Raw genomic sequence first — 115,343 nt, forward strand, 5'->3', positions numbered from 1 at the left:
TGCAGCCTCCACAGCGCCATTGATGTAGAGGCAGCGGATAGAAAACGACCACCAGAGCTGTAGCGCAGCGGCATGCCACTGGTACCGTTCGAGCGTTGGCACGCTGGCAAATGGGGCGGGGTAGCGGAGCTGATGCCGTGCCGTCGTGTCGCAGCCCGGTGGTTAGCTTCTTGTCTACTACCATAATGCCGCCCTGCGGCGGGGCCGTAATTTGGTGCCTGCGGTCAAGCGTTTACTTATGAACTACGACAAAGCATTGGAATTTCTGCAGAGCCCAGACGCAGAAAACCGTATCCTAGATGTGCGCCATCTGGCTGAACACAAGGTACAACCAGCGTTGTTTAAGCACCTTTTGCCCTGCATGACTGACTCAGATGAACGGGTGAGGTTCTGGGCTCTAACGGCATTGGTCTGGAAATATAATGTTGAGCTACAGGCTAATGCTGAACAGCTAATTCCTACGCTCATAGACCGTCTGCTTGATAATTGCCTCCCAGTAGTAGACCGGGCCATGTGGGCCTTGAATATTATTGGGGAAACCTCGTTGTCGCATCTGCTAGCAGCGCTTCAAGCAGAAAATAACCTGCTGCGAATCATGTCAGCGCATGCTTTGCGGCAGAACCACCGCGTGCGAACTGCAGCTGATCAGGTAGTCGGCGCCTTGTTGCGGCTGCTAGATGATACTGATGAGGAAGTGCGGTTCACTGCTATGGTTGTGCTGATGGACATGAGCCCACTGCGAAGTGGCAACGGGCTTAATCTTCAGAATATCGACTATGAGCCGGTTTATAATCAGCTTCGCCCCGTCGTTGACGCTTTTTGCTTACATGAGGCAGAGGATAAACGTGATTGGGGGCACCAGTACAAAGAGTTGCTGAACGCACATCAGCATGGTCAGTAAAGAGAAACCCCTGCCCATGGTGGAAGCCACAGGCAGGGGTTTCGATGAAAAGCGCTGGAGTTACGTTGTGCGCTACAGCTTATCCGTAGCCACGTGGTAGGTCGGGTCTTCGATAATGTTCACGTCGATGAGCTCCTGAGCGTTGCGCAGCAGCAACCGGCAATCGGGGCTGAGGTGCTTGAGGTGCAGCTTCTTGCCGGCGCGCTGGTAGCGCTCAGTCACTTTGTTTAGGGCCTCGATAGCTGACATATCAGCCACGCGGCTGTCCTTGAAATCGATGACAACCTCCTGTGGATCGGCCTGCACATCAAACTTCTCATTGAAGGCTGTGACGGAGCCGAAGAACAGCGGGCCGTACAGCTCGTAGTGCTTCACGCCAGCTTCGTCGGTGTACTTGCGGGCCCGGATGCGAAGCGAGTTTTCCCAGGCAAATACCAACGCCGAGATAATCACACCGATGAGCACGGCTAGGGCCAGATTGTGCAGCAGCACCGTCACCAGCGTTACCAGCACGATTACGATGACATCGGACACGGGCATTTTGCCAATGGTCTTAAACGAAGCCCATTCAAAGGTGCCCACCGATACCATGATCATCACGCCGGTAAGGGCGGCCATGGGCAGGCGCTCAATCACATCGGCACCGAACATGACAAACACCAGCAGCATCACCGATGCTACAATGCCCGAAAGGCGGGCCCGGGCTCCAGAACCGATGTTGATCAGACTCTGGCCGATCATGGCGCAGCCGCCCATGCCGAAGAAGAAGCCCGAGGTGACGTTGGCCACGCCCTGCGCCACGCATTCCTTGTTGCTTTGCCCGCGCGTCTGGGTTATTTCATCGATAAGGTTTAGGGTGAGTAGGCTCTCGATCAGCCCAACGGCGGCCATGATGGCGGCATAGGGGAAGATGATGCCCAAGGTTCCGAGCGTAAAGGGCACTGCCGGAATGTGAAATGGCGGGAAGCCGCCGCGTACCGAGGCAATATCACCGACGGTTCTCGTCGGAATGCCCAGGCCGATGGCCAGCGCCGATACCACCAGAATAGCCGTGAGCGAAGCCGGAACAGCCTTCGTAACGCGCGGCAGCAGCACAATGATAGCAATAGTGAGGCCCACGAGGCCCAGCATTGTGAGCAGGGGAGTGCCGGTAAGCCAGTGCGTAGCGCCCGTAGCATCTACCGTCTGAAACTGCCCGAGCTGCGCCATAAAAATGACAATGGCCAAGCCGTTGACGAAACCGAACATTACCGGGTGCGGAACCAGCCGGATAAACTTGCCGAGGCGCAGCAGACCGACAGTAATCTGAATCAGCCCGGCCAGCACCACGGCGGCGAAGATGTACTCCACGCCGTGGCTTTGGGACAGGGCCAGAAGCACCACTGCCACAGCACCGGTAGCGCCGGAAATCATGCCGGGACGGCCACCCAGAATGGAAGTGACAAAGCCCATGACAAAGGCGGCGTACAAGCCTACCAGCGGCGATACCCCCGCAATGATGGCAAAGGCAATGGCTTCGGGAATCAGGGCCAAGGCTACCGTTAGGCCCGAAAGGATTTCGTTTTTGTAGTTTACTTTATACTGCGTGAAGTAGTGCAGGACTTGTTGCATGAAAAGCGGGGCTGAGTGGGCAAAACAAAACCAGCCGACCTCGTAGCGAAGTCGGCACGCGAGGCGTGTCAATGCCTGAACTCAGGGTGGAGTAAGCGCTATGAATAGAACCAACTGGCGCATAAGCGGCCGCAAAGGTACCGTTTTATAGGGCCACCGTCAAGGTGAAGGCCAGCCCACGGGCTGCCGGGAGGCTATTCCACCGGCTTACCGGAGGTGTTGATATAGAAGCGGCGACCATTTTGCATCACCTCGGCCTTGCCATCGACAAAGTCGCTGGCTGCTTGGTAGCGGCCGAAAGGCTCGGTGCCTTCGCTAGGGTCCTGGAGGTAGTCTTTGCTGATAAAGGTGAAGCCATCGGCTAGGCGCACCCGGGCCAGCCCGTCGCGGAAAGAGTAGGCTTCGCGGAAGATAACGGGAGCCTGCTTGGGCGCCTCGGGGCCGCTTATGTAATGCCAACCGCGGTGGTCGAGCACGGCAGCATAGCCCTCCGAGAAGTCCAGAGCGTTGAAATAATAGCTGTCGAATTCCTGCCCGTCTTCGTCCAGGAAGGTATAGGCCTCGCCCACGCGGACGCGGGCATACCCTTCTGCGTAGGGGTTCAAGGCGTCGTAGGCCATTGGTACCACCTCCTTTCCTTTGGCGTCGATCATGCCGTACACGCCATCCTGTTCCACCACGGCGCGCTTTTGCTGAAAGTCGCCTACCGATGAGTAACGGGCCTCGATGACGGGTTTGCCGCTCTCATCGGCGTAGCCCCAGCGGCCGTTTTCCTGGTAAGGCACCAGCTCGGTGGCGCCCAAACGGCCGATGCCCCAGATGCTCAGGCTCAGTAGCGCTATGCCCACTGCCTTAAGAATGGTTTTGCGCGATACGGGCAGCTGGCCTCCTTTCAGCAGCTCCTGGTAGCGAGCTAGCCGCGAAAGCAGGTCGGGCACCGGGCGACTAGCAGAAGCTATTGGCCCGGCAATGGCAGGCGTGGGTACCGTACGCGCCGCTTGGCTGGCGGCTGGCGGAGTGGGCGTTGGGGCCGTCGTGGCCTGCGTCTGCAGCTTTTCCAGCAAGGAGCCTAGCTGGTTGATTTTGGCGTCGAGTTCCCGATTGCGGGCCTCTGACTCGGCCCGGGAAGCGCGCATGGCTGCTTCCAGCGCGTCTTTTTCCTGGTTTTCAGCGGCGAGTTGCTCCCGCAGGGTCTGGGCTTCGGTGGTGACAGGGGCGGCTTGGGCCAGCTGGGCGCGTAGCTCGGCTATGCTCCGCTCGCGTTCGGCCTCCCGGGCTTCCAGTGACTGCAGTTGCTGGCGTAGCTCGGTCTGGGCTTCCAGGCGCAGGGCTTCCAGTCGCTGTTTTTCGGCGCTGCTGGCGGCTACGGCTGCGTCCGGCGAGCCATAGGAGCCGTACGGGGTATCGTCGCCAATGTCATCGGCCCCGAGCCAGCTCCACACACGGCCCAGCAAGCTTTTGGAGGCAGTCGGTTCCACGGGGTAAGCGGCCGTGGGCGCGGGAGCCGGTGCCTCTTTCAGGTCATGCGCCCATTGGATAAGGTCCTCATCGGAGAGGTCGATTTCGGGGCGGGCTAGCTGCCGCAGGCGACGGGGTAGCTGGGTGATACTGTTCAGGAGCTGAAAACTGCTGCCGGGCTGCTGGCTGAGCTGCTCTTCTACCTCCGGGCCGAAAGAAACCGGAGCCCTAAACACTACCACGCCCGTGATGAACTGTAGATTGACCTGTTCGGGAGCCAACTGGGGGCGCAACCAAGCGGTCAGGCCTTCTTTTTGGGTTCGAAACTGCTCAAAGGGGTTGTCGGCGGAAGCGGCAGAACCACGTAGAGGTTGCCCGTCTAGTTTCCAGCTGCCATAGCCCAGGGCCGGGATGTTGAGGCGGCCGCCACCCGGCATGAAAATCAGCAGCGTGATGCTGTGGGGGCGCACCACCACAGCATCCAAAGGTTCGCCGCCTTCTTCCACCGCAAAATTGCCCAGCAGCAGCGTGGCCGGAGCATCAGTATCGGCCTGCAAAGCGGCTTGCACTTGCTCAAATTGCTGCTGACGGGCGGCATCAGGAAAAGCATCAAAAAGAAAGCTGTGCAACATCATTGAGAATCGGCTGCCTGGGCGGGCTTGCTATGCGGGTTGCTCTGGTGTGGTTGCTGAATTACTTAATTTAAACCAGAGTGGTTGGGCTGCACTTTGGTGAAGAAGCGTTCGGGCAACGCTAGCAGTTTGGTTTGCTGCTGGATGAAATGGAATAGTAGGCTGCTAGCCAATGGCTGCCCATTATTTGTTAACGAGGGTACTAGGCGCACAAGGCTGTGGTAACGACAAAGGCCGCGACCGGTACAAAGGTGGGGTACTTCGGATCAGTCGTCCCAGCGTTTGCCTTTCTTACGCTTCTCTTTCCACTTTTTGCGCTGCTCGCGGCCTTGTTTGTCGTCATCGTCATGGTCTTCGTAGCCGCGGCCGTTGCCAAACATTTCGTCCAGGACAGAGCGAGCCTTGGCCGATGCATCCCGGCGCGAGGCGTTGCGGGACGAACTGAGCGCCAAGCCGCTGCCGGCTGGAACTACCGCCACTACGCGGCCGCGAAAGTCACAGCCCTGACCTTCGCGCAATTCAGTGCGCTTGCCGTCGGCACCCACAATAAAGCCGTCCTTGGTGACCACGGCGCCGGTAGGCAGGCGGGCATCGCGTGTCATGGGGCGCAGTTGCCCGTTGCGGAGCACATGCATCTGGCCGTTGCGGCGGTGAAAGCCGTCGTTGGAGAGACCGGACTGGGCTGCAGCCGGTAGAGCCAAGCTGGTCAGGAGCAGCAGGAGGGTAAAAAATTGGGGCATAATCAAAGTGCAATATCGACAGGGGCGGCGTCAGCAAATACAAAGCCAGCTGGCAAAGCGTAGGAGCCTCTGGTGCGGATAGGAACATGGCCGCAGTTTATAAATCGTATACGTGGCGGCTGGCCTGCCAACGACATGCTGGATACAACATGCTATAGTTCAATTTAATAAAAGTAATAACGCTGCTCCTTCGGGGCAGCGTACCATGTTTCACGGGCTACCGCCCGCTGCCTCAGAAGGTCGTCGGTACATAAAAAGGCCGGAAGCCAATGACCCAACATCGGCTTCCGGCATAATTACTAAGTAGTTGCTTTTCACCGACGGGCGTCTAGCCCTGTCCGCCGCTGCCTTCCTTTTGGTCGTCGTTGCGGATGCTCTTCTTGGGCCGGGCCGGGGCGTTGTCGAGTTTGCCGAAGCGGTAATTAAAGCTCACGCGCAGCTGGCGGTTGTAGAAGTAAGAGTTGTTGACGTAGTCGAAACGCTCCGTCGCGAGGTTGTTGCGGAACACCAAGATGCGGTTGAAGGGGTTGATAATCGACACCGTCACGCTGGCTTTCTTCTGCATCAACTCCTTTTTCACGGCTAGGTTATACGTGCGGTAGCCGGAAGAGCGGCCCTGCAGTTCGATGCGGCGCGAGTTGAAAAAGCCGTTGAATTGCGCGCTCCAGCCTTTGTCAAAAGTCCACTGCGAGTTCAGGTTCATGTTGAACATGCCCCCGCCGTTGGTCAGGCCCAGCGCCGAGCTGCTTACTTGCCGGTAGTAGAAATTCACGTTGCCGCTCAGGTTCCACTTAGGCGTAATCTTCGTCGAGCCGAAAGCGCTCAGGCCGTAGGTGGCGTTGCGGGCCAGGTTCTGGAAGGTGGTGAAAAGCACGCGCGTGGTGTCGCTGGTGTTGAGCAGCAGCTCGTTGGTGGGCACCAGCCGCGAAATGCTTTCGATGGCGTTGTTGGTTTGGCGCCAGTACGCCGAAAACGTCACGGAGCTTTTCTTGACGAAAGTGTTGTAGCCCAGCTCGTAAGCGTCGGTCAGTTCCGGGTCGATCTGCGGATTGCCGGATGACACGTTGCGCCGGTCGCTGAAGTTGATGTAAGGATTCAGAAAGTAAATGCTCGGGCGCTGCACGCGGCGCGTGTAGCTGAGCTTCAGCTTGTGGTCTTTGCTGACTTCCCAGGCCGCTTGCAGGTTGGGAGCAAGGTTGGTGAAGTCGGTTTTGAGGCTGATGCCTTCGGTCATGAAGTCACCGTTGATGCGGGTATGCTCCACGCGACTGCCGGCCTTGAAGGTCAGCTTCTTGCCCATGCTGAAGCCGTAGGAGGCGTAGCCGGCGTACACAAATTGGTCGTAGCGAAACTTGTTGGAGCGCTGCGGGTCCAGGCGGAAGGCGCCGCCCGTCCCGCTGCTGTCCGCCTCAATGACGTAGTCGCTATCCACGCGGCGCAGGATGCTTTTCAGGCCTAGCTCCAGCGTACTGGTGCTGTCCATTGGCTGCACAAAGTCGGTCTGGAGCGTCAGCTCCTGGTTGCGGTTGTCGTTGAAGCTGTTTTCCAGGTAATCCTGTAGCTCGGCCCGGCGCTGGGTAAGGCTGTATTCTGTGTTGCCCTGATTGATGGTGTACAAGGCCAATACGCTCAGCTCCTGCCGTGGCTTGGGCAGCGTGCGGGTGTAACCAAAGTTCAAATCCAGATTTTTCTCGCGTTGCTCGGTGATGATGTCGCGCCCGAAAATATCCTGAAACAGCAGCGGCTGGTCTGGGTCCAGGGTCCGGAAAGACTGGTACGCGGTACCCTGAAACCGGTCGTTGGTGTAGCCGAAGATATTGCCGCGGGCACTCAGGTTGAGGGCGTCCTTGGGCGTGAGGTCGTAGTCGAGCCCGAGCTGCGCGAAGGCACCGCCGCCGAGGTTGGTGAAGTCGCCGCGCTGGCTGAGCAAGCTGCGGGTAGAATCGGACGGGAACTCCCGGCGCTCCGAGCGGCTTTCGGCCACGTTGTAAAACAGGTTGGTGCCCGCGTTGGTATTCAGGCCCAGCTTGCCGCGCTTGCTGTTCACGGTGCTGCTGAGGAAGGCGCCGCGATTACCAGCCGCGCCGTTTACCGAGCCGTTGATGCCTTCCAAAGAGTTCTTTTTCAGGTTGATGTTCACCACGCCCGCCGTGCCTTCCGCATCGTATTTGGCCGAGGGCGAGGTAATCACCTCCACCGACTTGATCTGGTCGGCCGGAATCTGCCGCAGGGCATCGGCCAGATTGTTGGCCAGCATGGCCGAGGGCTTATTATTGATGAGCACCCGGATGTTGCCGGAGCCGCGCAGCTGCAGGTTGCCGTTCAGGTCCACGCTCAGCAGTGGCACTTTTTGTAGCACGTCGGAGGCGGTGCCGCCCGCATTGGTAATGTCCTTGTCAGCGTTGTACACGATGCGGTCGACCTTGTTTTCCACTAGCTCCCGCTCGCCCACCACCTGCACCTCCTTAAGCTGCTGCGCGGCCGGCGCAAGGGCGATGTTGCCCAGGTTCACCACCGCGTCGTTGCTAGCGAAAGTTACGTTTTCCACCACCTTGGCCTGAAAGCCCACGAAGCTGACGTTGAGCTTGTAAGTGCCCGCACCGATGTTGCCGAGAATAAACTGCCCTTTCTCGTCGCAGGCCCCGCCGTTAAGCACTTTGCCACTCGTATCGAGCAGGCCCACGTTGGCAAACTCCACGGGCTGACCGGTGGTGGCATTGACGATGGTGCCGGTAAGGCGGCCTGTGCCCTTGGCGGTGGCCGCCGTTGTTGCGTTCTGGGCAACAGCCGAGGTGCCGGCTGCGCCCACCAGCAACCACGAAACCAAGGCAGTGCGGAGGGTAGCAGTGTGTAGCATACGCGAAGTGGGCTTTTGTAGCGGAGGGAAGTGATTTTGCCCAAGGGACCTACCGCCGATCCTAGCCGTTGCATAGAAATACGAAAAATTTCGTATTTATTTTTCAGGCCTGCCCGGCGGCTCGTGACAGCGCTTGATTCAGACGAAAAGATGTGGGGGCGAGGCGGGCCGCTCGGCCTTTTTGGGCGCGTGGCGCCAGCACAGTCGCGGGAAACCGCTGATAGTTGCAATGCTAGCGCCTCGTAATCAATTCATCAAGTATCTTTTTCGCAACGATTGATATCGATAACATATGGACATCACGCGCCCCGAACTGGAATTGCGGTTGCTATGGTACTTCGTCACGGTAGCGCAGCACCTGCATTTCGGCCGCGCGGCCGAGCAACTGGGCATCGAGCAGCCGCCGCTGAGCCAGCAAATTCGCCGTTTGGAAAGCCTGCTCGGCTGCCGGCTGTTTGAGCGCACCAGCCGGCGGGTGCAGCTTACCGCCGCCGGGGCGGCGCTGCTGCCCGAGGCGCAACGGCTGTTGGCCCAAAGCCGGGCACTGTCGGAAACGGTGCGCACGGTGGGGCAGGGGCGCACGGGCCTGCTGACCGTAGGCTTTGCGGCCTCTACGCTCTTCACCACGGTGCGGCGCGTCATCCATACCTACCGCACACGCTACCCCAATGTGGAACTGCGGCTGCGCGAGCTGTCCACAGCGGCGCAGGTGGAAGAGCTGCGCACGGGTAGCATCAATCTGGGCTTTCTGCGCGAGCCGCCACATCTGCAGTGGCTGGCCACGGAAGAAGTAGTGCGCGAAGCTTTCGTGGCGGTGCTACCGGGCACGCACCCGCTCACCCAACGCCCCAGCATTGCCTTGCACGAGCTCAGCCAAGAGGCTTTCGTGCTGTTTCCGCCGCACGTGGCGCCGGCGCTGTACGGGCAAGTGCAACAGCTGTTTGCCGCGGCCGGCATGGCGCCGCGGGTAGTGCAGGAGGCCCTAGAGTGGACGACCATTGTGGCCCTGGTAGAAGCTGGAATGGGCGTTTCGGTGGTGCCTGCTTCGTTTGATATTCTGCGCTTGGGGGAGGTGGTGTACATGCCGCTCTCGGAACCCGTCGGGCACACGCGCATTGCGGCCTGCTACCAAACGGCCTCACTGACGCCGTTGGTACAAGGCTTCCTGGAGGTAGTACGTGAGCTAACCGCGAACCGGTAATGAGGCGAGTCGGGTGACTAAAGGTGGGGGTAAGCGCGAGATATGGTAGATGGACGGAATAGAGCTTGAAAAAACCGCGCCGCGCAGGTATTTTTTTATTGTTTGTTATCCGGCTGAGCCACCGATAAGGGTTACTTGCTTCTGTGCTGATGCACGGGAAATACTGCGAAAAAGCGTGTGGCTTAAGCGTACACACAGAGCACGAAAACTAGCTTTATGCTTCATTGGCGCCGTTTTTAGGTTTGCTTTTGCCTGACAACGCCCCTAGTTTTGGTCGACTTGGAAGTCCGGCCAGCCGCTGTTCTTATGCGGCTCTTGGCAGTTTCCCCACGCCTCCGGCAGGCCCCAAGCCATTCCCGCTCTTGCTGCTCTGCGTCGGCATCGTCGGCTCCTGAAGAGGGCCGTGGTTCTGGCGGCCTACCGGCTGTTTGCACCGCACCGGTAGTGGTTGCCTCCCTCACGAAGGAGGACAGCCGGCTTTTGCCTGCTCATTCCCCAACCACCACCAAAACCCTCATGAAAACACCCTTACTTCCCTGCTTGACTGGGCAATGGCTCCGAACGGGAGCCAAGCTAATGGCCATGGGTACGGGCCTGACCCTGCTAAGTCCTAATACCGCGCAGGCCCAGTGCAATCAGCTGGTCTGGCAAGACGAATTCAACACCCCCGGCGACCTAAGCAAGTGGCGCGTGTACGAGGGCGACGGCTGCGCCGAAAACCTCTGCAACTTCGGCAACGCCGAGCTGCAGGCCTACCGCGCCGCCAACGCCACCGTGAGCGGCGGCTACCTCACCATCGCCACCCGCTACGAGCCAACGACGGTGGGCGGGCGCAATTACAACTACACCTCGGCCAAGCTGATGAGCCGGACGCCCACCGGCGTGCTCCAAACCTTCAAGTACGGCCGCATAGAGGCCAGCATCAAGCTGCCCTCGGCGCAGGGCGTGTGGCCCGCCTTCTGGATGCTGCCCGACCCTGGCAACTGGCCCTCCACCGGCGAAATCGATATCATGGAGGCCAAGCACAAAAATCCGCGCTCGGTAGCCGGCACCATCCACTACGACGACAACGGCTGGCGCTTTACTGGCCGCGAATACAGTAGCACGCTGGATCTTTCCACCGGCTTTCATACCTACGCCGTGGAGTGGAGCCCGAACCAGATCAAGTGGTACATCGACAACACGCTCTTTCACACGGCTTCGCCCCAGACCACCTCGGGCGGCTCCTGGCCTTTCAATGACGGTAATTTCTACCTAATGCTGAATTCGGCCGTGGGCGGGCCCAACACCGGCTTTACCGGCATCGGACAGAACCCGAACCCGGCCGATTACCCCACCACCATGCAGGTGGATTTTGTGCGGGTGTACGGCGGCAAGTATAACTATGCCGTGCTCGGCGACGAGCAGGTATATCAAAACGACACCGGCAAAACCTACCGCATCGACGCGGTGAGCGGGGCCAGCTACACTTGGTCGGTGCCGGCCGGCGCGACCATCAGCAGCGGGCAAGGCACCAATGCCATTCAGGTAAACTGGGGCTCCTCGGCGGGCGGCACTGTGGCGGTGAGCGTAGCCGTGAGCGGCTGCCCCACTAACGTGTACGCGCTAAATGTGAGTACGCAGCCGGCGCTGCAGGTGGAGCGGGTATTTGAGGATTTCGAAGCCAACCGTTTCCTGACCTATGCCTCGGCCACCGGCGCACTTACCCAGGCCATTACCAATCCTTCGGCCAGCGGCGTCAACACTTCGGCCCGGGTGGGGCGCTACGTGCGCAACGCTGCCGAGCAATACGACGTGATTTCGCTGCGCAACCTCACCGTGAGCAACGCCAATGACTTCGTGGCCGGGCGCCGAAAACTGTACCTCGACGTGTATTCCACGGCGCCGGTGGGCAGCAAGGTGACGGTGCAGTTTGAGAACAGCGCGGTGACTACCAGCACCAATTTTCCCGCGGGCCGGCACAGTGCTTACCGCGCCTACACCACGCGCCAGAACGCCTGGGAAACCCTGGAATTTGACCTGGAACGCACCCTGGACGCGGGCACCAGCATCTACAGCATCAACAACGTCACGCTGCTGTTTCAGCCCGCTACCAACTCCGGTGCCACGTTTTACTTCGACAATGTGCTGGTGAAAAAGCAGGCCGATCAGCCCGTGGTAGCCACCGACATGCTGCTGAACTACGACGGGACGGCCCGCATCAGCCAGAACGCCACCAAAACCAACGGCACTTACACGGCCAACGTCGCCAATCCCTCGGCCACCGGCGTCAACACCTCGGCCCGCGTGGCTCGCTACGTGCGCAACTCGGCTGAGCAGTACGACGTGCTGTTCTTTGATGCGCCGCCCGCGGGCACCATCATCGAGGATGCGGCACTGTTCAAGAACCAAACCTGCCAGATTCAGGCCGACGTGTATACCGCCGCGCCGGTGGGCACGGCCGTGCTGCTGAACCTGCAAAACAAAGCTGCCGCGGCCGGCAACTACCCCGCCGGGCGCAACAGCACCTACGAGGCTCGCACCACCGCACAGAATCAGTGGCAGACGCTGACTTTCAACTACGTAAGCTCGCCCGACGCGGGCACGGCCAATGTGGCCATCGATGAGCTGGCCTTCCTGTTCGGCAACAACTCCCTGACCGGCGACACTTACTTCGTCGACAACATTCGCATCGTGAAGCGGGCAGCCGCCCCCACGTATACGGCCGGCACCACCTTCGAAGACTACGACGCGGTACGCAACCTGACTTTCCTGAGTGGCACCGGCTCTTACGCCGCGGCCGTCACCAACCCTGCCGCCACGGGCCTCAACACCTCGGCGCGAGTGGGGCGGTACACCCGCAATGCCACGGAACAATACGATGTGCTGAGCTTCCGCAATACCCTCACCAAGGACGGCGCGGCCTACAAGCGCGGCGACAAAGTGTTTGCCATGGACGTGTACACCTCGGCGCCGGTCGGTACGGTCGTTTCCTGGCAGCTGGAAAGCAGTGCTGCCTCCAGTCCGCAAAACTACCCCACCGGCCGCCACAGCATCTACCAAGGTGTGGTGAAGCAAACCAACACCTGGCACACGGTGGTCTTCAGCTTCGCCAGCGCCCCCGACCCCGGCACGCCCGACGCGGAAGTAGACAACACCGTGCTGCTTTTCGCGCCGAATTCGCTCACGGGGCACGTGTTTCACGTGGATAATCTGCGCAGCCTCAGCACGAACTCTACCGCTCCAAACTCGCCCCCAACGGTCAGCCTGACTTCGCCGGCCGGTGGCGCTTCGTTCACGGCGCCGGCCAGCATCACGGTAAGCGCCGCCGCCGCCGATGCCAACGGCTCGTTGACGCAGGTGCAGTTTTTTCACGGCACTACGCTTATCGGCACTGATGCGAGCAGTCCTTACAGCGTGAGCTGGACGGGCGTGGCAGCGGGCACTTATTCCATTACGGCCATAGCCACCGATAACGCTGGCGCTACCACTACCTCGGCCCCGGTCACGGTCACCGTCGGCAGCGCGCTGACCAGCACCAATCTGGCCCTGAATAAGCCTGTAACGGTATCCTCCACCGAAAACAGCGGTACACCCGGTCCGGCCGCCGTGGACGGCAACGCCACCAGCACCCGGTGGAGCAGTGCCTTCGCCGATCCGCAGTGGCTGCAAGTGGACTTAGGGGCCAGCTACAACGTCAACCGGGTGAAGCTGACCTGGGAGGCCGCCTATGGCCGCGACTTTCAGGTCCAGATATCGGCAAACGGCACCAGTTGGACCTCGCTTCGCACCGTGACTGGCAATACGGCCCTCATCAATGATTACACCGGGCTGAGCGGTACCGGGCGCTACGTGCGCATTTACGGCACGGCCCGCGGCACGGCTTACGGCTACTCCCTGTACGAGCTGGAAGTGTACGGCTCGGCCGCTGGCGGTGGCACCGGCAGCACCGCGTGCGGAGGCACCGTGGCCAGCGGCGACTACCGCTACGAGGTATCCACCACCAACGGCACCGTGAACTGGACCTTCGTGCCGCTGGCGCCTATTGCGGGCAGCACCATGGCCATCATTTACGTGCGGGCCGGGTCGGCCACGGGCTACGCCGGCTACCCCATGACGGTGGCGGGTAGCAACTTCACTTTCGCGCAGGCCCAGCCAGCCGGCACGGCGCTGTCGTTCTACTTCACTTACCGCGTAGGCACTACCACCTCCGAGCGCAACTCCAGCGCCACGCCACACAGCTATACCGCCGGTGCCACCTGCACGGGCGCCCGCTCGGCGCTCAGTAACAAAGCCGGGGCCGCCGAAACCGCCACGCTGGCCTTCCCCAACCCGGTAGGCGAGCAGTTGACAGTGGCCCTGCCCGACACCGAGGCTGCTTCCATCACCCTCACCGATGCGCTCGGGCGCGTGGTGCTGACCCAGGAAACCGCCGCGCACCAAAGCTCCGCTACGCTCCAGGTGCAGGCGCTACGCAAAGGCGTGTACCTGCTGACGCTTCGTAGCAAAGCCGGCATTCAGACGCAGAAAATCATCAAAGAGTAACCCAATTGAAGTGAGTGAATGCGACGGCAACAGGGCGGGGATTCTCCGCCCTGTTTCTCGCTTTTTACCCGCTGTTGCCCGCTTTTCTTATGAAGTTGCCCGTATCGTTGCCCGCCCGCCGCATGTCGGCTCTTATCTGGCTGAGTGCCTTGTTGCTGATGGCTGCGCTGGCCATGTTGGGAATGCCAGCCAGGGCCCAGCAGTTAAGCATGCTGCGGGCTAAGGGCACGCAGATTGTCGATGCGCAGGGCCAGGCAGTGGTGCTGCGCGGGGTGAATGTGGGTGGGTGGCTTTTGCAGGAAAGCTACATCCTCAAAACCGACACACTAGGTAGTCAGCGCCGCATTCAGCAGGGTTTGTTGCGAGTGATGCCGGAACGGGAGGTGGAAGATTTTTACCGCCAATTTCGGGCGGACTTCGTCACCAAGGCCGATATCGATTTCCTGGCCCAGCAGGGCTTTAACTGCGTGCGCCTCCCGTTTCACTATGATTTGTTTCTGACTCCGGAGCAGCGGCGCGCCCGTACCAAGGTGATTCAAAACCCTAAAAGTGAGGCCGCCCTCGACGCGTACGTTCAGTCGCTAAGCCGTTGGTACGATGCAAATCAGCTCTTCACCGATACCAAAAAGCTCGACGGCTTCCGCTACATCGACCAAGTGCTGAACTGGTGCGCCGCCAACAAGATGTACGTGGTGCTCGATCTGCACGCGGCACCCGGCGGGCAGGGCACCGATGAAAACATCAACGACAACTTTCGGCCTTTGGACCTGTGGAAGCGCCGCGACGCCCGCGGCCGCCTGATCTATCAGGACCTGACGGTACGCCTGTGGGAGCAGCTAGCCAAACGCTACAAAAACGACCCTCGCGTGGCCATGTACGACTTCATCAACGAGCCGCACAACGCCAACGCCGCCAACGGCCTCTCGGCCGACAACGCCGAGCTAAACGTGCTCTTTAGCCGCCTCATTGACGCGGTGCGTGCCCAGGGCGATGAGCACTTACTAATGATCGAAGGCAACGGCTACGGCAACGAGTACACCAACCTGACGCCCGATAAACTCCAAATCAAGGACAAGCGCAACCTCGTGTACAACGCTCACCGCTACTGGTGCCCCAACGAAGCGCAGGCCGCCGACCCCAATCCCAACCAAATCAACCTCGTGCATAACCTGGCGGCTTTCCGTGACCGGTGGCAGGTGCCGGTGTGGGTGGGGGAGACGGGCGAAAACTCCAACGAGTGGTTTGCGGCCGCCGTGCAGCAGCTCAACGCCCAGAACATCGGCTGGTGCCACTGGAACCTGAAGCGCGTGGACGCCGGCAGCAGCCTGCTCCGGGTGCAGCCCTACGGCAGCATCCTGACGACCGAAGGCCGCACGGCGCTGTTGCGCAATAGTAAGTTTAACAACTGCCTGATCAACAGGGACGCCCTGTTTGCCCTGACTCAGCCCGCCGATACCCGTCAGGCTTTTGCCGCGCACACGTTGCCCGGCACCATTTTCGCCGTCGATTACGACCTGGGTCGGGACGGCGTGGCCTATCACGATACCTACGCTGCCCGCACCGACTACCGCGAACTAAAGCCCCACAACGCCGGTGGTGCCTACCGCAACGACGGCGTGGATGTGCAGCCCATTCATGATGCCGGCTCCAATGGCTTCGCAGTTAGCCATACCGAGGCGGGGGAGTGGTTAAGCTACACCGTAACCGTGCCCAAGGCCGGCCATTATGCTGTGCATCTGCGCGCTACCAACGGCAGCTCCGCGCCGGCCCGACTCGCGCTGCAACTGAACCATGCCACCGTAGGCACCTTCACCGTAGCCCCGGCTGCATCGGAAGCTGCTGGCTGGCAGACGGTAAGCGGCGGTACCGTGGTGCTGCCTGCGGGCAGACACACGCTGCAGCTCTACGTGGAGCAGCCAGGCGCTGTGCTCCATTGGTTGCGGTTCGAAGAAAGCAAATCGGCTACGCTGGGTGGGCAATAACTGACCGATCGTACCCTCGGCCCAGATAGCCGCGGCACCGTGGCCACCGCGTAGTGAACGTCCGGTTTGGCGGCATTGTGGGCAGTTTCTCTAACTTGGTGACTACCATGCGCCCCGCCTTACCCATTCCCGCTAATACGCTTAATCACGTTGTCAGCACCCGCTTACGGATCTGGTTGACAGTGCTACTCTTTACGTTGGGGCTGTGGCTGCCGGCCACCGCCAGCCCGCTGGGACCGGAGCAGCCGTTGCGCGTCAGGTCCAGCCAGGAGGAAGTGCTTATCGAGCCACGCAACTACAGCGTGCTGGAAGACGCTAGCGGCAAGCTTACCCTGCAAGACGTACAGCGACCCGAGCACGCGGCCCGCTTCGTGCCGGGGTCCAGTATTTCTACCAACATGCAGCACCCCGGCGCGGCTTACTGGCTGCGCCTCACCGTGCGTTCCGACGGTCCGCAGCCGCAGCACTGGTACCTGGAGCTCTACGATTCGCACCTGAGCGACGTGGTGTTCTTTCCCGACGCATCCACTACTGCGGGGGCCACGCGTACCGGTGCCGATCAGGCCTTCTCCTCCCGGCCTTACAGCTACAAAAACTTTCTGCTGCGCCTCCCGCAGCGCTCCGACGAAACGCGCACGTACTACCTGCGCCTGCAGGCCAATTCCAAAACCAGCTTTCTGGCCCGCCTGCGCACCGAGCAAGGCTTGGTGGAATGCTTTCAGCAGGAGTACGGGCTGTTGGGCGCCTTTTATGGGGTGCTGCTCATCATGGTGGTGTACAACCTCTTTCTGTACTTCTTCACCCACGAGCAAACCTACCTGCGCTACGTGCTGTACGTGCTCAGTTGCAGCCTCGTGTTTTTATCGGAAGACGGGCTCGGTTTTCAGTACCTCTGGCCTTTGCATCCGTGGTTTAATCAGCTGGTTATCGTCAGCTCGGCGCCGCTGCTGCTGCTGACGTTTAGTTACTACGCCCGCCAGTTCCTGGACGCGCCGCAGCGCTTGCCCCACTACGACCCTTGGGTGCGTACCGTGGTGCTGCTAAGCGCCGGCGCGCTGCTGCTCGATGCGCTCTGGTGGCAGTCGGATCTGAGCTTCTGGCTGTATTTGCTGCCCTACGGAATGCTGTTCGTGGCCGCACTCAAAGTGTGGCAGCAAGGCTTCCGGCCGGCGCGTTTTTTCCTGCTTTCGCACACGCTGGTGGTCGTTAGTGTCGGGTTTCTGATCCTGCGCAAGCTGGGCATCGACACTTTCACCAACACCTTCACCGTGTACAGCATGAACGCGGCTTTCGTACTGGAAGTGGTGGTGCTTTCGTATGCGCTGGGGGAGAAAATAAAAGGCATTCAGGATGCTACGCTAAAGGCCCAGCAGCGCTTGGTAAAACAGCTGCGCAAAAAGCACGAGGTGCAGGAGCAGCTGGTGGAGCAGCTGCGCCAAAACGAGGAGCTGAAAGATCAGCTCAACACCGAGCTGGAAAACCTGGTGGCCCAGCGCACCGAGGAGCTGCGCCAGCAGGGCGAAACCATTGCCGCGCAGAACCGTGAGCTGCTGCAGGCCAACGGGTTGCTGGCCTTGCAGTCGGCGGCTATTGAAAAGCTCAACGGCGACCTACAGCGCGACTTACACAAAGCGCAGGCAGCCCGGGTACTGTCGCAGGAAGTTGATTTCGGCGAGTTCAGCCAGATCTACCCCGACAAGGACGCCTGCCTGCGCTACCTCGCCGACCTGAAGTGGGCCCAGGGCTACCACTGCCGTAAGTGTGGCCACGATAATTACTGCGAGGGCCGCGAGCCGCACTCCCGGCGGTGCACCCGTTGCCGCTACGTGGAATCGGCCACCGCCTACACACTGCTGCAGAAGTGCAAGTTCTCCATCGTGAAAGCTTTCTACGCGGTGTTTTTGCTGCACACCCACCGGGGGAGCTATTCAGCTCAGGAGCTTTCGCGGGTGCTTGATTTGCGCCGCGCCACCTGCTGGAGCTTTAGCCAGAAAGTGCTCGAAGCTATGCGTCGGCAGGGCACCGAGGCAGCCGAAGAGGTAGCTTGGACGCAACTGCTGCTGGATGATAGCGGGGCCGAACCAGAGGAAGTCGGCGAGGAAGAACTGAGTGGCCAGCCACCGCAAATACGAAAAGTGGAGGGCTGGGCTGGCAAAGCAAAAATTACTGAAAAAAAAGTGGGCTAAAGGCCCATTTTTTTATGTGTTTTTTACCCGTCAGCCCGTCAGTCACTGAATCCTGCAAACGATTGCAACAGCCCGCAAACCCGGCCGAAAAGTGGGTGATGTAAGCGTACAGAATAACGTGCGACCTAAGCGAAAATCTTTGTTTTTGAGCCGTATGGCCATTTTTGGTCCTTGATTTTTCGAATGCAAGGCCGATATATTTGACCATTCCCCCCGCTCAAATGACCATGCATTCTCCCAAGCACGCTGCCCAGTGCCCGGCCTCCCGGCCCACAGGCCCCGCCGCTACCCCTGCGCTATACCCGCGCCGCCGGGGTGCGCCCTTCAAGGAATGGGCCTTTAGCCGCTAGGCCGCGTAGCATCCCGCCTTGTTGCTTACGCTTCTGACTTCCGGCGCCGATTGCCGGAAGAAAGGGTGCCTCTTGCCGTTGCCCGCGGGGCCGGCTTATGCAGAAAGTTTCTCTCAACCACTCACCACACATTCCCACGTACATGAGCTACTACCTCTACCCGCATTCCGTCTTGCGGCGGGCCGTTCCGTTAGCAGCCTGCGGGTTGCTGACGCTGGCCGGGCCGGCGCTGGCGGCTCCCGCGTTACTTGGCCCCGTCGGGCGCCATTTTGTAGTCGATGTGCCCGTATCGGGGCGCGTGACCCAAAGCGACGGTACGCCGATGCCCGGCGTAACAGTAATTGTAAAAGGCACAACCCTGGGCACCAGTACCAACGCCGAGGGAGCCTTCTCGCTAAGTGTGCCCGAGGGCAGCACATTAATCATCAGTTCGGTAGGTTTTATCAAGCAGGAGGTAACCGTTTCGGGGGCTACCACCAGCCTGAATGTGCGGCTGCAGGAAGACATGCAAGCCTTAAGCGAAATAGTGGTAGTGGGCTACGGCACCCAGGAACGCGGCAGCGTTACGGGCGCGGTATCGTCGGTAGGAGCAGAGGCCGTGAAAGCCCAACCGCTGGCCGATGCAACGCAGGCCCTGCAGGGCCGCGTAGCCGGCGTGACGGTGACTTCCAACGGCGGTGACCCGGGCGGAGCGGCGGGCACTTCGGTGCGCATCCGCGGGCTTACTTCGGCCGGCAACAACGCGCCGCTGTACGTGGTGGATGGTTTCCCGCTGCCCTCGGGCGATGAAAACCAGCTGAACGCCATTAGCCCCAACGACATCGAAAGTATTGATGTGCTGAAGGATGCCTCGGCCACGGCCATCTACGGTCTGCGCGCCGCCAACGGCGTGGTTATCATTACTACCAAGCGCGGCAAAGCCGGCAAGACCAGCATCAACGTCGACGCGTACCGGGGCGTGCAGCAGGTGTGGCGCAAGCTGGACATGCTCAACGCGCAGGAATACGCCGTCATCAACAACGAAAACCGGATTGCGGCCGGGGAGCCCATCGTGGTGGACCAGCTGCGCGACCCGGCGGCGCTGGGCGAAGGCACCAACTGGCAAGACCTTATTTTCCGCCGCGCCGCCATTCAGAACTATTCCCTCTCGGCTACGGGTGGCAGCGACAAGGCTCGCTACGCACTGTCCGGTACTTATTTTCAGCAGGACGGCACCATTGTCGGTTCGCACTTCGAGCGGTTCACGCTGCGCGCCAACGGCGACCTGCAGATTGGACGCATGCTGAAAGTGGGTAATAACCTCTCGTTTACCCACCTGAACGACCGCCGCGTGGACGCCGGCGGCAGTGAGTACGGCGTCATCAGCTTTGCTTCGCAGATTCCGGCCACCATCCCGGCCTACCGTCCCGATGGCACCTGGTATGAGCCGCTGGGCAACGTGGACAACTTCGTGGAGGAAAACCCGCTGGCGGTGGCCCTGATCGATAACAAGAAGTTTACGCGCAACCGCGTCATCAGCACCTTCTTTGCCGAGTTGGAGCCGCTAAAAGGACTGCGGCTGCGCACCAACGTGGGCGCTGATCTGGCTTTCGACAACTACCGGGCCTTCCGGCCGCGGCTGGCCAACTCCCAGCGCTACACGCTGGCCGGGGCCACGTCGAACATGACTTATACCCCGAGCTACCTCATCGAAAACACGCTGACCTACGACCACCTCTTCGGCGACCGGCACCAGGTCACGTTGCTGGCAGGGCAATCGGCGCAGCAGTTTGACCGGACTTTCGTGGAAGCCATTCGTTCCGGCTACCTGCGCAACGATCTGCAAAACGTGAACAGCGGGCCGATTAATGAATTCCGCTCGGCCAACGGCTACCAGAACCCACCGGCGCGCCTGGCCAGCTACTTCGGCCGCGTCAACTACGAGTTCGGTGGCAAATACCTGTTCCAGGCCATTGCCCGCTACGACGGCACCTCGGCCTTCCAGATGGGCGAGAAGTTCGGCTTCTTCCCGGGCGTTTCGGCCGGCTGGCGCATTTCGGAGGAAGGCTTCCTGAAAGACCAGCGCCTGGTAAGCAACCTGAAGCTGCGCGCCGGCTACGGCAAAGTGGGCAACGCCCTGAACGCCGGCTTGTTCCAGTACCTGTACACCATCAACTCGGGTATTCAGTACCCCTTCGGGCCTGATGGGGCGGTGAACATCGGCGCGGCGCCCACGCGTCTGGCTAACACCGAGCTGCGCTGGGAAACCAACAACCAGCTGAACGTGGGCCTGGATATGGGGCTGCTCGATAACCGCATCGAAGCCACCATCGACGTGTACAGCCGCAAGTCGCCAAACCTGATTGCGCCGGTGCCGGTGTCGCTCGTGTCGGGCACTTACGAGCAGATCAACACCAACGCGGCCTCGGCTTCCAACAAAGGCATCGACCTGGCCCTGACCACCCACAACCTGCGCGGCGAAGGCGACGGCCTGACGTGGTCGACCACCCTGAACTTCTCGGCTTACAAGTCCAATCTGGAGTCATTAGGGGCTGGCTTGCCCTACGACGGCTACAGCTCGCGCAGCGGCGTGATAGTGCGCTACAACGTGAACCAGCCCTTCGGCGCCTTCTTTGGCCACCAGGCCGACGGCCTCTTCCAGACGCCCGAAGACGTGCGCAACCACGCCACCCAAACCGGCGCCGCGCCGGGCGACATCCGCTTCCGGGACGTAAACGGCGACGGCCTGATCAACGCCGACGACCGCACCTACATCGGCTCGCCGGTGCCCGACTTCACCTACGGCATTACCAATACGCTGAGCTGGAAGGGCTTTGACCTGAACGTGTTCATTCAAGGCTCGCAGGGCAACGACATCTACAACCTGAACCGCTTCTACACCGAAGGCGCGCTGTACGGCAACGGCAGCGGCATCTCGCGGGTGCTGAACCGCTGGACCGGCCCCGGCACCAGCAACGACGTGCCCCGCGCCATCGGTGGCGACCCGAACCAGAACCTGCGCGTGTCGAGCTACTTCGTGGAGGACGGCTCCTACGCCCGCCTGAAGCTGCTCACCTTGGGCTATACCCTGCCCAAAGCACTGATGCAGCGCGTGTCGGCCTCGCAGATCCGCGTGTACGTCTCGGCCCAAAACCTGGTGACGCTCACCAACTACTCCGGCTACGACCCGGAAGTGGGTGCCTCGGGCATAGACCGCGGCGTGTACCCGCAGCCGCGCGTGTTCCTGGCCGGCCTGAACCTGGGCTTCTAATTGGTTGCCAGTCCCCAAACACTAGACATTCCCACACTGATGATAACGGTAAAAAACACCCTTGGCACGCTGGCATTGCTGGGGCTGCTCACGGGCTGCGGCGAGAAGTTTCTCGACGTGAAGCCCAACGACTCGGTCACCGAGGAAAACTTCTACCAGACCGAAACCGACGCCATTCAGGCCACCAACGCCGCGTACAGCGAGCTGGGCAAGGGCGGGCAGTACAACTACGCCCTGTGGGGCATCGGCGACATCATGTCGGACAACTCCACCACTGGCGGCGGGGGCGGCGGCGACGGCATCGAGCATCAGCAACTCGACAACTTCAACATTCCGGTCACGAACCCGCTGACCTCCCGCCTCTGGGGCGGCTGCTACGTGGGCATCGGCCGCGCCAACATCGTGGTGCAGAAGGTGCCGGGCATTGTGAACATGGGCGAGGCCCTGCGCAAGCGCTGCGTGGCCGAGGCCAAGTTCCTGCGTGCCAAGTACTACTTTGATCTGGTGCGCGCCTACGGCGATGTGCCGCTGATAACGGTGCCGCCCACCAACCTGAGCCAGGTAAACATTCCGCGTACACCGGCCGCGCAGGTGTACGAGCAAATTGTACAGGACTTGGAGCAGGCGTTCATCGACCTGCCCGCTTCCTACAGCGGGGCCGATGTGGGCCGCGCCACCAAGTGGGCGGCGGCTGGCCTGCTGGCCAAGGTGCAAATCACCCGCGGCAACAAGCCCGAAGCTGCTCGCTGGGCCCGAGACGTGATTCAGAACAGCGGTAAAAGCCTGTGGGCCAACTACGGCGACAACTTCAAGATTGAAAACGAAAACGGCCGCGAGTCGCTGTTTGAAGTGCAGTTCGTGTCGGGCCTGAACGGCTATACTTTCGACGGGCTGGGCTTCGTGGGCAACGAGTTCTTCGGGCCGCGTGGCCAGGGCCTCACCCCGCAGGGCGGCTACGGCTTCAACATTCCGGAGGCCGAATTTGTGAATGGCTACGAGGCTGGCGACCAGCGCCGCGACGCAACCATCTGGAAGCCCGGCGACGCTTACCCGGCCGGCAGTACGTTGTCAGCGCAGCCCGCTTCGCTGCCCGGGTCGCCCAATGGCTACGGCGTGAAGAAGTGGTTTGTGGGTAAGACGAACACCAACATCTGGGACTCGGGCCTGAACATTCCGGTGCTGCGCCTAGCCGAGGTGTACCTCATTCTGGCCGAAGCCGTAGGCCCGACGCCGGAGGGGCTTCAAGCCATCAACAGAGTGCGGCGCCGCGCCTTCGGGCTCGATATCAACCAGCCCTCGGCCCGCGACCTGGGTGCCGGCACCGCCAACTTCGACGATGCCGTGTTGCGGGAGCGCCGCTACGAGCTGGCTTTCGAGAACGACCGGTGGTTTGACCTGAAGCGCACCGGCAAGCTGCTGACCCTGCCCGCCCTGCAGGCAAAAGGAGTGAAGCCCTTCAACCTCGTGCTACCCATTCCGCAGGCGGAGCGCGACGCCAATCCCAACCTGACTCAAAACCCCGGCTACTAAGCGCCGCTCGGTCCGGCGTCGCCAAGGCGTCGGGCCGCTAGCCGCTCCTTTCCACCGATTGATCTGACACTGCGCAACCCGCTTTGGGAGGCGCACCGGCTCGGTGTTGCCCGGATGTTTCCCCCCGACTTCAATCCCTTCGACTCATGACTGCCTTGTTTACAAATACATACCTGCGCACGGCGGCTTGGCTGCTACTGCTGAGCAGTGCCGCGACGCTCAGCGCCTGCGAGCAGGAAGAAGGCCAGCTGGAAGGCCCAGCCCCGACGGCCGGCTTCACAGTGCAGCTGAATACCACGCAGTTCCCGGTGGTGGCTACGTTCACCAATACCAGCCAAGATGGCTTCCTCTACCAGTGGGACTTCGGCGACGGGTCTTCACTGGCCTCGGCCTCCAGCGTCACGCATACCTATGTTCGGCCCGGCGACTACCAGGTGAAGCTGGCCGTGGCCGGCCGCGGCGGTACCGCTTTCGCGCCCCGCACGGTAACCATCCCATCGGCCTGTCCCAACGCGGCTTTTTCGGTAATAGCCGCGTGCACCGGCTCGGGCTCCACGTCCTGGACTTTCAGCAACCAGCCCGGCGCTATCAAGCGCCTGTCGGCCACCGGGGCGGTGCTTTCGTCGTCCGCGGCGCCGCTGCCCGCCTGCCAGGCCGACGACCAGTTCTCGTTTACCAACACGTTCGCCTACGTGTATGATGCGGCGGGCGGAACGTATGCCGGCAGTAACTGCGGCGCGGCCCGCAATACCAGCACCACGTTTGTGTTTCGGCCCAATGGTAACCTCGGCCAGATTGTGCTGCAGGGTCGCGGTGCCTTTATCGGTCTGCCCGATTCGGTGCGCAACAAAACCTACGACATCGTAGAGGCCTCGGCCACGCGCCTGCGCCTGCAGGGCACCCACCCCGACGGCACCATCACGGAAGTGACCTTGATGCCGCAGCTCTCGGCCATCGACCAGGCCAAGCAACTGCTCACCGGCGGCTCGTCGCGCACCTGGGTGCTTGACAATGCGCAGCAGGCCGTAATCGTGGTGGGCCCCGGCGACAGCGACCCTACCGGCTACTTCCCCGGTGGGGCGCCCAATACGCTGCCCGCCTGCCAGGCCGATGATGAATTCACGTTCACCGTGGCTAACCAGTACACTTACAACGCCGGCGCCGAAACCTTTGTGGCCGGTAGCCCAGGCGCCTGCGCGGCGCCGCGCTCCGGCAGCACAGCTTTTACCTTCGGGGCCGCCACGGGCGCGGGCATCGCGCAGTTTGAGCTGACGCAGCCGGGCTCCTTCATCGGCATCACCGATGGTGCCAACCGTACCTACCGCATCATCTCCATCGACAACCAACGCATGGTGCTGCGCGTGGGACCGCCCAGCGGCTCGGTGGTGCACACCATGAAGCTGCGCGTAAAGTAGCAGCTTGCTTTTCATCTTCTTTTATTGCCTGATGCGTCATTATTCTGATTTCCTGCGCCGCACGCTGCGGGCCAGTGCCAGCTTTGGGCTGGTGCTGAGCCTGGCGGGCTGCACGGAGGAGCCGCCCAAACCCATTCCGCAGCCTACCGCATCCGCGCCCAACGCCGCGCCGCGCGAGTTCGGCGACTACACCCAACTGGTGCCCGCCGCCAGCGACGAATTCAACGGCGGAGGCCTCGACGCGCAGAAATGGACCTACGAGGTGCAGGACGACTGGTACAACAACGAGAAGCAGGCCACCACCAACTCGCCCAACAACCTCTTCCTTGCCAATGGCGAGCTGCACATCGTGGCCCGGCGCGAGCAGCTGCGCAACAAGCAGTTTACCTCGGCCCGCATCGTCACCAAGAATAAGATGAACTACGGCTACGGCCGTCTGGATGTGCGCGCCAAGCTGCCGAAAGGGCAGGGCATCTGGCCGGCTATCTGGATGTTGGGCACCAACGACGCTCAGGTGGGTTGGCCGGCCTGCGGCGAAATTGACATTATGGAGCTGCGCGGCTCCCAGCCCGCGGTGAACGTGAGTACCGTGCACTACGGCTCCTCGCCGGCCACGCGTCAGTACAAAGGCACTACGTACCGCCTGCCCGCGGGCGACTTCTCCGACGACTTCCACACTTTTTCGCTGATCCGCAGCGAAAATCAGCTGCGCTGGTACGTGGATGGCGTGCAAACCTACACCATCACGCCGGCCGATACTTCCCCGTACCCCTTCAACAACCCGTTTTACCTGATTCTGAACGTGGCCGTGGGCGGCGACTTCGACGGTGACCCTGCGGCTTCGGAGCCCTTCCCGAAGGAAATGGTGGTGCAGTACGTGCGCTTTTACCAGTACCCGCAGTAAGAAATTAGGATGATTGGGACAGTTGCGCCAAATGCTTAAGCGCCCTGAGCACACCCCCAAACAATAACAAACCCTTTTGGGGCGGCCCGCGGCAAACGGGAGTGGAGTGACCGGTGTGGGACTGGTCACTCTGGGAACAGGGGAGTTTGCCGGGGCCGTACCCACCGGGGCATTTCGCCGCCGCTTGGCTACCATTCAAATGAAGCAGGCCAGAATTTTCTTCTGATCATTATGCAGTACCACATCTGGCACCCACGCTTTGTTGCCGCCATCGGCCTGCTACTCGTGCTTGGCAGCACCGCCGCTGCGCTCCGACCCGAGCCGGCGGCAACGCCGAAGCCCGCGCCGCGCTACAGCTTCAAGGAGCTGATCTGGCGCGACGAGTTCAACTACGCCGGCCTGCCCGATTCCACCAAATGGGGCTACGACGAGGGCGGCCACGGCTGGGGCAACAAGGAGCTGCAGTACTACACTAAGGCGCGCCGCGAAAACGCCCGGGTGGAGCAAGGGCACCTTGTTATCGAAGCGCGTAAGGAAGCCTTCAATGACAAAAATCCTTACACCTCCACGCGCCTGGTTTCCAAGGCGAAAGGAGGGGGCAGCCTGACCTACGGCCGCATAGAAGTGCGGGCGCAGCTACCGGCCGCTCGCGGCACCTGGCCGGCCATTTGGATGCTGCCCGACGACTGGAAGTACGGCGATAAAAGCTGGCCCGACAACGGCGAAATCGACATCATGGAGTACGTGGGCTACCGGCCGGGCATTGTGCAGGCCACTACGCACTGCCGCAAGTACTACTTCCGCACCAACACCCAAAAAACCGATTCCATAGCTGTACCTACCGCCACCTCGGTCTACCACGTGTACGCCGTGGAGTGGACGCCCGAAACCATCACGGCCTTCGTCGACAACAAGCCCTACTTCACCAGCCGCAACGAGCACTCCGGCTGGCAAGCCTGGCCCTGGGACCACCCGTTTCACCTGCTGCTGAACGTGGCCGTGGGCGGGGAGTGGGGCGGCCGCAAAGGCATCGACGAAGCTGCTTTTCCGCAGCGCATGCTGGTAGACTACGTGCGCTTCTACCGCCTCAAGCAAGAATAAAGTCCGGCCTTTCTTCCGACCTGATTAGCTGCGCTGCCTGGCGCAGCCTGCTTCTTCTCGCCCAATTCTTACTGTCCGTTTTATGGCTGTTCCCGCAATTTCTACCGTTCCGCCGCCCGCGGTTACGGCTCCGGCTGGCGCCCAGCCGCGCTACACCTCGGCCTTGTCGTCGCTGACGGTGCTGTTTTTCATGATGGGCTTTATCACCTGCCTGAACGACATCCTGATACCGTACCTCAAAGCCATCTTCAGCCTCAGCTATACCCAGGCTAACCTCATTAACCTCTGCTTTTTCGGGGCCTACTTCTTCATGGGCATCCCGGCCGGGCTGCTCGTGCAGCGCATCGGCTACAAGGGTGGCATGCTGCTGGGCTTCTTGGTAGCGGCGCTGGGCTGCTTTCTGTTTTATCCTGCCGCCGATAGCCGCTCATACCCGTTTTTCCTAGCGGCGTTGTTCGTGCTGGCCACGGGCGTGGTGCTACTCCAGGTAGCCGGCAACCCCTACGTGGCTGTGCTCGGACCGGCCAAATCGGCCCCGGCCCGTCTGACGCTTACGCAGGCCTTTAACTCGCTCGGTACCACCGTCGCCCCGCTGCTGGGATCAGCGCTGATCCTGTCGCACCTGCCCGACCTGGAAACTGCCCCCGCCGCGGCCATTGATGTACGAGCCGTGCAGATGCCGTACCTCGCCATCGGGGCCGTGCTCATCGTTATCAGCGTGCTGCTGGGGCTGCTGAAGCTGCCGCGCATTCAGCACGCTGCCGATCCCGCCGACCACGCCGGTCGGCAAGCCTGGCACTACCGCCACCTCGTGCTTGGGGCGGTGGGCATTTTCGCCTACGTGGGCGGGGAAGTGGCCATCGGCTCGCACATCGTCTCGTACCTGCATCTGCCCGACGTAGCGGGGCTGGCGCCGAAAGTAGCCGGCGACAAAGTCTCCTTCTACTGGGGCGGCGCAATGGTGGGCCGCTTCGTGGGTGCCTACCTGCTCAGCCGCTTTAATCCCGGCCGTTTGCTGGCTTTCAATGCCGTGGGCGCCGTCCTGCTGGTGCTCGTCTCGGCCCTGACGCGCGGCGAGGTGGCCATGTGGAGCCTGCTGGCCGTGGGGCTGATGAACTCCATCATGTTCGCCACCATTTTCACCCTGGCCGTGGCCGGGCTGGGCCGCCACACCGAACAGGCTTCGGGCCTGCTGAACGTGGCCATCGTGGGCGGGGCGGTGGTGCCCATGCTCTTCGGCCTGGTAGCCGATGCCAGCTCCCTGCGCTGGGCCTTTGTGCTGCCCGTACTCTGCTACCTCTACATCATGTGGTACGGCCTGAAGGGCCACCGCCCGGCCGCTGCTGCGGCCTAACGTGCGAGCCGCTGCGTGCCCAGTCGCGCTGGCCCCGGCTCATTTCTGACTATTCATTCTCCTGATTTTCCGGCGATGCATATCCAACGAATTGCCCTGCTCACGCTGCTCTCCGGCGCCCTCACCTTTGGCGCGCAGGCCCAGAAGCAGAAAGTAAAAGTCAAAACCAAAAGCGGCAGCGCCGCGGCCATGCCCACGGCTGCCAGCGTCGATCAGCGGGTGGAAGCCCTGCTGGCCCAGATGACGCTGGAGGAGAAAGTGGGGCAGATGGCCCAGATTACGCTGGATGTCATCGGTAAGGGCAATAACCGCTTCTCCAGCGACGAACCCTTTGCGGTGGACCCCGCCAAGCTGCGCGACGCCGTGGTGAAATACAAGGTGGGCTCCATTCTGAATGCGGCCAACAACCGCGCCCGCACCCCGCAGGTGTGGGAAAGCATCATCCAGCAGATTCAGGATATGGCCACCAAGGAAACCCGCCTGAAAATCCCGGTTATCTACGGCATCGATGCGGTGCACGGCGAGACCTATACGGCCGGCGCCACCATGTTCCCGCAGCAGATAGCCCAGGCCGCCACCCGCAACCGCCAGCTGGTGCGTCGCGCCGCCGAAATCACGGCCTACGAAACCCGGGCCTCGGCCATTCCGTGGGCTTTTTCGCCGGTGCTTGATCTGGGCTCAGACCCTCGCTCGCCGCGGCAGTGGGAAACCTACGGCGAAGACCCGTACCTCGCCACTGAACTAGGCGTGCAGGTAGTGAAAGGCTACGAAGGCGACCGAAACGACATCGGCAACCCCACGCACGTGGCCAGCAGCATCAAGCACTTCTTAGGCTACCAGGTGCCCCAAACGGGTAAAGACCGCACCAACGCCTATATCCCGCTGGAGTCGCTTTACGAGTACCACCTGCCGGCCTTCAAGGCGGCCATTGATGCCGGAGCGCACACCATCATGATCAACTCCGGCCTGATCAACGGCATTCCCATGCACGCCAACCACGAGTTGCTGACTAAGCTGCTCAAAGAACGCCTCGGCTTTCAGGGCCTGGTGGTATCGGACTGGGGCGACATCGACAACCTCTACAAGCGCGACCGGGTAGTGGCCAACGTGAAGGAGGCCATTGCACTGGCTGTGAATTCAGGCATCGACATGGGCATGCTCGCTTATCAGTACGAGGAGTTCTGCGACAACCTGGTGGCCAACGTGAAGGAAGGCAAAGTATCCCAGGCCCGCGTAGACGATGCCGTGCGCCGCATTCTGCGGGTGAAGGTAAAGCTGGGCTTGTTCGAGACGCCGGTAACGCGCTTCAAGGACTATCCTAAGTTTGGCGCACCGGAGCACGAACAGGCATCTTATCAAGCCGCCGCCGAAGCCATTACGCTGCTCAAAAACCAGGATGGGGTGCTGCCGCTGAAGAAGTCGAGTAAAGTGCTGGTGACCGGCCCCAACGCCAATTCCATGCGCACCCTCAACGGCGCCTGGACTTACTCCTGGCAGGGTGAAAAAGTGGAGGACTTCGCCGCCAAGTACAACACCATTCTGGAAGCCGTGCAGAAGGAAATTGGGGCGCCGAATGTGCGCTACGTGCCCGGCGTGAGCTACAACATGAAGCCCGACGGCAAGTATTACGACGAAGCGGCCGACCAGATGGACGCCGCCGTGGCCGCCGCCAAAGACGTGGACGCCGTCATCCTCTGCCTCGGCGAAAACTCCTACGTGGAGAAGCCCGGCGACCTGAACGACCTCACGCTTTCGCCCTTGCAGATTGAACTGGCGCAGCGCCTGGCCGCCACCGGCAAGCCCGTGGTGCTGGTGCTCAATGAAGGCCGCCCGCGCATCATCAGTGCTTTTGAGCAGCGCATCCCGGCCATCGTGCAGGCTTACCTGCCCGGCAACCACGGCGGCGACGCCCTGGCCGATATCCTCTTCGGCGACGTGAACCCCTCGGGCAAGCTGCCTTACACGTACCCGCGCTACCCCAACGCGCTGGTGAGCTACATCCACAAGTACTCCGATGAGCAGAAGCGCGGCGAAGGCGTCTACAACTACGAAGCCGACTACAACCCGCAGTGGGAGTTCGGCCACGGGCTGAGCTACACCACGTTCAAGTACGCCAATCTGGAGCTGGACAAAGCCACGCTCACCAAGGACGGACAGCTCACGGTGAAGGTGCAGGTAACCAACACCGGCGCCCGCGAAGGGCAGGAGGCCGTGCACCTCTACACCGGCGACCTGGTTGCCAGCAGCATCGCGCCCGACGTACGCCGCCTGCGCCGTTTCGACAAAATCAGCCTCAAGCCCGGCGAAACCAAAACCGTGACCTTCACTCTACCAGCCCAGGATCTAGCCTATACCGGCCGCGACGGCGAAAAAGTGCTGGAAGCCGGCGAGTTCGAAGTACGCATCGGTGACCAGGTTAAGAAGTTTGCAGTGGTCGAATCGGGCTCGGCCGCTGCTAACTGAGCACTCAGCTAGAAATAATTGATAAAAAAAGGCCGTCATGCTGAGCTTGTCGAAGCATCTCTACCGCTTCGTTGAGGTTAGTATCAGGCGAAGCAGTAGAGATGCTTCGACAGGCTCAGCATGACGGCCTTTATGGGATGCTCGAAGAAGGCACTATAGGAAGCCGAATAGCTGGCTTACCTAACTACCAAGCTTAACCAAAAAACCTTGGGCGGAGCCGGCTCCTCTTTGCCACTTCTGCCAGGCCAAAACCGGCTTGATGAAGTGGGAGAGGGGAGTCAGCGCCGCCCAAGGCTTTATGCAGTGGCTTGCTATGCCGCGTTAGTGGCCGGATTCAATACCTGAATCACCGCTTCCGAGAAACGCTCCATTTCCTCTAGCTGCGGGCTGGCCTGCAGCAGGAAGAAATCGACGCCGACCTGCTCAAACGCCCCGATGCGGTCCTGAATCTGGGCGGGCGTGCCGGTAAGGCCGGTGCGCAGGCCCCGGTTCGATACCGAGTAATCCTGCAAGGACACTTGCTGCTCCAACTGCGTGCCAGCCAGCCACTGCTGGTAGTTGCCGTAGCCCGCCGACGAAGCCTGCACGTTGGTGATGCGGTCCAGCTCCTTCTTTACTTCCTGCTCCGAGTCGCGCACGATGGTGTAACCGGCCACCCCGAACTTCATCGGCGGCAAGCCTTTCTGTTCGCGGCGGCGGCGCATATCGGCAATGCGCGTTCCGATCTGCTCCGGCGAGTCGCCGTGCATCACGTACCCGTCGCACTGCGTCGAAATCAGCTCCTTGGCCGCTTCCGACTCCCCACCCGCGTACAGGAATGGCTTCTTGGCGGGCTTGGGCTGCAGCACGTTGTCGGCTACCTGGTAGTACTTGCCGTCGTAGGAGAAATGGTCCTTGTCCCACACGCTGGTCAGCACGTCCAGCCACTCCTTGGTGCGGGCGTACCGGTCGTCGTGCTGGTCGAACTGCAGGCCGTACTTGGTGGCCTCGTCGCGCCACCACGACGACACCACATTCAGCGACAAGCGGCCGTTGCTGATCAAGTCGATGTTGGCGGCCTGCTTGGCCAGGATGGCGGGGTTGTGAAACGTGGGGCGCACGGCCACCATGATTTCCAGCTGCTCGGTCACAGCGGCCAGGGCCGCGGCCGTGCTCCAGGCCTCCAGCGACGGAGCTTCCTGACCCTTGATGTCATTCAAAAACAGCTCCGCGATGAGCGTGAGGTCGTAGCCGAGGGCTTCGCTGCGCTGGCCCAGGGTCTTGACGTAGTTCCAGTCGGCGCGCATGTTTTCGTCGTCCACGTTGCGCAACCACCCGCCAAAAACGGGCATCCAATAGCCAAATTTCATTATACCAGAGCGTTTTCGGTGGCCAAAGTCAGTTCGCGTTCCAGGTAATCCACGAAGCGGGCGTAGGGGTCGAAGCCCACTACGTTCACGGCATCGGCCACGAAGTTGGACAGCGCGTTGACGTCGTAGAACAGCACTTCGCCGGAGCGGTCGTCGATAAGGTATTCGATGCCGCCCACGTCGATTTTGGCGGCGGCTACGATGCGCTCCACGGCCTCAATTACTTCGGCTGGCGGCGTGAAAGCCTCCACCTGAATGCCTTTTTTGGGGGCTTCCGTCAAGCAGAACTCCGCTGACTGCTCCTCCGGAATCTGGCAGATTTCAGCCGGGCAGAGGTTGAAGCTTTCCCCGGTAGTGTACACCTTCATGGCATAGAGAAACTTGCCGTCAAGCATTTCCACGCGGTGAATGTTGCCGCCGCGGGGCGTCACGTACTCCTGCACCAGCGCCGTCTGGTCGATGCCCAGGTCGATTTGACCGGCTTCCACGGCTGCCTTCAGGCCTTCCAGAGTATCGAAGCGGATAATGCCTGCGCCGCTGCCGCCGATATTTACCTTCACCACGATGGGGAAGCGCAACTGCTGCGCCGCATCAATGGTGCGCGACGCGTGGTTTACCACAAACGACTTCGGAAAATTCAGCCCTAGTGAGGCAAATAGCGAGAGTTGCCGCGCCTTGTTGGTTTCGATGCTGGTGGCCACCGAACCGTTGATGACGCGCACGCCCACCCGCTCTAGGTGCGTGGTGTAGCCCGCCGTGTGAAAGATGCCCTGCCCGTGGCCGCGCAGGTAAGCCGATGAACTCATGCGGTTGACCACCAGCGCGTAGCGGCTTTCGGTTTCGGTTGGATCAAACAGGTGGTGAGCTGCGTCGATTCGCTCGTAAGGCAGCCCACGGCGGTCTAGCTCCGCAAACAGCGGTTTAAACCATTCGGGGTGCTCGTAATAGATACCTATGGGCTTGGGATACTGTGGCATGACAGCGAAAAGAAAGTGACGAGTGAAAAGCCTCAGGTACAGCCGAAATGGACGGCTGACATGATAGTAAAGGCTTGAAAAACAAGAATTAGGGTGTGGTCCGGCCATGCCGCCAACCGAAACGGGCTGACGCAGTGCTGCCGATGGGCAGCGGAGCCAGGAAAATGGGTAGGAGCCCGTCGATGACGAAACGACCATACCGTAGCGCAAAAGCGCTACGCCGCTTAGGCTGCGTGTAGAAAGCAGCGTTACGCGCCAGCGTCAGCTAGTGCGGGAGCAGTCGGGAAGGGAGCTAAAAAGACCAGCTCAACAACAACACGCCGCAACTACCATGGCCATACAGCAACACAGCGCACCGCACTGGTTGAAGGCATTGGAAGTAAACTGAAAAACGGCGGAGCGGTTGGTTGAAGCCACGGCTGTTTGTTTTTATATGGTCAGGACTTGGCACCGTTCCCGGGATGACTCCCGCTGGTGGTTGCCGGCGTTTCGCAGAGCCTGTCTCTCCACGCCTCTGTATAAAAACAATCCTTTGGTCGGAAAGAATTGGTGGTGCAAAGGTAAAGCAGCCTTTGCGACATAGCCAAACTGTACCGTAAAAGTACGGCGGTAACGTTTTGGAAACCGGGCATAAAAAAGCCGCGGACCAACCGAATATTTCGGTATGGTCCGCGGCAGAAACGGAGCAGCTTATCGGAGCAAGCCGATAGTAAAAATTTTGAAAGGGTTCTGAAAATCAACTCATCAACCCAGAACGTCATGTCGAGCGCAGTCGAGACATCTCGCTCGATAGCAATCCTCTCGTTGAACAATGAGGCTACTACCAGCCGTCAGCACGCGAGATGTCTCGACTGCGCTCGACATGACGGGCTAATGGTGCTGCTATGACACGCAGCTTAGTTAGCCGGGAACTCCGTGAACGAGGAGAAATCCACCAGCTTGCCTTTCTGAATAAGCTTCAGCTCTTCCTTCAGGTTCTTTTCGTTGCTGCGCGTGGTGTACTCCGCATCAAGCTTGGTCAGATCGGGCTTACCGGCATTCACCCAGGCGGTGTACCAGAAGTTAGCCGTGGCCTGGGCCGCGTTGCGCATCTGCCGCTCAATCATGTTGTTGAGCGACTTGTGGTAGGCGCTGGCGTAAGGCAGCGTGTGGTATTTCTGGTTGAAGACGTTGCGCTTCTCTTTGCCATCGGCGCTCAGCTCAATTTTGCTGCCCTGAAGTTCGCCAGCCAGCTTCTTCTCGATGGTGAGCATGCTGTCGGCGGCGGCGTGACTGCGCGCGATGATGGCCCAGGTTTCGGCAGCCGGGTCCTGAATCAGCTTCGGCTCGGCAAGCTTGAAGTTGTAGTTCTTGCCAAATTGCTCGGGCAGCTGTGACTCGTAAAACGAGTGAATGCCTTTCTGGCCGGTTAGCTGACCGTCGTGGTTGGCGGAGGTGTGCAGCGGTTGGTGCGCATCGCCGATGTAGTGGCCTAGGTCGGCGGCGAGGAACAGGATTTCGTCCTTGCGCTGGTTCTTCATGGCCTGCGTAAGCTTGCCGAGCATGTCCTGGATGTACCAAGGCAGGCGGCCGCTCTTGTCAAGCTGGGCTGCATCGTACTTGGCGTAAGCTTCGGTGGGCGTTTGGGGTAGCTCACTGATGGGGCCGGTGCCGTAGTGCTCCAGGTCGATAAAGTGCCGCGGGAATTCAGCCTTGTCGTTGATAGCGTACTTGCGCGAATCCGGAATCACCGACTCCGTTACCACGTAATCGACGTGGTTGTAGAAGAAGGTGCGCATGGAGGCAGGCAGGGCCAGCACGGCGGCGCGGTTGATGCGCTGGTGGCCCCAGTTACCCCAGGCAAACAGCAGGGAAGGAGCAGCAAGCAGCAAAGCCGAGGCCAGCAGCCAGCGGCCGGCACGACGGTAAAAATGAAGCATAATGGGTGTGGGCGTGAGAAAGGAAAAGGCAAAAGTCGCCTCTTTTGCGCGGTGTGCCAAACGCCGGTTTGCTGACTCACGGCCAGAAGAAGCCAGCCTGCCAGCTGTGGCCACAATCGGGGTAGCTAGCGCCTAAGAAAACTCTTCAACGCCGGCTGAGCGCTGGCTCACTGGTCAGCTCCTCTTTTCGAACCAGCGACGAAGCCCGGATCAGCACATCGGGCGGAAGTACGATGCGGCGGGGCAGGAAGTCCTTGGTTTTCTGCTGCATGATATCAAGCAGCAGCTTCACTGCTTCTTGCCCCATTTGCTCGCAACGCTGGTCTACGGAGGTAAGCATGGGCTCGGTGAAGAAGGTGATGGGCTCGTTGCTGAAGCCCGCGAGCAGCATGTCGTCGGGGATGCGCAGGCCACGCTCCTTGAGCACGTGCATAGCCCCAAGGGCGCCCATGTCGCTGGAGGAAAAAACGGCGTCGGGCGGCTGGGGCAGGGCCAGCAGCTTTTCCATGCCTGCTATTCCGTCTTCGTACGTCAGGTCGCAGTCATGCACCAGTTGTTCATCCAGTTCCAGGCCGTTGGCCAGCAGGGCATCCTGGTAGCCGCGGTAGCGGTTGTTGTAGATGTTCAGGTGGCGCGGACCTCCAAAATGCGCAATGCGGCGGGCACCCTGGTCGATGAGGTGCTGCACCAACTGGAAGGCGCCAAGGTAGTCGTCGATGACCACGGAACTGACATTGACGTGTTCCAGGGTACGATCGAAAAGCACCAGGGGAATCTCGCGTCGGCGGATTTTCTCAAAGTGGCGAAAGTCACGGGTAGTGCGAGCCAACGACACGAGGATGCCTTCCACCTGCGCACTCATCATCGCCTCGATGTTCTGCTTTTCGCTGTTGACGTCTTCGTTTGATTGGCAGATCATCACGTTGAATCCTGCCTTGCGCGCTACCGTCTCGATGCCGTGCACCACGGAGGCGAAGAAGTGCCCTTCGATGTGCGGCACCATCACGCCGATGAGGTTGCTGCGGCCCTTGCGCAGCGCGGCGGCAATGTGGTTGGGCTGGTAATGAAGCTGTTCGGCCATTTCCCAGACCCTTTTCTTCATCGCCTCGCTGATGCTGTGATGGTCGCTCAAGGCGCGGGAAACCGTCGACGCCGACACGTTTAGTGCCTGCGCCATATCTGCGATGGATGCCCGTTTTTGTGCCAAGGTAGTAGTGTAATTTGGGGGAAGCTATCGGGAAAGGAGCGGGAGCCCATGCCACGCATCTAAGGTATGGGTTGCGGGGTATACGTGGGACCTTGGCAACGCGGCCCTTGTGGCGTCCAGATCAACTTATCGATGCACATCTGGCGCGCTTTCATGCCCGCGTCCCAAGCGTGGTACACCAGGTATTCGGTCTTGCCATCGGGAGCCATGATGTGGGAGTGATGGCCAGGCCCGCGCACTTTGCCGGGTACGTAGTGGAGCACGCGGGCTCCTTTTTCGGCGCCGGCGTCGGAGTAAGGGCCCAAAATGGAGTCGGCCACCAGGTAGTCGACGCCGTAATTGTTGGTCAGGAAGTTGGAGCCGCTGTAGAAGCAGTAGTACTTGCCAGCCTGCTTGCGCACAAAAGGCCCCTCCAGCGTGTGCCACTGCGCAAAGGTGCGGTTGTCGTACAGCGGCATGGTACGGTTGGCTTCGAAAAGCGTCCAGGGGTGGCGGGCGCGCATCACCGTGCGGCTCTCGCCAGCCAGCCGGGTCATGTCGATCAGCCGATCGACGGCCAGCCCGGTGCCGGGATAGAAGCCGTTGTCGGAATCGATAAAGTCGCGGGCGTAGAAAAGGTACCACGTGCCATCGGTGTCCTGATAGGGATGCGCATCGATGGTAAAGCGGCTCTCCGGTACCGCCAGCGTAGCCACGTCTTCGTAAGGGCCTTCCGGCTTCTTGCTGGTGGCCACATAAAGTTGATGACCTACCGTGGCCCCAATGGCGCCACCGCCCCGCGAGTAGTAGAGGTAGAAAGTACCGTTGACGTGTACTACTTCCGGTGCCCAGTACTCCATGTTTTCGGCTCCCTTGGGAGGGATCAGCGCGCCACCCACTTCCTTCCAGCCCACTAGATTGGTAGAGGTCAGGACATTGAAAAACCGGCCGCTGCGCGTGTCGCGGTTGGTGGTACCAAAGGCGTAGTACTTGCCCTTGTGGCGCAGCACAAAAGGGTCGGGCATGGCGCCGGGGTAGACGGGGTTGGTATAGGTACGCGGGGCCGCCAGGAGTTCGGGCATAAAGGGGAGGGCACCCAGGCCCAAGGCCGTTTGCTTCAGGAAGTGACGACGGGTGGAAAACGACATAGTGCAGCGAGTTAGCAGTATTCAAATAACACTAGGGCCGACGAGGGGCCCAGTGCTGGTCCAGTAGCTTGATGAAGTAGCCGCCTACCACGGAGCGGGCCCGAAAGCCCACGGCTCGGCCGTTGGTGGTTTCGTGCCAGTCGCTGAGCGGTATGCGGTCGGGCGACTCGTGTACGTAGCGGTACAGCGGCGCTACGAAGCGCTGAAAGTCCTGCGGCGATTCCGCCAGCGTGGCCGTCCACATGATCCAATCGGACTTGGTGTAGGTGCGGCGGCTGTCCAGCGGCAGGCCGTAGGGCTGCTGCCGGGTGAGATAATAGCGCACCTCGGTAGCAGCCACTTCAGGCGGAAATACCTGCAAGCGTAGCAGCTTGTCCCACACTAGATTGTACTTCTGGCTCCAGGTGCCGCCCGTGTCGAAGGTAAGGCGGTAATGGTCGCCGTCGCGGGCTTTCTGCATCCACTGGCGGGCCATGTCGCGGGCGAGTTGCTGGTAGGCGCTGGCCGTGGCTTGGTCGCCGAGCATGCCAGCGAGGCGGCCATAACTAGCCAGGCCCAGAATGGCTTTTACCGAGAGGTTGGCGTTGTGGGCGAGGTGACCGGCAAAGTCGTCGGTGCAGAGCTGGTTATCGGGGTTAAAGCCTTCTTCCTTTAGGTAACCGGCCCACTGCGTAAGAGCTGGCCAGTGGAGTTTAGCGTAGTTGGCATTGCCTTCGGCTGCGGCAATGGCCGCGGTAAGAATAAGCATGTTGCCGCTTTCTTCTACCGGCATGTCTTCGCCATAGGTCTGGCCGTTGGCAATGGGATAGGTGCCCACATCATGCGCCGCAAACTCCTTTGTCCACCGTCCGCTTTCGGTGTAATAAAAGATGGGGTCCAGCATACCCTTAAGCAGCGTGGGATTGTAACGCAGAAACAGCGGCGCCGAGGGGTACGTGACGTCCACAGTGCCAATGGAACCGTTGCTGAAATTTTCCTTCGAGAAAAACAGCGGGGTGCCGCCGGGGCCGGCCACGGTCTTGTGGGCCGCAATGGCTTGACGATAGGCCAGCGCACAAAGCTCGGCGTACTGCTCGCCGCCAGCCGCTGTGGCCTCGCGTAGCAGCTCGGCATCGAACTGATTACAGGCCTGCACAAGACGCTCGTAATCCTGCTCAGCAGCTTCCAGCATTTGTTCCGCGGAAGCCCCGTTGCGGCGCCACCACGGCTGCAGCCGTTGCCCGAAATACTCCACCGAATACAGGTCGTCGTAGCCGAGCAGTACATGGCGGCTGGCGCCGGTGTTGTCTACTTTACCTAGGTTCCACACCGCGGCTAGCTCAACGGGCTGCTGATTGGCCGGGCGGGGCCTGCGTGTATCGTCCTGCTTGGGCAAGGTGCCTCGGCGCTTGAAGGTGCTGCGCGTAGCAGCGTGGTCGGCAATGCGCGTGCTGGCGGTGTTGTCAGCGGCCAGGTAGAGGTAGCCCCAGTCGATGCGCACATTGTCGCCCTTGGTGCCGAGAATGTGCTGCTGCTCGGTGCCGGTGCGAAGCAGCGTGAGTGGGCCAGCGGTACTGCGCTGCCACGTAACGGCCTGATCGGGATAATTCACGGCCAACTGCGGCGAAGCGCCAAAATACAGCTGCACCGCGTGTGGGCGGCCATCTGAAGCCTGAGCACGGAAAGTAAGGTACGACACCGGCCGGCTCATCACCTCCAGCTGATCGAGGAGCAGGGGAGTGGTGAACGTGACATCGAGCAGCACCGGGCCGCAGGCAAACCGATAGGTTGTTTGGGTAGCGGTGGCGCGTACGCTGCGCTGCGTGGCCGTGTTGGCAGTGGCGGGGTTAGGCTCTTCCAGCAGGCCCACATCGAGGGTGCCGGGGCCACCGGTGTTTTTGCAGTGCACCGCCAGCGTATTGCGGCCCTTGCGCAAAGCAGCGGCGGCGGCAGGTGCTACTTCAAATTCCAGATAATCCGGTGTAAAGCAGGGCGCGCAGGCAAAGGCGGGCACGCCGTTTAGGTACACTTCCACATCATCGTCGTGGCGCATGTAGAGCTTCAGCTTCTGGCGGGGTACTTCCTGTAGCTCGATGGTACGGCGCAGCCACACATCGGAGCCATTCCACGCGGTCGTGGCGTTGCGCTCCTCTTTTTCGGTGGCCAGCAGGCCTGCGCCAGATTCCCAGGTCCGGTCGTCGAAAGCAGGCTGCATCCAGTCGGCAGCCGGAGCTTTGGTGGTAAAGCGGTAAGGCTGGGGCTTGGTTTCGGAAGCGGCAGCCAGCACTTTTTGCGCGTCTTCAGGACTGCCAAGGAAGGTGTAAGTGCGGCCATCTACGCGCGCCATGCCCAACAAGCAATGATTGCGGCCCGTCCAGTGCTTAGTGGGCTGCTCGTACAACCGGTCCGCAAACGACCAGACGCTCAGGTAGGGGTCGAGCGTGACAAGCGGGTAAGCCGGCGGGCGCAACTCTTGGCCGTGGACCCGCAGCACCAAGGCGAGCAGCCATAAGCAAGGAAGTAGAAGCTTGACGCGCATAGAGGACGGGTTGGGAACGGACCAAAACCAGTATTTGCGGGCTGAAATCGACGCGAGGCCTAAGCTGCGGAACCGGAACGCAAACGTTAGCGTAAAAGGCCAAATCGTGCTAAAGTTGCGTTTGGGGGCTTGCAAGGGCCTTTTTATGCAAGGGGCATTAGCTTCTGCTGATTGCACTGCACTTTAAAGGTATTGATTTTGGCTATTTATGGATTGTCGAGTTTCAAAATCTTCTGCACAAAAGCGTGAAGTCAGCTTTTAATGAATAGAAACGCCTGTTTCTGAGAATGTAAAAGTCATTGTTCGCAAACGATTGTTTTGACGCAAACCCAGTGCCTAGTAAACTAGTTGTACAGCGGGAGGGGGCGCCAATGAGTTTTGATTCTTGCATTATTGAAGTCTTAATTTGTTGAAAATGAAAGTAAAATTATACTTGACATTGGTTAAAATCATTGTTATCCTTACCCGCCATTCCATCGGTAGGTTTTCTTTGATAGGGCTAAGTATCCGTCGTATGACGAACCTGACTTCCCTTGATCGTAGTGCCGCATGCCCTTAAGGGCTTTTTTGATTCGGATTTGCGCAAACGATTGCGCTTCTCGGGCTAGCGTTTGCCTTTTCAAGTTCCTCACCAACCCCAATCCCAGCTATGAACAAATCTGTACTAAGCATGTATGGGCTGGCCGTACCGACGTTGTTGTGCCTTTTGCCGGGTCACCCATTCGTCGCGCCAGCGCATGCTGCCGATGCCGCCGAACTGCGGCGTGCTCTTCAGCCCGACATTACGGTCCGTGGTCGGGTGCTCGATGAAAAGGGACAGGGGTTGCCCGGCGTCACGGTGTTGCAGCGCGGCACCAGCAACGGTACCTCCACCGACACTGAGGGCCGCTTCACCCTCACCGTGCCCGACAATGCAACCCTGGTGCTGTCTTATGTAGGGTACTCCACGCAGGAAGTGGGCGTGGGCGGCCGTACCACGCTCGATGTGACCATGGCCCCCGACACCAAGGCACTACAAGAGCTGGTGGTGGTGGGCTACCTCACCCAGGAGCGGCAAGTAGTAACCGGCTCCGTGGCCTCGGTAGGGGGCGATGAAGTGCGCCGGGCACCGGTAGCCACGGTGAACGAAGCCATTCAGGGCCGTTTGCCAGGCGTGCAAGTGGTCAACTCGGGTGCACCGGGGCAGGCACCCATTGTGAACATCCGCGGCATCGGTACACTCACCAGCGGCAGCGGCCCGCTCTACGTGGTGGATGGGTTGTGGGTGGAAAACATTCGCGACTTCAACCCGCAGGACGTAGAATCGGTGCAGGTACTAAAGGATGCGGCTTCGTTGGCGCCGTACGGCTCGCGTGGCGCCAACGGCGTGATTATCATCACGACGCGGCGGGGCAAGGAAGGCGCTACGGCCATCAACCTGAACGCATATGCCGGGGTGCAGAGCATCACTAAAACCTACGACCTGATGAACGCCCAGCAGTGGGCGGCCGTGAACCGACAGGCCTTCGAAAACGCCGGCCGGGCGCCGCAGCCCTTTGCTGCCAACCCGCCCGCCGGCGTGGATACCGACTGGCAGGATGAGCTGATTCAGCAGGGCTCGGTGCAGGATTACAACGTAGGCTTTTCCGGCGGCGGGCCTAGCTCGACGTTTGCCGTGTCGGGCGGATACTTCAACCAGAAAGGCACCATCGTGGGGCCGCGCTTCGACCGCTACAGCCTGCGCGTCAACACGGGCTTTAAGCGTGGCCGCTTTCGCTTCGGCGAAAATGCTTTGCTGACGCGCTCCAATCAGACGCGCGTCAACGGGCTCCCGTTCATCGATGTGGTACGCATGCTGCCCGTGCTGCCCCTCAACGACCCGGGTAACCCCGGAGGCTACGGCTTCGGCAATACCAACGCCAGCACGTTCGGTACCAATCCCATTGCGCTGCAGCGGCTGCTGAACAACACCAGCGTAAACAACCGTTTGCAAGGCAACGTCTTCGGTGAGGTAGACCTGTTCAACTTCCTGCGCTACCGCCTAAACCTGGGCGCCGACTTCATCGCCTACCACGACCGCGAAAAGCGGCAGTACGGTCAGTGGCGCCAAAACGACCCGTTGAACCCCTCGTACTACGCCGAAAACCAAGGCAGCGAGTTGTTTACACTGATCGAAAACACGGTAACTTTTGATAAGAATTTCGGCGACCATGCCCTTACGGCCGTGGCCGGCTACACCGAGCAGCGCCAGAACAATGTGTTTACTCGCGGCCGTAACAACGGCTACGGCACCGGCCCCACGTACTACTGGTCGCTGAGTGCCGGGAACACCAACCCGACGGTGGAAGGCAATGAGTATACCTGGACCAAACGCTCCTACCTCGGCCAGCTCACCTACGACTACAAGCAGCGCTACCTCCTCACCGGCGCCGTGCGCCGCGACGGCTCCTCGCGCTTCAGCCCCGATAACCGCTGGGGTACATTCTGGGCGGCCTCGGCCGGCTGGCGCATCTCAGAGGAAGATTTCTTTGACGGCGTCACGGCAGTAAACAACCTGAAGCTGCGGGCCAGCTACGGCTCCCTCGGCAACGAGTCGCTCTCCGGACCATTTGGGGGCTCTTACCTCTGGCAGGGTGCCATAAATCCCAACGTAAACTACCCCTTCGGCGGCGACAACGTGCAGAACGGCAGCATCCAGACGCAGCTCGTGAGCAATAACATCGCCTGGGAAGAGCGCCGCACCACCAACGTGGGTTTTGACGCGGGCATTCTGGACGACCGGTTCACCTTCTCGGCCGATTACTACGTCTCGGAAACGCGCAATGCGCTGGTGCGGCCCCAGACGCCCATCATCCTCGGCAACGCCGGCGAGGAGCCCTACCGCCGTGTGGGCCGAATTCAGAACAGCGGCTTTGAATTTCAGCTGGGCTACAACGAAAACCGCAACCCCTTCAAGTACGGTGTATCAGCTAACCTGACCACCATCAAAAACGAAGTAAAGCGCCTGAGCGACGATGGCAGCTCCAGCTTCTTCACGGCCGGACCGGAAGGCGGGGTGACGCGCACGGAGGTAGGTTATGAGGTTGGCTCTTTCTTCCTCTACCAATTTGATGGCATCTTTCAGCAGGGCGATAACATCGCCGGTAGCGCCCAACCAGATGCCCGCCCTGGCGACGTGCGCTACCGCGACGTAAACGGCGACGGCCGTATCGACCAAAACGACCGTGCGCACGTAGGCCGCGTGTTTCCCAAGATTCAGTATGGCCTGAACCTGACGGCCAGCTACCTCGGCTTCGATCTATCGGCCTTCTTTCAGGGCGTGCAGGGCAACGATATCCTGAACACGACCCGTTGGTGGCTGGATCGTACCGACGACAACAGCAACTACCGCCAGGATTTCAGCCCCTGGACGCCTACCAACCCCTCCACCACCACGCCGCGGGCGCTCATCTCGGGCGGCGGCGGGCAGGCGGGCCTCGCAGCCGGTGTCAACTCGCGCCTGCAGTCCACGCGCTGGCTGGAAAGCGGCTCGTACATGCGCCTTAAGAACATTCAGATCGGATATTCCTTGCCCAAGACGCTGCTGGAGCGGTGGCAGGGCATCGGGAGCGTACGCTTTTACGTGACCGGGCAGAACGTCTTCACCATCACCGACTACACCGGCTACGACCCCGAAGTGGTGAACGTGGACCCCGTGACGCGCTTCCCCAATCCGCTGGTGCGCGGCGTGGACGAGGGCAGCTACCCGAACGTGCGCACCTTCGCCGGTGGCGTGCAGATAGGCTTCTAAGGCCCGGGTCATTTACTTATTCATCCCACGACGACTTCCCATGAAAGCACATATGCTCAAATTTTGGGTGCTGGCGGGTGGCCTGCTGCTCACCACCGGTTGCGATAAGGACCTGCTAGAACAGGTAAACCCCAACCAGCCCACCACCGAAACCTTCTGGCGCAACGGCGACGATGCCGTGAAGGGCGTGAATGCCGTGTACAGCGGCTTGCAGCAGCTGGGCACGTACCGCCGCTGGCTGAACTTTGCCTTCGATCTGCGCTCCGATGACAGTTTTAGCTCCAGCCCCTGGGGCGAGCTGGCCGACTTCACGCGCTTCACGCAGGCCAACTACAACTTTGAAGTATCGCGCGACTTGTGGCGCGACCATTACCGCGCCATCTGGCGGGCCAATCAGGTACTGGCCAACGTGCCCGCCATTCAGATGGACGAGGCAGTGAAGCGCCGCGTGCTGGCCGAAGCGCGCTTCCTGCGGGCCTTGTACTACTTCAATCTGGTGTCGCTATACGGCAACGTGCCGCTGGCGCTGCAGCCCTCCGACCCGACAAACCTTCCCCAGCAGGCCACCGAAGCCCAGGTGTGGGCGCAGGTAGTGGCTGATCTGCAGGCTGCCAAAGCCGACTTACCGGTGTCGTACAGCGGTACCAACGACGTGGGCCGTGCAACCCGCGGCGCTGCTACCACGCTGCTGGGCCGCGCCTACATGCAGCAGCGGCAGTGGGCGCAGGCTTCGGGGCAATTTCAGGAGGTCATCAGCTCCAATCAGTACAACCTGATGCCTAACTACACTGATAATTTCCGGCACACCACCGAAAACAACGCCGAGTCCATTTTTGAGGTGCAGTTCTCCGACCTGCGCATCGGTGGCAATGACCAGGACGACGCTACCTCCTCCGAGGGCGGGCAACGCTCCCAGTTTTGGGGCGTACCCGGCGCGGGCTTCGTCGATGGCGAACTGCGCCCCTGGGTGGTGAATGAATTCCTGCAGGAAGGCACCACCACCGGCGCGCGCGACCCGCGCCTGGCTGCTACGGCTTTCTACAACCGCCGCCAGTTCCAGACGGCGCTGCCCGTAGACGCCGATACGCTGGTGTACGGCCAAGGATTTTTGCGGCGCTTCGGCACCGACGCCCGCAACCGTACCCGCATCTACTGGCGCAAGTACCAGACGGACTACTTCCGCACGTTCGAAAACTTCGACTCGCCCATTAACCACCGCGTGCTGCGCTACGCCGATGTACTGCTGCTGCAGGCTGAGGCTCTGAACGAGCAGAACCAGACGGCCACCGCTATTCCGCTCATCAACCGGGTAAGGCAGCGCGCCGGCCTGGCCCCGCTGGTAGCGGCCAACTTCACGCAGGCCACACTACGCATGCAGATCATGCACGAACGCGTGACCGAGCTTACCGGGGAAGGTTGGCGCTGGTTTGACCTGCAGCGCTGGGGCTTGCTGGAAAGCCCGGCTGGCCTGACTCAGCTGCGGGCCCGCGACCCTGATTTTACCAACTTCGAGGTCAACAAATCGCGCCTGCTGCCCATTCCGCAATCGGAGATTGACTTGGCTCGTCTCACGCAGAATCCTGGTTGGCAATAAGTATTGCTGCTGACTGCCAAAACAGCCGCTCCGCAAGCGCCGGAGCGGCTGTTTGCACGGCTCGCAGTAGCGAGCCGAAAGAATTTCAGTGTAAGTTGTCGTCTGCTCAGTACCCTTGTCTATGCTCGTGTTTCGGTTAAGTTGGCTGTTGGTGGCTACGTTGGTGCTCGGAGCGCCGGCCTGCAAGAAGCCCGACCCAGTCCTGACGCCGCCCACGTCGCCGCTCAACGATGCGACCACCTTTACCAATCCGCTGCTGACCTCTGGCCCCGACCCCTGGGTGTACCAGAAAGATGGCGTGTACTATTACATGCACACCACCGGCAACAACTTGCGCCTGTGGAAGACCACGAAGATGTCGGAGCTGGGCTCGGCCCCGAGCACCGTCATCTGGACGCCGCCGGCCGGGGGCAGCGCCTCCCGAGACGTATGGGCGCCCGAAATTCACTTCCTCGACGGCAAGTGGTACGTATATTTTACGGCTGGCCCCGGCAGCTGCTGCGCCGGGCAGCGGACGTGGGTGCTCGAAAACAGCGCCGCCGACCCCACGACCGGCACCTGGGTAGAGAAGGGGCGTATTCACAATCCGGCGCAGGATTTCTGGGCCATTGATGGGACGGTGCTCGAGCAAAACGGCCGGCGCTATTTCCTGTGGTCGGGCCAGAGCGGCTCCACCGGCCCCGACCGCGACGAACAGCGCTTGTACATTTCCGAAATGAGTAACCCATGGACTCTCACCGGGCCTCGCGTGGAGCTTTCCCGGCCGCAGTACAGCTGGGAAATCAGCGGCACGCCCGATGTAAACGAGGGTCCGCAGGTGCTCAAACACGGCGGGCGCACGTTTATCGTGTACTCGGCCAGCCACTGCAGCACCGATGATTACGGCCTGGGCTTACTCAGCGCCTCCGCCACTGCCGATCCGCTCGACCCCAACTCCTGGACCAAGTCGCCCGCGCCGGTGTTTATGAAAAGCGCCGCCAACAACGCTTATGGTCCCGGCCACAACAGCTTCTTCGTCTCGCGCGACGGCACCGAAAACTGGATTCTCTACCACGCCAATCCCGAGCCCAATCAGGGTTGTGGCGACCGGCGCACCCCGCGCATGCAGAAGTTTACCTGGAATGCCGATGGTACGCCCAATTTCGGCATACCTGCTCCGCTGAATACTCCTTTGCCCGAGCCGGCCGGCGAATAGCTGGCGTCGGCCGCGGCCATTGTTGTACCCTAATTCGAAGCCCCGCGTGTTCTCCGCCTTTCTCCCAAACACCCGCTCCGCCGCTTACTTTCTGGGTCTGGGCTTGCTCATGGCCGCTTGCCAGTCGAGCAACGCCCCCAGCGCCGAAAAACAGGCTGCGCCACCCGCTACCGCCGAGGCGCCCATCACCAACCCGGTGCTACCCGGCGACTTCCCCGATCCGTCTGTAGACAAGCTCGGCGACAATTACTGGGCTACGGCAACTACCTCCAACTGGGGGCCCATTTTTCCCCTGCTCAAGTCTAAAAACCTGACGGAGTGGGAGCTGGTGGGGCATGTGTTTCCCGATAAGATGCCCGCCTGGGCCGATTATTACTTCTGGGCCCCCGAAATCAGCTTCGAGAAGGGCCGCACGTACATCTACTACACTGCCCACAAGCGCGGCGGCAACCTGTGCGTGGCCGTGGCCAGCGCTGATAAGCCCGAAGGCCCTTATACCGACCACGGCCCGCTGGTGGGGCAGGAGGTAGGCTCTATCGACGGCTTTCCGATGCGCGACGAAAACGGGCAGCTGTACCTTATCTGGAAGGAAGACGGAAACAGCCGCAACCTGCCCACGCCCATCTGGGCGCAGCGGATGAACGAGGAGCGGACCCAACTTGTGGGCGAGCCAGTGGAGCTGTTTCGCAACGATAAACCCTGGGAAGGCAACCTAGTGGAAGGCGTGGCTATGACGCGCCGCGGCGACTACTACTATGCTTTCTACGCTGGCAATGGCTGCTGCGGCAATGGCTGTACTTACGGCACCGGCGTGGCGCGGGCCCGCAAGCTCACCGGGCCCTGGGAGAAGTATCAGAAGAACCCGGTGATTGTCAGCAACGAAACCTGGAAGTGCCCCGGCCATGGTACTGTAGTGGAGCGCAATGGGCAGTGGTTTCTGTTGCACCACGCCTACAATGCCCGCGGCCACGAGTTTGTGGGCCGGCAAGGTGTGCTTACGCAGTTTACCTGGAATGCTGAGGGCTGGCCCGAAATCATAAATCAGAGTACGCCCGGTACGCCCGGTGTACCCACCGCCCTGAGCCGCGAACCGGTGAAGGATGACTTCCGCGGGCAGGCGTTGCGGCCGGCCTGGCAGTGGCCGGTAGAGGAGAAGCCCACCTTTGCGGTGCGCGACGGGAAGCTGCTGCTCACCGCTAGCCCCAAGCCTAGCGGTGCCACATTGGGCCACCAGATCTACACACCTGACTTTACCGCCACCACTACGCTGCTGGAGCCCAATAAGCTGCCCGCCGGCACTTCCGCTGGCATTGCTGCCCTCGGCGACCCCGAAAACACGCTGGCCCTCACCGCCGGCGACGGAAAGTTGCGCCTGTGGCAGCTGGAAAAAGGCAAGCGGAAAGTGCTGGGCGAAGCAGCCCTGCCGGCAGGCCAGTCGCTCACGCTGCGTATGGAAGCGCAGGAAGGCAAGCGTTACCGCTTCATGTGGAGCACCGATGGCGGCAAGGCGTGGCAGTACTTAGCCAACGACAGTGCGCCCATTAATGGTACCTACCTGCCGCCCTGGGACCGGGGCGTGCGCGCTGGATTGGTGGCTATAGGGCCAGTTGCCGCTACGGCGTCGTTCGATGATTTTGTGCTGGAAAGCAAGCAGTAATCAATCCAGAGTACTGCGCGCAGCTGCTCAGCAAGTGTGGCCAGCGCCGCCTTTCGGCTGGCGGCAGCAGGCTTCTGATTGTGAAAGCCCCATTCCTGAAACGAGCAGCGAAAGAGAATCTATTGGTGCTGATTTTTCTTTCTCTCGCCGCAAGTCCGGGAATTGTGCTTTTTTATCGTCCCGTTACTCTTCCGTCGATTCCAATCCATGACCAAACCCTACCGTTCCGTGCTGGTAGCCGCCAGCCTGGTGGCCCTTGTGGCCGCCTGCGACCAACAGCGCAGCGACGCCCGAAAAACTGACGTGTCAGCCGACGCCAGTTCCGATACCACCCAAGCCACCGGCACCATGCCCACCTCCACTGCCTTCGGCAAAACCCGCGACGGGCAGCCGGTGCAGCTCTACACGCTCACCAACGCCAACGGCCTGAAGGTGAACATCACCAACTACGGCGGCATTGTGACCAGCCTGCACACTCCGGATAAAAACGGGCAGCTCGGCGACATTGTGCTGGGCTTCGACAACGTGGCCGACTACCAGCGCGACAAGCCGTACGACTCGCCGTATTTCGGCGCACTGATTGGGCGCTACGGCAACCGTATTGCCAAAGGCCGCTTCACGCTCGATGGGCAGCAATACCAACTGGCCACCAACAACGGCCCCAACCACCTGCACGGCGGCTTGCGCGGCTTTGATAAAGTGGTGTGGCAGGCCCAGCCTGGCACCAGCACCGACGGCCAGTCGCTCGCTCTTAGCTACCTGAGCAAGGACGGCGAAGAAGGCTACCCTGGCAACCTAAACGTGAAAGTGGTGTACACGCTCACCCGCGACAACGCGCTGCGCATTGCCTATACCGCCACCACCGACAAAGCCACGCCCGTCAACCTAACGCACCACAGCTACTTCAACCTGAACCACGGCCAGGCCCAGAATGCTCTGGACCACGTGCTGACGCTGAATGCTGACCGCTACACCGTGGTAAATGCGCAGCTCATTCCCACCGGCGAGCTACGTCCGGTGCAGGGCACACCCATGGATTTCCGGCAGCCGCACGCCATCGGGGAGCGGATTGCTAAAGTAGGCGGCGCGGCCCCCGGCGGCTACGACCACAACTGGGTGCTCACAGCCAACGATGCCAGCGGCCTGCGCCGCGCCGCCTCGGTGTACGAGCCCACTACGGGCCGCACCATGGACGTATTCACGGATCAGCCGGGCATACAGTTCTATTCCGGCAACTTCCTCGACGGCAAGCTCAAAGGCAAAGGCGGTACCGCGTACCCGCAGCACTACGGCTTCTGCCTCGAAACCCAGCACTTTCCTGATTCGCCCAACCAGCCTGATTTTCCCAGCACCATCCTGCGGCCGGGCGAGACGCTGAACACCGTCACCGAGTACCGTTTCGGCGTGCGCAAGTAGTATTCGTTTCCTTCTTCCACCTCTCCATGCGCAACGATCTTGCCCTGATTGACCTGCTGGTCTTCCTGTTTTACATCGTGGGCGTGTCGGCCTACGGCTGGTACATCTACCAGCGCAAAAAGAAGGTCCAAACCGACTCCAAGGACTTCTTCCTGGCCGAAGGCTCCCTCACGTGGTGGGCCATCGGGGCTTCCATGATTGCCTCCAATATCTCGGCCGAGCAGTTCATCGGCATGTCGGGCGGCGGCTTCGTGCAGGGCATTGCCATTGCAGCCTATGAGTGGGTAGCGGCGCTGGTTCTCATCTTCGTGGCCGTGTTCTTCATGCCGATTTACCTGCGGGAGAAGATCTACACCATGCCGCAGTTTCTGGAGCAGCGCTACAATGCCACGCTGAGTTTGATCATGAGCGTGTTCTGGCTGTTCCTGTACGTGCTCGTCAACCTCACCGCAATTCTGTACCTCGGGGCCTTGGCTATCAACAACATCGTGGGCGGGGGCGGTTTTCACCTCATCCTACTGGCGCTGGCGCTGTTTGCGCTGCTGCTCACCTTGGGCGGCATGAAGGTGGTGGGCTACACCGACGTGGTGCAGGTGACGGTGCTGCTCGTTGGCGGACTGGCCACCACGTACATTGCCCTCACGCTAGTGAGTGAGCAGTTTGGCTTGGGAAGCGACGTAATTGCCGGCTTTCAGGCCATGATGAAGGATGCCGACGACCACTTCCACATGATTTTCAACAAGCCTGGGCCTGGTGCTTCCACCGCCGAAGTAAGTCGGTACCTGGCTCTGCCCGGCCTGGCCATGTACGCCGGCGGACAGTGGGTGGCCAACCTGAACTACTGGGGCTGCAACCAGTACATCACGCAGCGCGCCCTCGGTGCCGACTTGAACACGGCCCGCACCGGCATCCTGTTTGCGGGCTTTCTGAAGCTGATCATGCCTTTGATTGTGATGCTACCGGGCATTGCGGCCTACGTGCTGCACAAGAACGGCGGACTGCAGGCCGAAATGGCCTCCACGGGCGCTTTCAACCCCGACAATGCCTATTCCGCTATCCTGACCTTCCTGCCCAACGGCCTGAAAGGCTTGGCTATGGCGGCCCTCACGGCGGCCATTGTGGCGTCGCTGGCCGGCAAGGCCAACTCCATTTCCACCATCTTCACCCTGGATATCTACAAGCGCTACCTCAACAAGGGCGCTGACGAAAAGCAGCTGGTGTGGACGGGGCGCCTGACCATCGTGGCAGCCATGCTGGTGGCTGTGTTCCTCACCTGGAAAGACGTGTTGGGCATCAGCGGCGAAGGCGGATTCACTTTCATTCAGAAGTACACCGGCTTTATCTCACCTGGTATCGTGGCGGTATTTGTGCTGGGCATGTTCTGGAAGCGCACCACGGCCACGGCCGCCGTAGCCGGTATTCTGGCCGGTTTCCTGCTCTCGATTCTGTTCAATAACTACGCTCCCCAGTGGTTCGGCCCCGAAACGCCGCTCTACTCGGCCTTTCTCAATGCGCAGGGCTTCTACGAAATTCCCTTCCTGGTCAGCATGGGCTGGTCCTTCTTCTTCACAGTAACGCTAATGGTGATTCTCAGCCTGCTAGGCCCAAAAGTTAACCCCAAGGGCTTGGACCTGAACACCGCCATGTTCCGCGTCAGCCCGCAGAATACGTTCATGATTGTGCTGATCCTGCTGATGATATCGGCACTGTACGTTAAATTCTGGTAGCCTGGTCTAAGACTTTTTTGGGAGCATAAAAACCTAAACAAAAAACCGGTTGCGACCCGCAACCGGCTTTTTGTTTAAGGCAGCTATTAGGTTTCGCAGGCGCCGCTGTCGAGGCCGGCGCCTGCATAGTCTTTACGCTGATGACACGCCGGGCTAGAGGCGAGTGGGTGGAGGAGGAAGCTGCGCGTTGCTAACTTGCCGCCTCATCTACGAGCCCCTGGCATGAGTAAGAACATCGAACGTTGGAAAACGCTGAGCTCGGAGCTAGTGGTGGAACACCGCTGGTACAAGCTCCGCCGTGACCATGTGGAACTGCCCACCGGCCAGCAGCTCGACGACTATTTCGTGAGTGTACGCCCCAACGTGGTGCTGGTGTTTCCCGTGACGGAGGACAACCAAGTGGTGATGGTGCGCCAGTACAAGCACGCCGCCGCTGATATTTTCATTGAGCTGCCCGGTGGCGTGGTAGATGAGGACGAAACCGCGCCCCTAGAAGCGGCCAAACGCGAGTTGCTGGAAGAAACCGGCTACACCTCCGACGACGTGGAGCTGCTGCTCGAGGTGACCGACAACCCCACCAAGGATACCAACCGCATCTATTTCTACCTGGCCCGCAACGTGCGCCACGTAGCGGCCCAGGACCTCGACGAAACCGAGAACATCGAAGTGCTAACCGTGCCGCTTGCCGAAGTGGAGCAAATGATTTTTTCGGGTCAGATTCGCGTGGCCGGTTCCGTAGCGCTTATCCTGTTGGCGCTGCGCAAGTTGCAGGCCAGCCGCTAGCCAGGGGCATTGTGGAGCAGCTGCCGGGCTACCCGCTGGCCGGAAACCAACGCCGCTTCCACCGTGCCGGTAGCGGGACCCTCGTAGAGGCCTTCGCCGGCAAAGTACAGCGTGTCGGCGATGGGCTGTGCCAGCTGCTTGCGCGCTTCCGCCGAAGCTACCGTGGTGTAAGCATAAGCGCCCAGCGCAAATGGGTCGGCGCCCCAGTTTAGCACGCGGGAAGCTCGCAAACGATTACGCAGGTAGGTTTCGGAAGTGCCAAAGAGGTAAGCCAGGGAGGCCAAGGCTTCCTGAAGTAGCTCGTGGTCGGAGGCAGTGCGCCGATGGTCGGCGGCGGGGCCGCCAAGCCAGCCCGTGAGCAGGGGGCGTTCTTGCGGCAGCTGCGTCCACCAGGTAGGAATGGGCGCGTCGGAGAAAAGGAAGCCCATATCCGGCATCGGCAAGGCCACCTGGTCCGACGCCTGCTGCCAGAAGGGCTCGTCGAATTCAAGCAAAAATTTAATCACCGGCCCGAAGCCCAATTCCAAGGCCGCGTGGCGCAACGCGGGTAGCTCGGGCTCAAACTGCACGTGGCCCGGGCTGCCTTCCAGAGCCTGCAATATGCCCAGCGGTAGCGTGAGCACGGCCTTACGGGCTTGGTATTGCTGGCCATCGGTAGTGCTGATGGTCACCTGCCCCGGCTGCCACTGCACCTGCTGCACCACCGCGGCCAAGTGGAAAGAGGCACCGGCGGCGCGGGCTTGTTCGGCGAGGCAATTCAGCAATGGGCCGTAGCCGCCTTCGGGCCGCGGCGAATCTTCGGCGCCGCCGGCTTCCCACTCAGCGCGCAGGGCCAGGGTGCTGGCGCGGTCGGCATCGGCGGCGTCGTAGCCCTCGGCAAAGCGTATGACCTGCTCGCGCAGCAGGCGATGCTGCTCGTGGCCGAATTCGCGCTGCAGAAACTGCGTCAGCGGTAGATCCTGCTCCAATTGCTGCAGCTTCTCCAGCAGCAGTGGCATGTCGGCAATAAACTCCTCCGACTCGCGCACCACGCCGCGCTCCACTTCGTAAGCGCGGCCGCCGGTGTCGTGCCACGGGGTGTCGGTTTCTGCCAAGAGGGCCTGCGTGAGGGCCACGTCGCCGTGCATGAACTCGGCGCCGCCTTCCACCGGCCCGCTGAAGCCCTCGCCCTCGAAAGTGTACACCCGCCCGCCCAGCCGGTGGCGCGCTTCCAGTAGGGTTACCCGTTTGCCGGCCTGGGCCAGCTCGCGGGCAGCCATCAGCCCGGCTGCCCCCGCCCCAATAATCAGAATATCCGCTTTGCTCATGCAGTAAGAGTCAACAATCAGCCCCGGCCACATACCGGACATGGCTGCACAATGTCAGGCGTGTACGTTTGTTTGGCATCGGCTGATTGAGCAAATTTCCGCCTGGGCTGGCTCAGAAGTACATAAAATCAGGGCTGAGGGTTTGTCCGCCGCCGCTGTTGCTTCCGCGTAGGAAGTGGCCTGATTTACTGCCTTATATTTTGACTCCTACGCATGAAACACCTCATTCCTATTCTGCTAACGGCTGGCCTCGCTTGCGCTTGCGCCACAGCATCTCATCAGCCCACAACCAAAGCTAGCACGCGGGGCTCCGTGCCTGGGCCCAACAATGTGGTTTCGGCGACCAGCAAAAACGTGCAAGCAGGTGGCGGCGGAGGAAACCAACTGGTTTTTGAGGGTTCCAACAACCTGATCGACGTAATCCGGCAGAACGCGGCTTACTTCGATCAAAGCCACGACGTGGTCATCATCAAGGGCGACAACAACCTGATTCGCATCTGCAATGCCAACCTGCTAACCCTGGGCGGCAAGGGAACGGACACGCTGGTGCTCGTCGGCAACAACGCCAAGTACGTGGTGGATATGAGCAATTCGCTCGTGCTGAAAAAGGCCGGCCACCGAATCGATACCGTGCGAATCAGCTCGCCGCGTTTCGAGCCTAGCCGCGTGGAAGCCGATGTCCGGCCCGGCGCGCGGGTGGATGTGACTGAGCTCGGCGGCATGGTGGATGCGACGGAGGCCATTCGCTACTATGGGCAGCAGATCAAGCTGGGCCAGGCCGGCGCGTACGTGCAGCTGGCCAAGCTCTATCACTTCGGTCAGGGCGTTGAGATGTCGACCAAAAAGGCGGTGGAGCTCTATGAGTTTGCGGCCGTGCGAAACGATGTGACGGCCATTCGTCAGCTGGGCAACATTCACCAGAATGGCTCTTTCGACTACCCCAAAGACCACGTAAAAGCCCGCTATTACTACAGCCTCGGCAAGCAGCTAGGCGATGCTTACTGCGCCGACGCGCTAACCCCGAAGCCATGATTTTTGCCGACCGCACCCTGGCCCAGCAGCTCGAACGCGCCGAAGGCCGCAGCAATGCCAGCTTTGTAGAAGCCCGCGCCCGCCTTCAGCCCGACAGCGGTGCTTGCTGGACCACCATAGCCGGTGCCTACGCCATGTTCGATGGGCCCGAGTCTCCGCTGACGCAAACCTTCGGGCTGGGCGTTTTCGACGCCGTGGGCCCAGCCGAGCTGGATGCACTGGAACGCTTTTTTCAGGAGCGGCAGGCACCGGTGTGTCACGAAATCAGCCCCATGGCCGATCCGGCTCTTTTCTCTCTGCTAAACCAGCGCGGCTACCAGCCCTTTGAGTTTACCAGCGTGCTGTACCAACCGCTAGACGGTACCCGCCAGCCGCTGGCCGCCCCAAATCCGCAACTCCACACGCGCCGCATCAGCCCCGCCGAGGCCGAGCTGTGGGCCCGTACTTCCGCGCTAGGCTGGAGCACTGAGGCTGAGGGCCTGGAAGCCTTCATGCTGGAGTATGGTCAGCTCACGGCTCATAGCGCCGGGGCAGTGCCTTTTCTGGCTGAACTGGCGGGTCAGCCTATTGCTGCTGGGGTGCTGCACTTGCACGAAGGCGTGGCCGTGCTGGCCGGCGCCAGTACGGCGCCGGCCGGTCGTCGGCAGGGGGCGCAGCTGGCCCTGCTGGATGCCCGCCTGCGCTACGCAGCCGAGCATGGCGCCCGGATAGCCATGATGGGCGCGCTGCCCGGCAGCCAGTCGCAGCGCAACGCCGAGAAAAACGGTTTTCGCATTGCCTACACGCGCATCAAGTGGCAACTGATGAAGTAAAAGCGACTGGGCCTTTTGAGCAGTCCGTCTAACATGGTGACAAGCCCATAGCACGTCAGCCAGAACGGCGTCGAAGCGTCACTACTGCTTCGCCTGTGTGTCAGCAACGAAGCGAGTTGCCTCGCCGTCGCTCAACAAGCCGGTTTGGAATCATACATCCAGACACGGATTTGTAAAAGCCATTGTGCCCGCAAGCTCACGACCTGAGCCTTGTGCTACGATTGAGGCCGTTCCAGTACTTCGTCGATGAGGCCGTATTCCTTGGCTTCGTCGGCGCGCAGCCAGTAGTCACGGTCGGAGTCGTCGTGAATCTGCTGGTAGGTTTTGCCGGTGTTGCGGGCGTAAATGTCGTACAGCTCTTTGCGCAGTTTCAGAATCTCGCGGGCCGTAATTTCGATATCCGCCGAGGGGCCCTGCACGCCACCGGAGGGCTGGTGAATCATGACGCGGGCGTGGGGCAGTGCCGAGCGTTTGTCCTTGGCGCCACTCGACAGCAGAAAAGCACCCATGGAAGCCGCCAGCCCGGTGCAAATAGTGGCGACGTCGGGGCCGATGTACTGCATGGTGTCGTAGATGCCCAGGCCGGCGTACACCGAGCCGCCCGGCGAGTTGATGTACAGCAGGATATCCTTTTTAGCATCGACGGATTCGAGGAAGAGCAATTGGGCGTTGATGATGTTCGCCACGTTGTCGTCGACGGCAGTACCGAGGAAAACAATGCGGTCCATGATCAGGCGCGAAAACACGTCAATCTCGGCGAAGCGCGTGGGGCGCTCCTCGATTACCGAGCGCGTCATGCCCGTAACAAAATGGCTGCTCTGGGCCATGACGTGGTGCAGGTACTGATCGAGGCCCAGGCCGCTCAGGCCTTGGCCCTTAACGGCGAATTTGCGGAATTCGTGATGGTTCAGCATTGATTAAAAGCAGTTGGGAAAGTGGGTATAATCGGCGGCTACACACGGGCATAGCCCAAGCTGGCAGTGGCGGGCAGCCACGCTGAAAAGGCCTAGAAGAAGAGGAGCTACCGGCGCGGCGGGCGGCGGTGCGGCTTGTGGCGCAACAGGCTGCGCAAGCCATTAGTAGCGGCTTGTAGCCAGTGGCCTACGCCGCCGTAGAGGTGCTGGTGAATCACATGCAGCTCGGCGCGCAACTGGCGCTGGCCGGCTAGGTGCAAGCCTTGGTACAACTGCTGCTGCAGCTCAGCATCGGCGGCCAGGTCAGGGTCGAGCAGCATGGCCAGTTGCCAATCGGCTGCCACTTCCGGCTGGGCCCGCAGGTGCTGTTCGATGCGGTGGAGGCGTTCGAGTTCTGGGCGCATAGCCGTGGGCGTTAGAGGGCGTGCAGGAGGCGGTCGAGGGCGGGGCGCACGGCTTTGCGCAGGCGCTCCAGGCACTTGAATTTCTGAACCGTAGCCGAGCGGATACTGCCGTACTGGTGCGTGCGGGCGATATGCTCCAGCGGCTGCTGGAAGTAGTAGAACGAGAGCAGAATGCTTTTGCACTTCTCGCCCAGCTGCTCCACGTATTCGAGTACCGCCAGGGCTGGCGCTGCGGCGGGTTCGGAGGGCTCGGGCAAGTCGGCATGCTCCGCGCCGAGGGCGGTCTGTAGGTGCCGGTTGCGACGGGCCAGCTCGCGCTGCCACAGGTTGCGGCTGATGCTCACGAGGTAAGTGCTGGGCGCAGCCGTAAGTACCAGGGTGCCGCCCACAGCCTTTTCGTAAAGTATCACTAGGGCATCTTGAAACACATCCTGCGCATCGGGGGCGCTGCCGCCGTGGCGCAGCACATGCTGGCGCACCGTAGGGAAGGTGCGCTGATACAAATGGGTGAGCGTACCGGTGCGGTCGGTGAGCAGCGCGGCGCGTAGCTCTTCGGCCGATGCAGGTGAGGCAGCATGAAGTGGTTTCATAGGGGCAGGCTTTCTACTGATTAATCACGCACCCAGGCAAGTATCACCCTCAGTAACACAAAAAAAGACCGGCGCAGCTGCGTGCTAGTTGCCTCAGAATGGCTTCATCACAGCCGCCATTCGGCTGCCATAAATCACCCCAATAGTAAACCCAAGCCTCGGCAGTCCGTTAGTTCTGGTAGTGGCTAGCCAGGCACCGCCGGTTTGGCCAAGGATTTCACTATCACCTCACATCCCATGCAATACTCCGTTGACAACATCAAAATGGACCTTCAAACCGTTGGTTTTCAGGAAACGCCGGAAATCGTGACGCAGGTAGAAAACGAGCTGCGCCGCGTGATGCGCTTCCGCCAGGATATAGTGGCCGCCGATGTGTACCTACGCGAAGAGGGCTCCAACCCCGAGAACAATAAAACGGCCCGCGTACGTCTCGGTATTCCAGGCAAGGATTTGTTTGCCGAAGGCACGGCTGGCTCCTGGGCCGCCAGCCTGCGCGACGCGAGCGAAAAACTCAAACGGCAATTCATCGACTAAACAAAAAAGCACCCGTTGCGGGTGCTTTTTTGTTGTGAGGTTTCTCAGCATGACGGTTTTAGTCGTTTGCTGCCGACTCCCTGCTCTGGCTTGGTGTCAACCGGCTGCCTGAATGCGTGCTTGATGTAGTCGGCAGACGGTCGATCAAAGCTCTAGCCGAAAAACGGCGCCTTCGCCCACTTCTGACCGCACACTGATGCTGCCGCGGTGCACGTGCATGATTTGCTTGGCCAGGCTCAGCCCGATGCCAGTGCCGTTTTTGCGAGTGGAAAAGAAGGGAATGAAGATGCTGCTCAGCAGTTCAGGAGGAATGCCATGACCGTTGTCAGCCACCTCGATGATGATACGGCCTGCCTCTGTCTGGCGGGCCAGCAGGTGAATGCGCGGCTGCGCGTGCTCGTGCACGGCATGCGTGGCATTGAGCACCAGGTTGATCAGCACCTGTTCCATCAAGTGCTCATCCACACGCACCTCCAAATTGGGGGGCGCTACTTCGCAGTGCAACTCGATGCGAGCCGCGGCCAGCTGCGGTGCCAGCAGCCGGCGAGTATTGCTGAAAAGCTGCTGCACTGGTACCGTGGCCAGCAGCGGAGTGGTGATTTTGCTTAGGTCGCGGTACACCTCCGCAAAGCGCAGCAGGCCCTCGCTGCGGTGCTGAATTATGCTGATGCCTTCGGCAAGATCATCCAACAGGACCCGGTCGGCCGGCAGTGCGGCGGGTACCTGCTCCAGTTCGCGGTGCAGGTGGCGACTTAGCGAATCGGCCAATGAGGCAATAGGAGCCACCGAGTTCATGATTTCGTGGGTCATCACGCGCAGTAGCTTCTGCCAGGCTTCAGTTTCGGTTTCGTCGAGGGTGTGGCTCACGTTCTTGAATGCCACCAACGTAAATTCTCGGTCCTGCAGCCGAAACCCAGTAGCCGACAGCAGCAGCTGCAGGGTTTGGTGGCTCACAGCGAGCCGCACCACCATCGGGACGCCGGGCTGCAGCTGCCGGATAGCCTCATACAGCACCGGCAGGCGCTTTTGCAGCGTCTGAATGCTCTTCAGATAGGGCAGCTCCAGCGTATGTTTAAAGGATTCATTGACCCATTCCACTGCGCCCGTAGCATCGTAAGATATAATGCCCGTATCGATGAGCTGCAGCAGCGTTTGCAGGTAGGTATGCTGAGATTCACGCTCAGCGCTGAGCTGCCGAAAAGATGCATTGAGCTGGTTGAAAGCCGCATGCAAATGGCGCACCGACGGATCGGCGTGGGCCTCGTTGTAGTGCTGCGCGAAGTCGCGGTACTTCACTGCCAGCAGAAAATCGGCCAGGGTTCGGTTGCTGCGCGTCACGTAGCGGCCTAGCTCCCACACGGCTAAGCCCAGCGCGAGCACCACGAATATCAGCAGGGTGTAGCGGGCGTGCTGCAGCGTGTACAGCCCGGCGCCAAGCAGCGCAAGCAAGCCCAGCAGCCGCAGTCCCACCCCGAATTCCAGGCGCTTAAAGATCATGCTTGTCGAGGCGGCGGTAGAGCGCGGTGCGGGTGAGGCCCAACTCCTTGGCTGCTTTGGTAATGTTGCCGTTGTGGCGTTCGATTACGCGCAGAATCGTGTGCTTTTCCACCTCCTGCAGTTGCAGCGGGCCGTCGGGCAGGAGCAGGGCCGGGTGGGGTGCGGCCGGCGCTTCGAGGGCGGAAAAGTGAAAGTCCTGCGGGCGCAGCACGTCGCCTTCCGCTAGGATGACGGCGCGCTCCACGGCGTGCTGCAGTTCGCGCACGTTGCCGGGCCACTGATGTTGTCGGAGCTTCTGCAACGTAGCTGGTTCAAAGTCGGGCGCGGACTTACGGTTGCGGGCGGCGTACAAGGTGGCGAAGTGGCGGGCCAGCAGCAGCACATCGTCGGCGCGGTCGCGCAGCGGCGGCAGCGTGATTTCCACCGTGTTGAGGCGGTAAATCAAGTCCTTGCGAAACTCGTTGCGGGCGGCCATCTCGTAGAGGGGCGCGTTAGTAGCCGAAATCAGTCGAATATCCACAGGCACTGGCACGTTGCTGCCCAGGGGAATCACTTGGCGGTTCTGTAGGGCCGTGAGCAATTTGGCTTGCTGGGGCAGCGAGATGTTGCCGATTTCGTCCAGAAACAACGTGCCACCCGTAGCGGCCTCAAAGCGGCCCACGCGGTCTTCGCGGGCATCGGTGAAAGAGCCGCGCTTGTGGCCGAACAACTCGCTTTCAAAGATGCCTTCGCTCATGGCGGCCAAGTCGGCCGTGATGAAGGGTTTAGCTGCCCGGAAAGAGCGTTCGTGCAGGGCTTTGGCCACCAGTTCTTTGCCGGTGCCGTTTTCGCCCAGCAACAGAATGTTGGCCTCGGTGGGCGCTACCTTTTCAATCTTATAGAACACCTCCTGCATGGCCTCTGACTGACCCAGCAGCCCAAAATCGGTGAAGGGTGCGGCGCGGCGCGGCGCCGGCGTGGGAGAGTGGCTCTGGACCAAATGGGCCCGCTGCTGCAAGGCCGCTTCCAGGGTTTCCAGCAGTTGCTCGTTGCGCCAAGGCTTCACAATGAAATCGGTGGCGCCGGCTTTCAAGGAGCGCACCGCCGTGCTCACCTCGCCGTGGGCCGTAATCATGATGACAGTGGCCGCGGGGTCTTTTTCCCGAATGCGCCCTAGCCAGTACAGGCCTTCGTTGCCGGAGCCCACGGTGCTTTTGTAGTTCATGTCCAGAAAAATCACGTCGAAGCGCTGCTTGCCCAGTAGGGAGAGCAACAGTTCGGGGTTTTTCTCGGTGACTACTTCCTGCACCTCGGTTTTGAGCAGCATGCGCATGGCGAACAGCACATCTGTGTCGTCGTCGACTACCAAAACGCGGGCTTTTTTGAGAATCATGGAATCTGCTGTCGTAATCGGGGTGGGGCGCTGGCGCCGCTTCGGGATGCAAGCACTGAAATCCCCCTCATAAACTATACTAATTCCCAAAAAGCTGCTCCCGGGCCTCTGGCGGCCGCTTGCGAAGTGCGCGGTACGTTTAGGTGTATCAGAAGCGGACGGTAAAGTGTATCGAAACCGAACATTTTGAGGGCTTGATAAGTGTTACTTATATTTAAAGCATTGATTTATAGATTATTATAATATAGGCATAGTTCTTCGTGTGTGGTTAGTGGCCGCCTTTTGCTGAGGCGAACCGAAAGTAGCCAAGCACATGGACGTTGCGATAAAAAAGAAAACCTGGACCACGAGCAAGCTAGTGCTGCTGGCAGTGGGCTTGGTAGTGGTGGCACTGGTGGCGCGCAGCCTGCTCTCAACGGCGGGCCCGGCCAAGCTGAACGTGGACCCGGAGCGGCTGACCATCAGCGCCGTGACGCGTGGCCCGTTTCAGGAGTTTGTGCCGGTGGATGGCGCCGTGATGCCCATCAAAACCATCTTTCTGGATGCACCCGAGGGCGGCACCGTGCAGCAGATTCTGGTGGAAGACGGCGCCAGCGTGCAAGCCGGTCAGCCCATTATTCGGCTCGCAAATACCGACCTGCAACTGGAAATGGTAAACCGCGAGACGGCTGTGTTTGACCTAATGAACAACCTGCACAACACGCGCAATCTGCTCCAGCAAAACCGCATTCAGCAGCTCAACCAACTGGCCGAAATCGACCACCAACTGCAGGAAGCCCAGCGCCTGCACACACTAAACCAGAGCCTCTACGAACAGAAGGTGATTTCGCAGCAGGAATACCTGCAGACGCGCAACAACTACGAATATCAGCGCCGGCGCCGGCAGCTCACCCGGCAGTCGCTGCGCCAGGATTCGCTTACCATGCGGCAACAGATCGACCAGATGCAGCAGTCGGTGGGGCGTATGCAAAGCAACTTGGCCCTGATGCGCCGCAAGCTCGACGACCTGACCATCAAAGCCCCCACCGCCGGCCACGTTACCTCGCTCAACGCCGAAATCGGGGAGCTCAAAACCCGCGGGCAGCGCATCGGGCAGCTGGATATGCTTAGCGGCCTGAAAGTGCGCGCCACCATCGACCAGTACTACATTTCACGCGTGTTTCCGGGGCAGCAGGCCGAGGCCAACGTGAACGGGCAACGTTACCTGCTCAGCGTGAAGAAAATATTCCCGCAGGTGACACAGGGCCTGCAGGTAGACCTGGAGTTTGTGGGCGCCGCGCCCCCAGACATTCGCCGCGGTCAGACCTTGCCCGTACGCCTGGCCCTGAGCGACCAAACCCAAGCCGTGCGCGTGCCCCGCGGTGGCTTCAATCAGAAAACCGGCGGCAACTGGATTTTTAAAGTCAGCGCCGACGGGAGCAAGGCCTACCGTACCGATATCCGGCTGGGCCGTCAAAACCCCGATTTCTATGAAGTACTGGAAGGCCTGCAGCCCGGCGACCGGGTAGTGACTTCCAGCTACGAAGGCTACGAAACCATGGGCGAGCTGGTGCTGCAAGCCAAGCAGCCATAGCGCCTGATCATGAATGAAATAAGCAAAATAAGAACGTCCTGCTGAGCCTGTCGAAGCATCTCTACTGATAGTAATCAGATGCTATAGTGAGTGAATGGAACCTGACAAAGCGGTAGAGATGCTTCGACAGGCTCAGCAGGACGTCCTACTTAACAAAAACTTTGCTCTCGAACCTCCCAACCCGTAACTGCCCTGCACCATGATTACCATCGAGAACCTTGAGAAGATTTACCGCACGGAGGAAGTACAGACCAAAGCACTGAACAACGTGTCGCTTACCGTAGGCGAAGGCGAGTTCGTGGCCATCATGGGGCCTTCGGGCTGCGGCAAATCCACTTTGCTCAACATCATCGGTTTGCTCGACGAGCCCGACGGCGGCCGGTTCAGCTTTGCCGGCACCGATGTAAGCCACGTGGCCGAGCGGCGCCGCGCCGAGCTGCGCAAAAAGCACATCGGCTTCGTGTTTCAGAGCTTCAACCTGATTGAGGAGCTGACGGTAGCTGAAAACGTGGAGTTGCCGCTGATTTACCTGGGCGTGGGGGCCACTGAACGCAAGCAAAAAGTGGAACGGGTGCTAGAGAAGATGCAGATCATGCACCGCCGCAACCACTTCCCGCAGCAGCTGTCGGGGGGGCAGCAGCAGCGCGTGGCCGTGGCCCGGGCCGTGATAAACAGCCCCCGCCTGATTCTGGCCGACGAACCCACCGGCAACCTCGATTCCTCGAACGGCAACGAGGTGATGGAGCTGCTCACTGAGCTGAACGAGGCCGGCACCACCATCGTGATGGTGACGCACTCCGAACACGATGCGCGCTACGCGCACCGCGTCATCCGCCTGCTCGACGGGCAGGTGGTGCTGGAAAACGTGCAGCAGCCTTTCACAGTCTGAGCCCTAACGCCGGCACCTTTTTTCCTGCGCTTCTCCCTCTCGATGCCATGTTCAAGAACTACCTGCTCGTTGCCTACCGCAACCTGCTCCGCCACAAGGGCTTTTCCTTCATCAACATCGCCGGCTTGGCTTTGGGCCTGACCGCCTGCCTGCTTATCGGCCTCTTCGTGTACGACGAGCTGCAGTTCGATAAGGACGTGCCGAACGGCGAGCGGATTTACCGCCTCTACGCCGAGCACGTGCGAAGCGAAACTCAGGAAACCGCTGCGCCCGTGCCCCCCATGTACGCCACCGCCCTGAAGCAAGACTTCCCGGAGGTCGAGCAAACGATGCGTATCCTGATGCAGTCGGCCACCAACCTGCTGGAGGTCGGCGACAAGAAAATCTACGTCGAGCACAGCGTCATTGCCGATTCTACCTTCTTCGGGATTTTCGAGTTGCCCTTTAAGTACGGTTCCGCCAGCCACGCACTGGACGCGCCCACGTCCATTGTGCTGGCCGAAGACGTGGCAACCAACTTTTTTGGCAACGAAAACCCGGTTGGCAAGGAAATCAAGGTGAACAAACAGAACTTCATGGTGAAGGGCGTTCTGCGCAACGACTTATCGAAGTTTCACCTGAAAATCAATTATATCCTGCCCTTGTCGTCGACAGGCTTGCCCAAGACGCGCATGCTGAAATGGGGTTGGCATCAGTTCTATACCTACATCAAGCTGCGCCCCGGCACCGATGCACAGCAAACCCAGGCCAAGCTGCAGAACTACGTCAAGCAGCAGGTAAACCCCACCTTGCCGCCCGACGACCAGATTACGGAAGTGACGTTTTTGCAGCCCCTGCACCAGGTGCACCTGTATTCGGCCAACTTCAAGTTCGACTCGTCCATCAAGGGCAACATCACCTACGTGAAAGCCCTGAGCTTCATTGCCGCGTTCATCCTGCTCATTGCCGGTTTCAATTTCGTGAACCTGGCCACGGCCAAGTCCATGCAGCGCGCCAAGGAAGTGGGCATCCGCAAAACCATTGGGGCCAGCCGCGAGCAGCTGATGCTGCAGTTTCTGAGCGAGACGGTGCTGCTTGCGCTGGTAAGTGTGGCATTGGCTGCCCTGCTCACGAGCCTGCTATTGCCTTCGCTGAATGCCTTCACGGGCAAAACCATGACGTTTGATTTGGTTGCCAACCCCGCGCTGTTGGGCCTGCTGGTGGTGCTGGGGGTAGCGGTGGGCCTGCTGGCCGGCTTCTATCCGGCGCTGGTGCTGTCCAGCTTCCAGCCGGTGAAGGTGCTCAAGAGCGCTGTGGTCACCGACGGGGTCTTTGGCCGGGTGCAGTGGCTGCGCCACGGGCTGATCGTGGTGCAATTTGCCTTGTCGGTATTCCTGATTGTGTGCGCGCTGGTGGTGTACCGGCAAGTGTCGTACCTGCACAACAAAGATCTGGGCTTTAACCGCGAGCAAATCATGTTTTTCCCCATGCGCGGTGAAAACATGAATGAGCACTACGACGCCTTCAAGCACGAGCTGCTGCAAGTGCCCGGCGTGGTATCGGCCAGCATCGGCTACGGCTTCCCCGGCGACCAGGTGGCCGGCGACGGCATCATCGTGCCTACCAACGGCGAGAAGAAGGAGCAATCGGTGACGCACCTGATGGTCGATTATGACTACCTCAAAACCCTAGGCTTACAGCTGACTGCCGGCCGCGACTTCTCTAAGGAGCAGAGCACCGATAAGGACCACGCCTTTATCATCAACGAAATGGCCGTGAAGACGCTCGGCTTCGGTACGGGGCAGAAGGCCTTGGGCAAAACCCTGCATTGGAAGGTGTGGAGCGACACAAACCCCGATTCGCTGAAAATCGGCAAGGTTATCGGCGTGGTGAAGGACTTTCACTACAAGAGCCTCTACGACAAGCTGGAGCCAGCCGTAATTCAGATCTTCCCCGACGCCTATTGGAAAGTAGCCGTCAAGCTAAAGCCCGACAACATCGGCAGCTCGGTGGAAGGCGTGAAGCAGGTATGGGCCAAGTTCAGCCCCGATAGCCCCATCGAATACAAGTTTCTGGACGACAACTTCGAGCAGATGTACAAGGCCGAAGACAAGCTGCAAACCTTGCTCTTCACCTTCACCGGCATTGCCATCTTCGTGGGCTGCCTGGGCCTGTTTGGCCTGGCGACTTACGCGGCTGAGCGTCGCAAAAAGGAAATCGGCATTCGGAAGGTGCTTGGGGCCAGTGTGACTACCATCGTGGGCCTGCTTTCCAAGGAGTTTCTGGTACTGGTGGCCGTAGCAGCCCTCATTGCCTTCCCGGCCGCCTGGTTTGCCATGCACCGCTGGTTGCAGGATTTTGCCTACCGTATTGAGGTTCCGTGGTGGGCTTTTGCAGCGGCCGGGCTACTGGCCGCCGCCGTGGCCTTCCTCACGGTGGGGTACCAGGCGGTAAAAGCTGCCACCGCCAACCCCATCAGCAATTTGCGCACGGAGTAACCCCCAATGGGGGCCCCGCCAAGAGAGGCGGTCTTCTGCTGGCGGTACTTCTAAAGATGGTTGTTACTCCGTTGGAGCGCAGTACTTTCAAGCCCGGTTCCAGGCTGCCCCGTCGGCCCGGAACCGGGCTTAGCGCGCGTATGGCAGACGGCGCAAAAGTTCTGCTGAGCAGCAGCGGGCAGCAGCCAGACTGTGCCCCAAGCCCGTAGTACGTTATCTTTACGAAGACTCGCTTTTCAAACGAAGCAGGGGAGTCCTTTACGCTCACGCTCTATGCCGCTTGCTTCTTCTGCGCTGCTTTCGTTGGTTGAGGCGCTGCCTAATCCCTGCCTGCTTTTGTCTTCGGAACTGACCATTGAGGCTGCCAACGCCGCGTACTTAGAAGTAACAGGTAGCCAGCGCGAAGCAGTAATAAATCACCAGCTCTTCGATGCGCTGTCGGCGTTTTGGCCTTCCGACATGACAACGGAGCGGCATCAGCTGGAGGCTTCTCTGCAGCAGGCGCTGACCACGGGCCAGCCCCACGACATGGCCCAGCGCCGGTTTGAACTGCCCGATCCGCAACGCCCGGGAGCTTTGCTGGAACGGCACTGGCAGATTCGGCACATTCCAATGCCGGACGAGCTGGGTCAAGTAAGTCACGTGCTGCACGTCATCACCGACCTCACAGCCCAAGTGGAAAACGAAGCCCTGCTGCGTGCCCAGCAACATAGGCAGGCGCAGAATGAGGCGCTGGTGCAGAAGCAGGCCCTGGAACTGGAGCAGGCGCAGAAAGAAACTGAGCAGCAGCGGACATACCTCGCAGAGCTCTTCCAAAAGGTGCCGGCCGCCATCTGCATCGTACAGGGCCCCGATATGAGGTATGTACTGGCCAATCCCAATTACCGGAAGATGTTTACGGGCGAACGGGAGCTGCTAGGCAAGACCATCCGGGAGGCGCTGCCGGAGTTAGTCGGCCACGAAGCTTATCGGACCCTGCACGAGGTGTACAACACGGGCATCTCGCACGAAGAGCAGGGCATCAAGGTGGACATCCCTCGTGCGGAGGACGGAGTGCTGGAAGAACGGTACTTCAACTACATTCAGCAGGCGCTTTTTGATAAGCACGGCAACATCAGTGGGGTACTGGTATTTGCATTCGATCTGACCCGCGAAGTGCAGGCACAGCTGGCCAGTGAAGCCATTGCCCGACAGCTCCGGCTTATTACCGATGCACTGCCTGTGCTCATTGGGTACTTAGACCGGGAAGAGAAATACCAGTTTGCCAACTATGCCTACCAGGCCTGGTTCAACCAAGATCCGGCTGCCTTGCTGGGCCGGGCCGTGCGCGAAATAGTAGGTGAGCAGGCTTATGAAGGCGTAAAGCAGTACATCGACCGGGCACTGGCCGGTGAGCGGCTGGACTTCGAGGCCCGCATGCCCTACCGCGACAACTTTGTTAAACACATCCGGACCAGCTACGTGCCGGATGTGCAAAACGAGGAAGTAGTCGGCTTTTTCACCTTGGTCACCGACATCACCGACCAGGTGCAGGCCCGCGAACAGGTGCAGGCCGCCAACGAGGAGCTGGCCGAAGCCAACCGGCGGCTTACCCGAACCAACCTGGACCTCGACAACTTCGTGTACGCGGCCTCGCACGACCTTAAGCAACCCGTCAACAACCTGACCGGGCTCTTCCACGAGATGCACCGCGCCGCTACGTTCGCCGACGCGGATGAAGAGCAGCTGCTTGTACGCCTGATCAAGGAGTCGTTGCACCACCTCAGCGTGACCATTGATGAGCTGGCGGCCCTGGGCCAAGCCCAGCAAACCAGCACCATGCCAGCCGAAATGGTTTCGTTGGACGATATGACCGAGGAAATCGTCAATACCCTGGAGCCCCAGGTCCGCGCCGCCCGGGCACGCATCACCACCGATTTTACGGCCCGTCCCGCTATTTCATTTCCCCGCGCCAACCTGCGCATCGTGCTGCACAACCTGCTCGGCAATTCGCTGAAGTACGCCGACCCCAACCGCCCGGCCCGCATCCACCTCTCCACCTGGGTTGATAACGACCAGCCAGTACTGGTGGTGGAAGACAACGGCCTGGGCTTTGACGCGGCCCGGTACGGTACCGAGCTGTTTCAGCTGTTTCGCCGGTTGCATCACCACACGGCTGGCTCGGGCGTCGGTTTGTACTTGGTCAACCGCATCGTGCAGGCCAATGGCGGCAGCATCGAGGTCGACAGTCAGGAAGGGGAGGGCGCCACGTTCCGGATTCGAGTGGGCCGCGCCTAAGCGCCAAGTCACGCTCAGAAAAGGTCCACATGATAAGTTCATCAGCTCTGCGGGCTCCCCGGGTGAGCGTTCTAAGTTGCTTCCAATTTCGATTTAGGGTGTTCGATGCTGTTTTTGTTTTAATGAAGACAATAGCAGCACAAACCAGCTGAAGAGAAATTAATTTTCTTTCATGAAATAGTAATGCTTTTATAAAAAGCGGGTTGGGTGTATGTTTGAGGTAATTCCTCACTCAAACCTTAGCTTATGAACTGGTTTAAGAAAAGCTTGTTGCTGGTCCTGCTCCTTTGTGCCACCGTTTCGCTGGCCTTGGCCAACAATCCCGATGCAGTGGTAGGGGTATGGAAAAACGGTGAAGGCACCGGTATGGTCCAGATCGTGAAGCGGGGCGACAAGTATTACGGCCGCGTGGTGTGGCTGAAAGTGCCGAACAACCCCGACGGTACGCCCCGCACCGACATCAACAACCCCGACGAAAAGCTGCGTAGCCGGCCCCTGAAGGGCTTGGAAAACCTGCGGGACTTCACCTACGCCGGCAGCAACAAATGGGAGGCCGGGCGCATTTACGACCCTAAAACCGGCAACGATTACTCCTGCGAGATGACCCTCGTGGATGCCAACACGCTGGAAGTACGCGGCTATATCGGCGTATCGGTTTTCGGCCGGACGGACGTGTGGAAGCGGCAGGTAAAGAAAGCCTAACTGCTTTATGACTGCACTACTACGCAAGAGCATCGGGCTGGCCGTGGGGCTGGGCCTGGCCGGCACTGCCTGGGCCCAAACGGCCCCGGTGCCGACCGGTGTGCCTGCTCCGACAGCACCCGCCGACTCGACGAACTTCGAAGACTTTGATAGCTTCGGCAGCGCCGACGACAAAAAAGTACGGGCATACGCCACCCAGAAAGTACTGTACCTCAGCCCCACCAAGCTCATTTCGGTAGGCTACGAAGCCCAAATGCCGTTTGATCTGACCGCTACCGGGCCTCACCAGGCCAATTCGGCGGCTAGCACGGCTGTGACGCAGAAGGTAAACCGCTTTGGCGGGCTGCGACTAGGGCTGAACACGCCCGTAATTTCGCGCTCCAGCTTTATCCTGAACCTGGGCCTGACTTACTGGAACACCGGCGTGGGCATCGACAATGCCGAGCAGTCGCCGCTGCTTAGGTCGCTGCGCCGCGGGCTGCGCTCCACGGGCCTGAACGCCACGGCGTTTAAGCCGCTCGACGACCGGCACTTCGTCATCGTACAAGCCAACGCCGACCTGAACGGCAACTACCGCAACTTCGACGACCTCAGCGGTAAGGCCATGACGTACAGTGGCACCGCCATTTACGGCTGGAAGCCCACCGATTCCTTTATGTGGGGCTTGGGCGTGACGCGCACGTACCGCGCCGGGCAGCTGCTGCACATTCCGGTGGTGTTTTACAACCGCACGTTCAGCCCGCAGTGGGGCGTGGAAGTCATTTTCCCGGCTCGTGCCAATGTGCGGCGTAGCTTCGGCACCAACGCGCTGCTGATGTTCGGCTACGAAATCGAGGGTAATGCTTACTACCTCGGGCCTGTGAACGGGCAGGACTTGTACCTGCGTCGCGGCGAGCTAAAGCCTCGCATCACGTACGAGCGGCAGCTCGCGGGTTTCGTATGGCTGTCGGCGCAGGTAGGCTACCGCCACAACTGGCGCTTCGACGCATACAGCACTCAAAATCCCAGCGGCGACAACAACCCGGTGTTTGAAAATACCCTGGGTAACCCGCTGTATTTCAACCTGAGCCTGAACCTGGTCAGTCCCTAAGCTGACCGGCGGCACTTGCCAGCAAACCAACAGCCCCTCGACCCTGCTATTACAGCGCATGGCCGAGGGGCTGTCTTATTGAAATGATTTTGCCGACCGCTAAGCCTCGCCGAAAACTTTATATTTAAGCACAAGGCTGACTGGCCGCTTCGCAAGCTTTTTACCAAAACTCCTACATATATGGATCTGACGGATACTTTGCTGGCCCCGATCAAGGGTGCCCAGCGCCGCGAAGTGGGCGGCGTACAGGTGGATGTGGTGCCTACCGGCGCTGCCCGGGTAAAACGCATCGTGTACCCGCCGGGCTTCCGCTGGTCTACTCACCTGAAGGAAGTGGTGGGCACCGAGCTGTGCCAACACGCGCACGTGGGCTTTCTGGCGCACGGCCGCATCGGAATAGAGTACGCCGATGGAGAAGTAGAAGAGTTTGCGGCGCCGCAAGCCGTAGCCATTGCGCCCGGTCACGACGGCTGGGTAATCGGGGAGGAGCCCGCTGTGCTTATCGAGTTTGATTTCGAAGCCGAAACGGTGCAGCGGCTAGGGCTGGCAGAGCGCCAGCGGACCTAGGACGCAAGGTAAAACCCGAGTGTACGGCAGTGGGAGCGGCAAGGCTAGGGCTTTGCCGCTTCCGCTTTTTTTAAGGCAAGTTGAGCCAGCCAATGCTGTTGGGTAAACTGGCGGGGGCAGCTTCCACAACGGGCGTGCTGGCGGTTACCGAGCCATTGACGTCGTGGTAATGCACGCAGTATTCCAAGGCTGCTTCTGTGGGTTGGGCACCGCGGTCAAAGTAAGGACTGCAGGCGTTGTACGCTACACACTGCCATTCCTCATGCGGACTGCGGCGGTAGACGTAAGCGTAGCTGCCGGGCTTAGTCGCAAAGTCAAGGCGACAACCCGCAGGTACCAAGTGCAGCTGAATTGGAGCCGTGGCAACTGAAGTAGAAAGCGTATGCATAGGCATAATGGGAGCTGACAAGAGAAGCAGTTAAGTGCTGCTGACTGGGGCTTTAACGGCCCATGCCGCTTATTTAGCTCCTGGGTTTGTACGGGTTTTATAGTCGGGAAATCCTTAAATCCGACGAGCTATACTACGTAGCCCCGCGCTGAATGAGCTTCTCCATCGGGATAAAGCCCTAGCTGACGAGTAGAACACGGGCTAGGAAGAGGGGTGTGTCGGCCCGTGTTTGTCTCCTGCTTGCTGCCGTCCTCCACTAAGCAATCTGTCATGTTCTTGCGTCCGACGCGGTGGCTCGGGGGCGATGCACCACCGAAGGACCATTGTGCCTGTGGCAGTTTATGCCTCAATAATGAGCCAAAACCGGGGTGTCCAATGCCTGCAACTGAAGCTCGACCAAAACAAGCCGGCCGAATCCCCGTTGCCCAACTTGCAGCGTCTGTCCAATGGACCGCTGATAATGCAAACACCCCTTCGCAATGACTTCTTCCCCTCAACAACTAGATCAGGCCGCGTTTGAAAATTCCTTCGTGGATGAACTGCGCGGCGAAGCCACCGGCGACAACCGCCCGCGTCAGGTGCCCGGCTTTCATTATTCACGGGTGGCTCCCACGCCTGTCCGTGACCCGCGTCTACTCGCTTGGTCCGATGATCTGGCCGCGCAGCTGGGCCTCACACGGCCGCCCGAGCGCGGCCCGGCCGTGAATGCTCTGGCCGGCAACCTCGTCACCGACAGCATGAAGCCCTTCGCGGCGCGCTACGGCGGGCACCAGTTCGGCTCTTGGGCCGGGCAGCTCGGCGACGGCCGCGCCATTTCTCTGGGCGAGCTGCGTGCCACCGATGGCAGCCCCTGGGAAGTTCAGCTCAAAGGCGCCGGCCCCACGCCTTACTCGCGCCGTGCCGATGGCCGGGCCGTACTGCGCTCCTCGGTGCGCGAATTCTTGTGCAGCGAGGCCATGCACTACCTCGGCGTGCCCACTACCCGGGCGCTTAGCCTCGTGGCTACGGGCGACACCGTAGTGCGCGACATGTTCTACAACGGCAATCCGCAGGACGAGCCCGGCGCCATCGTGGCGCGGGTAGCACCTACGTTCGTACGCTTCGGCAACTTCCAGATTTTCGCTGCTTCGGGCGAGATGGACAACCTGCGTGCCCTCGCCGATTACGTTATCCGGCGCTACTATCCCGAGCTGGGCGAGCCTTCGTCGGCCGTGTACCTGCGTTGGCTGGAGGAAGTGGGCCGGCGCACAGCCGTCATGATTGCCCATTGGATGTGCGTCGGTTTCGTGCACGGCGTCATGAATACCGATAACATGTCCATTCTGGGGTTGACCATCGACTACGGCCCGTACGGCTGGCTGGAGCCTTTCGACCCCACCTGGACGCCCAATACCACCGACTTTTCCACCCACCGCTACGCTTTCGGGCAGCAGCCCAATGTGGGAATGTGGAACCTGTTGCAGCTGGCACGAGCCCTCGTGCCGCTGGTGGAAGACCCCGAAACGTTACGTCCGGCCCTGGACCTGTACGGCGACACCTTCCTGGCTACGCACCTTGCTATGATGCAACGGAAGCTTGGCCTCACGGCCTCAGCCGACGCCGCTGATGATGCCAAGCTGATTCAGGAAGAATTGCCGCCGGCTATGGAAGCCGCCGAAGTAGACATGACGCTGTTTTTCCGACACCTATCGCGTACCGCGCCCGCCTTGCTCAGCGGAACCAATGACGAGGAAACCGTGCTGCGTGAGCTGATTGAAAGCACGGCCTACTCAGCCCCGGGCAGCGAAGGGCACGGGCAGTTGCTGCAGTGGCTGCAGCGCTACATGCAGCGCCTGCAGCAGGAGTCCGCCAGCCCCGCGGCCATCGAGGAAATGATGCTCAGCGCCAACCCCAAATACGTGTTGCGGAACTACCTGGCGCAGCAGGCCATTGAGGCGGCGGAAAAAGACGACCTCTCGGTGCTAAACCGGCTGATGCAGGTGCTCAAAACACCTTTTGCCGAGCAACCCGAGCACGACGAGCTGGCTGCCAAGCGGCCTGACTGGGCCAGCCACAAGCCTGGCTGCGCCACGCTCTCGTGTAGTTCCTAAAGGCAGCGCGCACGGCTTCAGGTGGCGTGCAGTGCTTCTTCACGCCACCTGAGGCCAGCCTTGGGCAATCAGTTAGTCAGGCAAGTAACCGCTATATCCTCTGTAGCAGGGAACGGCTCTGAACGAAATGTGCTTCGTAAAGAAGAGCAACCTAACAGCAACAGTATGAAAACAGCAGAGCTAACGGACAATGCGGTGCGCCCCGCCTTCGACATTGCGCAGGTCATGGGCGGCCTTTACGGTGATGGCATTATTGGGCTGAAAGGCGCCTTCAGTCGGGAATGGACGCAGCAGCTCGGCGAAGACCTGGCCGTGCTCTACGAGGAAGCCCTGAAGCGGCCCGGCGGGGCCGTAGGCCGCGGACCCAAGCGCCATTACGTGGAAATTCACCCCGAAGGCATCCGCGGCTTTGTGGAGCTGGCCACGCACCCGTGGGTGACGGCCGTGTGCGAAGCCGTGCTCGGGTCCGATTATAAAATTGTGGAAATCGGCTTTGATGTGCCCAACCCCGGCGCTGTAAATCAGCCCTGGCACCGTGACTTTCCGGCCCCTGATGACACCACTACGGGCCGCCGCCTGAACTCCCTGGCCTTCAACCTGACTACCGTAGACGTGACCGAAGACATGGGGCCCTTCGAAATTGCGCCCGGCACGCAGTGGGACCTGCCCGAAGGCTTTGAGCACGGTATGTTTCCGCCCAAAAGCAATTATGCCCGTTACGAGGCGCGGGCCCAGCGTAAGCTGCCGCAAATGGGCGACATCTCGGCCCGTTCGGCCCTTACCATTCACCGCGGCACCGCCAACCACTCCAATATTCCCCGCCCGGCGCTGGTACTCGGCGTGGACGCGCCCAGCGCTAACAATGCCGAGCGCCACGACTTGCAATTTACCCGTGCTTATTACGAGGCCTTGCCCGCCACGCTGAAGGAGCACCTTACCTGCCGCGTGGTCGATAAGCTGGAGCCCATCGTGCAGGCGCACACCATCGAAGGCCTGATGATGGGCGAAGCGTAAAAGCGGTAACGCAGTACTCGGCGCTGCGGCGACCCTGTGGCCGATGCCCAACTACTCCTGCGTTTTGCAAAGCAAGTTGCTGGCTAGTAGTCGCCTCTGCCCTGGCAAGCCCGGACTACCATTTGGGGCAGGGGCGACGGGGCACTGGTCTGGCTTTATTTCCGTCCTAACCCATGCACATTCCCGAAGACCACATCTACCAAGAGGCGCAGCTAGCGCCCATGACGGTGGACGAAATCAACGAAATGACCCGCCGGGCTCGTGCGCTACCGCCCAGCGGTAACCAAGCGCATGTGCTGGTGACCGATGGCGAAGACCCGTGGGTTATTGCGCACGAAGGGCAGCTGTATTACTGCACGGTAGATCGGCTGAAACAGAAGATTCTAATCGGTCGGTTTGAGCGGCTGCAGGATATGGCGCAGGCTCCGCTGGTGGAAGTCTGGCCCGGCACGAACGGCCCGACGCCGGACTACCGCGAGATATGGGCCCCCGAGCTGCAGCGCGTCAATGGGAAGTGGTACCTCTACTTTGCCCTGTACAATGCCCGCAACGGCGAAGAGCGCATGTACGCCTTGGAAGGCACGTCCGAAGATCCGCTGGGCGGCTACGAATTCAGGGGCCGCCTGGACATTGCCACTGACCGTTGGGCTATCGATGGGACCGTGCTGGCAACTGACGACGGGCAGCTGTATTTCCTGTGGTCGGGTTGGGAAGGCCATACCAACGTGAGCCAGAACATCTACATTGCCCGCATGAGCAACCCCTGGACCATCGACTCGGACCGGGTGTGTCTGTCGCGACCCGAATACGCGTGGGAAAAGCAGGGCTACCCGCACGTAAACGAAGGCCCCCAGGTGCTGCAGCGCCACGGCCGCCTGTTCATCATTTATTCAGCCAGCGGCAGCTGGACCGACGACTACTGCCTGGGCCAACTAACCTACCTCGGTGGCGACCCGCTCGACCCCGCCTCGTGGCGAAAGGAACCAGAACCAGTATTTTCCAAAACCGACACCATTTTCGGCCCTGGTCATGCTTCGTTCGTGACGCTCGGGGAGCAGGATTACATCGTTTACCACGCCGCCCGCAGCAGCGGTGCCGGCTGGGCCCGCCAGATTCGGTACAAGCCGTTTAGCTGGCGCCCCGACGGCTCGCCCGACTTCGGTAGGCCAGAGTAGTTTCCAATGCCTTGTGGCTGTTTAGGGCTAAAAGCTCCTCGTCAGCATCTAGCTGTTCTGCTAAAGAGTACGAATGAATGGGAACTGGAAGGATTCTGTTTCCGCTAGTGAAACGGTCCTGCTGAGCGTACTGGGTTCAGACTCTGGACTAGCGCGCGTTACTATCAATCCATTGAACCTAGATGTGATGAAGCTGCCCGGCCTCAAGCTCCGACCCCAAAGGCATGACACTCCACCCGACAACTACCGCAAATTGGGCTGGTACCTGATGGCATTAATGGCCGTAGCATGGGCCATTTACAGCCTCTTTTTCGAGTAGCAGTTACGCTTCCCCCGTTTACTGCTGCGACCTAAAAACGGGAGCCCGCGACGCATTTATGCGCCGCGGGCTCCCGTTTGGTCGTGGAAAAGAGTACTAATCAGGGATGAAAGGTGAGTACTGGCGCCGAGGCATGTACCGCCACGCTCTCGGCAATGCTGCCCTGCAGGAAATGCCGCAGACCGGTACGGCCGTGGGTGAGCATTACTACCAAGTCGGCGTGGGCCAGTTCGGCATAGCGCGGAATGCCGGTGCTTACCTTGGGCGAGTCGTACACATCGGGCTCGTATGTCGTGATGCCGTGGCGCTGCGCAAAGGAGTGAATGCGCTCCAGCGCAGCGGGGTGGTCAGCGGCGCCGGGCACCACGTCGAGCAGGTGGAGCGTGGCTTCGGGGAAGGCGTTGGAAACCTGGTGCAGGCTGGGCACAGCGCTATCGGCTTCGGCTGAAAAATCGGAAGCAAATACGATGTGCTGCACGTCGAAATGCGGCGTGGGATGCTTCACGGTGAGCACCGCACATGGAGCAAGACGTACCAAGCGTTCGGCATGAGAATCGGATGCGAACAAATGCGAGCCGGGCGCCTGCTCGTGGGCTCCTACTACGATAAGGTCGATGCCGTATTCGCGCACCGTTTCGAGCACGGCATCATCCACGTCACCGATTTTGATGAGGTCGCGCACCTGCACCTCGCCTACGTTGCGGGCAGCAGCAGCTTCCAGCATCAGCTCGTGCATGCGGCGCTTGGTTACCTGCAATAGTTGCAACATAAATACGCCGTTCATGCCGGGGTCGTTGGTGAGGCCACCCGACGACGAGACGCCGCCGGAAGTGGGCGCATCTACCACGTGCAGCAGAGTAACGTGGCCGCCGGTGCGGTGGGCCAGTTGCAGCGCCAGTTCAAACGCATTGTGCGCTTCAGCCGAAAAATCGGTCGGAACAAGAATGTTTTGCATGGCCGGACAAGTGATAGGTGGGGTTTCCAACTCGCCCGTCAGCTAGAATGACTTCGGTGCTTAATTGGTCGATTAATATAATAAAATATTATTTAAGTTCACTGTATGGGTATAAGTCACGCTGGCTTGGTGTTCATAGCTAGTAAGTAATTGTGGGCGGTAAAGGGTGCAAGCCTCATGCAGATCAGCTACTAAATGCTACGACTGCACATGGCCTTGAAGCAAAATTCCCGGCGGAGCTGCCTGCACAGCTTCTCAGGCTCTTGCAGGCAGCTCCGCCGGGAACTGGCATGGGTGAGGACGATAATTAGCTCTGCACCTGATACCCGATGGGCTTAAACGAGTAGTTGTTCGACATTTCAGCCGAGCACGCTGTCATGCCTATAATCAGATCCATCTTGGCCTCCAGCACCAAGTAGTCGCCGGCGCGGCTTTTGGGGGGCAGCACGCCCACTTTACCGGTCTCGCCATCCACGGTCACGTGCATGAAAATGTTGAAACAGATGGGGATGGCGTCCGGACTGATGCCGTAGGGCGCTAACGCCTCGCTCAGATTGCCGAAACAGCCGCGGTGCGGGTGCTCGTGACCATAGATGATGCGGAAAGTATCGGCTGAGCAGGGCGTGAGCAGAAAGTCGTGCCGGCCCACCGTGTCTTCCACAATCTGAAACATCACGTTGGAGCGATTGGAGTAAAACGGGTGCCCAGTGGTCAGGAAGATGGTTTCGGCGTAGTCGATGGTGCGGCCCGAGGAGAGGTATTCGGCCAGGTCGTGGCGGTTGTAACACACAAAGTCCGACACCTGCTCGCCCTGAATATCCACCACGCGCAGGCGCTGGCCCTTGCGCAGTTCGAACGCGGTGCCGCTACGCGGCGGTATGATGGTCAGCTCGTCCATGTTGGCTTAAGAAAGGGCATTTCCAGGATTCGTCGACCAAGCGGCCGGTGTATTGGTAAGCTTCGGAAGCTTGGCCGAAGTCGCGGAGCATAGGGTTGATGGAGCCGGAGAAGGCTTCGTCGCGCTTGCGGATGGTTTTCTGCAAGTACTCGTAACGGTCCGTAGTACGCAACTGCTCAAACTGAGCGTGGGCATTGAACACGATGGTAGGATACCGGAACTGGCGGGCTGGCCGGCTACTGCCCGGGTGCAAGCCAATCACGAAAAAGGCTTCTTCCTTTAAGCTGAAGCTGAAGTCGGGCGAGTTTGGGTCGGATACCACGCGTGGGTCGTAGCCGTATTGGCGGGCGTCGAGGTTGGACAGAGCCTGCAGGCGCTGCCAAAACAATTCCTCAAACATGTTTTCATCGGGTGCCTCGGGGCCTTTAAAAATGACGGCGGCACTATGGAAGAGCTTGTCCGATTGGCGGTAAGCATCCACGAATTGGTACACAAACTGCAGAATGGCAGCGTCATCTTTGGGACAGGCCAAGTGGTCGACGACCAAGCACTGGAGTTGATTCCAGGTAAGCGCGGTTTTAGCAGCCACGCAAGGGAAGTCCTTGTTGTTGATAAACGCTAAATACTCCCCTGATATGGCGTTAGCTTCTTCATGAGACATCGGGAACGGGATTTGTTGAACAAAATGCGGCTTTTTGTTAAACGCATGTTCGACTTTACGCCCGGACGGGGTTATTGTTTTTAGGAGAAATTATTAAATAATAACGATGGGCTTCGGCTTTTCGGTGAAAGGCTGTAACCTGGGGGTAAAGGCCTTATTAGGCCGGATTAACTCGGCAGGTAGCTGCTTGAATCACGTTGGATTTTCTGCAGAACTAACCCGCAACCCAGACTTGCCGAACAGTCGAGCAGCCAACTGGTAGGTACTCCGGCGCCGGGGCGCGACCTTTGCCCGATGCATACGCTTGAACAGCTCCGGACCGGGCAGCTAGCCGGGGCCACCCGGCTCGACTTATCCTGCGGCCTCACTGAGTTTCCGCGCGAAATCTTTGCATTAGCCGATTCGCTGGAAATCCTCAACCTTACCGGTAATGCACTGTCGTCCTTGCCCGACGACTTGGGCCGCCTGCACAAGCTGCGCATCCTGTTTTGCTCCGACAACCGCTTCACCACGGTACCCGAGGTACTGGGTCAGTGCGCCGAGCTGAGCATGGTGGGTTTCAAGGCCAACCAAATACGAACGCTGCCCGCGGCCGCGTTGCCCGCCAAGCTGCGCTGGCTGATTCTTACCGACAACGAATTGGAAGCCCTTCCCATCGAAATCGGAAACTGTGCGCAGCTGCAAAAGCTCATGCTGGCCGGCAACCGGCTGGAGCACTTGCCCCTGACCATGGCGGCCTGTACTCGGCTGGAGCTGCTGCGCATTGCCGGCAACCGCCTGTCGTCGCTTCCCTCATGGCTGCTGACCCTGCCGCGGCTGTCGTGGCTGGCCTATTCGGGCAACCCCTTTGCCGACGAACTGGAAGCTGCCGCCGTGGCTCAGCAGCCAATTGCCGATATTGAGTGGGGAAGCCTGGCGGTGCAGCAGCAGCTAGGCGAAGGTGCCTCCGGCGTTATTTACCAAGCCCGCTGGGAGCAGAGCGGTACCACCTCGCCGACCGACGTAGCGGTGAAACTGTTCAAAGGTGCCGTGACCAGCGACGGGCTGCCGCGCAGCGAAATGGCTGCCTGCATAAGTGCGGGCAGTCACCCCAACCTGATTGCCGTAGCCGGCCGGGTTGCGCTGCATCCCGCAGCGGCCGAAGGTTTGGTGTTAGAACTAATTGAGCCACAATTCCGCAACCTGGCGGAGCCACCTAGCTTTGCCACCTGCACCCGGGATGTATACGCGGCCGGCACTTATTTTACCCTGGCTGCGCTGCTGCGTCTGGCGGGCGGCATCGCATCGGCGGCGCGGCACCTGCACGGCCGCGGCATCCTGCACGGCGACTTATATGCGCACAACATCCTAGCCACTACCGCCGGCGACTGCCTGCTGGGTGACTTTGGAGCCGCCAGCTTTTACGACCCCGTTTCCACCGGCGCGGCGCTGGCGCTGCAGAGGTTGGAAGTCAGGGCCTATGGCTGCCTGCTGGAGGAACTGCTGGAGCGCTGCACTGTCCCCGACGACGCCCCTGATGCACTAGCAACTCTGCAGCAGCTACAGCGACGCTGCACCCTGCCCAATGTGATGGATCGGCCCCTGTTTGCCGAGATTGATGAAGTGCTTGCCGCAGTGCAGCAGCTAATGAACTGACTAACGCTGCAGGCAATTGGCAGCTAGGTAAAGCCGCGAGCTTGCGCCTGATTGACTGGTTCTTAACGCCGGAATGGGCGCCAAACTATTAGCTAAATGCTAGGGCCGGGAACAAGGCTTGGCATGCAGCAGAAAAACGCTGGCAGACGAGGCTAGCTAATGTCTGGTTGCCAACCTTTTGATTCAGCGTACGTTAGCTCAACTACACACCAATTCCCTACGACCATGGACCTGAATAACAATAGCTTCAACGACTCTTCCGAACTGCGTGCCCGTGGTGGCTGGAACGAAGTAAAGGGCAAGGCCAAGCAGCAGTGGGGCCACCTCACCGACGACGACCTGGACTACCAAGAAGGTAAGCAGGACGAGTGGTTTGGCCGCTTGCAACAGAAAACCGGCCAGTCAATCGACGAACTAAAAGCTTGGTTTCAGCGCAACTTCTAAGCACCGGGACCAAGCAAAAAAGCCGGCCCGCTTCCTGTATCATAGGAAGCGGGCCGGCTTTTTTGTGGTATTGCTAGTGGCTAATTATCAGCTGTTCATAATCCTGAATCCGTTGGCATGCTCAGTACCTTAACGCCGGTCCAAGCCCGCGCCTCTTCCAAGCTAGTGAAGCGGCGCACTTCAAGCGGAATTACTTCTGTTACCTGCTCGACCCTGTTGCTGATCAGAAACTGATTGAGCGGGTCTTCTGACTGAATGAGAGCAAAACGGGTAATGCCGGATTCCACAAAGCGCGGCAGGATCTGGGTGGTTACCCATTCCAGATCGGCTGGGCGAACCGGCCCTAGGCGACGGTCGTCAGCTATCCAAGCGGTGGCTTGGTGCTGTTGGGCCAAGGCGAGGGCTTCGGTAATGGCTTGGCGCAAAAAGGAACTGCTGACGTAGCCGCGCCATTCGGCTTCAATCACCCGCGAAGCGCCTTCGTGCAGGTAGAGATTCAGAAACGAAAACGAAGCGAGCAGAATCATCGGGCCGGATTAAGGGGCGTCTGAAACAGGTTGTAAAGCAAGTCGATGGCAACAAAATTACGCAACGAGCTTAAGACCTGTTGAAAATTTAGCTCCGGCAGTGCTTCCGTAACCCCGACAGAAACTCAAGTCCTGCCGGGGCTACAACGAGGTGACCACATTAGCCCAAACAGTCAACTGTCTGAGACGTCTGTTTTAATGCACTACCAGTAGGCGCTGCACCGACACAGCCTGGCCTGACTGAAGCCGAACAAAGTACGTGCCGTTGGTCAAGGTGCTTACGTCGAGCGTGTGGCGGGTGCCGCTAAACTTCTCGGTGCGGAGCAAGCGGCCCTGCAGGTCATATACCTGTATCTGAGTAGCGGCGCTTACCGTGCCGGACACCTCCAGGCGGACCTGCTGGGCAGCCGGATTGGGATAGAGTTGTGGCGCAAAAGCAACCTGCGCGCCCGTGGTGGCGGTGGGCTGCGTGGGCGTCAGGCGGAGCATCAGGGTCTGGTTGCCGGGCAGCGAAGCCACCGTCGGCGTCCAGTTGCTAAAGGCACCCTGCGCATCGATGATAACTGTGCCAGCGGTCTGGCCCGAAAGCAGTTCCGTAACTTGGTAGGTGCCGGCAGCCAAAGTAGAAAGCGTAGTGCTCAGGCTGAAACCCGAGGCGGCCGTGCTGCTCAGGTTGGATACCATTACTACGGCTTCCTGCTGGTAAATGCGGGCGTAGCTCAGCAAGGAGCTGGCCGTAGCCGTTACGGGCAGCAAGTACCCTTTGCGCAGGGCGCTGTGGTCGTTGCGCAGGTGAATGAGCTTCTTGTAATGGTTCAGCAACGAAGCCGGATCGGCCTGTTGGGTCGCCACGTTGAACTGGGCAAAGTTGCTGTTGATGCTGCGCCAGGGCGTGCCCGTGGTAAAGCCCGCCTGCGTGCCGGCGGTCCATTGCATGGGCTTGCGCTTGTCTTCATCGGGGCCGCTGCCCAGCAGACCTACTTCTTCGCCGTAGTACAGGAAGGGCACGCCGGGCATAGTGAGGTACAGTGCGGCGGCCTGTTTCATGCGCGCTTGGTCGCCGCTAAAGGCGCCCATTACGCGGTCCTGATCGTGGTTGGTGAGGAAGGTAGCGTACTGCAGGCGCGGGTAGGAGCGGTCCACCAGCGTCAGTTGATTACGCAGGTTGGTGGCGTTGCCGGAGTTCACACCGTTGATAATGGCCGAAGCCAGATCAAACTCGAAGCATACGTCCAGCCGGTCGTTGAGCACGTAGGGCACTACGGCGGCGGTATTGGACCAAGCTTCACCCACGGTAAAGGCATTGGGGTTGGCGGCACGCACCGTGTCGTGAAATTCTTCCAGCAGGCGGAAGGTCTCGGGGGTATTTTCGAGGGTGTTACCGGTCTCGTCAAGGTACTTTACCGCGTCAAGTCGGTAGCCATCCACGCCTTTCTGAAGCCAAAAGCGGGTGGCGTCCCACATAGCGGCTTTGAGCTGCGGATTGCGCCAGTTCAGATCGGGCATGCCGCCCCAGAAGATGCCATAGTAAAAGGCGCCGTTGCGCTGGTGCCACACCTGCTGACCCCAGGGACCGAGGTAGCCCGGGTTGGTAGCCGACCACCGGAACCAGTCGCGGTACTGATTGGTAGCGCTGCTGGCCGACTGCGTAAACCACGGGTGCTGGCTGGAAGAGTGATTTAGCACCAGGTCGATAATCACCTTGATGCCGCGGTTGTGCGCGGCCGTCAGGAAGGCTTCAAACTCGGCCATCGTGCCGTAGTCGGGCTCGGTAGCTTTGTAGTTGGTCACGTCGTAGCCGTGGTAGCTCGGCGACTCCATCATGGGCATCAGCCAAATGCCGGTGATACCCAGATCGGAAGTAGTGGCCGGGTTGCCGTCGTTCAAGTAATCGAGCTTCTGCGTGAGGCCGGCAAAGTCGCCTTGTCCGTCACCGTTGCTGTCGTAGAAGCTGCGAACAAAGATTTCGTAGAACACGGCGTCGTTCCACCAGTAGGTGGGGTAGGCCGAGAGCGAGGGGCCGCAAGCTTGGCAGCTGGCAAAGCACGAAGTGGGTGTGGTGTTGGTAGCGGCCGTGGCATCGAACACGCGGTTGAGGGTGCCGGCGCCATCGTCTACGCCGCAGGCGGCGGGTACGGTCTCGGCATTGGCCAAGGTCGTGCCGTTGACGAAGCGGTACTGAAAGCGCATGGGGGCGGGCAGGGAGAGCCGCACCTCGTAGATACCGTCGCCGTTGTCGTCGCTAAGCGGAATGGCCGCGGCGTTCCAGTTGGGGCCGTAGCCAGCCAGCGCCTGAAAGTTACCCATTACGTGTACGCCCGCCGGCGACACCGTTTGGCCAGTCATGTTCACGGCGAAGCGCACTTGGGTATTGCAACCCCCAAAGGTCACGCTGGGCAGGCGCACGGCCGAGCCGCCTACTATCACCTGCCGGTTGACGTTGTTGGCGCCATCGGCCACGCCGCAATCGACGGGAGGCAGTTCCGCGCCATTCCAGCTGTTGCCGTTCACAAACTTATATAGGTAAGTGCCCGCGGGCACGTTTACCGTCACCTCGTAAATGCGGTCGTTGTCGGGGTCAGTGAGTCGGGTAGTGCCGGGGTTCCAGTCGGCTGGAAAGCCGGCGGCGGCCTGGAAGTTGCCGGCCACGTGCACGCCGCCCGGCGCCACAGTCTGCTGGCTCATATCCACGCGGAAAGTAAGCTGCACGGCTTGCGCAGCGAAGGCGTGGAAGGCCAGCACGAAAAGTAGGAGGTGTTTCATCAGCAGGTTTTAAGGCTGTTCAGATGCGGAAAAGATTGGGTAAAGTTACTGCTGATGGCTGCTTTTAACAGGATTTATTTGTGCTGTTTATATAAGAGTATTCTAGGTGGGATATTGAAAGGCAGTGTGATACATAAAGTGTGGTTTGATGATAGTGGTTCATGTTCAAATCCGATAAACCAGTGACTGTAAAGTTGGTTTCGACCGGTCCGGCAGGCAGGACTCGTCTGCATTCGTAAAAGGTCGCACCGGCTGTGAGTCGCGCCGTAACTCGTCGCCGTTGCGTACACGCACCATGTTGCGCTGGATCGACGTTCTAAAATTCGCCACGTATAGCAACCCCGAGCCGCCGCACCGGGTGCAGAAATCAGAAGCGGACTGGCAAGCTCAACTCACGCCGGCGCAGTACGGCATCATGCGGGAGAAAGAAACCGAGCCGCCGTACCGCAATGCGTATTGCCGCTCCTACGAAACGGGCTTGTATGCCTGCGTCGGCTGCGGCAGTCTGTTATTTGGCTCGGCTCAGAAGTACCACGCCATATCCGGCTGGCCTAGTTTCACGCAGCCCATCCGCAAAAATGCCATTTGTTATGCGTTCGACAACAGCCACCATATGCAGCGAATGGAGGCCCTTTGCAACGTGTGCGACAGCCACCTCGGCCATGTATTTCCCGACGGTCCAGAGCCGGCTGGCCTGCGCTACTGCATCAATTCCGAATGCCTGATTCGGCTGGATAAGCAGGAGAAGTAAATGCGCGGTGAACTAGCGACGAAGCTTCGGATTCGGTTTAATGCACCGGCTCCGCGAGCTGCATTTCCAGGCCTTCCGGCTGCGGCTGAATCTTGCGGCGTCCGACGAGCAAGATGCCCAAGGCCAGCACCGAAGTAGCCGTCATCACAGCTACCATGGGCACGGCGGTGTGGTTGTTGAACACGCTCACGGCCGCCGATGCCACTGCGCCCAAGCCCATCCGAATAGCGCCCATCAGAGCCGATGCACTGCCCGCTTTTCGGGAAAACGGAGCTAATGACAAAGCCGCCGTATTAGGGCTGCTGAAGCCCAGGCAGCACAGAAAAACGAACAGCATGGCAATGGTGCCATACAACCCCAGCCAGCCGCTATACATAAGGGCCAGAAACACGAGGCTGGTAGCTACCTGGCAAATCAGCGCCACGAATACCAATTGCTCGTTGCGGTAGTAGCGCAGCAGTACACTATTGACTTGGCTGGCCCCGATCAGGCCCACCGACAAGCCCGCGAAAATCCAACCGTACATTTTGGCATCGACGCGGTAGATGTCCATGAACACCAGCGGCGAGTCGGCGACGTAGGCGAAGAGGCCGCAAAACGACATGGCGCCCGTGAAAGTGTAGGTATAAAACTGCGGCTCGCGCAGCACCTCCCAGAAGCCCGTCAGGATGGGGCGGGGCTTAAGCGAAAGCGTGGTGTCGGGCACGTAGGTATTGGGCAGCCAGAGCCAGCAGGCCAGCAGCAGTACCGCCCCCATTAGGCCTAAAGTCACGAATACGCCCTGCCAGCCGAAGGCCGCGGTGACGTAGCCGCCCGCCGTGGGCGCAATCATGGGCGAAAGACCTACCACCAGCATCAGCAGGGCAAACACTTTGGCGCTGTCCTTCACTGGGAACAGGTCGCGCACCATGGCCATGGACGCCACCGCCGCCGCGCAGCTTCCAACGGCCTGAAAGAAGCGCAGGGCGATAAGCCCATCCACTGTGCGCACGGCGGCGCAGGCCACCGAAGCCGCGATGTACAGCAACAAGCCAATATAAAGCGGTTTTTTGCGCCCAAAGCGGTCTAGTAGCGGTCCGTAAAGCAGTTGCCCGGCCGAAATACCCACGAAGTAGCTGGAAAGCGACAGCGCCACGCGGGCCGCCGTGGTGCCGAGGTCCTGCGCAATGGCCGGGAAGCCTGGCAGGTACATGTCGATGGAAAAGGGGCCCAGGGCCGTGAGGCTACCTAGAATAAGGATCAAGAATAAATATTGCTGCTTCGACATGATGGCATCGACAAACTGGAAGGGCTAGGGTTGCTGCGGCACCCCAATTGGCACCGCATCAGCATCAAGCCCTTGCCCCAGACGCGTAAAACACAAAGAGAACTACACAGGCATCGGCAGGTGACGCTAGTGTCTTGGAACCTCGCAGGCCAAGAGGGGTTTCGCATCGATACACATTCCCTCCTGCACATGCGCGGCACAAAGTAACGGCACAAACGAAGGATGCATACGCAAAGCCGGTCCGCCCGATCAGCTATTGGGATGGTGAGACGAGAGTGTTGAGGCCGGCTAAGCAAGTTCCCATCCTCAGATGAGGAGGGGTTAGGGGTGGTTGATAATCGTTGTCTATTTAGTTCGTCCTGTCGAGTCTGCTGCGCCAGAAGTAACTGACCAAGATCTATCACGCGCTCCTCCTGAACGTCATGTCGAGCTTGTCGAGACATCTCGCTGGATAGTAATCCATCCAGTAGGACTACTCAAAGCCATCAGCACGCGAGATGTCCCGACTGCGCTCGACATGACAAACGCCGTGAGCGAGTTCCAGGCTTCAGCTACCCTCAACCCCTTGCCCGCCAGACTACTGCCTGCCGGGGTTGGATGCTGCCGCGCCGCTTGCGTATGAGGGTTCCAAACCAATGGTTATTTCGCAGCGGCACCGACAACTCAGCTATGGCATCAAAGGCTCACTCTTCGGCAGCGGCCGACTTCACTGGTTTCGTGCGCGTACGTGGCGCCCGGGAGCACAACCTTAAGAACGTCGACCTGGACATCCCGCGCGATGCGTTGGTGGTGTTCACCGGCGTATCGGGCTCCGGCAAATCGTCCTTGGCCTTTGGTACCCTATATGCTGAGGCACAGCGCCGCTACCTGGAATCGGTGTCGCCGTATGCGCGGCGGCTCTTTCACCAGATGGCCGTGCCTGAGGTAGATACCATCGAGGGGCTGCCGCCGGCCGTGGCCCTGCAGCAGCAGCGCGGCACGCCCACCACGCGCTCCTCGGTGGGCTCCGTCACTACGCTCTCGAACCTGCTGCGCATGCTCTACTCCCGCGCCGGCGACTACCCCGCCGGGCAGGGCATCATCTACGCCGAAGCCTTTTCGCCGAACACGCCCGAAGGTGCCTGCCCCACCTGCCACGGCCTGGGCCGCATCTACGAAGTGACGGAGCAGAGCATGGTGCCCGACCCCACGCTTACCATCCGGGAACGGGCCATTCAGGCCTGGCCCCTAGCCTGGGGAGGCCAAAACCAGCGCGACATCCTCGTGACGCTCGGCTACGACGTGGACCGGCCCTGGCAAGAACTGCCGCAGGAGCAGCGCGACTGGATCCTGTTTACCGACGAGCAGCCGGTGGTGCCGGTGTACCCTGGTTATACGCCCCAGGAAACGCAGCGCGCCCTTAAGCACAAGGAGCAGCCCAACTATATGGGCACCTTCAGCAGCGCCCGGCGCCACGTGCTGCACACTTTCGCCAATACCCAAAGCCCCCTGATGAAGAAGCGGGCCCTGCAGTACATGCTCAGCACCGCCTGCTCGCTGTGCCAGGGCAAGCGCCTGCGGCCCGAGTCGCTGTCGGTTACTTTTGCCGGGTTGGATATTGCCGAGATGGCCGCGCTGCCTCTGAAGCGGGTAGCCGGACTCCTGCGTCCGTACGCTGAAGGAACGGCTAAACGCCAGGACCACGACGCGGAGCATCCTGAGCAGGCCATTGTGGCGCAACGCATTGCGCAGGATCTGGTAGCGCGCCTCGCGGTGCTGCTCGATCTGGGCCTGGGCTATTTGTCGCTGGAACGCAGCACGCCCACCTTGTCGCCGGGCGAGCTGCAGCGCCTACGGCTGGCCACGCAGCTGTATTCCAACTTGTTCGGCGTGGTTTACGTGCTGGATGAGCCTTCTGCTGGCCTGCACCCCTCGGATACCGAAGCCCTACTCAAAGCTTTGCACAGCCTCAAAAGCGCCGGCAATTCGCTCTTCGTGGTGGAGCATAATCTGGACGTAGTACGTCAGGCTGATTGGCTGGTGGACGTGGGCCCGGCCGCCGGTGAGCGGGGCGGGGAGGTGCTCTACAGCGGCGCGCCCGCAGGTTTGGCCGATGTCGCCGCTTCCCAAACGCGCCGCTACCTGTTTCATGCCGATAAAGAAGCCGCTGAGTGGCGGGAGCCGCGCACGCCCCGCGGCTGGCTGCGGCTTGCCGGCATCACGCGCAACAACCTTGAGGGGCTCGACGTGGCGTTTCCGCTGGGTGTGCTCACCACCGTTACGGGCGTGTCGGGCTCCGGAAAGTCCAGCTTGGTCAGCCAGGTGTTGGTGGAGCTGGTAGCCGAGCACTTGGGGCAGGAAATCGAGGCTGAAGAAGAAGCCGAAGCCGACCCGCTGGAGCGTGCTGCCCCCGCCGCTACCGGCGGGCACATCGTGAGCGGGCTGGAGCAGATTAAGCGTTTGGTGCGCGTCGATCAGAAACCCATCGGGCGCACGCCGCGCTCCAACATGGCCACCTACACCGGCCTGTTCGACCACGTGCGCAAGCTGTTCGCGGCCACGCCCGCCGCCCGCAAGCGCCGCTACGATGCCGGCCGCTTCTCTTTCAACGTGGCCAAGGGTCGCTGCGAAAACTGCTTGGGCGAAGGCTTCGTGATGGTGGAGCTGCTGTTTCTGCCGAGCGTGTACGCGCCCTGTCCTGTATGCCACGGCGCCCGCTACAACGCCAAAACCCTCGAAATAACCTACCGCGACAAGAACATAGCGGAGGTGCTGAGCCTGACCGTAGACGACGCCTGGCAGTTCTTCGACGAGGAGCCTGCTGTGCACCGCGCCCTCACGGTGCTGCGCGAAGTGGGCCTGGGCTACTTGCGCCTCGGCCAGCCTGCTACCGAGCTGTCGGGCGGGGAGGCGCAGCGCATCAAGCTGGCCACGGAGCTGCAGCGCCAAGGCCGCGGCAATTCGCTTTACGTGCTCGACGAGCCCACCACCGGCCTGCACCCTGCCGATGTGGAGAAACTCATGACGCAGCTGCAGGGCCTGGTAGATGCCGGCAACACCGTCATCGTGGTGGAGCACGACATGCGCGTGGTGGCTGGTAGCGACTGGGTTATCGACATGGGGCCCGGCGCCGGCGACGAAGGCGGCCACGTAGTAGCTCAGGGTCCGCCAGCCGACGTGGCCAAAGCCAAGCAAAGCCGCACGGCGCCGTACTTGGCGCGTTTTCGAAGCCAGTCGTAAGGCGCAACTCTTGGTTTGAGGTAGAAGCTCCGACTAGCAGGCATGACGCCAGTCGGGGACTGGGCTACCTGCCGGTAGCCTCGCCCTGCTCGTTCGGCTTCTGTTCGTAAGCGTTGTAGTCGCTGAGCAGAAAGTTGGCCAAGGCGATACCGAAAAACGGTATGAAAAAGCGCCGGGCATTGCGTTGCTTCAGGGCGCCGATTAGCCACGGCAGCACCAGTAGAGCGGGCACGAAGGGGATTTCCACGAGGCCGTGCACTCGTAGCGGCACCCAGCGCTTTAGGCCTAGCGGGTGGTCGGTAGTGGCATTGAGCAGCCCTTGGGCGCCGGCGAAAGTGTAGCACAGCATACGGGCCGGCCCCTGCAGGCCCAAGAGGGTAGGAGCCAGAGCTTGCAAGGTCACAAAGCCATAATCAATGGCGCCGTGGGCCTTCGGGCGGATGGGTTTACTGCGCATAGCGTCGGGCTTGGGTTACAGATCCTCAACGAACGAGAACCTAGTGAGTTATGGCCCAGCTTGAGCCCAATTGTGCATGATTTAGAGGCAAGTGAAGGATGTTGGTGTTGCTAACTTGATCAAGCACTTCCTCAAGCAGCACCGCCGCCTCTGGATTGCCGAGGGCGTTGATGGCTGCACAACACGCTCTTCTGATCAAAAAGCCTATTCCAGGACCGCCTTCATACGGCGTAGCAGCGTACAAGAAGCCGCTCCTAAAACCGCAGCTTTTTCTTTATGGCTTCTTTTCTCGAAGAGTTCATCCGAAACCCCGCCACCGTCGGATCCATGGTGCCCAGCTCTGCAGAGCTTACCGAGCAGGTTATGGCCCCCATCGACTTTGCTACGGCCAAGTGCATTGTGGAATACGGCCCCGGCACCGGCGTTTTTACCGAAGCCCTGCTGCGCCGTCGGCGCCCCGAAACGGCCTTGGTGCTGGTGGAGGTAAACCGGCGCTTTAGCGAGTTGCTGCGTGAGCGGTACGCCTCGCACGCCAACGTGCACATCATCCACGGCTCGGCCGATAAAACGGCGGAGTACCTGCGGCCGCTGGGCTTCAGCCAAGCCGATTATGTAGTATGCGGGCTGCCTTTTTCTTCCCTGCCGCGGCGTCTGGGCTGGCGCATCATGGAGCATACCCGGCAGCTGCTAGGGTCAGCCGGCAAGCTCGTTTTATTTCAATATTCGCTTCGCAATACCCGGTTGTTCGAACGCTTTTTCCGACCCATCAGCCGCCAGCACGTGCTGCTGAATCTTCCGCCGGCCCACGTGCTGGTATACGCGCCTGCTGAACCTGCGCCCGGGCATTGATCGGGATGAATTTGTAGTACTTTTAAGCGGAAAGGCCCAGCCTAAGAAGTAGGCGCGTTCTTGGGCCACAGCCGGCTCCGGCCGTAAGTGGGTGACTGTCGATTTGCTGAGGTCATGAAAACAACGCTTACTAATGCTTTCGGCAAAGTGTACTTGACCATCGAGTACGATGAGCAATACCGCTTTGTATACAATAACTGGATCGGCTATCAGACCTACGCTGGTATCGTAGCCGGTGCCAATGCTTGCTTGGAGGCGTTGAACACGCACCAGTGTCCTCTTTTGCTTAACGATAACAGCTTGGTGGTGGGCCCTTGGGACCACGCTGTGGAATGGATTGCTACTGACTGGACACCTAGGGCTATAGCCGGTGGGCTTACGCATTTTGCCCATGTGGTCAGCCCCGAGTCCTTTGCCGCTCTTTCTGCAGAGGCCATGCACCAAAGCATCGGGCAGCATTTTCAGATGCGCACTTTCAGCAACAAGCAGGAGGCTCACCGCTGGCTGCAGGAGGCGCGGCAGCTGGTGTCGTAAACGTCGGGCGGCAGTGACAGCCGGGCTCAAGCGTAGGCTATTCGAAAGTAATGGCTAGGCTAAATCCTCCCAGCCGCGACGCATTTAAGACCGCTTCGGCTGCGAAAAGTATAGCCTACCTTGCAGGCATGCGGCCGGGCCGCCACGGGCGGCGGCCTGCCGCTCCCAACCATAATCGAAGCAAGCAATGGACATTCTGAAGCGCAACAACGTCACGGTAACTGGCAATGGCGAGCAGGCCATCGTATTCGTTCACGGCTTTGGCTGCGACCAGCGCATGTGGCGGCTGGTGGCCCCGGCGTTTGAAGACCGTTACCAAGTGGTGCTGCTGGATCTAATAGGCGCCGGCAAATCGGACCTGAAAGCTTACGACCCCGCTCATTACGATTCGCTGGCAGCCCACGCCAACGATGTGCTAGCGGTGCTGCACGCCCTGAACCTGGACCGGGTCATCTTCGTGGGGCATTCGGTAAGTGCCATGATTGGGGTGCTAGCCGTGAACCAAGAACCCGAACGTTTTGAGCAGCTGATCCTGGTAGGGCCTTCGCCCCGCTACATTAATGACGCCGAGGCGGGCTATACCGGCGGGTTTGAGCAGGCCGACATCCAAGAGCTGATCGAGGCTATGGATAATAATTACCTGGGCTGGTCGGCGGCTATTACGCCCGTTATCATGGGTCATCCCGAGCGGCCAGAGCTGGCCACCGAGCTCAACAATAGCTTTTGTAGCACCGAGCCCTCCATTGCCCGCCACTTTGCGCGGGTCACGTTTCTGTCCGATAATCGGGCTGACCTCGCCAAGGTGACTGTGCCCACCTTAGTGCTTCAGTGTGTGCAGGATGTCATTGCGCCCATGGCCGTGGGCGAGTACATGAACCGGCAGATTCCCGACAGCCGCTTGGTGGTGCTGGATACCTCCGGCCACTGCCCGCACCTTAGCGTACCGCACGAGACTATCGCCGCCATCAACCAATTTTTGGATTCCGTGCGTATTGCTACCGTATGAGCGATGCCAACGATGAGCTGTTGCCGGAGCTGGACCTGCGCCTGACCGAAGAAAATGTAGACGACCTCTACGAATATGCTCCCTGTGGCTACTGCTCATGCCTGCCCGATGGCACGTTGGTAAAGCTCAATCGTACCTTGCTCGGCTGGCTGGGTTACACCCGCTACGAATTGGTGGCCCGTATGTGTTTGCAACAACTGCTCACCATAGGTGGCCGCATGCACTACGAAACCCACTGCGCGCCCTTGCTCTTGCTGCAGGGTCAGGTGCGCGAGCTGAGCTACTCGCTGCGACGCAAAGACGGCACTACCTTGCCCGTGCTCATCAATGCCGTACTGCTGCGCGATTCCAACGACCAGCCGCTGGTGGTGCGCGTCACGCTGTTCGACATCACCGACCGCCGCAAATATGAGCAGGAACTGCTGCGGGCCAAGGCCTATGCCGAAGAGCAGAGTAAGCAGTTGGTGCAGGCCAACGAGCAGCTGGTCAGCAAAAACGAGCAGCTCACCCGCATCAATGCCGACCTCGACAGCTTCGTGTACACGGCCTCGCACGACCTGAAGCAGCCCATCGATAACATGGCCGGGCTCTTTGCCGAACTGAAGCGCAGCGCCACGTTCAACGACCCCGACGCTGCCAGCATGATGAGCATGTTTGAGGATGCGCTGCAGCAGATTCTGGGCACCATCAAGGGGCTTACTGAGGTGGTGCAGCTGCAGCGGCAATTGGAGAAAGTACCGGTGGAGGAAGTAGAGCTGCGGCCATTCGCCGACGAGATTATTCGCAGCCTGCAGCAGCGCAGTCATGCTGCTGATGCCGTGTTTGAGCTGGATTTTGCGGCCTTACCCACCTTGCGGATGGCGCGGGCCGGTCTGCACAGCATGCTTTACAATTTGCTCAGTAATGCCCTCAAATACGCCCAGCCCGGCCGCCGCCCCCACGTGCGCGTATGCACAGCGCTGGAGCAGGGCTTGGCCGTACTCATCGTGCAAGACAACGGCCGCGGCATCGATTTGCAGCGCCATGGGCAGGAGTTGTTTCAGTTGTTTCGCCGCTTTCATCCTGAAGTATTAGGCTCGGGCATGGGCTTGTACCTCGTCAACCGTTTGGTGCATCAGGCTGGAGGGCACGTGGAAGTAAGCAGTGAAGTAGGAGAGGGCACCACGTTTCGCATCTTTCTACCCAGTTAGTGCAATGCATTGATTTTCAATATTAATATTCAATAATATTATTTATAATATATTTGAGAAAGGTTAAGGCTTGCCTTGGGTTGTAAATACCGAGCATTCTCAATTTTGAAAACCTCTGACCAAGAACATGTTCGGAAAGCAGGTCAAGTTAAAAGTGCGCCCCTGCGTGGCCTTAATGACTTCGGTTTGACTGTACTTAGCAGAACCGTCCGGATTCTTCGGCTACGCTCCGTACTGGCATGTGACCGTGGCCAACAGTTGTAAAGCAGTTATTGACGTACACTGCTTGCCGCCTGCTGCCTCCTGGGGAGACACTCCTTCATTTTTCACCTGTATTCCTACTCCTGGTTACTGGTCAGTAGCCCGACAGGCTAATACTGCTGCGCCGCGGGTTAGCCAAGGCTACATATCAAACCACTGCAGCTTGGTCACAGCGGGTTTGCTGACTGTTTAACCGGTAAGCCTTACCCGTTGGAATACATTTCTTTCTATTCTTTTTTTCTGATTCGCATGACTGATTCTTACCTGCGGAGCCTCGGCTTTGCTCCTGCCCAACAAGAAACCAGTGGCCGCCTTGGTTTCGACCGTGTGTGGCGCTACCAGCACGAGTTAATGGCCCGCGACGGCGCCCGGCTTTTCATCGAGCACCCGCTCGGCGTGGACCGCTGCCGCCTGAGCGCCATGGTGGCCCCCATGACACCTGAAGATGTATTTGCCACTGTATCGTTGACCGATAGTGCCGCGTTTGAGCAGGCCATGAAGGACTTTTATTCAGCACACGGCGGCGTGGGGCAGCGCGTGCCGCACATCGTGCCGTTTCGTTTTATGCCTTACCGCCGCGAGCGGTAGCTCCCACTTTCCAGCCCTTTGCTTGCACAGCCTTGGCTAAGGGCATGCACCGGCCTAGGCAGTAACTGTAATACAGCCGGGTTAAGTCACGGAATTTTACGTAGCACTGGTCGAAATAACCGCGTGTACTGTGCAGCTGCCCGAAAATTACGCACACCAAAATCCGCGCATTACGCAGTGCAAAAGCCGTAGTTATGGCGTCTCCCGGCGCAGGTGTTTCCCGTTTAATCAGGTGTAGCCAGTCGCCAATATGCGGCAACTCGCGTGGTTTCAGGTGTGGTACCATGCGTGGCGACTGGCTTCAAGTAAAAACGCTCCCTCGGCAGACGGCCGTCGGAGCGTTTTGCTTTTTAACTGGCCAGATGCGTTTGAGGGTATTTAGACTAACCACCGATAACGTTCCCGATATCGAACCCAAAATGGCGGCACAAGGGCGGGGGCGCCACGGTCACAGCCACCACGCTGGAATAGCTGCAGAGCTACGCTACCAGCACCACGCCCTACATCATCCGCATCGACCGCAAAATATCGGGCGGTACGCAGGGTGTGTCCATCAACGTCAACTCCAACAAAACCCTACTCGGCGTGGGCACGGCTGGCTTTCTGGAAGGGGTGGGGCTGAACATCAGTAGCAAGCGCAACATCATTGTGCAAAACCTGAAGTTCACCATGTCGACGGTGACCAACACGTACATCAACTCCTAGGGCCGGCCCCAAGTAGCCGTGAACGACGGCGACTGCGTGACTATTCGGGGCAGCAGTGCCAACGTCTGGATCGACCACTGCGAGTTTTTCAACCGTGACCCCGCCACGCAAACCAATCAGGATCTTTACGATGGCCTGATCGATGCCAAGAGCACCAGTGCTTACATCACCATTTCCTGGAATTACTTCCACGACCACCACAAGGCACACCTAGTGGGTTCATCGGACTCCGATGTATCGGACCGCCGCATGACCTTTCACCACAACTATTAACCACAACTATTACTATAACATCAAGGAGCGCCTGCCCAGCTAACGGGGTGGCACGGCCCACGTGTTCAACAACTACTTCCGGAAAGTATCAGGCTCAGGCGTGAACACTCGCGTCAATGCCTGCATCCGCGCGGAGCAAAACCACTCCGAAGACGTGCGCGACCCGGTGGTGAGCAAGAACAGCGCAACCTTAGGCAAGTGGGCCGCCATCAATAATTTGTACAGCGCCTGCAGCGGCTCGCAGCCTACCAACTCGTCGTGCTCTTTCACGCCACCATACGCGTACTCCGCCGTACTGAACCCAGCCAGCGAAGTAAAGGCCGTGGTAACTGCCAACGCCGGCATCGGGAAGCTGTAAGAGATAATATGCTTGAGTGTCTGCTCAGCGAAACAAGCCCTGGCGTATGCACCAGGGTTTGTTTCGTTGGGAATATGACCAAAGCAAACAGCAAGCTTCGGTTATCTTCTAGTACAGAGTGCATCGAGGCTTACTGGCGTAGCAGCTGGCAAGGCGCACTCAAGCCTTGGCTGGTGCCCACGCGCACCGAATACACTCCAGCTGGCTGTGCCTCAAGGCGAAGCTGATACTGCCCACCTGAAACCGTCGGCGAGGCTGCGTGCACGAGGCGGCCGAGGGCGTCGCGTACTTCTATGGTGTGGGCTCCGGCAGGCAAGTCAAGTACAAAGTCGCCGCTGGCGCTAGGGTTTGGATAAGCAATGAGCTGCGGTAGCGGCCGCCTGGCCGAAGCAGCAAGCACGTTCGCAACATTGGCCTGCCACATGTCCGAGAGGGTAGAGGTGTTGGACGAAGCGGTGTTGCCGCCCCACACGTAAAGCACGTTGTTGCGGATAGCCGCCGCCGCATTACGACGCGGCGGTAGATTGGACGTGAAAGTGCGCAGCTGAGCGGTACGGGTGTTGTAAGCTGCCAAGTAGTTCTGGGCGTTGAAGTCGCCCACCAGCCAGACCCATTCGCCCTGGACAGCTACCGCCTGGCTCGATACCGTGGTGGGCAGCGTGCCCAAGGCTTGCCACTGGTTGGTAGCAATGTCGTAAGCGTCCACCCGCGCCGAGTTGGCCGCCCCGTTGAAGCCCCCGAAGGTGTAGATTTTGCCATTGACGGCGGCCCCGTAAGTACTCTTGGCCTCCGGCATGGGGGCCAATATGGTCCAGGTGCTTGTGGCCGGGCTAAATACCCGGAGCGAGTTGCTGTAGGAGCCGTTGGCCAGCAGCCCGCCGTAAGCGTAAAGCAAGCCATTCCAGACTGCTACCCCAGCCGATGAGCTAGGCGTGGAGTTGCTGTAGTTCTGAGCCAGCACCCCGTCGCTGGTTTGCAGGCTGGCCATCGAAGGCATCGGGCCGGAAGCAGTGGCGCCGTTGAGCACGTAGAGCAAAGCATTGCCGGCAGTGGGTAGGATAGCGGCCGCCCCAAAGCGGTGCTGCACTACCTGGCCACTGCTGAGCGGGGCGGTGCCCCAACTGTTGGTGGCAGGGTTGTACCGATACACTTCGTTGCTGAAAGCATTGGCCGGACTGCCGCCGCCGACCATGTATAGGTAAGTTTGATCCTGAGTGTAACCCATACCGTACCGGCCGCCATCGGGTAGGGCAGCGAGCGGCGTGAAGGTGAGCGTGGAGTTTTGGGCCAGCGCGGCCAAAGGACTAGCCAGAGCCAGCAGGAAGAGAGAGAAGTGCTTCATAAACGAGCATGGCAAAGAGGTTCCCAATATATGATGCTCGCCCCGTTTGTTGAATGCAGGTTGCTAACTGGTCAGAACCAATTTTGTGCGTCTATAGGCCACTATGCCCACCTTTCTGTGTGATTGGGAGTCGCGCGAGGCCGAAACCTTTTTGCATTGTTTTGTTGATGCCTAGGCCTGAAAGTGCTGGTGGGGACTTCCCTATTTATTCCGATTTGTTAAACTATTGTTGTGTTGACGTACGTCTTGCTGCTGGTACTGCTCATGACCTTGAGCGGCTTGGCCGGCTGTGAAAGAAACCTGCGGTGACGTGATTGTGTGACGCTCTGCGCAACCCTTCTATCGCAGCAGCTCGCTGCATATCCGCGCACCAGCATCGGTACCTTCCAGGCCGGTTCCAAATAGCATCGGTAGTGCGCTCAGCATAGGGGTAAATGGGCTTACACCTGCTATATATTTCAAAACCCATTTAAGCTCTGCCAATACGCTCACCTTCGTAGTAACTTGCTGTACGACGCTGTGGGTGATTGACAGTGACCCTCACCTTTGGCTCTTGCAGCGGAAGGGTGGGGCTGAGCGCTTCTATGCCTGATTGGCGCTACATTAGTCCATCACCACTACCATTCCCGTCTGCGTGAAACAGCTATTCCTATCAGCCGCACTGGCCATTGCCTTGCTGGGCAGCCTTATGAGCCATACTAGCGCGCCCACTGCCGCCGATTCGCCAGCCTTAGCGGCCATGTTCGAGAAATACTGGGATGAGCGTGCCCGGCTGTTTCCTTTGGAAGCTACTTCGCAAGGCGACAACCGCTACAACGACCAACTGCCCAATGACAACACCCTGGCCTATCGTACGGCCCAGCGGCAGTTCTTTCAGCAGTACCTCGATGCCCTAAAGAAAGTTGACCGCTCCAAGCTTTCGGAGAACGACCGCGTCAGCTACGACATCTTTCTTTACGAAATGCAAATGCGCCTAGACGGCCTGAAGCAGAATTCGTGGATGATGCCCTTCAATCAGATGAGCGGACTGCCTATCACGCTGGCGCAATACGGCGCCGGCAGTGGCAATCAGCCCTTCAAAACCACTCAGGATTATGACAACTGGCTCGGTCGCGTGCGCGCTTATCCCGTGTGGGCCGATTCAGCCATTAGCAACTTCGGCCGCGGCATACGGGCCGGGGTGGTGCTGCCTCGGCCGCTGGTAGAAAAGATGCTTCCTCAGCTGCAGGCCATGGTAACTCCTGATGCCTCCAAGAGCATCTTTTACGGCCCGGTAACTAAGTTTCCGGCCGCGGTGCCCACCGCCGAGCAGCAGCGCCTCACAGCAGCATACCAGCAGGCCATCAGCCAGCAGGTGGTGCCCACCTACCAGAAGCTGCACGACTTCCTTAAGAATGAGTACCTACCCAAGGCTCGTACTACTACAGGCATTGCAGCCGTGCCCGGTGGCCCGGATATGTACCGATACGCCGTAAAGTTCTGGACTACCACCGACCGCACCCCCGATCAGATTTACCAGACGGGCCTCGCGGAGGTGAAGCGCATTCGGGGTGAAATGGAGAAGATTAAAAACGAGGTAGGCTTTAAAGGCGACCTGAATGCCTTCTTCACCCACCTAAACACCGACCCAAAGTTCATGCCCTTCAAAACGCCCGAAGAAGTGCTGAACGTGTACCGGGGTATCCAAGCCAAGATCGACCCGAACCTGCAGAAGATGTTTGGGCGAGTGCCCAAAACGGGCTTTGAGGTGCGCCAAACCGAGGCTTTCCGGGCGGCTTCGGCCTCGGCGCAGTACAACCGCGGCCTACCCGACGGGTCGCGGCCGGGCATCTTTTACGTGCCTATTCTCGATGCCACGAAGTACAATGTGACCCGCGGCATGGAGTCGCTGTTTCTGCACGAGGCTATTCCGGGGCACCACTACCAAGTAGCTCTGCAGCAGGAAAATGAGAACCTACCCAAGTTCCGCCGCTTTGCGTTCTACAGCGCCTTCAGCGAAGGTTGGGCCCTGTACGCCGAAAGCCTGGGCAAGGAGCTGGGCCTCTACACCGACCCGTACCAGCGCATGGGTGCGCTCAATGGCGAAATGCACCGCGCCATCCGCCTGGTGGTGGACGCGGGCATGCATGCTAAGAACATGACCCGCGAGCAGGCCATCGATTACCTCAAGGCCAATCGCCCCATAGACGAGCAAGCGGCCGTGGCCGAAATCGAACGTTACATGGCCTGGCCCGGGCAAGCGTTGGCCTACAAAACGGGTCAGATGCACATCATCAGCCTGCGCAGCAAATACGAAAAGCAGCTCGGTCCTAAGTTCAACCTCCGCGCCTTTCACGACGAACTGCTCCGGAACGCGGCCATGCCCCTAGCCATTGCCGAAAAAACCATGGACGCTTGGGCCGCCACGCAAAAGTAGAAATAACCCTTTGTTGCGACAGACGCATTCTGTTAGAAGTCTTTTGTAAAAGCCCTGCAAAAACATTTGCAGGGCTTTTACTTTGTTCAAAATGTCAATAGTGCAGAGGATGTAACTGTTTATCAGACGCACTCTAAGTTTTCAAACGTGCTTTACACGGCTTGGAAAATGCGTTGTATATAGCCGGCATATGTGAGGCGCTAGAGCAGCACTCAGGGAAAGGGCAATTGTCGGATTGCACGGCGTTGAGTTAAGTATTTGACGGCCTACGCGTGCCGGAAGTGGCGGAACGAATTTTTCCGATGGCAAAGGCAGCTATCAGCGGATTTCTGTGCCAATTCTCGGCGGGCACCACGCTCAGTCCGTGTATTTTTACACTTCTAAATGCTCTGCCGAGCGCGGTTGCCTGCCAGCTGGCTGCCTTCTTGTTTAGTTTTCCTATGTCTGATCTTGCCGACGTTCAGTTGCCGCTCCTGCCTACTTTCCTGCAGCACTTGCCCGCTGATTACGCTGCTCGCGTGCTACGGGCCCTTAGTGACCAGGAACGGCTAGCTGCGCTGCACTCGTACCAAGTGCTCGATACTCCTCCCGAAGAGGTATTCGACAACCTGGCCCGGCTGGCAGGGTATATCCTGGGTACGCCTGTTTCGCTGGTGACTTTTCTGGACGAGGAGCGTCAGTTTTTCAAGGCCAAAGTGGGCGTGGAGCTGCCCGAAAGCATCCCGATGGATACGACCTTCTGCCACCTAATGGTGGTGCATGAAGGCCTGATTGAAGTGGAGGACACTACCCAGGATGAACGGTTCAAAAACAACCCCTTCGTAGCACATCCGCCCGGAGTACGCTTCTACGTGAGTGCGCCGCTGATTTCGCCGGATGGCCATATGCTGGGCTCTATTTGCGCTTTCGACTTCAAACCACACCGCCTTACGCCGCCGCAGCGGGATGCGCTGCTGACCTTGGCCCGCGAAGTGGTGCTTCACCTGGAGTTGCGCCGGTCACGGCGGCAAATAGAGCAGGAGCGGCAGGATCTGGAAAATCTGCTCCAACTCGTCAACGACTCGGCCGAATCGGGCGTGGCGCATGGGCACGAGGCCATCTTCGTGAAACAGGGCCACCAGCTCGTGCGCGTAAGTACCGCCGACATCGTGTACGTGGAAGCCCTTGGCGACTACGTCAATGTCTATACTGCTGCTGAGCGCTACACGGTGTACATTACCATGAAGGATATGCTCACCCGCCTGCCGGCCCGCGACTTTGTGCGCGTGCACCGCAAATACATCGTGCGCCTGCGCCGCGTGTCCGCCATCGAGGGAGATACCCTCACGGTGGACGGCGGCCGCAAAGAATCTGTGCCCATTGGCAATGCTTACCGCTCGAGCCTGATGAGCCGTTTGAATCTGGTTTAGTGCTGCTGATGGCGGTCCGCCTTAGTTTCGCTGAGCGTCAGTTGAGCGGAAACCATCGGGTGGAGCAGCCGCTAACCGTGGGCATGATCGGCGGTTCAGTAGCTTGGCCTCTTCCTATCAGTTAATGGGTCGAGAAATGCCTTGAGCAGCCCTTCTCTAAACGCACTGATAAGGTGTGGAATGGTTTTGCTGCCATGTTGGATCATCTAATTAGAGCACTCAAGTAACAAAGGTCCTTGATCGACCATTGATCGACTAAAAAGGCACTTGTGCTGAACTAGAGGGCTTTTTAACGCGCATCCAGAGCAAAGGCCCGCTCATGCGCAGATGCTGCTTGATTCGTAGCTCAAAAGGTGGCTGCTTAAGCAGCTTGGCCGGCAGGAAAGCCGTGCGGCAAACAGCGAAGCGGTGTGGTTGGAAAAATATATGTCGATATTAGCTGAACTTAACTGAGCCGGTGCCGCTTGACCTAGTACCGGCAGTAGTGGTAGCGACACTGATGACAGTGGCAGAATAGGCATTCTGCGCAAGCAACCATACCACCCGGCGCCGGCCTTGGCGCCTTACTCACGGCCCCCGCCCCCTTACATGCTGAGCCCTTACCAGCCATCCGCCGAGCTATTGCAGGCATTTGGCTTTGCGCGGTTTTCCTCGCCGCCGCACCAAACCCGTTACAGTCGCGCCAGCGAGTGTGGGCAGGAAACTGTAGTGCTGTACGACGACGGCGAGCTGACCTTGCTCGAATCCGTAGACGGCCAGTTGCTGTATTCCTTCCAAGGGCGCGTGGCGTCCGAAGCCGAGTTTCGGGTGCTGTTGCGGCAGGTCAACTGGCCGGCCGAAGTGCTTGCTGCCTCCTGATATTATTTCCCCTATCGACATGACTGATACCTACCTGCGAAGCCTCGGTTTTGCCCCCACCGCCCAGGAAATGGGCACCCGGCTTGCGTTTGACCGCGTGTGGCGCTACGAGCACGAGCACGCCGCCCTCGACGGAGCCCGCCTCTACATCGAGCATCCGCTGGGCGTGGACCGCTGCCGGCTGAGCAACTTAGCCGCCCCGCTCGCCGCTCAGGACGTATTTGCCACGGTGGGCCTGCACGATGGCCCGGCCCTGGAATCGGCCGTGAAAGACTTTTATGCAGCGCACGGTGGTGTAGGCCCTCGCATCGCCGCGTTTGTTCCTAATCGGTTTTTGCCTTACCGCCGCGAGCGGTAGGACCTAGACTTTCCCTTTCTTGACTCCTATGGATGAAGACCTGCAACGCAGTCTTGCCAATAACGCCAAGGAGTGGCTGGCGCTGTCGCTTTCCATTTCCTCGGCTGAGAAGCTGACCTTCAACAAAGTCCACGACGGCTTTCTGACTACCTATGGCGCCAATTTTATGGCGCACGTGTACCGCAGTACCATCGAGCAAACGCTGCAAAGCATGCCCGACGCGGAACGCACCAAGCTGCTGGCCGCTTTTCAAACGGCCATGAGCAAAGCCATTGACGAACATTACTCAACACCAGGCTGATAGCTGCCGTCTTGATAGTTGACCTGATAAAGGCCTTGGCAACTCGCCAAGGCCTTTTTTTGGTGTCAATAGGTAAGTGGCGCTTCCACGCGCACGGTCTGCTGGCTTCATTGGGTTAGTAGCTTAGGGCAGCACGCGGGATTGGTTGTGTCTTTCCGGGCTCCTAGGTTTTGCTCAGAAAGGGGGTTCTAATTTCAGATGGCTAGGATGCGTATCGTTCTGTTTTCAGTTGGTCAGGGCGCGTGACGTGCTACTGGCTTGTTGTCGAAAACCTAGTTAGGCATGGCCTGAACACAAAAATACCCGTCGGCTGCGAGGCGGCCGACGGGTAAGAATGATTGCGTAGATGCACCGGGTGGTGCAGGGGCGGCGCTTAGGTGTTTTTCGACTCGGAGGATGACTGGCTGCGGAACAGCATGATGTCCTTGTCGAATAGGTAAATGCCACCTTTGTCATCACCCACCAATTCCAGCTTGTCGTTCAGCATGCGGGCCAGGGCTTCTTCCTCCAGTTGCTCCGACACGTACCACTGCAGGAAATTGTGGGTGGCAAAATCCCGCTCTTGCAGGGTGAGCCCCACCAGTTCGTTGATGCTTTCCGAAACGCCCATTTCGTGCTTGAGGAAGTCTTCGAACACCCGCTTCAGCGACTGAAACGTGACAACCGGCTGCGGCAGGGCGGGCACCAGGGCAAAGCCGCCGCGCTCATTCACGTAGCGGATGAGCTTGAGCATGTGCACCCGCTCCTCGTCGCTCTGCTGGTAGAAGAAATTGGTTACGCCATCGAGCCCTGGCTGCACCTCCGCCCACGAGGCCATAGCCAAATAGGCTTGGGAGGAGCTGGCCTCCATGGCAATTTGCTTGTTGAGTGCTTCTTGAATGGCGCGAGTCAGCATCAGCGGGAGTATTAAGGTAAAGGAACGAAAGGGTAGGTGTCAGGCGGTGAAATTAAGCTACGGCCTGGGGTTGGTACAACCGAGCGGGTGGAAACATTGGAATTTCAGCTGGTGTAATTTGGGCAGAAAGCTGCTGGGGTCCTCAGTTAGGGTGTGTGGACAGTAAGCAACATGGCCGTCATGCTGAGCCTGCCGAAGCATCTCTACCGAACGATGTCGGTTCAACGAAGCGGTAGAGATGCTTCGGCGGGGCTCAGCATGACGTTCTAGTAAGTCGCGGCTACTTGTATCAGCACTGTCCAAGCAGCTTGGTAAGCAGACTTCGCCGCCGGGCCATTTTCCTTTCGTTGGGTTGTAGCCACGGAGCATGACGTTACAAGTCATTGCTACTAAAACCCAAATAAGCTTGGTCGTCAGCGTTATGTTGGGCCTGTCTGCAACTGTAAAGCCTGTTTCCACAGGCCGCCTTGGTGCGGCAGACCTTAGTGCTTCGGGCAGCGCCCAGCACAGCTGCGGCCTGGCTCGGTCATCTGCTGCCTAATGCATGCATCCAGTGTGGTTCAGCTTAGCTGCCTTTGGGCATGCCGCCGGTGATTTCCAGCAGGCTGCCGGTAGCGTAGGCGCTGTCGGTGGAGGCGAGGAACACGTAGGCGGGGGCCAGCTCTTCGGGCTGCCCGGGGCGGCCCAGCATGGTTTGCTCGCCGAACTTCTTCAGGTCTTCCTTCAGCATGGTGCCGGGGATGAGCGGCGTCCAGATGGGGCCGGGCAGCACGGCATTCACCCTGATTTTCTTTTCGCCCAGGTAAGCGGCCAGACTTTTGGTGAAGGTGTGAATGGCACCCTTGGTGGAGGAGTAGTCGATCAGGTGCTGGTTACCGACCAGCCCCGCAATGCTGCCCGTGTTGATGATGGCGTCGCCTTCCTTCATAAACGGAATAGCGGCCTGGGCCATGAAGATGTAGCCCTTGATGTTGGTATCGAACGTGCGGTGAACGTTCTCCTCGGGAATGGTCTCGAAGTTCTCGTAGCCCATCTGGTAGGCCGCGTTGTTCACCAGGATGTTGAAGCCGCCCAGCTCGGCGTGGGTGCGCTGCACGGCCTCGCGGCAGGCTGTGGCCGAGCGCACATCGCACTGAATGGCCAGAAACCGGCGACCCTGCGCCTCCACGGCCCGGCCCACCACGGCGGCGTCCTCGGCGTTAGTCTGGTAAATAACGGCCACGTCGGCGCCTTCCATGGCGTACGCCAGGGCCACGGCCCGCCCGATGCCGGAGTCGCCGCCCGTGATGAGGGCTACTTTGCCGGTGAGCTTACCCGCGGGCTTGTAGCTCGACATGTCCCAATCGGGCTGCTCCTTCATGCCCTCCTCCGAAGTGGGGTAGGCCGTGGGCTTGGGGTTGATTTCGTTGTTGGTCGGCCGGGGTTCGTTTTGCTCGGTGTTCATGGTTGCGGAATTTCGGTTTGCAGTAAGAGTACGGGAAGCCAGCCGGAAGGTCCGGCACGAAACGAAAAGTTCTTCTAGCTCGTCGGGCCGTGCGGGCGCACGCTGCCGCTCCTCGCTCAAGCGTCGTTTGGGGGCTGTCAGGGCTTTCAGCACCTTTTGGTGCTGCATGAAACCCGGTCGGTAATCTGCCTACCTTTCGCGGGCTATTACCACCAGACTCCGCCACCACCATGCTTGCCTTCCGACGCGCCTTTTACCTCCTCGCTACCTGCGCTCTGAGCAGCTGTTCTGCTCCCAAGTTGGAGTTGAACTACACCACGGTCGAATCGGATAAGATTGTCGATTTCAAGACCAACCAAGCGTGGCAGCCCGATTGGTCGGATTCGCTGGTGGCCCGCCTGGAACGGGGCGCCATCACGGCGTACGACCAGCGCAATCAACCCGTGCCCGCGGATTCGCTGCGGAAGGCGCGGCAGCTCCGCGGCTTGCTATTCGGTGCCGACGAAAACAACCCGCCTGTGCATCCGCCCCGCGCTGTGCAGGCAATCCTGCCCACCGACGACCAAGCCAACGCCGTGGATTTGTATTTCTACGACCACAGCGTGGCGCTGCTGCTCTTTTACGCCCGGGTGCGCCAGCCCGATCTGGAGAAGCTCACCAACCGGCAGCTGGAATTTGTGCCAGCCAAGTAAGGTCCCCAGCCGCCTTGGTACCCGTATCCGGCTTGAGCAGCGCCGCAACAGCAAGTTCCGCTGCCGGTCTGTCTTTATAAGAAGCCGGGCGGCGCAACTCGTTCCGGGGAAGCGAGGCGCAGCCTCCTGCCAAAGCTGGCCACGAGCTGCAAGCGCGCCAGTTGGGAGGTTATACCTCCTCTGCTGCCCCTGTGGCAAAGCGGTAACGAGTTGGGTGGATAAGGCGCTCCAGGTTTGGCGTCCGGACGGCAGTGCCGCAGCCGCCGCTTCAAGCAAGCGCCGCCCAGCGCTTTCCAAGCGGCGCCGTGGGGGCTTGCCACTGGGGCGGCAGTAGATGCGCCGCCTCCACATCAAGGACAAGTTACGCTGCGCTAAACTCGCGCCAGGCAAGCAGGCCGCTGGCCGGTAAATGCAGCGCTCCGGGCCGGGGCGGCTTAGCGCGAAACTTCGAGGTAGCCCTTGTAGCTGGTGTTGCCCTGGCGTAATAGGTAGTAGTACACACCAGGAGCCGCGTCAAGGCCCCAGTCGTGGCCATAGGCGGGGGTGTGGTACACCTGCCGGCCCCAGCGGTTGTAAAGCGTTAAGGCCCAGTTGCCGCGGGGCAGGCCGCGGATGACGAACCGGTCGTTGAGCTGGTCGCCGTTGGGGGTGATGATGTTGGGAATAAACAAACAACTGGTGTACGCCACGCGCCGGGTGGACTCGCGGGTGTCGCAGCCGCTGAGGCGTAGGGTGTACGTGCCGGGTTCGGCGACGGTAAGGCTGGGGCCGGTAGAGCCATCGGACCAGGTGTAGCGCAAGCCAGGGGGTAGCCCGGGGGGAGCGTGAAGCTGCAGCTGGGTGCCTTCGCAGAGGGTGGTATCGGGCCCCAGATTGAAAAAAGGCACGCTGGGCGCTACGACCACCCTGAAGCGGGCGGTGCTGGTGTGGCCGTTGGGGTAGGAGGCCTGTACCGTGTAGGTACCGGGCTGCCCCACGCTGATGCTGGGAGTGGTAGCGCCGGTGCTCCATTGGTATGCTAGTGCCGGGGGCAAGGCCGTGAGTCGGGTCTGCTCGTTGGCGCAGAGTACTGAGTCGCCGGTTACGGCCACCGTGGGCGGTAGGGCCGGGCCCAGCTTCACCAGCCAGACGTCGTTAGCGCCGAATTGGCTGGTGCCTCGGCTGGGCTGGGTTTTATCGAGCGAAACGGGCGAATTGGAGTATCCGCACAGCAGGTAGCCCCGTTGGCGGGTCGGAGTCATAAACCACAGCTCGTTGCGCTGGCTGCCGCCGTAGCTCTGGTCCCATTCCTGCTGCCCCTGGGCATTGAGCTTGATAATCCAGTAATCAATGTTCCCGCGGCGGGGTGCAGTCCGTTCGCCGGAGGGAGGCGAGGAGGAGAAGCTGGCCAGAAAGTAACCTCCGTCGGCTGCGGCAAAGAAGCTGTTCGAACCGCAGTCCTCAAAGCCGCTGCCACCCACCGTCCAGTCCCAGCGTTTGCGGCCGTCGGGGCCCAGGCGCAGCAGCCAGGAGTCTCTGTTCCCACCACGGGTAGGCTGGGTTTTGTCGCCGTTGGCCGGGCCACCGGAGCCGCCGCCTACCAGGAAGTCGCCGTCGGGCAGCTGGCGCACGCTGGCAAAGCCGTCGTCGGGGCTAGAAGTGCCGTAGTCCCAATCCCAGAGTTTGCGCCCGGTGGCGTCGAGCCGGACAATCCAGGCATCTTGTCCGCCGCCCGGCTGTCGGTCTTGGGATTTATCGCCGGAGGCGTCAGACCAGGAGGAACCAGCCAGGACGCAGCCCCCGTCGGCGGTCAGGGCAAAGCCGCCTAAAGCATCCGACTCGGCGCCACCTATGGTTCGGTCCCACAGCTTATTGCCAGCTGCGTCGAGGCGGACCACCCAGAAATCATAGGTGTAAGTAGGTCCCCGGTTGGGCTCCGACTTGTCGTCGGACACATTGGAGTAGGAGGTGCCCGCGAGGAAGAAGCCGCCATCGGAGGCTAATTGCACATGATACAACTCGTCGTTGCCGCTGCCGCCGTAGGCTCGGTCCCACAGCTTGTTGCCGGCCGCGTCGAGGCGCACGATCCAGTAGTCCATGCCCCCGCGGCTGGGCTGGGTTCGGTCGCCGGAGGGGCCCGCAGAGGAGGTGCCGGCCAGCAGAAAGCCGCCGTCGGTGGTTTGCACCAGCCCGCGCAAATGATCGTCGTCGCCGCTGCCCAAGGTTCGGTCCCACAGTTTGCGGCCGGAGGAGTCGAGGCGTATTACCCAGTAGTCGGTGTTGCCACGGCTGGCTTCCGACTTGTCGCCGGAGATGCCCGAGTTGCTGTAGGCTCCCACAAGGTAGCCGCCGTCGCTGGTTTGCTGCACGCAGGTAGCGCGGTCGTCGCCGCTGCCGCCCAGCGTTCGGTCCCAGTGCTTTACCGGGGGCGCTACCTGGGCCCGGGCAGGTAGAAATAAGCAGTTAAGTAAAGCAAGGCAAAGTAGTGCTATACGCAGGGTTATAGGTAAATGAGGCATAGGCGGGCAAGATCGGAATATTCTCCGCCGGAAGCAGGTGCAAGTAGGGAGAATACATCAATCAACACCTCCGCCGCCCACCGTTGCATTAGAACTAATGGAGCCCCTTACGGGGCTGAGTTGCGTTTAGCAGGGCATAACTCGCGGCCAGCTTTGACGAGCTCAGCAGGCTTCTGCTGTTTTCAAAGCTCTAAAGCCCCCAACTGGCGCGAGTTTAGCGCAGCGTAACTCGTGACCGGCTTTGGGGTGGAGGTACCACCTCCACTGCCGCCCCAGCGGCAACGCGGTACCGCGCCGCTAGGGGTGAATCCCGGCGAGTATTGGTCGTTCTGGCGAAGGGAGGCGCAGCCTCCCGGCAAAGCTGGTCACGAGCTATAAGCTCGCGCCAGTTGGGGGCGTAGTCAAGTAATAGAGCATATAAGACCCAGCGGCTAGGATTAAGACTAGTTCCCCTCCTCAGATGAATTCCGCGCATGGAGCGGCGTGGGCTAGGGGTGGTTGACCAGTCGTTGTTTACCCAACCCGTCATCCTGAGGCAAAGCCGAAGGACCTTCTCACGCGAGAAAGAACGGCGAAGACCGGCATGCTTCGCGGGCCTTAGCGTGACGACCAACGAAAATCGTTCAACGACCATTCAACCACCCCTAACCCACGCCGCTCCATGCGCGGAATTCATCTGAGGAGGGGAACTAACCTTAGCCCTAACCTTAGTCCTAGCCTTAACCTTAGCTCTGGTGGGTGTCGCCCCTCAACCATTACTTCCGCGGCCCATCACGAAAAAACCCTCCCGGCCAGGTGACCGGAAGGGCTCGGGGCAGTAGTGGCCGGAGGGTATAAAACGGAGCGGGACCGGGGCCCCATCCGCCACCTTAACCGGGGAGCGTAGCGCGGTGGGCGGCGATGCCCGCCAGCGCGGCCGTCAGCACGTCCACCTGGCCCTGCACCTGGGCCGCGTCGAGGGTGCTCAGGAACCGGTCGGTGCCGGCGCTGGCGCGGTTGTCGCGCATGATCTTTTTGCGTTGGGCCTGCAGCAGCTCCACCGCGTCGAGGGCGTCTTGCTGCTGCTGGGGTGTGAGGCCGGGCAGGGCGGCCTGGCCCTGGGCCACCAGGATTTCGGCGTCTTTTTTGGCCAGGGCGGCCAGCGCGTTGGCCTGGCTGCGGCTGGCCCGCTCGCCGGCCAGGTCGAGGCCGGCGTCGCGGTGGGTAAAGGTTTTCAGTTCGAAGTTGACATCGGCCGTGGCGGCGTCGCACTCGGCCCAGGTAGTAAGCAGGGAATAATTGGGATTCATGAGGAGAGAAGGAAAATAAACGCGTTAAAAAATCGGCACACTACTGCGGCCAATATAGAGGAATAGCTATGAAAGTTCCAAGGCCGCGGCCAGCGCCTCGGCTTCGGCCAGCAGGCCGGCGGCCTGGGCGCGCAGGCGGTGGTAGCGCGTGGCCTCGGCCCCAGTGAGCGGACGGGCGCGGTGCGCGAGCCAGCCCTGCAGCCAGCGGGCGTGGTCCTGGGCGCGGGCCGGATCAGTGGGGTCGGCGTGCTGGGCCAGGGCGGCGGCAAGGGCCTGACCGGCCGGGGTATCGGGCAGGGCGGCCCCGGGCTCGGGCGGGAGCAGGTCCGGCAGGGCAGCAGCCCAGCGGGCGGCCGCGTGGGCGCGGGCGGTCAGCTGCTCGGCCTCCTGGAGCAGGCGAGCGGCGCGGTGCTGGCAGGTGCGGCGGCGGAAATCGAGGTCGGCCGCATTGGGCGCGGGCAGGGTGGCCGGCAGGGGCGCACTGGGGGCGGGCACGGCCGGCTCTTCCGCTGGGGGTAGCTGCAGCAGCAGCGGCAGCAGGGCCGCCCGCACGGCCGGCGTGAGCGGGCGGCGGCCCGTTTCGATATGGTGAGTCAGGGCCTTGCTCACGCCCAGGTACAGGGCTAGCTCATCGAGGTGCAGGCCAAACCAAGCCCGCACGCGAGCCAGAACAGAATTGGAAACGATAGGCCGGCGGGGCATAGGCGGCAGTAGTGGTGTAGACTATTTTGCTAAAAGTCTAAAATAGGCTACATAAACGCAGTTTACCATTGTAGACTATTTTCAATATTCTCGGAAATAGTCTACAATGGTAGCGCTTGTATGGCACCGCTCAACCCTAGCCCTGCGTGGCATGCGGTTGTGATGTTGCTCCAAAACGAACCGCGCCGCCCAGAGCTTTCTAGACGGCGCGTTAGGGGCTTGCTGCTGAGGCGGCAGTGGAGAGGCTGCCTCCACGTCAGGGCTAGTTACGAATTTAACGCTGCTAACTCCACACGCGAGTTGGGGTGATTGCTCTGACCGGGTGTCGCTGCTTCCCGGTATAGCTGGTCACGAGCTACAAACTCACGCCTGTCGATGAACACCGAAGCTTAATTTAAATGGTAATTATATATTTGTAACTAAACCAAAGAAGTATGAACGCAGCCGCTACAAAAACATTACTGGGTGGGGTAATAGATATACTTAAGTTTGCTGTTCCTTTCTTCAAGAAGGACAAAGAAAAAAAAGAATATTATATTGCTTTGATAGGGTCGATGCAAAAGGCATCAACTTTATCCAAAGCTTTCATTAGGAACAACGGAGTGATGCATAGTACAGTCCTTGCGGACGCTTGGACCGAAGCCTTGCAAAATTCTTTGAGAGCCGGGTTAAGGGATAAAACACCAGACTATCTATTTAGGAAAGTGCAGTTTTGGGGCCAACCTGAACAGTGGCTTAACAATCCTCATACTATGGAAATGATTGTTAGGCTTGAAGAAATTGATCAGATGATTGAAATGTTGCTGGCCGAAACTAAGGAATTGTAATAAATGCATTGGTTAAACAAAGGATATTGACAGCTTTTAATAAACTGTAGCCGCGTTGCAGTGGAAGGCCACCAAACGCCCCCAGCAATTGCTGGGGGCGTTTGGTGGCCTTTGTGTGCTAATGTCCTTGATGAACATAATACATGCGTGCTAAAGCATAAACAAGTAGTATAGTTGTTATTATAAATTTAATGGCTACTGATGAGAAATATTGTTGAGCAAGGAAAAGATTAAATAAGCAACCTAGAAAAGTCAGTATTGCTACAAAAATGTAAACTAAGTTAGTTGTGCTATTAATTCTTCTCTCAATTTTTGCTTGTTCAATTTCGATTATCGAGGAATCTAGTCCAGATTTCTTGGATATGACGTCGAAGTCTCTCTTGAAGTCTTGCTTTATTTCTTGAATGTCTTTGAAATATAATGTCTGTATGTGGATTGTAAAGAATACATATACTGTAAATGCAATTCCTATTAAGAGGATTATAAATGGATTATTTATTTTATATGTTGCAAATATTGTAGCGGAAATAGAGATAGGTACAGCTACTAGCTGAGTTGTTACTTTACCTAGTATCTCTCTCAAGGAAGCAAAATATTTATCCTTTTCGCTGTATAGCTTGGATCTGAAGCTTTCCCAAGAAAAATTTTTAACGTACAACTCAAACTCTTTATCAGCTTCTTTAACAATGTTGTCTAATTGTAGTATTGATTGTAAAAAATGTTTGTCTTGCGTGTTTTTGATAAAATCAGCAAGTTGATTTTTGAAAAACAACTCAAAATTTTTATCGGATAATTTATTGATAGTTGATTTTATAGATATGGAGAAATCTATCTTGGAATCCAGCAGAGGGAGTAATGTTGGATATGGTAGCTTGAATACACCCTTAGTTGCTGTGTGAAAAACTAACTCATGTGCAATGTCATTGTTGTAATCACATATCTTAGTCAAAGCATTTTTCCATTCAGCTTCGGCTGCTGTATTAGTAATAAAAAATGAATCTAGTTCGGTGTTTGTTTTTCCATTGTCATATGATAGATATGAATCATTGTAAAAGATTATATTGAAAGAATGAGATAATATGCTGCCGTCACCAAAATTTTTTAGAAAGTGATTAGTGTCGTAAAAAACTCTACACGGGAACCCAAGGTTGCTCAACTCAAGCATGATCTTAGTATCTGTAAGATCATCAAAGTCTATACCTGAATTGCTAAGTAGCTTAGTATAGTCATGAAAAGCTTCACGTGACCTGAAGTCCACCAGAAAAGCACTTCCTGTGAACTCCAAGTTGAACTTAGATAGCTCTGATAGCAGCTGTAGCTTTGTTCTCATACCCAAGACGACAATATAAGTTGCAAGTAAGTTTCCTAATCTTTTTGGGAAGATACACTTTCTTGGCGAATCTTGTTAGCAAGGGCTTCAGAGTTGATAGTAATCAGGTTGGGATGCGAACTGCTGATTGTAACAATCTCATGGAGAGCTTTTAAAGGAAAGGACAAAACAATGTTGTCAGCTGCAACTTTGATGGTAGAAAACCTAGTCAAAGTCTTAGAGTCCGCCTTAAACAGTCCACTCATTTCAATATGATTCTCCAATACATATCTTGCAATATATTCTTGATTATTGAATAAAGCATAGCTAAGTTGATTTATGTCAACTGTACGTGAGTTGTCTTTTATGAAGCGAAAAGCTTTGTTCAGAATGTCTTCCCTGTTAATTTCTATGCCATTTTCATCTAGTGGTAAATCTATTGTGCTTAGTACCTTGTGTAGTGCTTTTGTATCGGTAACGTTGTCAGTGTTGTTGTCTGTTGATATCCAATCGTTGAAAAACTTAGAAACTTCGTCTTTACGGCTGTCAATAAAGCTAAGATATCGGTTGTTGCTTTGGCTATTGAAAACACTATTATTTATGCGGCACCCCATTGCAATTTTTTCAAAATCGATATGAAATGTGTCATTTATCTTGAATGAGCCATTTGTCTCATCTTTTTTAAATAATACCCCTTTCTTCTCTCTGATAATATATATGCCAGTGTAATCCTGTCCGTTTTCGAATTGTGCGAAAACAACATATCCTCCTTTTGCAGGTGGTACAGCTGATATGCGTTGTTCTAAATCGATTATAACTTCTTTTGTAAAAGCTATAAATTGTTCTTCACATTGATTTGAATGAAACGTCTCATACGTGCTTGGGAAAATTGTTCCAGTGCCAAATTTTGCATAAGTTATTTTAGTTCGATTTTGTGTGCTATACCGATCATTCAACTCTTCTACTAAGCGCTGAGACGAATCGTCAATTGGTAGTAAAGCGTTCGATAACTCAAGACTAGTTGTTGTAGAATGTTGGGTTTTATGTAACTGGTGAACGATTATGTGTTTGATACTGAGCATGAGAAGAAACGCTGTAGAATTGAGAAGAATGTGACTGCAATCTAAGCAGATTTGCAAGTGGTTAGAGTGAAAAACTATTTGTGTTGCAGCACCTCCCGAATCCCGCTCAGCCCGCCCGCAATAGCCTCCAGCTTGGTGAGCACCTGGAGCACCTGGCCGGCTTGGGAGTTGCGCAGGTTGTCTTGGTAGGTGTGCTTGATCTGCTGCCAGCGCTGGGCTTGCTCGGGGGTGAGCCAGCTGAGCAGCTCGCGGAGCTTGAGCAGGTTGGCTTCGGTGGCGCTGGTCAGGGTTTGGGCTTCGCTTTCGTAGTGGGTGGCCAGCAGCTGCTCGATTTCCTGCTCGTTCATGACGGGGCGGACTTTCTCGGCCAGCTTGTTCATGTTGCGGTAGGAGCCCTGGAGCTTGAAGGGCGGCTCGGTGCGGTAGGCGTCAGCCTGGGCGGCGGAGGCGATGTAGGCGGCGTTGACGCGGGCCACCACGTCGCGCAGGCGCAGCAGCTTCTGGAGCACGGCCACGTACTCGTTGAGCTCCTCGGGGGCGTGGTTGCCCTCGAAGGCGAGGCCTTCGGTGGGGCCGTGCTCGGCGAGGCGGAGCAGGGCGGGTAGGTCCTGCGGGGCCTGGGTGGCGAGGCGGGCCAGGGCGGCGTTGCTGGTGAGGGCGTTTTCGAGGTAGGAGAGGCGGAAGGCGTCTTCGGATCCTGCGGTTAGCACGTCGCCGAGGTTGTAGATGTCGGCGCGGTTGGCCAGCATGTCGGGCAGCTTGAACACGTCTCCCGTTTCGGTGTAGGGGTTGCCGGCCATCACCACGCACACCTTGCGGCCGCGGAAGTCGTAGGTGCGGGCGCGGCCCTGGTACACGCCTTCAATCTTGCGCTGGGCGTCGCAGAGAGAGATGAACTTCTGCAAAAACTCGGGGTGGCAGTGCTGGATGTCGTCGACGTAAATCATCACGTTGTCGCCCATCTCGAAGGCCAGGTTCAGCTTCTCCAGCTCCTGCCGCGCCCCGGCGTTGGGGGCCTGGGCGGGGTCCACGCTGGTCACGGCGTGGCCGATGGCCGGGCCGTTGATTTTCATGAAAATGAGGCCGAGGCGGTTGGCCACGTACTCGAGCAGGGTGGTTTTGCCGTAGCCGGGCGGGGAGATGAGCAGCAGCAAGCCCATGAGGTCGGTGCGCTTGCCCTCGCCGGCCGTGCCGATCTGCTTGGCCAGGTTGGCGCCGATGAGGGGCAGGTAGACTTTGTCGATGAGCTGATTGCGCACAAAGGAGCTGAGCACGCGGGGGCGGAAATCGTTGAGGCGCATGTCCTCGGCGGCTTCTTGCAGGAGCTGCTTTTTCAGCTCGGCAAACTGCTCAAATTGCGGCACGGTGTGCTGCCCGTAGTGGTGCAGGCGGCGGCGGAAGTGCGGGAAGTTGAGGGTGTAGCTGTGGTCTTCCTGAATGCGCGGGTGCGAGCCGCGCAGGCCGGGCAGCACTTCGGTCAGGGGCATGCGCACCACGCGCTCGGGCGCGTAGCTGCGGGTAGCGAGCAGGGCGGCCGCTTCGTCGCGGTACTCGGCCAGGGCGGGGGAGCCCGCCTGTTGCAGAAACGCCTGCAGCCACTGCCGAATCAGCTGGTACTGCGCCGTGGGCTGCTGGGCCAGGGCGCTTACCGAGGCCTCAAAAGTATCGGCGGCGCGTCGCTCCTTCAGCTGCTTCAGGAACGCCTCGTGCAAGTCAGCGGCTTCGGCCGAAGTCGTGAACGGCGTCGGCTTGGCTTGAATGCGGTCGACCGTGAAGCTGCCGCGGCCTTCCACCAGCCCGCTGGCGCTGCTAGCCACCGGCGCCGGCAGGGCACCGAGCGGTGACGGCCCGTGCTGCTGAATCAGCTCGTGCAGCAGGTAGGGACCGGCTTCGGCTACGTCTTCGCTGGTAAACAGCCCGGTGCTCTGGGCAAACTGCTCGATGCCGCTTTGCAGCTCGGCGGCGAGCTTGCCGGTTTCCTGCGCATCGGGGAATACTTGCAGCAGCAAAGCCAGGCCCTGAATCTGGTGCAGCCACTGCGCCTTTGGCTCCGGGGCGGCGAAGCGGTGCCAGTAGAGGCTGGCGGCGGCGCGGGTTTCGGTGGGGTAACGCAGCAGGCCGGTGGTGCGGGTGAGGCGGACGAGGGCCGCGAGAATCTGGGTGGCGTCGTGGTCGTGCACGCCTTTGAGGTAGCCTTCGGCGTAGCGCGGGGCCATGTGCTGCTGCACGTAGGCGAGCAGCTCGGCGGGGCTCAGGTGCTCCAGCTCGGCTACGGATAGCGTGGCGGGGCGGCCTTCCGCAGCGGGCTGGGGGTGCTGGGCGGCTTGCAGCAGGTGGTAGGCCAGGAACTCGGCGCGGTACACGTCGTGGTTTTCCGAGGGCAGGGTTTGCTCCCACACGGGGCGGGCCTGCTGCACGGCGTCGCTTTCCACCACGCGGTAGAAGTTGGTACCGGTGAGGTGGTAGTGCAGCTGCCCGTCGCGCAGCACCAGGGTAAGCTCCAGCGGTTGGGTGTTGACGGTGAAGGTGTGCGGGCCGAAGCGCACGGCCTGGCCGCCGTCCACGAAGAGGTCGGCGCGGTCCTTGAGCTGGCGCACGGCATCTTCGCGCACCGTTTTCAGGCGCGACTGTAGGTCGTCGGCTTTCACGGCGTCGCCGAGGGCCAGCAACTCGTCCACGGTGCGGCGCACTTTCTCCACCATCACATCGGCGGCGAAGTAGCCGTTGATGTCTGCCACCGACGTGAGCTTGGTCACGCGGTTGTGCACGGCTTTGAGCATGCGCTCGGCCGAGGAGAGCAAGGCGGCGGCGCGCTGGTTGCGGGAAGCCACCAGGCTTTGCTTGCGGGCCTCGAAGGCTTCGTAGGCTTCTTCGCGGCGGGTGGCGAGCTGGCTCAGGAACTGGTCGAACTCGGGGAATTTGCCCTCCAGCTCTTCCAGCTGCACCATCAGGCGGGAGAGGTACTCGTCGCACTTGGCGGGCGTGTCGGAGAGGTCGAGGTAGTTGACCAGCGCCTGTTCGAGCAGCTTGAGCTGGGCCGCAAACTCGGCCTGGGCCTCGGTGCCGGCCAGGGCTTGGCGGCGGCGCTTGAGGGCGGCGCGCAGCTGGTTGAAGCCGGCGTAGATGCCCGAGATGTTGTCGATGATGCGCGTGGTCTGCGTCGGGTCGGCAATAGGCAGGTTGCCTACCACTTCGATGAGCAGTTCCAGCTCGGCGGCCACGGCGTTGAGGTCCTGTTCGAGGCGGTTGGCCTCGGTCACAGTCGGCACCTGTTCGATGCCGGCGCCCAAGGCGGTTACGCGCTCGGCGTAAGGCGTGAGGGCGTCGTCGCGCAAAAGGAAATCCACCGTGCGCTGGGCCACTTCCTGCGAGAGGTTTTGCAGCTCGGTGGCGGCGGATTCCACGGCGGCGGTGTCCACGTAGCGCAGCTCTTTCAGCGAAATGACTTCGCCGCGCACCTGGCGCAGGTTGGCCAACTGCGTCACGTACTCCTGCACCTCGGTGGCATCGGCGGTGCGCTTGATGTAGTCGCGCAGTTCCTGGGCACGGCCGAGTACCTGCTGCGTCTGTTCCTGGGTGCTGCGGCGGATGCGCTGCACCTTGTCGAACTCCTCCACGGCCGAGGTGGCGGCCTGGCGGATGTCCTGGAGCGGTTCGGCCAACTTTTCGGCGCCGGGCTCGGCTAGCCAGTGGTAGGAATCGGATAGAGTAGTGGTGCGCCGAATCAAGTCCAGGTACAGACCGGTGTAGGAGTCGTCCTTGCCGATGAGGGTGAGGACTTCCTGCGCTTCGGCCATGGCCCGCACGATTTCCTTGTTGCCGAGCTTGCCGAGGTAGCCGTCCTGCACGGCGGGCAGTTG

84 protein-coding genes, 1 pseudogene and 1 riboswitch (1 of these 86 running past the window's edge) are annotated in these 115,343 nt (G+C 59.7%); of the genes and pseudogenes, 52 read left to right on the top strand and 33 right to left on the bottom strand.

Annotated features, from left to right (window positions below; all coding sequences use genetic code 11):
• The first annotated feature begins 238 nt into the window (after window positions 1-238).
• A complete protein-coding gene (locus AC5FXY_RS12510) occupies window positions 239-901 on the top strand; it encodes a HEAT repeat domain-containing protein (RefSeq protein ID WP_493557020.1) in 663 nt (220 codons plus the stop codon).
• A gap of 72 nt (window positions 902-973) precedes the next feature.
• On the opposite strand, the gene AC5FXY_RS12515 is transcribed toward AC5FXY_RS12510, so the two are convergent.
• From AC5FXY_RS12515 to AC5FXY_RS12530, 4 genes are all read right to left on the bottom strand, one after another.
• On the bottom strand, window positions 974-2,512 hold the full coding sequence (locus AC5FXY_RS12515) for a SulP family inorganic anion transporter (protein ID WP_493557021.1): 1,539 nt from the start codon (window positions 2,510-2,512) through the stop codon (window positions 974-976).
• 194 nt (window positions 2,513-2,706) lie between these two features.
• The gene (locus AC5FXY_RS12520) at window positions 2,707-4,605 is read right to left on the bottom strand and encodes a WG repeat-containing protein (RefSeq protein ID WP_493557022.1); all 1,899 of its coding nucleotides are present in this window, start codon (window positions 4,603-4,605) and stop codon (window positions 2,707-2,709) included.
• A gap of 263 nt (window positions 4,606-4,868) precedes the next feature.
• Complete coding sequence (locus AC5FXY_RS12525) at window positions 4,869-5,342, bottom strand: DUF6799 domain-containing protein (RefSeq protein WP_493557023.1); 474 nt, start codon at window positions 5,340-5,342, stop codon at window positions 4,869-4,871.
• A gap of 328 nt (window positions 5,343-5,670) precedes the next feature.
• Window positions 5,671-8,199 (bottom strand): TonB-dependent receptor, encoded by a 2,529-nt coding sequence (locus AC5FXY_RS12530; protein WP_493557024.1) that lies wholly within the window; start codon window positions 8,197-8,199, stop codon window positions 5,671-5,673.
• Window positions 8,200-8,491: 292 nt separating this feature from the next.
• On the opposite strand from AC5FXY_RS12530, the gene AC5FXY_RS12535 reads away from it, so the two are divergent.
• The 12 genes from AC5FXY_RS12535 to AC5FXY_RS12590 all read left to right on the top strand — a co-directional run bounded on the left by AC5FXY_RS12535 (window position 8,492) and on the right by AC5FXY_RS12590 (window position 30,459).
• A complete protein-coding gene (locus AC5FXY_RS12535) occupies window positions 8,492-9,400 on the top strand; it encodes a LysR family transcriptional regulator (RefSeq protein ID WP_493557025.1) in 909 nt (302 codons plus the stop codon).
• 516 nt (window positions 9,401-9,916) lie between these two features.
• On the top strand, window positions 9,917-13,924 hold the full coding sequence (locus AC5FXY_RS12540; RefSeq protein WP_493557026.1) for a discoidin domain-containing protein: 4,008 nt from the start codon (window positions 9,917-9,919) through the stop codon (window positions 13,922-13,924).
• Between the two features lie 89 nt (window positions 13,925-14,013).
• Window positions 14,014-15,906, top strand: a complete 1,893-nt coding sequence (locus AC5FXY_RS12545; protein WP_493557027.1) for a cellulase family glycosylhydrolase — start codon at window positions 14,014-14,016, stop codon at window positions 15,904-15,906.
• Between the two features lie 107 nt (window positions 15,907-16,013).
• The gene (locus AC5FXY_RS12550) at window positions 16,014-18,092 is read left to right on the top strand and encodes a 7TM diverse intracellular signaling domain-containing protein (RefSeq protein ID WP_493557028.1); all 2,079 of its coding nucleotides are present in this window, start codon (window positions 16,014-16,016) and stop codon (window positions 18,090-18,092) included.
• A gap of 227 nt (window positions 18,093-18,319) precedes the next feature.
• Complete coding sequence (locus tag AC5FXY_RS12555) at window positions 18,320-18,442, top strand: hypothetical protein (protein ID WP_493557029.1); 123 nt, start codon at window positions 18,320-18,322, stop codon at window positions 18,440-18,442.
• Window positions 18,443-18,584: 142 nt separating this feature from the next.
• On the top strand, window positions 18,585-21,692 hold the full coding sequence (locus tag AC5FXY_RS12560; protein ID WP_493557030.1) for a SusC/RagA family TonB-linked outer membrane protein: 3,108 nt from the start codon (window positions 18,585-18,587) through the stop codon (window positions 21,690-21,692).
• 39 nt (window positions 21,693-21,731) lie between these two features.
• The gene (locus AC5FXY_RS12565; protein WP_493557031.1) at window positions 21,732-23,222 is read left to right on the top strand and encodes a RagB/SusD family nutrient uptake outer membrane protein; all 1,491 of its coding nucleotides are present in this window, start codon (window positions 21,732-21,734) and stop codon (window positions 23,220-23,222) included.
• Between the two features lie 146 nt (window positions 23,223-23,368).
• Window positions 23,369-24,637, top strand: coding sequence for a PKD domain-containing protein (locus tag AC5FXY_RS12570; protein WP_493557032.1), 1,269 nt, complete (start codon window positions 23,369-23,371; stop codon window positions 24,635-24,637).
• Window positions 24,638-24,668: 31 nt separating this feature from the next.
• Window positions 24,669-25,541 (top strand): glycoside hydrolase family 16 protein, encoded by an 873-nt coding sequence (locus AC5FXY_RS12575; protein ID WP_493557033.1) that lies wholly within the window; start codon window positions 24,669-24,671, stop codon window positions 25,539-25,541.
• Between the two features lie 231 nt (window positions 25,542-25,772).
• On the top strand, window positions 25,773-26,642 hold the full coding sequence (locus AC5FXY_RS12580) for a glycoside hydrolase family 16 protein (RefSeq protein WP_493557034.1): 870 nt from the start codon (window positions 25,773-25,775) through the stop codon (window positions 26,640-26,642).
• Window positions 26,643-26,724: 82 nt separating this feature from the next.
• The gene (locus tag AC5FXY_RS12585) at window positions 26,725-27,996 is read left to right on the top strand and encodes a sugar MFS transporter (RefSeq protein WP_493557035.1); all 1,272 of its coding nucleotides are present in this window, start codon (window positions 26,725-26,727) and stop codon (window positions 27,994-27,996) included.
• 75 nt (window positions 27,997-28,071) lie between these two features.
• Window positions 28,072-30,459: a glycoside hydrolase family 3 N-terminal domain-containing protein gene (locus AC5FXY_RS12590; RefSeq protein WP_493557036.1), complete on the top strand. Its 2,388-nt coding sequence runs from the start codon at window positions 28,072-28,074 to the stop codon at window positions 30,457-30,459.
• A gap of 311 nt (window positions 30,460-30,770) precedes the next feature.
• Here the strand turns inward: AC5FXY_RS12590 and AC5FXY_RS12595 are convergent, their stop codons facing one another.
• The 6 genes from AC5FXY_RS12595 to AC5FXY_RS12620 form a co-directional block, all read right to left on the bottom strand.
• On the bottom strand, window positions 30,771-31,808 hold the full coding sequence (locus tag AC5FXY_RS12595) for an LLM class flavin-dependent oxidoreductase (protein ID WP_493557037.1): 1,038 nt from the start codon (window positions 31,806-31,808) through the stop codon (window positions 30,771-30,773).
• Window positions 31,808-32,785 (bottom strand): ATP-grasp domain-containing protein, encoded by a 978-nt coding sequence (locus AC5FXY_RS12600; protein WP_493557038.1) that lies wholly within the window; start codon window positions 32,783-32,785, stop codon window positions 31,808-31,810. The genes AC5FXY_RS12595 and AC5FXY_RS12600 overlap by 1 nt, the downstream gene beginning before the upstream one ends.
• 426 nt (window positions 32,786-33,211) lie before the next feature.
• Window positions 33,212-33,310: riboswitch (SAM riboswitch) on the bottom strand.
• Window positions 33,311-33,681: 371 nt separating this feature from the next.
• Complete coding sequence (locus tag AC5FXY_RS12605; protein WP_493557039.1) at window positions 33,682-34,704, bottom strand: zinc dependent phospholipase C family protein; 1,023 nt, start codon at window positions 34,702-34,704, stop codon at window positions 33,682-33,684.
• Window positions 34,705-34,849: 145 nt separating this feature from the next.
• Window positions 34,850-35,881 carry a LacI family DNA-binding transcriptional regulator gene (locus AC5FXY_RS12610; RefSeq protein ID WP_493557040.1) on the bottom strand — a complete coding sequence of 344 codons (1,032 nt, stop codon included), beginning with the start codon at window positions 35,879-35,881 and terminating at the stop codon, window positions 34,850-34,852.
• Window positions 35,882-35,970: 89 nt separating this feature from the next.
• Entirely contained in the window at window positions 35,971-37,038 is a 1,068-nt protein-coding gene (locus AC5FXY_RS12615) for a glycoside hydrolase family 43 protein (RefSeq protein WP_493557041.1), read from the bottom strand.
• Window positions 37,039-37,069: 31 nt separating this feature from the next.
• On the bottom strand, window positions 37,070-39,556 hold the full coding sequence (locus AC5FXY_RS12620; protein ID WP_493557042.1) for a glutaminase family protein: 2,487 nt from the start codon (window positions 39,554-39,556) through the stop codon (window positions 37,070-37,072).
• Between the two features lie 649 nt (window positions 39,557-40,205).
• On the opposite strand from AC5FXY_RS12620, the gene AC5FXY_RS12625 reads away from it, so the two are divergent.
• The 7 genes from AC5FXY_RS12625 to AC5FXY_RS12655 all read left to right on the top strand — a co-directional run bounded on the left by AC5FXY_RS12625 (window position 40,206) and on the right by AC5FXY_RS12655 (window position 51,697).
• Entirely contained in the window at window positions 40,206-43,325 is a 3,120-nt protein-coding gene (locus tag AC5FXY_RS12625) for a SusC/RagA family TonB-linked outer membrane protein (protein ID WP_493557043.1), read from the top strand.
• A 40-nt stretch (window positions 43,326-43,365) separates the two neighbouring features.
• The gene (locus AC5FXY_RS12630) at window positions 43,366-44,919 is read left to right on the top strand and encodes a RagB/SusD family nutrient uptake outer membrane protein (protein ID WP_493557044.1); all 1,554 of its coding nucleotides are present in this window, start codon (window positions 43,366-43,368) and stop codon (window positions 44,917-44,919) included.
• A 121-nt stretch (window positions 44,920-45,040) separates the two neighbouring features.
• Complete coding sequence (locus AC5FXY_RS12635; RefSeq protein WP_493557045.1) at window positions 45,041-46,114, top strand: glycoside hydrolase family 43 protein; 1,074 nt, start codon at window positions 45,041-45,043, stop codon at window positions 46,112-46,114.
• A gap of 46 nt (window positions 46,115-46,160) precedes the next feature.
• Complete coding sequence (locus AC5FXY_RS12640) at window positions 46,161-47,771, top strand: family 43 glycosylhydrolase (RefSeq protein ID WP_493557046.1); 1,611 nt, start codon at window positions 46,161-46,163, stop codon at window positions 47,769-47,771.
• Between the two features lie 207 nt (window positions 47,772-47,978).
• Window positions 47,979-49,187 (top strand): aldose epimerase family protein, encoded by a 1,209-nt coding sequence (locus AC5FXY_RS12645; RefSeq protein ID WP_493557047.1) that lies wholly within the window; start codon window positions 47,979-47,981, stop codon window positions 49,185-49,187.
• A gap of 26 nt (window positions 49,188-49,213) precedes the next feature.
• Entirely contained in the window at window positions 49,214-50,914 is a 1,701-nt protein-coding gene (locus tag AC5FXY_RS12650; RefSeq protein WP_493557048.1) for a sodium:solute symporter family transporter, read from the top strand.
• Between the two features lie 222 nt (window positions 50,915-51,136).
• Window positions 51,137-51,697, top strand: coding sequence for an NUDIX hydrolase (locus AC5FXY_RS12655; RefSeq protein ID WP_493557049.1), 561 nt, complete (start codon window positions 51,137-51,139; stop codon window positions 51,695-51,697).
• Here the strand turns inward: AC5FXY_RS12655 and AC5FXY_RS12660 are convergent.
• Window positions 51,694-53,004, bottom strand: a complete 1,311-nt coding sequence (locus tag AC5FXY_RS12660; RefSeq protein ID WP_493557050.1) for a flavin monoamine oxidase family protein — start codon at window positions 53,002-53,004, stop codon at window positions 51,694-51,696. The two genes, AC5FXY_RS12655 and AC5FXY_RS12660, sit on opposite strands and share 4 nt — an antisense overlap.
• A 213-nt stretch (window positions 53,005-53,217) precedes the next feature.
• Between AC5FXY_RS12660 and AC5FXY_RS12665 the strand changes: the two genes are divergently transcribed.
• Window positions 53,218-54,036: a tetratricopeptide repeat protein gene (locus AC5FXY_RS12665; protein ID WP_493557051.1), complete on the top strand. Its 819-nt coding sequence runs from the start codon at window positions 53,218-53,220 to the stop codon at window positions 54,034-54,036.
• Window positions 54,033-54,848: a GNAT family N-acetyltransferase gene (locus AC5FXY_RS12670; protein WP_493557052.1), complete on the top strand. Its 816-nt coding sequence runs from the start codon at window positions 54,033-54,035 to the stop codon at window positions 54,846-54,848. Before AC5FXY_RS12665 ends, AC5FXY_RS12670 begins: the two co-directional genes overlap by 4 nt.
• A gap of 215 nt (window positions 54,849-55,063) precedes the next feature.
• Here AC5FXY_RS12670 and AC5FXY_RS12675 read toward each other — a convergent pair whose 3' ends face one another.
• The 3 genes from AC5FXY_RS12675 to AC5FXY_RS12685 all read right to left on the bottom strand — a co-directional run bounded on the left by AC5FXY_RS12675 (window position 55,064) and on the right by AC5FXY_RS12685 (window position 56,756).
• Window positions 55,064-55,762, bottom strand: coding sequence for a ClpP family protease (locus tag AC5FXY_RS12675; RefSeq protein WP_493557053.1), 699 nt, complete (start codon window positions 55,760-55,762; stop codon window positions 55,064-55,066).
• A gap of 107 nt (window positions 55,763-55,869) precedes the next feature.
• Complete coding sequence (locus AC5FXY_RS12680) at window positions 55,870-56,166, bottom strand: hypothetical protein (RefSeq protein WP_493557054.1); 297 nt, start codon at window positions 56,164-56,166, stop codon at window positions 55,870-55,872.
• Between the two features lie 11 nt (window positions 56,167-56,177).
• Window positions 56,178-56,756 carry an RNA polymerase sigma factor gene (locus AC5FXY_RS12685; RefSeq protein WP_493557055.1) on the bottom strand — a complete coding sequence of 193 codons (579 nt, stop codon included), beginning with the start codon at window positions 56,754-56,756 and terminating at the stop codon, window positions 56,178-56,180.
• A gap of 237 nt (window positions 56,757-56,993) precedes the next feature.
• Between AC5FXY_RS12685 and AC5FXY_RS12690 the strand changes: the two genes are divergently transcribed.
• Window positions 56,994-57,290 carry an HPF/RaiA family ribosome-associated protein gene (locus AC5FXY_RS12690; protein WP_493557056.1) on the top strand — a complete coding sequence of 99 codons (297 nt, stop codon included), beginning with the start codon at window positions 56,994-56,996 and terminating at the stop codon, window positions 57,288-57,290.
• Between the two features lie 144 nt (window positions 57,291-57,434).
• Here the strand turns inward: AC5FXY_RS12690 and AC5FXY_RS12695 are convergent, their stop codons facing one another.
• Both AC5FXY_RS12695 and AC5FXY_RS12700 read right to left on the bottom strand, forming a co-directional pair.
• A complete protein-coding gene (locus AC5FXY_RS12695) occupies window positions 57,435-58,787 on the bottom strand; it encodes a sensor histidine kinase (protein ID WP_493557057.1) in 1,353 nt (450 codons plus the stop codon).
• Window positions 58,777-60,159 (bottom strand): sigma-54-dependent transcriptional regulator, encoded by a 1,383-nt coding sequence (locus AC5FXY_RS12700; RefSeq protein WP_493557058.1) that lies wholly within the window; start codon window positions 60,157-60,159, stop codon window positions 58,777-58,779. The genes AC5FXY_RS12695 and AC5FXY_RS12700 overlap by 11 nt, the downstream gene beginning before the upstream one ends.
• A 313-nt stretch (window positions 60,160-60,472) precedes the next feature.
• Here AC5FXY_RS12700 and AC5FXY_RS12705 point away from each other — a divergent pair, with 313 nt between their 5' ends.
• The 7 genes from AC5FXY_RS12705 to AC5FXY_RS12735 all read left to right on the top strand — a co-directional run bounded on the left by AC5FXY_RS12705 (window position 60,473) and on the right by AC5FXY_RS12735 (window position 69,734).
• Window positions 60,473-61,732 (top strand): efflux RND transporter periplasmic adaptor subunit, encoded by a 1,260-nt coding sequence (locus AC5FXY_RS12705; RefSeq protein ID WP_493557059.1) that lies wholly within the window; start codon window positions 60,473-60,475, stop codon window positions 61,730-61,732.
• A 199-nt stretch (window positions 61,733-61,931) separates the two neighbouring features.
• Entirely contained in the window at window positions 61,932-62,621 is a 690-nt protein-coding gene (locus tag AC5FXY_RS12710; RefSeq protein ID WP_493557060.1) for an ABC transporter ATP-binding protein, read from the top strand.
• 47 nt (window positions 62,622-62,668) lie between these two features.
• Window positions 62,669-65,098 carry an ABC transporter permease gene (locus AC5FXY_RS12715; protein ID WP_493557061.1) on the top strand — a complete coding sequence of 810 codons (2,430 nt, stop codon included), beginning with the start codon at window positions 62,669-62,671 and terminating at the stop codon, window positions 65,096-65,098.
• A gap of 273 nt (window positions 65,099-65,371) precedes the next feature.
• Window positions 65,372-67,375, top strand: a complete 2,004-nt coding sequence (locus AC5FXY_RS12720) for a PAS domain-containing sensor histidine kinase (RefSeq protein WP_493557062.1) — start codon at window positions 65,372-65,374, stop codon at window positions 67,373-67,375.
• A 246-nt stretch (window positions 67,376-67,621) separates the two neighbouring features.
• Window positions 67,622-68,077, top strand: a complete 456-nt coding sequence (locus tag AC5FXY_RS12725; protein ID WP_493557063.1) for a DUF2147 domain-containing protein — start codon at window positions 67,622-67,624, stop codon at window positions 68,075-68,077.
• A gap of 7 nt (window positions 68,078-68,084) precedes the next feature.
• A complete protein-coding gene (locus tag AC5FXY_RS12730; RefSeq protein ID WP_493557064.1) occupies window positions 68,085-69,167 on the top strand; it encodes a DUF6268 family outer membrane beta-barrel protein in 1,083 nt (360 codons plus the stop codon).
• A 180-nt stretch (window positions 69,168-69,347) separates the two neighbouring features.
• Window positions 69,348-69,734 (top strand): cupin domain-containing protein, encoded by a 387-nt coding sequence (locus AC5FXY_RS12735; protein ID WP_493557065.1) that lies wholly within the window; start codon window positions 69,348-69,350, stop codon window positions 69,732-69,734.
• Between the two features lie 70 nt (window positions 69,735-69,804).
• Here AC5FXY_RS12735 and AC5FXY_RS12740 read toward each other — a convergent pair whose 3' ends face one another.
• Window positions 69,805-70,122 (bottom strand): hypothetical protein, encoded by a 318-nt coding sequence (locus AC5FXY_RS12740; protein WP_493557066.1) that lies wholly within the window; start codon window positions 70,120-70,122, stop codon window positions 69,805-69,807.
• A gap of 479 nt (window positions 70,123-70,601) precedes the next feature.
• Between AC5FXY_RS12740 and AC5FXY_RS12745 the strand changes: the two genes are divergently transcribed.
• From AC5FXY_RS12745 to AC5FXY_RS12755, 3 genes are all read left to right on the top strand, one after another.
• Window positions 70,602-72,212: a protein adenylyltransferase SelO gene (locus AC5FXY_RS12745; protein WP_493557067.1), complete on the top strand. Its 1,611-nt coding sequence runs from the start codon at window positions 70,602-70,604 to the stop codon at window positions 72,210-72,212.
• A 165-nt stretch (window positions 72,213-72,377) separates the two neighbouring features.
• Window positions 72,378-73,226, top strand: coding sequence for a phytanoyl-CoA dioxygenase family protein (locus AC5FXY_RS12750; RefSeq protein WP_493557068.1), 849 nt, complete (start codon window positions 72,378-72,380; stop codon window positions 73,224-73,226).
• Window positions 73,227-73,399: 173 nt separating this feature from the next.
• The gene (locus AC5FXY_RS12755; protein WP_493557069.1) at window positions 73,400-74,401 is read left to right on the top strand and encodes a glycoside hydrolase family 43 protein; all 1,002 of its coding nucleotides are present in this window, start codon (window positions 73,400-73,402) and stop codon (window positions 74,399-74,401) included.
• 419 nt (window positions 74,402-74,820) lie between these two features.
• Here the strand turns inward: AC5FXY_RS12755 and AC5FXY_RS12760 are convergent, their stop codons facing one another.
• The 3 genes from AC5FXY_RS12760 to gntA all read right to left on the bottom strand — a co-directional run bounded on the left by AC5FXY_RS12760 (window position 74,821) and on the right by gntA (window position 77,234).
• Window positions 74,821-75,675, bottom strand: a complete 855-nt coding sequence (locus AC5FXY_RS12760; RefSeq protein WP_493557070.1) for a universal stress protein — start codon at window positions 75,673-75,675, stop codon at window positions 74,821-74,823.
• A gap of 307 nt (window positions 75,676-75,982) precedes the next feature.
• Window positions 75,983-76,573: a DUF1989 domain-containing protein gene (locus AC5FXY_RS12765; RefSeq protein WP_493557071.1), complete on the bottom strand. Its 591-nt coding sequence runs from the start codon at window positions 76,571-76,573 to the stop codon at window positions 75,983-75,985.
• Window positions 76,542-77,234: a guanitoxin biosynthesis heme-dependent pre-guanitoxin N-hydroxylase GntA gene (gene gntA, locus AC5FXY_RS12770; RefSeq protein ID WP_493557072.1), complete on the bottom strand. Its 693-nt coding sequence runs from the start codon at window positions 77,232-77,234 to the stop codon at window positions 76,542-76,544. The genes AC5FXY_RS12765 and gntA overlap by 32 nt, the downstream gene beginning before the upstream one ends.
• A gap of 294 nt (window positions 77,235-77,528) precedes the next feature.
• On the opposite strand from gntA, the gene AC5FXY_RS12775 reads away from it, so the two are divergent.
• Together AC5FXY_RS12775 and AC5FXY_RS12780 are read left to right on the top strand one after the other, a co-directional pair.
• Window positions 77,529-78,869 (top strand): leucine-rich repeat-containing protein kinase family protein, encoded by a 1,341-nt coding sequence (locus AC5FXY_RS12775; protein ID WP_493557073.1) that lies wholly within the window; start codon window positions 77,529-77,531, stop codon window positions 78,867-78,869.
• Between the two features lie 225 nt (window positions 78,870-79,094).
• Window positions 79,095-79,313, top strand: coding sequence for a CsbD family protein (locus tag AC5FXY_RS12780; protein ID WP_493557074.1), 219 nt, complete (start codon window positions 79,095-79,097; stop codon window positions 79,311-79,313).
• 95 nt (window positions 79,314-79,408) lie between these two features.
• Here AC5FXY_RS12780 and AC5FXY_RS12785 read toward each other — a convergent pair whose 3' ends face one another.
• Both AC5FXY_RS12785 and AC5FXY_RS12790 read right to left on the bottom strand, forming a co-directional pair.
• Window positions 79,409-79,840: a hypothetical protein gene (locus tag AC5FXY_RS12785; RefSeq protein WP_493557075.1), complete on the bottom strand. Its 432-nt coding sequence runs from the start codon at window positions 79,838-79,840 to the stop codon at window positions 79,409-79,411.
• Between the two features lie 195 nt (window positions 79,841-80,035).
• Window positions 80,036-82,603 (bottom strand): alpha-amylase family glycosyl hydrolase, encoded by a 2,568-nt coding sequence (locus tag AC5FXY_RS12790; RefSeq protein WP_493557076.1) that lies wholly within the window; start codon window positions 82,601-82,603, stop codon window positions 80,036-80,038.
• 295 nt (window positions 82,604-82,898) lie between these two features.
• Here AC5FXY_RS12790 and msrB point away from each other — a divergent pair, with 295 nt between their 5' ends.
• On the top strand, window positions 82,899-83,354 hold the full coding sequence (gene msrB, locus AC5FXY_RS12795) for a peptide-methionine (R)-S-oxide reductase MsrB (protein WP_493557077.1): 456 nt from the start codon (window positions 82,899-82,901) through the stop codon (window positions 83,352-83,354).
• A gap of 37 nt (window positions 83,355-83,391) precedes the next feature.
• Here msrB and AC5FXY_RS12800 read toward each other — a convergent pair whose 3' ends face one another.
• A complete protein-coding gene (locus AC5FXY_RS12800; RefSeq protein WP_493557078.1) occupies window positions 83,392-84,621 on the bottom strand; it encodes a multidrug effflux MFS transporter in 1,230 nt (409 codons plus the stop codon).
• Between the two features lie 669 nt (window positions 84,622-85,290).
• Here AC5FXY_RS12800 and uvrA point away from each other — a divergent pair.
• Complete coding sequence (gene uvrA, locus AC5FXY_RS12805; RefSeq protein WP_493557079.1) at window positions 85,291-87,840, top strand: excinuclease ABC subunit UvrA; 2,550 nt, start codon at window positions 85,291-85,293, stop codon at window positions 87,838-87,840.
• A gap of 64 nt (window positions 87,841-87,904) precedes the next feature.
• On the opposite strand, the gene AC5FXY_RS12810 is transcribed toward uvrA, so the two are convergent.
• A complete protein-coding gene (locus tag AC5FXY_RS12810) occupies window positions 87,905-88,297 on the bottom strand; it encodes a hypothetical protein (protein WP_493557080.1) in 393 nt (130 codons plus the stop codon).
• A gap of 276 nt (window positions 88,298-88,573) precedes the next feature.
• Between AC5FXY_RS12810 and AC5FXY_RS12815 the strand changes: the two genes are divergently transcribed.
• From AC5FXY_RS12815 to AC5FXY_RS12850, 8 genes and pseudogenes are all read left to right on the top strand, one after another.
• Window positions 88,574-89,146, top strand: a complete 573-nt coding sequence (locus tag AC5FXY_RS12815; RefSeq protein WP_493557081.1) for a class I SAM-dependent methyltransferase — start codon at window positions 88,574-88,576, stop codon at window positions 89,144-89,146.
• Between the two features lie 114 nt (window positions 89,147-89,260).
• A complete protein-coding gene (locus AC5FXY_RS12820; protein ID WP_493557082.1) occupies window positions 89,261-89,680 on the top strand; it encodes an STAS/SEC14 domain-containing protein in 420 nt (139 codons plus the stop codon).
• Between the two features lie 187 nt (window positions 89,681-89,867).
• Complete coding sequence (locus AC5FXY_RS12825) at window positions 89,868-90,686, top strand: alpha/beta fold hydrolase (RefSeq protein ID WP_493557083.1); 819 nt, start codon at window positions 89,868-89,870, stop codon at window positions 90,684-90,686.
• Window positions 90,683-91,876 carry a PAS domain-containing sensor histidine kinase gene (locus AC5FXY_RS12830; protein ID WP_493557084.1) on the top strand — a complete coding sequence of 398 codons (1,194 nt, stop codon included), beginning with the start codon at window positions 90,683-90,685 and terminating at the stop codon, window positions 91,874-91,876. Before AC5FXY_RS12825 ends, AC5FXY_RS12830 begins: the two co-directional genes overlap by 4 nt.
• A gap of 510 nt (window positions 91,877-92,386) precedes the next feature.
• Window positions 92,387-92,725, top strand: coding sequence for a hypothetical protein (locus AC5FXY_RS12835; RefSeq protein ID WP_493557085.1), 339 nt, complete (start codon window positions 92,387-92,389; stop codon window positions 92,723-92,725).
• Window positions 92,726-93,271: 546 nt separating this feature from the next.
• Window positions 93,272-93,430 (top strand): hypothetical protein, encoded by a 159-nt coding sequence (locus AC5FXY_RS12840; protein WP_493557086.1) that lies wholly within the window; start codon window positions 93,272-93,274, stop codon window positions 93,428-93,430.
• Window positions 93,431-93,448: 18 nt separating this feature from the next.
• Window positions 93,449-93,703 (top strand): pectate lyase family protein, encoded by a 255-nt coding sequence (locus AC5FXY_RS12845; RefSeq protein WP_493557087.1) that lies wholly within the window; start codon window positions 93,449-93,451, stop codon window positions 93,701-93,703.
• Between the two features lie 55 nt (window positions 93,704-93,758).
• A pseudogene (locus tag AC5FXY_RS12850) lies at window positions 93,759-94,061 on the top strand (pectate lyase family protein); the annotation flags it as partial.
• Window positions 94,062-94,191: 130 nt separating this feature from the next.
• On the opposite strand, the gene AC5FXY_RS12855 reads toward AC5FXY_RS12850, so the two are convergent.
• On the bottom strand, window positions 94,192-95,403 hold the full coding sequence (locus tag AC5FXY_RS12855) for a T9SS type A sorting domain-containing protein (RefSeq protein ID WP_493557088.1): 1,212 nt from the start codon (window positions 95,401-95,403) through the stop codon (window positions 94,192-94,194).
• Window positions 95,404-96,037: 634 nt separating this feature from the next.
• Here AC5FXY_RS12855 and AC5FXY_RS12860 point away from each other — a divergent pair.
• The 5 genes from AC5FXY_RS12860 to AC5FXY_RS12880 all read left to right on the top strand — a co-directional run bounded on the left by AC5FXY_RS12860 (window position 96,038) and on the right by AC5FXY_RS12880 (window position 100,745).
• Window positions 96,038-97,819, top strand: a complete 1,782-nt coding sequence (locus AC5FXY_RS12860; protein WP_493557089.1) for a DUF885 domain-containing protein — start codon at window positions 96,038-96,040, stop codon at window positions 97,817-97,819.
• A 440-nt stretch (window positions 97,820-98,259) separates the two neighbouring features.
• Window positions 98,260-99,228 carry a GAF domain-containing DNA-binding protein gene (locus tag AC5FXY_RS12865; RefSeq protein ID WP_493557090.1) on the top strand — a complete coding sequence of 323 codons (969 nt, stop codon included), beginning with the start codon at window positions 98,260-98,262 and terminating at the stop codon, window positions 99,226-99,228.
• A 588-nt stretch (window positions 99,229-99,816) separates the two neighbouring features.
• Window positions 99,817-100,086, top strand: a complete 270-nt coding sequence (locus AC5FXY_RS12870) for a hypothetical protein (RefSeq protein ID WP_493557091.1) — start codon at window positions 99,817-99,819, stop codon at window positions 100,084-100,086.
• A 19-nt stretch (window positions 100,087-100,105) separates the two neighbouring features.
• Window positions 100,106-100,444, top strand: coding sequence for a hypothetical protein (locus AC5FXY_RS12875; RefSeq protein ID WP_493557092.1), 339 nt, complete (start codon window positions 100,106-100,108; stop codon window positions 100,442-100,444).
• A 28-nt stretch (window positions 100,445-100,472) separates the two neighbouring features.
• Entirely contained in the window at window positions 100,473-100,745 is a 273-nt protein-coding gene (locus AC5FXY_RS12880) for a hypothetical protein (protein WP_493557093.1), read from the top strand.
• A 373-nt stretch (window positions 100,746-101,118) separates the two neighbouring features.
• On the opposite strand, the gene AC5FXY_RS12885 is transcribed toward AC5FXY_RS12880, so the two are convergent.
• Window positions 101,119-101,640 (bottom strand): ferritin, encoded by a 522-nt coding sequence (locus AC5FXY_RS12885; RefSeq protein WP_493557094.1) that lies wholly within the window; start codon window positions 101,638-101,640, stop codon window positions 101,119-101,121.
• 565 nt (window positions 101,641-102,205) lie between these two features.
• On the bottom strand, window positions 102,206-103,084 hold the full coding sequence (locus tag AC5FXY_RS12890; RefSeq protein ID WP_493557095.1) for an SDR family oxidoreductase: 879 nt from the start codon (window positions 103,082-103,084) through the stop codon (window positions 102,206-102,208).
• Window positions 103,085-103,314: 230 nt separating this feature from the next.
• Here AC5FXY_RS12890 and AC5FXY_RS12895 point away from each other — a divergent pair, with 230 nt between their 5' ends.
• A complete protein-coding gene (locus AC5FXY_RS12895; RefSeq protein WP_493557096.1) occupies window positions 103,315-103,776 on the top strand; it encodes a hypothetical protein in 462 nt (153 codons plus the stop codon).
• A gap of 434 nt (window positions 103,777-104,210) precedes the next feature.
• Here AC5FXY_RS12895 and AC5FXY_RS12900 read toward each other — a convergent pair whose 3' ends face one another.
• The 3 genes from AC5FXY_RS12900 to AC5FXY_RS12910 all read right to left on the bottom strand — a co-directional run bounded on the left by AC5FXY_RS12900 (window position 104,211) and on the right by AC5FXY_RS12910 (window position 108,265).
• The gene (locus tag AC5FXY_RS12900) at window positions 104,211-106,274 is read right to left on the bottom strand and encodes a T9SS type B sorting domain-containing protein (RefSeq protein WP_493557097.1); all 2,064 of its coding nucleotides are present in this window, start codon (window positions 106,272-106,274) and stop codon (window positions 104,211-104,213) included.
• 869 nt (window positions 106,275-107,143) lie between these two features.
• On the bottom strand, window positions 107,144-107,563 hold the full coding sequence (locus AC5FXY_RS12905) for a hypothetical protein (RefSeq protein WP_493557098.1): 420 nt from the start codon (window positions 107,561-107,563) through the stop codon (window positions 107,144-107,146).
• A gap of 66 nt (window positions 107,564-107,629) precedes the next feature.
• Window positions 107,630-108,265, bottom strand: coding sequence for a hypothetical protein (locus AC5FXY_RS12910; protein ID WP_493557099.1), 636 nt, complete (start codon window positions 108,263-108,265; stop codon window positions 107,630-107,632).
• Between the two features lie 434 nt (window positions 108,266-108,699).
• On the opposite strand from AC5FXY_RS12910, the gene AC5FXY_RS12915 reads away from it, so the two are divergent.
• Window positions 108,700-109,092 carry a hypothetical protein gene (locus tag AC5FXY_RS12915; protein WP_493557100.1) on the top strand — a complete coding sequence of 131 codons (393 nt, stop codon included), beginning with the start codon at window positions 108,700-108,702 and terminating at the stop codon, window positions 109,090-109,092.
• A 118-nt stretch (window positions 109,093-109,210) separates the two neighbouring features.
• On the opposite strand, the gene AC5FXY_RS12920 is transcribed toward AC5FXY_RS12915, so the two are convergent.
• The 3 genes from AC5FXY_RS12920 to AC5FXY_RS12930 form a co-directional block, all read right to left on the bottom strand.
• Window positions 109,211-110,422 (bottom strand): hypothetical protein, encoded by a 1,212-nt coding sequence (locus AC5FXY_RS12920; protein WP_493557101.1) that lies wholly within the window; start codon window positions 110,420-110,422, stop codon window positions 109,211-109,213.
• A 35-nt stretch (window positions 110,423-110,457) separates the two neighbouring features.
• A complete protein-coding gene (locus AC5FXY_RS12925) occupies window positions 110,458-111,483 on the bottom strand; it encodes a nucleoid-associated protein (RefSeq protein ID WP_493557102.1) in 1,026 nt (341 codons plus the stop codon).
• Between the two features lie 74 nt (window positions 111,484-111,557).
• Window positions 111,558-115,343 carry the 3' portion of a DNA repair ATPase gene (locus tag AC5FXY_RS12930; RefSeq protein WP_493557103.1) on the bottom strand. Its footprint extends 1,224 nt past the window's final position, so only the last 3,786 of its 5,010 coding nucleotides appear in the window; its start codon lies off the right edge, out of view — the gene reads right to left on this strand; it ends in the stop codon at window positions 111,558-111,560.

The organism is Hymenobacter sp. FMD4, assembly GCF_058932745.1.

Coding starts and splice junctions, on each gene's coding strand:
- AC5FXY_RS12625 (WP_493557043.1), top strand. CDS start 40,206: ATGAACAAATCTGTACTAAGCATGTATGGGCTGGCCGTACCGACGTTG.
- AC5FXY_RS12885 (WP_493557094.1), bottom strand. CDS start 101,640: ATGCTGACTCGCGCCATTCAAGAAGCACTCAACAAGCAAATTGCCATG.
- AC5FXY_RS12880 (WP_493557093.1), top strand. CDS start 100,473: ATGGATGAAGACCTGCAACGCAGTCTTGCCAATAACGCCAAGGAGTGG.
- AC5FXY_RS12750 (WP_493557068.1), top strand. CDS start 72,378: ATGAAAACAGCAGAGCTAACGGACAATGCGGTGCGCCCCGCCTTCGAC.
- AC5FXY_RS12800 (WP_493557078.1), bottom strand. CDS start 84,621: ATGTCGAAGCAGCAATATTTATTCTTGATCCTTATTCTAGGTAGCCTC.
- AC5FXY_RS12785 (WP_493557075.1), bottom strand. CDS start 79,840: ATGATTCTGCTCGCTTCGTTTTCGTTTCTGAATCTCTACCTGCACGAA.
- AC5FXY_RS12720 (WP_493557062.1), top strand. CDS start 65,372: ATGCCGCTTGCTTCTTCTGCGCTGCTTTCGTTGGTTGAGGCGCTGCCT.
- uvrA (WP_493557079.1), top strand. CDS start 85,291: ATGGCATCAAAGGCTCACTCTTCGGCAGCGGCCGACTTCACTGGTTTC.
- AC5FXY_RS12895 (WP_493557096.1), top strand. CDS start 103,315: ATGCTTGCCTTCCGACGCGCCTTTTACCTCCTCGCTACCTGCGCTCTG.
- AC5FXY_RS12835 (WP_493557085.1), top strand. CDS start 92,387: ATGACTGATTCTTACCTGCGGAGCCTCGGCTTTGCTCCTGCCCAACAA.
- AC5FXY_RS12555 (WP_493557029.1), top strand. CDS start 18,320: ATGCATTCTCCCAAGCACGCTGCCCAGTGCCCGGCCTCCCGGCCCACA.
- AC5FXY_RS12585 (WP_493557035.1), top strand. CDS start 26,725: ATGGCTGTTCCCGCAATTTCTACCGTTCCGCCGCCCGCGGTTACGGCT.
- AC5FXY_RS12925 (WP_493557102.1), bottom strand. CDS start 111,483: ATGCTCAGTATCAAACACATAATCGTTCACCAGTTACATAAAACCCAA.
- AC5FXY_RS12920 (WP_493557101.1), bottom strand. CDS start 110,422: ATGAGAACAAAGCTACAGCTGCTATCAGAGCTATCTAAGTTCAACTTG.
- AC5FXY_RS12540 (WP_493557026.1), top strand. CDS start 9,917: ATGAAAACACCCTTACTTCCCTGCTTGACTGGGCAATGGCTCCGAACG.
- AC5FXY_RS12520 (WP_493557022.1), bottom strand. CDS start 4,605: ATGATGTTGCACAGCTTTCTTTTTGATGCTTTTCCTGATGCCGCCCGT.
- AC5FXY_RS12660 (WP_493557050.1), bottom strand. CDS start 53,004: ATGAGCAAAGCGGATATTCTGATTATTGGGGCGGGGGCAGCCGGGCTG.
- AC5FXY_RS12875 (WP_493557092.1), top strand. CDS start 100,106: ATGACTGATACCTACCTGCGAAGCCTCGGTTTTGCCCCCACCGCCCAG.
- AC5FXY_RS12620 (WP_493557042.1), bottom strand. CDS start 39,556: ATGCGCGTCAAGCTTCTACTTCCTTGCTTATGGCTGCTCGCCTTGGTG.
- AC5FXY_RS12735 (WP_493557065.1), top strand. CDS start 69,348: ATGGATCTGACGGATACTTTGCTGGCCCCGATCAAGGGTGCCCAGCGC.
- AC5FXY_RS12810 (WP_493557080.1), bottom strand. CDS start 88,297: ATGCGCAGTAAACCCATCCGCCCGAAGGCCCACGGCGCCATTGATTAT.
- AC5FXY_RS12765 (WP_493557071.1), bottom strand. CDS start 76,573: ATGGACGAGCTGACCATCATACCGCCGCGTAGCGGCACCGCGTTCGAA.
- AC5FXY_RS12820 (WP_493557082.1), top strand. CDS start 89,261: ATGAAAACAACGCTTACTAATGCTTTCGGCAAAGTGTACTTGACCATC.
- AC5FXY_RS12790 (WP_493557076.1), bottom strand. CDS start 82,603: ATGAAACACCTCCTACTTTTCGTGCTGGCCTTCCACGCCTTCGCTGCG.
- AC5FXY_RS12590 (WP_493557036.1), top strand. CDS start 28,072: ATGCATATCCAACGAATTGCCCTGCTCACGCTGCTCTCCGGCGCCCTC.
- AC5FXY_RS12665 (WP_493557051.1), top strand. CDS start 53,218: ATGAAACACCTCATTCCTATTCTGCTAACGGCTGGCCTCGCTTGCGCT.
- AC5FXY_RS12675 (WP_493557053.1), bottom strand. CDS start 55,762: ATGCTGAACCATCACGAATTCCGCAAATTCGCCGTTAAGGGCCAAGGC.
- AC5FXY_RS12855 (WP_493557088.1), bottom strand. CDS start 95,403: ATGAAGCACTTCTCTCTCTTCCTGCTGGCTCTGGCTAGTCCTTTGGCC.
- AC5FXY_RS12515 (WP_493557021.1), bottom strand. CDS start 2,512: ATGCAACAAGTCCTGCACTACTTCACGCAGTATAAAGTAAACTACAAA.
- AC5FXY_RS12580 (WP_493557034.1), top strand. CDS start 25,773: ATGCAGTACCACATCTGGCACCCACGCTTTGTTGCCGCCATCGGCCTG.
- AC5FXY_RS12565 (WP_493557031.1), top strand. CDS start 21,732: ATGATAACGGTAAAAAACACCCTTGGCACGCTGGCATTGCTGGGGCTG.
- AC5FXY_RS12690 (WP_493557056.1), top strand. CDS start 56,994: ATGCAATACTCCGTTGACAACATCAAAATGGACCTTCAAACCGTTGGT.
- AC5FXY_RS12595 (WP_493557037.1), bottom strand. CDS start 31,808: ATGAAATTTGGCTATTGGATGCCCGTTTTTGGCGGGTGGTTGCGCAAC.
- AC5FXY_RS12755 (WP_493557069.1), top strand. CDS start 73,400: ATGCACATTCCCGAAGACCACATCTACCAAGAGGCGCAGCTAGCGCCC.
- AC5FXY_RS12900 (WP_493557097.1), bottom strand. CDS start 106,274: ATGCCTCATTTACCTATAACCCTGCGTATAGCACTACTTTGCCTTGCT.
- AC5FXY_RS12545 (WP_493557027.1), top strand. CDS start 14,014: ATGAAGTTGCCCGTATCGTTGCCCGCCCGCCGCATGTCGGCTCTTATC.
- AC5FXY_RS12645 (WP_493557047.1), top strand. CDS start 47,979: ATGACCAAACCCTACCGTTCCGTGCTGGTAGCCGCCAGCCTGGTGGCC.
- AC5FXY_RS12600 (WP_493557038.1), bottom strand. CDS start 32,785: ATGCCACAGTATCCCAAGCCCATAGGTATCTATTACGAGCACCCCGAA.
- AC5FXY_RS12635 (WP_493557045.1), top strand. CDS start 45,041: ATGCTCGTGTTTCGGTTAAGTTGGCTGTTGGTGGCTACGTTGGTGCTC.
- AC5FXY_RS12630 (WP_493557044.1), top strand. CDS start 43,366: ATGAAAGCACATATGCTCAAATTTTGGGTGCTGGCGGGTGGCCTGCTG.
- AC5FXY_RS12605 (WP_493557039.1), bottom strand. CDS start 34,704: ATGCTTCATTTTTACCGTCGTGCCGGCCGCTGGCTGCTGGCCTCGGCT.
- AC5FXY_RS12700 (WP_493557058.1), bottom strand. CDS start 60,159: ATGATTCTCAAAAAAGCCCGCGTTTTGGTAGTCGACGACGACACAGAT.
- AC5FXY_RS12865 (WP_493557090.1), top strand. CDS start 98,260: ATGTCTGATCTTGCCGACGTTCAGTTGCCGCTCCTGCCTACTTTCCTG.
- AC5FXY_RS12715 (WP_493557061.1), top strand. CDS start 62,669: ATGTTCAAGAACTACCTGCTCGTTGCCTACCGCAACCTGCTCCGCCAC.
- AC5FXY_RS12560 (WP_493557030.1), top strand. CDS start 18,585: ATGAGCTACTACCTCTACCCGCATTCCGTCTTGCGGCGGGCCGTTCCG.
- AC5FXY_RS12775 (WP_493557073.1), top strand. CDS start 77,529: ATGCATACGCTTGAACAGCTCCGGACCGGGCAGCTAGCCGGGGCCACC.
- AC5FXY_RS12530 (WP_493557024.1), bottom strand. CDS start 8,199: ATGCTACACACTGCTACCCTCCGCACTGCCTTGGTTTCGTGGTTGCTG.
- AC5FXY_RS12615 (WP_493557041.1), bottom strand. CDS start 37,038: ATGTCGTTTTCCACCCGTCGTCACTTCCTGAAGCAAACGGCCTTGGGC.
- AC5FXY_RS12525 (WP_493557023.1), bottom strand. CDS start 5,342: ATGCCCCAATTTTTTACCCTCCTGCTGCTCCTGACCAGCTTGGCTCTA.
- AC5FXY_RS12890 (WP_493557095.1), bottom strand. CDS start 103,084: ATGAACACCGAGCAAAACGAACCCCGGCCGACCAACAACGAAATCAAC.
- AC5FXY_RS12680 (WP_493557054.1), bottom strand. CDS start 56,166: ATGCGCCCAGAACTCGAACGCCTCCACCGCATCGAACAGCACCTGCGG.
- AC5FXY_RS12745 (WP_493557067.1), top strand. CDS start 70,602: ATGACTTCTTCCCCTCAACAACTAGATCAGGCCGCGTTTGAAAATTCC.
- AC5FXY_RS12730 (WP_493557064.1), top strand. CDS start 68,085: ATGACTGCACTACTACGCAAGAGCATCGGGCTGGCCGTGGGGCTGGGC.
- AC5FXY_RS12650 (WP_493557048.1), top strand. CDS start 49,214: ATGCGCAACGATCTTGCCCTGATTGACCTGCTGGTCTTCCTGTTTTAC.
- AC5FXY_RS12655 (WP_493557049.1), top strand. CDS start 51,137: ATGAGTAAGAACATCGAACGTTGGAAAACGCTGAGCTCGGAGCTAGTG.
- msrB (WP_493557077.1), top strand. CDS start 82,899: ATGTTGCGCTGGATCGACGTTCTAAAATTCGCCACGTATAGCAACCCC.
- AC5FXY_RS12510 (WP_493557020.1), top strand. CDS start 239: ATGAACTACGACAAAGCATTGGAATTTCTGCAGAGCCCAGACGCAGAA.
- AC5FXY_RS12550 (WP_493557028.1), top strand. CDS start 16,014: ATGCGCCCCGCCTTACCCATTCCCGCTAATACGCTTAATCACGTTGTC.
- AC5FXY_RS12870 (WP_493557091.1), top strand. CDS start 99,817: ATGCTGAGCCCTTACCAGCCATCCGCCGAGCTATTGCAGGCATTTGGC.
- AC5FXY_RS12535 (WP_493557025.1), top strand. CDS start 8,492: ATGGACATCACGCGCCCCGAACTGGAATTGCGGTTGCTATGGTACTTC.
- AC5FXY_RS12915 (WP_493557100.1), top strand. CDS start 108,700: ATGAACGCAGCCGCTACAAAAACATTACTGGGTGGGGTAATAGATATA.
- AC5FXY_RS12695 (WP_493557057.1), bottom strand. CDS start 58,787: ATGATCTTTAAGCGCCTGGAATTCGGGGTGGGACTGCGGCTGCTGGGC.
- AC5FXY_RS12910 (WP_493557099.1), bottom strand. CDS start 108,265: ATGCCCCGCCGGCCTATCGTTTCCAATTCTGTTCTGGCTCGCGTGCGG.
- AC5FXY_RS12780 (WP_493557074.1), top strand. CDS start 79,095: ATGGACCTGAATAACAATAGCTTCAACGACTCTTCCGAACTGCGTGCC.
- AC5FXY_RS12760 (WP_493557070.1), bottom strand. CDS start 75,675: ATGCAAAACATTCTTGTTCCGACCGATTTTTCGGCTGAAGCGCACAAT.
- AC5FXY_RS12710 (WP_493557060.1), top strand. CDS start 61,932: ATGATTACCATCGAGAACCTTGAGAAGATTTACCGCACGGAGGAAGTA.
- AC5FXY_RS12830 (WP_493557084.1), top strand. CDS start 90,683: ATGAGCGATGCCAACGATGAGCTGTTGCCGGAGCTGGACCTGCGCCTG.
- gntA (WP_493557072.1), bottom strand. CDS start 77,234: ATGTCTCATGAAGAAGCTAACGCCATATCAGGGGAGTATTTAGCGTTT.
- AC5FXY_RS12575 (WP_493557033.1), top strand. CDS start 24,669: ATGCGTCATTATTCTGATTTCCTGCGCCGCACGCTGCGGGCCAGTGCC.
- AC5FXY_RS12670 (WP_493557052.1), top strand. CDS start 54,033: ATGATTTTTGCCGACCGCACCCTGGCCCAGCAGCTCGAACGCGCCGAA.
- AC5FXY_RS12725 (WP_493557063.1), top strand. CDS start 67,622: ATGAACTGGTTTAAGAAAAGCTTGTTGCTGGTCCTGCTCCTTTGTGCC.
- AC5FXY_RS12905 (WP_493557098.1), bottom strand. CDS start 107,563: ATGAATCCCAATTATTCCCTGCTTACTACCTGGGCCGAGTGCGACGCC.
- AC5FXY_RS12685 (WP_493557055.1), bottom strand. CDS start 56,756: ATGAAACCACTTCATGCTGCCTCACCTGCATCGGCCGAAGAGCTACGC.
- AC5FXY_RS12825 (WP_493557083.1), top strand. CDS start 89,868: ATGGACATTCTGAAGCGCAACAACGTCACGGTAACTGGCAATGGCGAG.
- AC5FXY_RS12705 (WP_493557059.1), top strand. CDS start 60,473: ATGGACGTTGCGATAAAAAAGAAAACCTGGACCACGAGCAAGCTAGTG.
- AC5FXY_RS12740 (WP_493557066.1), bottom strand. CDS start 70,122: ATGCATACGCTTTCTACTTCAGTTGCCACGGCTCCAATTCAGCTGCAC.
- AC5FXY_RS12815 (WP_493557081.1), top strand. CDS start 88,574: ATGGCTTCTTTTCTCGAAGAGTTCATCCGAAACCCCGCCACCGTCGGA.
- AC5FXY_RS12610 (WP_493557040.1), bottom strand. CDS start 35,881: ATGGCGCAGGCACTAAACGTGTCGGCGTCGACGGTTTCCCGCGCCTTG.
- AC5FXY_RS12570 (WP_493557032.1), top strand. CDS start 23,369: ATGACTGCCTTGTTTACAAATACATACCTGCGCACGGCGGCTTGGCTG.